The 87,466-nt window shown below is 69.4% G+C and carries 80 protein-coding genes; 25 read left to right on the top strand and 55 right to left on the bottom strand.

Going from position 1 to position 87,466, the window contains the following annotated elements; all coding sequences use genetic code 11:
- Positions 1-96 precede the first annotated feature (96 nt).
- Positions 97-1,323 carry an ROK family transcriptional regulator gene (locus tag VHB92_RS01190; protein WP_325450545.1) on the bottom strand — a complete coding sequence of 409 codons (1,227 nt, stop codon included), beginning with the start codon at positions 1,321-1,323 and terminating at the stop codon, positions 97-99.
- A gap of 279 nt (positions 1,324-1,602) precedes the next feature.
- Between VHB92_RS01190 and VHB92_RS01185 the strand changes: the two genes are divergently transcribed.
- The 3 genes from VHB92_RS01185 to VHB92_RS01175 all read left to right on the top strand — a co-directional run bounded on the left by VHB92_RS01185 (position 1,603) and on the right by VHB92_RS01175 (position 4,972).
- Entirely contained in the window at positions 1,603-3,804 is a 2,202-nt protein-coding gene (locus VHB92_RS01185) for an NADP-dependent isocitrate dehydrogenase (protein WP_325450543.1), read from the top strand.
- 274 nt (positions 3,805-4,078) lie between these two features.
- A complete protein-coding gene (locus VHB92_RS01180) occupies positions 4,079-4,528 on the top strand; it encodes a GNAT family N-acetyltransferase (RefSeq protein ID WP_325450541.1) in 450 nt (149 codons plus the stop codon).
- Positions 4,529-4,567: 39 nt separating this feature from the next.
- Entirely contained in the window at positions 4,568-4,972 is a 405-nt protein-coding gene (locus tag VHB92_RS01175) for an MGMT family protein (protein ID WP_325450539.1), read from the top strand.
- Positions 4,973-5,118: 146 nt separating this feature from the next.
- Here VHB92_RS01175 and VHB92_RS01170 read toward each other — a convergent pair whose 3' ends face one another.
- The 7 genes from VHB92_RS01170 to VHB92_RS01140 form a co-directional block, all read right to left on the bottom strand.
- Positions 5,119-6,213: a tellurite resistance/C4-dicarboxylate transporter family protein gene (locus VHB92_RS01170; protein WP_325450537.1), complete on the bottom strand. Its 1,095-nt coding sequence runs from the start codon at positions 6,211-6,213 to the stop codon at positions 5,119-5,121.
- A 190-nt stretch (positions 6,214-6,403) separates the two neighbouring features.
- On the bottom strand, positions 6,404-8,218 hold the full coding sequence (locus VHB92_RS01165; protein WP_325450535.1) for an ABC transporter ATP-binding protein: 1,815 nt from the start codon (positions 8,216-8,218) through the stop codon (positions 6,404-6,406).
- A complete protein-coding gene (locus VHB92_RS01160) occupies positions 8,215-10,092 on the bottom strand; it encodes an ABC transporter ATP-binding protein (protein ID WP_414653046.1) in 1,878 nt (625 codons plus the stop codon). The genes VHB92_RS01165 and VHB92_RS01160 overlap by 4 nt, the downstream gene beginning before the upstream one ends.
- Positions 10,093-10,720: 628 nt before the next feature.
- Positions 10,721-11,800: a Glu/Leu/Phe/Val dehydrogenase family protein gene (locus VHB92_RS01155; RefSeq protein WP_325450534.1), complete on the bottom strand. Its 1,080-nt coding sequence runs from the start codon at positions 11,798-11,800 to the stop codon at positions 10,721-10,723.
- A gap of 381 nt (positions 11,801-12,181) precedes the next feature.
- Positions 12,182-13,387, bottom strand: a complete 1,206-nt coding sequence (gene ddaH / locus VHB92_RS01150) for a dimethylargininase (protein WP_325450533.1) — start codon at positions 13,385-13,387, stop codon at positions 12,182-12,184.
- Positions 13,388-13,471: 84 nt separating this feature from the next.
- Positions 13,472-14,530 (bottom strand): DUF4037 domain-containing protein, encoded by a 1,059-nt coding sequence (locus VHB92_RS01145; RefSeq protein ID WP_325450531.1) that lies wholly within the window; start codon positions 14,528-14,530, stop codon positions 13,472-13,474.
- Positions 14,531-14,673: 143 nt separating this feature from the next.
- Positions 14,674-15,900 carry an MFS transporter gene (locus VHB92_RS01140; protein ID WP_325450529.1) on the bottom strand — a complete coding sequence of 409 codons (1,227 nt, stop codon included), beginning with the start codon at positions 15,898-15,900 and terminating at the stop codon, positions 14,674-14,676.
- Positions 15,901-16,304: 404 nt separating this feature from the next.
- Here VHB92_RS01140 and VHB92_RS01135 point away from each other — a divergent pair, with 404 nt between their 5' ends.
- Positions 16,305-17,861, top strand: coding sequence for an HNH endonuclease signature motif containing protein (locus VHB92_RS01135; RefSeq protein ID WP_325450527.1), 1,557 nt, complete (start codon positions 16,305-16,307; stop codon positions 17,859-17,861).
- A gap of 54 nt (positions 17,862-17,915) precedes the next feature.
- Here the strand turns inward: VHB92_RS01135 and purH are convergent, their stop codons facing one another.
- From purH to VHB92_RS01115, 4 genes are all read right to left on the bottom strand, one after another.
- Positions 17,916-19,517 (bottom strand): bifunctional phosphoribosylaminoimidazolecarboxamide formyltransferase/IMP cyclohydrolase, encoded by a 1,602-nt coding sequence (purH, locus tag VHB92_RS01130; RefSeq protein ID WP_325450525.1) that lies wholly within the window; start codon positions 19,515-19,517, stop codon positions 17,916-17,918.
- Positions 19,514-20,110 (bottom strand): phosphoribosylglycinamide formyltransferase, encoded by a 597-nt coding sequence (purN, locus tag VHB92_RS01125; RefSeq protein ID WP_325450523.1) that lies wholly within the window; start codon positions 20,108-20,110, stop codon positions 19,514-19,516. The genes purH and purN overlap by 4 nt, the downstream gene beginning before the upstream one ends.
- A gap of 104 nt (positions 20,111-20,214) precedes the next feature.
- Positions 20,215-22,032, bottom strand: a complete 1,818-nt coding sequence (locus VHB92_RS01120; RefSeq protein WP_325450521.1) for a DUF6350 family protein — start codon at positions 22,030-22,032, stop codon at positions 20,215-20,217.
- A gap of 150 nt (positions 22,033-22,182) precedes the next feature.
- Entirely contained in the window at positions 22,183-23,664 is a 1,482-nt protein-coding gene (locus tag VHB92_RS01115; RefSeq protein ID WP_325450519.1) for a hypothetical protein, read from the bottom strand.
- A 198-nt stretch (positions 23,665-23,862) separates the two neighbouring features.
- Here VHB92_RS01115 and VHB92_RS01110 point away from each other — a divergent pair, with 198 nt between their 5' ends.
- Entirely contained in the window at positions 23,863-24,357 is a 495-nt protein-coding gene (locus VHB92_RS01110) for a diadenosine tetraphosphate hydrolase (RefSeq protein WP_325450517.1), read from the top strand.
- A gap of 82 nt (positions 24,358-24,439) precedes the next feature.
- On the opposite strand, the gene sucD is transcribed toward VHB92_RS01110, so the two are convergent.
- Positions 24,440-25,348 (bottom strand): succinate--CoA ligase subunit alpha, encoded by a 909-nt coding sequence (sucD, locus tag VHB92_RS01105; protein ID WP_325450515.1) that lies wholly within the window; start codon positions 25,346-25,348, stop codon positions 24,440-24,442.
- Positions 25,349-25,378: 30 nt separating this feature from the next.
- Positions 25,379-26,545, bottom strand: a complete 1,167-nt coding sequence (sucC, locus tag VHB92_RS01100; RefSeq protein ID WP_325450513.1) for an ADP-forming succinate--CoA ligase subunit beta — start codon at positions 26,543-26,545, stop codon at positions 25,379-25,381.
- Between the two features lie 260 nt (positions 26,546-26,805).
- Here sucC and VHB92_RS01095 point away from each other — a divergent pair, with 260 nt between their 5' ends.
- Together VHB92_RS01095 and VHB92_RS01090 are read left to right on the top strand one after the other, a co-directional pair.
- Entirely contained in the window at positions 26,806-27,600 is a 795-nt protein-coding gene (locus VHB92_RS01095; RefSeq protein ID WP_325450511.1) for an oxygenase MpaB family protein, read from the top strand.
- Between the two features lie 79 nt (positions 27,601-27,679).
- Positions 27,680-28,060, top strand: a complete 381-nt coding sequence (locus VHB92_RS01090; RefSeq protein ID WP_325450509.1) for a hypothetical protein — start codon at positions 27,680-27,682, stop codon at positions 28,058-28,060.
- Positions 28,061-28,166: 106 nt separating this feature from the next.
- Here VHB92_RS01090 and VHB92_RS01085 read toward each other — a convergent pair whose 3' ends face one another.
- The 5 genes from VHB92_RS01085 to VHB92_RS01065 form a co-directional block, all read right to left on the bottom strand.
- Positions 28,167-28,733: a GNAT family N-acetyltransferase gene (locus tag VHB92_RS01085; protein WP_325450507.1), complete on the bottom strand. Its 567-nt coding sequence runs from the start codon at positions 28,731-28,733 to the stop codon at positions 28,167-28,169.
- A gap of 20 nt (positions 28,734-28,753) precedes the next feature.
- A complete protein-coding gene (locus VHB92_RS01080; protein WP_325450505.1) occupies positions 28,754-28,951 on the bottom strand; it encodes a hypothetical protein in 198 nt (65 codons plus the stop codon).
- A gap of 148 nt (positions 28,952-29,099) precedes the next feature.
- Entirely contained in the window at positions 29,100-30,032 is a 933-nt protein-coding gene (gene murQ, locus VHB92_RS01075) for an N-acetylmuramic acid 6-phosphate etherase (protein WP_325450503.1), read from the bottom strand.
- Between the two features lie 125 nt (positions 30,033-30,157).
- On the bottom strand, positions 30,158-32,659 hold the full coding sequence (locus VHB92_RS01070) for an ATP-dependent helicase (protein ID WP_325450502.1): 2,502 nt from the start codon (positions 32,657-32,659) through the stop codon (positions 30,158-30,160).
- 340 nt (positions 32,660-32,999) lie between these two features.
- On the bottom strand, positions 33,000-34,013 hold the full coding sequence (locus VHB92_RS01065) for a glycerophosphodiester phosphodiesterase family protein (protein ID WP_325450500.1): 1,014 nt from the start codon (positions 34,011-34,013) through the stop codon (positions 33,000-33,002).
- 150 nt (positions 34,014-34,163) lie between these two features.
- Between VHB92_RS01065 and VHB92_RS01060 the strand changes: the two genes are divergently transcribed.
- Both VHB92_RS01060 and VHB92_RS01055 read left to right on the top strand, forming a co-directional pair.
- A complete protein-coding gene (locus tag VHB92_RS01060; protein WP_325450498.1) occupies positions 34,164-35,018 on the top strand; it encodes a Bax inhibitor-1/YccA family protein in 855 nt (284 codons plus the stop codon).
- Positions 35,019-35,369: 351 nt separating this feature from the next.
- Entirely contained in the window at positions 35,370-36,689 is a 1,320-nt protein-coding gene (locus VHB92_RS01055) for a YeiH family protein (protein WP_325450496.1), read from the top strand.
- 153 nt (positions 36,690-36,842) lie between these two features.
- On the opposite strand, the gene guaA is transcribed toward VHB92_RS01055, so the two are convergent.
- The 8 genes from guaA to VHB92_RS01015 form a co-directional block, all read right to left on the bottom strand.
- A complete protein-coding gene (gene guaA / locus VHB92_RS01050) occupies positions 36,843-38,405 on the bottom strand; it encodes a glutamine-hydrolyzing GMP synthase (protein WP_325450494.1) in 1,563 nt (520 codons plus the stop codon).
- Between the two features lie 55 nt (positions 38,406-38,460).
- Entirely contained in the window at positions 38,461-38,997 is a 537-nt protein-coding gene (locus tag VHB92_RS01045) for a DUF3817 domain-containing protein (protein WP_325450492.1), read from the bottom strand.
- Positions 38,998-39,001: 4 nt separating this feature from the next.
- Positions 39,002-39,859 carry an SURF1 family protein gene (locus tag VHB92_RS01040; protein ID WP_325450490.1) on the bottom strand — a complete coding sequence of 286 codons (858 nt, stop codon included), beginning with the start codon at positions 39,857-39,859 and terminating at the stop codon, positions 39,002-39,004.
- 19 nt (positions 39,860-39,878) lie between these two features.
- Positions 39,879-41,432: a cation:proton antiporter gene (locus tag VHB92_RS01035; protein ID WP_325450488.1), complete on the bottom strand. Its 1,554-nt coding sequence runs from the start codon at positions 41,430-41,432 to the stop codon at positions 39,879-39,881.
- A 2-nt stretch (positions 41,433-41,434) separates the two neighbouring features.
- Positions 41,435-41,947 (bottom strand): cation:proton antiporter regulatory subunit, encoded by a 513-nt coding sequence (locus VHB92_RS01030; RefSeq protein WP_325450486.1) that lies wholly within the window; start codon positions 41,945-41,947, stop codon positions 41,435-41,437.
- A gap of 138 nt (positions 41,948-42,085) precedes the next feature.
- Entirely contained in the window at positions 42,086-43,807 is a 1,722-nt protein-coding gene (locus tag VHB92_RS01025) for a glycerol-3-phosphate dehydrogenase/oxidase (RefSeq protein WP_325450484.1), read from the bottom strand.
- A gap of 75 nt (positions 43,808-43,882) precedes the next feature.
- Positions 43,883-45,001, bottom strand: a complete 1,119-nt coding sequence (locus tag VHB92_RS01020) for a GuaB3 family IMP dehydrogenase-related protein (protein ID WP_325450551.1) — start codon at positions 44,999-45,001, stop codon at positions 43,883-43,885.
- 98 nt (positions 45,002-45,099) lie between these two features.
- Complete coding sequence (locus VHB92_RS01015; RefSeq protein WP_325450482.1) at positions 45,100-45,384, bottom strand: DUF2277 domain-containing protein; 285 nt, start codon at positions 45,382-45,384, stop codon at positions 45,100-45,102.
- A 93-nt stretch (positions 45,385-45,477) separates the two neighbouring features.
- Between VHB92_RS01015 and VHB92_RS01010 the strand changes: the two genes are divergently transcribed.
- On the top strand, positions 45,478-46,632 hold the full coding sequence (locus VHB92_RS01010) for a MalY/PatB family protein (protein WP_325450480.1): 1,155 nt from the start codon (positions 45,478-45,480) through the stop codon (positions 46,630-46,632).
- 57 nt (positions 46,633-46,689) lie between these two features.
- Here the strand turns inward: VHB92_RS01010 and VHB92_RS01005 are convergent, their stop codons facing one another.
- A complete protein-coding gene (locus tag VHB92_RS01005) occupies positions 46,690-47,205 on the bottom strand; it encodes a MarR family winged helix-turn-helix transcriptional regulator (protein WP_325450478.1) in 516 nt (171 codons plus the stop codon).
- Between the two features lie 69 nt (positions 47,206-47,274).
- Between VHB92_RS01005 and VHB92_RS01000 the strand changes: the two genes are divergently transcribed.
- The 6 genes from VHB92_RS01000 to VHB92_RS00975 all read left to right on the top strand — a co-directional run bounded on the left by VHB92_RS01000 (position 47,275) and on the right by VHB92_RS00975 (position 53,822).
- Positions 47,275-48,966 (top strand): FUSC family protein, encoded by a 1,692-nt coding sequence (locus tag VHB92_RS01000; protein WP_325450476.1) that lies wholly within the window; start codon positions 47,275-47,277, stop codon positions 48,964-48,966.
- 88 nt (positions 48,967-49,054) lie between these two features.
- The gene (locus tag VHB92_RS00995; RefSeq protein ID WP_325450474.1) at positions 49,055-49,483 is read left to right on the top strand and encodes a DUF1707 domain-containing protein; all 429 of its coding nucleotides are present in this window, start codon (positions 49,055-49,057) and stop codon (positions 49,481-49,483) included.
- 81 nt (positions 49,484-49,564) lie between these two features.
- Positions 49,565-50,041 carry an Lrp/AsnC family transcriptional regulator gene (locus VHB92_RS00990; protein ID WP_325450472.1) on the top strand — a complete coding sequence of 159 codons (477 nt, stop codon included), beginning with the start codon at positions 49,565-49,567 and terminating at the stop codon, positions 50,039-50,041.
- A gap of 168 nt (positions 50,042-50,209) precedes the next feature.
- Positions 50,210-51,373: a pyruvate dehydrogenase (acetyl-transferring) E1 component subunit alpha gene (pdhA, locus tag VHB92_RS00985; RefSeq protein ID WP_325450470.1), complete on the top strand. Its 1,164-nt coding sequence runs from the start codon at positions 50,210-50,212 to the stop codon at positions 51,371-51,373.
- Entirely contained in the window at positions 51,370-52,392 is a 1,023-nt protein-coding gene (locus VHB92_RS00980) for an alpha-ketoacid dehydrogenase subunit beta (protein WP_325450468.1), read from the top strand. Before pdhA ends, VHB92_RS00980 begins: the two co-directional genes overlap by 4 nt.
- Entirely contained in the window at positions 52,392-53,822 is a 1,431-nt protein-coding gene (locus VHB92_RS00975; RefSeq protein ID WP_325450466.1) for a dihydrolipoamide acetyltransferase family protein, read from the top strand. The genes VHB92_RS00980 and VHB92_RS00975 overlap by 1 nt, the downstream gene beginning before the upstream one ends.
- A gap of 25 nt (positions 53,823-53,847) precedes the next feature.
- On the opposite strand, the gene VHB92_RS00970 is transcribed toward VHB92_RS00975, so the two are convergent.
- From VHB92_RS00970 to paaA, 6 genes are all read right to left on the bottom strand, one after another.
- Complete coding sequence (locus VHB92_RS00970; protein ID WP_325450464.1) at positions 53,848-54,612, bottom strand: enoyl-CoA hydratase/isomerase family protein; 765 nt, start codon at positions 54,610-54,612, stop codon at positions 53,848-53,850.
- Positions 54,613-54,654: 42 nt separating this feature from the next.
- On the bottom strand, positions 54,655-55,809 hold the full coding sequence (gene paaE, locus VHB92_RS00965) for a 1,2-phenylacetyl-CoA epoxidase subunit PaaE (RefSeq protein ID WP_325450462.1): 1,155 nt from the start codon (positions 55,807-55,809) through the stop codon (positions 54,655-54,657).
- Positions 55,810-55,828: 19 nt separating this feature from the next.
- Positions 55,829-56,344, bottom strand: coding sequence for a 1,2-phenylacetyl-CoA epoxidase subunit PaaD (gene paaD / locus VHB92_RS00960; RefSeq protein WP_325450460.1), 516 nt, complete (start codon positions 56,342-56,344; stop codon positions 55,829-55,831).
- A gap of 80 nt (positions 56,345-56,424) precedes the next feature.
- On the bottom strand, positions 56,425-57,246 hold the full coding sequence (paaC, locus tag VHB92_RS00955) for a 1,2-phenylacetyl-CoA epoxidase subunit PaaC (protein ID WP_325450458.1): 822 nt from the start codon (positions 57,244-57,246) through the stop codon (positions 56,425-56,427).
- Complete coding sequence (gene paaB, locus VHB92_RS00950) at positions 57,243-57,593, bottom strand: 1,2-phenylacetyl-CoA epoxidase subunit PaaB (RefSeq protein ID WP_325450456.1); 351 nt, start codon at positions 57,591-57,593, stop codon at positions 57,243-57,245. The genes paaC and paaB overlap by 4 nt, the downstream gene beginning before the upstream one ends.
- A complete protein-coding gene (gene paaA / locus VHB92_RS00945) occupies positions 57,593-58,660 on the bottom strand; it encodes a 1,2-phenylacetyl-CoA epoxidase subunit PaaA (RefSeq protein WP_325450454.1) in 1,068 nt (355 codons plus the stop codon). Before paaA ends, paaB begins: the two co-directional genes overlap by 1 nt.
- 71 nt (positions 58,661-58,731) lie before the next feature.
- On the opposite strand from paaA, the gene paaI reads away from it, so the two are divergent.
- The 5 genes from paaI (at position 58,732) to VHB92_RS00920 (ending at position 62,370) form a co-directional block, all read left to right on the top strand.
- Positions 58,732-59,136, top strand: a complete 405-nt coding sequence (paaI, locus tag VHB92_RS00940) for a hydroxyphenylacetyl-CoA thioesterase PaaI (RefSeq protein WP_325450452.1) — start codon at positions 58,732-58,734, stop codon at positions 59,134-59,136.
- A 10-nt stretch (positions 59,137-59,146) separates the two neighbouring features.
- Complete coding sequence (gene paaK, locus VHB92_RS00935) at positions 59,147-60,499, top strand: phenylacetate--CoA ligase PaaK (RefSeq protein WP_325450450.1); 1,353 nt, start codon at positions 59,147-59,149, stop codon at positions 60,497-60,499.
- Between the two features lie 298 nt (positions 60,500-60,797).
- Positions 60,798-61,457, top strand: coding sequence for a TetR/AcrR family transcriptional regulator (locus VHB92_RS00930; RefSeq protein ID WP_325450448.1), 660 nt, complete (start codon positions 60,798-60,800; stop codon positions 61,455-61,457).
- A 9-nt stretch (positions 61,458-61,466) separates the two neighbouring features.
- Positions 61,467-61,802 (top strand): hypothetical protein, encoded by a 336-nt coding sequence (locus VHB92_RS00925; RefSeq protein ID WP_325450446.1) that lies wholly within the window; start codon positions 61,467-61,469, stop codon positions 61,800-61,802.
- On the top strand, positions 61,789-62,370 hold the full coding sequence (locus VHB92_RS00920; protein WP_325450444.1) for a hypothetical protein: 582 nt from the start codon (positions 61,789-61,791) through the stop codon (positions 62,368-62,370). The genes VHB92_RS00925 and VHB92_RS00920 overlap by 14 nt, the downstream gene beginning before the upstream one ends.
- Here the strand turns inward: VHB92_RS00920 and paaZ are convergent.
- A complete protein-coding gene (gene paaZ, locus VHB92_RS00915; RefSeq protein WP_325450442.1) occupies positions 62,361-64,448 on the bottom strand; it encodes a phenylacetic acid degradation bifunctional protein PaaZ in 2,088 nt (695 codons plus the stop codon). The genes VHB92_RS00920 and paaZ overlap by 10 nt on opposite strands.
- A gap of 81 nt (positions 64,449-64,529) precedes the next feature.
- On the opposite strand from paaZ, the gene VHB92_RS00910 reads away from it, so the two are divergent.
- The gene (locus VHB92_RS00910) at positions 64,530-64,967 is read left to right on the top strand and encodes a hotdog fold thioesterase (RefSeq protein WP_325450440.1); all 438 of its coding nucleotides are present in this window, start codon (positions 64,530-64,532) and stop codon (positions 64,965-64,967) included.
- A gap of 88 nt (positions 64,968-65,055) precedes the next feature.
- Here the strand turns inward: VHB92_RS00910 and VHB92_RS00905 are convergent, their stop codons facing one another.
- The 8 genes from VHB92_RS00905 to VHB92_RS00870 form a co-directional block, all read right to left on the bottom strand.
- Positions 65,056-65,910 carry a 3-hydroxyacyl-CoA dehydrogenase family protein gene (locus VHB92_RS00905; RefSeq protein ID WP_325450438.1) on the bottom strand — a complete coding sequence of 285 codons (855 nt, stop codon included), beginning with the start codon at positions 65,908-65,910 and terminating at the stop codon, positions 65,056-65,058.
- The gene (locus tag VHB92_RS00900) at positions 65,907-66,680 is read right to left on the bottom strand and encodes an enoyl-CoA hydratase/isomerase family protein (protein WP_325450436.1); all 774 of its coding nucleotides are present in this window, start codon (positions 66,678-66,680) and stop codon (positions 65,907-65,909) included. Before VHB92_RS00900 ends, VHB92_RS00905 begins: the two co-directional genes overlap by 4 nt.
- Positions 66,677-67,897, bottom strand: a complete 1,221-nt coding sequence (locus tag VHB92_RS00895; RefSeq protein ID WP_325450434.1) for an acetyl-CoA C-acyltransferase — start codon at positions 67,895-67,897, stop codon at positions 66,677-66,679. The genes VHB92_RS00900 and VHB92_RS00895 overlap by 4 nt, the downstream gene beginning before the upstream one ends.
- A 319-nt stretch (positions 67,898-68,216) precedes the next feature.
- Positions 68,217-69,719, bottom strand: coding sequence for an IMP dehydrogenase (guaB, locus tag VHB92_RS00890; protein WP_325450432.1), 1,503 nt, complete (start codon positions 69,717-69,719; stop codon positions 68,217-68,219).
- A gap of 316 nt (positions 69,720-70,035) precedes the next feature.
- Complete coding sequence (locus tag VHB92_RS00885) at positions 70,036-70,416, bottom strand: hypothetical protein (protein ID WP_325450430.1); 381 nt, start codon at positions 70,414-70,416, stop codon at positions 70,036-70,038.
- 173 nt (positions 70,417-70,589) lie between these two features.
- Positions 70,590-71,594 carry an EamA family transporter RarD gene (rarD, locus tag VHB92_RS00880; protein ID WP_414653043.1) on the bottom strand — a complete coding sequence of 335 codons (1,005 nt, stop codon included), beginning with the start codon at positions 71,592-71,594 and terminating at the stop codon, positions 70,590-70,592.
- Positions 71,595-71,936: 342 nt separating this feature from the next.
- On the bottom strand, positions 71,937-72,233 hold the full coding sequence (gene groES, locus VHB92_RS00875; protein WP_325450428.1) for a co-chaperone GroES: 297 nt from the start codon (positions 72,231-72,233) through the stop codon (positions 71,937-71,939).
- A gap of 165 nt (positions 72,234-72,398) precedes the next feature.
- Positions 72,399-72,926, bottom strand: a complete 528-nt coding sequence (locus VHB92_RS00870) for a flavin reductase family protein (protein WP_325450425.1) — start codon at positions 72,924-72,926, stop codon at positions 72,399-72,401.
- A gap of 245 nt (positions 72,927-73,171) precedes the next feature.
- Between VHB92_RS00870 and VHB92_RS00865 the strand changes: the two genes are divergently transcribed.
- Positions 73,172-74,362, top strand: coding sequence for a class I SAM-dependent methyltransferase (locus VHB92_RS00865; protein ID WP_325450423.1), 1,191 nt, complete (start codon positions 73,172-73,174; stop codon positions 74,360-74,362).
- A 96-nt stretch (positions 74,363-74,458) separates the two neighbouring features.
- Here the strand turns inward: VHB92_RS00865 and VHB92_RS00860 are convergent, their stop codons facing one another.
- The 9 genes from VHB92_RS00860 to glmS form a co-directional block, all read right to left on the bottom strand.
- The gene (locus VHB92_RS00860) at positions 74,459-75,043 is read right to left on the bottom strand and encodes a hypothetical protein (RefSeq protein WP_325450421.1); all 585 of its coding nucleotides are present in this window, start codon (positions 75,041-75,043) and stop codon (positions 74,459-74,461) included.
- 74 nt (positions 75,044-75,117) lie between these two features.
- A complete protein-coding gene (locus tag VHB92_RS00855; RefSeq protein WP_325450419.1) occupies positions 75,118-75,579 on the bottom strand; it encodes a hypothetical protein in 462 nt (153 codons plus the stop codon).
- A gap of 269 nt (positions 75,580-75,848) precedes the next feature.
- Positions 75,849-76,931 (bottom strand): tRNA (adenosine(37)-N6)-threonylcarbamoyltransferase complex transferase subunit TsaD, encoded by a 1,083-nt coding sequence (gene tsaD / locus VHB92_RS00850; protein ID WP_325450547.1) that lies wholly within the window; start codon positions 76,929-76,931, stop codon positions 75,849-75,851.
- A 32-nt stretch (positions 76,932-76,963) separates the two neighbouring features.
- On the bottom strand, positions 76,964-77,446 hold the full coding sequence (rimI, locus tag VHB92_RS00845) for a ribosomal protein S18-alanine N-acetyltransferase (protein ID WP_325450417.1): 483 nt from the start codon (positions 77,444-77,446) through the stop codon (positions 76,964-76,966).
- A complete protein-coding gene (tsaB, locus tag VHB92_RS00840; protein WP_325450415.1) occupies positions 77,443-78,078 on the bottom strand; it encodes a tRNA (adenosine(37)-N6)-threonylcarbamoyltransferase complex dimerization subunit type 1 TsaB in 636 nt (211 codons plus the stop codon). Before tsaB ends, rimI begins: the two co-directional genes overlap by 4 nt.
- Positions 78,079-78,141: 63 nt before the next feature.
- On the bottom strand, positions 78,142-78,783 hold the full coding sequence (gene tsaE / locus VHB92_RS00835) for a tRNA (adenosine(37)-N6)-threonylcarbamoyltransferase complex ATPase subunit type 1 TsaE (RefSeq protein WP_325450413.1): 642 nt from the start codon (positions 78,781-78,783) through the stop codon (positions 78,142-78,144).
- Positions 78,770-79,894 carry an alanine racemase gene (alr, locus tag VHB92_RS00830; RefSeq protein ID WP_325450411.1) on the bottom strand — a complete coding sequence of 375 codons (1,125 nt, stop codon included), beginning with the start codon at positions 79,892-79,894 and terminating at the stop codon, positions 78,770-78,772. Before alr ends, tsaE begins: the two co-directional genes overlap by 14 nt.
- Positions 79,891-80,331 (bottom strand): holo-ACP synthase, encoded by a 441-nt coding sequence (locus tag VHB92_RS00825; RefSeq protein ID WP_325450409.1) that lies wholly within the window; start codon positions 80,329-80,331, stop codon positions 79,891-79,893. The genes alr and VHB92_RS00825 overlap by 4 nt, the downstream gene beginning before the upstream one ends.
- A gap of 85 nt (positions 80,332-80,416) precedes the next feature.
- The gene (gene glmS / locus VHB92_RS00820) at positions 80,417-82,267 is read right to left on the bottom strand and encodes a glutamine--fructose-6-phosphate transaminase (isomerizing) (protein WP_325450407.1); all 1,851 of its coding nucleotides are present in this window, start codon (positions 82,265-82,267) and stop codon (positions 80,417-80,419) included.
- A 271-nt stretch (positions 82,268-82,538) separates the two neighbouring features.
- Here glmS and coaA point away from each other — a divergent pair, with 271 nt between their 5' ends.
- On the top strand, positions 82,539-83,489 hold the full coding sequence (gene coaA / locus VHB92_RS00815; RefSeq protein ID WP_325450405.1) for a type I pantothenate kinase: 951 nt from the start codon (positions 82,539-82,541) through the stop codon (positions 83,487-83,489).
- Between the two features lie 139 nt (positions 83,490-83,628).
- On the opposite strand, the gene glmM is transcribed toward coaA, so the two are convergent.
- The 3 genes from glmM to rplM are packed head-to-tail and all read right to left on the bottom strand — an operon-like array spanning position 83,629 to position 86,003.
- Positions 83,629-84,990 carry a phosphoglucosamine mutase gene (gene glmM / locus VHB92_RS00810; RefSeq protein ID WP_325450403.1) on the bottom strand — a complete coding sequence of 454 codons (1,362 nt, stop codon included), beginning with the start codon at positions 84,988-84,990 and terminating at the stop codon, positions 83,629-83,631.
- A gap of 25 nt (positions 84,991-85,015) precedes the next feature.
- Positions 85,016-85,507, bottom strand: coding sequence for a 30S ribosomal protein S9 (rpsI, locus tag VHB92_RS00805; protein WP_325450401.1), 492 nt, complete (start codon positions 85,505-85,507; stop codon positions 85,016-85,018).
- A 49-nt stretch (positions 85,508-85,556) separates the two neighbouring features.
- On the bottom strand, positions 85,557-86,003 hold the full coding sequence (gene rplM / locus VHB92_RS00800; protein WP_325450398.1) for a 50S ribosomal protein L13: 447 nt from the start codon (positions 86,001-86,003) through the stop codon (positions 85,557-85,559).
- A 333-nt stretch (positions 86,004-86,336) separates the two neighbouring features.
- Here rplM and VHB92_RS00795 point away from each other — a divergent pair.
- The coding region (locus VHB92_RS00795) for an acylneuraminate cytidylyltransferase family protein (protein WP_325450396.1) at positions 86,337-87,466 on the top strand (1,130 nt) is incomplete at its 3' end.

The raw sequence follows: 87,466 nt of genomic DNA, 5'->3' as shown, positions 1-87,466 counted from the left end.
AGGGTCGACCCGAACCGGATTACTACATCATTTGTAGTTATTGCACGTCAAGAGGCAATCCGCCCGAGATGCGGGCGCGGTGCAACTCGGCAGGCTTCAGCGCTGGATCAGGAGCGCGGCGGGCCTGGGCGACAGCAGGTGGTCCAGCACGAGGCACCCGGCACCGATGGCGGCGACGTCGTCGCCGATCGCGGACTCCGCGAAAACGATCTCATGCGGCATCACGAGCATGGGAGACGCGCGCACGAGCGGAGGGACGCACTCCAGAAGGAACTCGCTGATCGGCGTGAAGAACGGGCCGCCGAACACGACGTGGTCGACATCCAGGAGGTTCACGAGCGTGACGATCGACTGGGCGATGTCGGTGGCGACGGCATCGAAGATCGCCGCGGCGCGATCGTCGGTGGCGCGGGCATCCGCCAGGCGCAGGAACGCCTGCCTCACCTCGGCCGTCGTCATCGAGTCGGCGTCGCCCGTGAGCACTCCGAGACCGATGGCGTCGGCGACGAGGGATCGCGGCAGCACCGCGTTTCCAGCAAGCCATCGATGGTGCCCGGGGTCGCCGGGGACGCCGCCCACGACCATGTTCCCGACATCGCCGGCGTTGTTCGAGACGCCGCGCACGACCTCGCCGTGCACGGCGAGTCCGACGCCGCTTCCGGTTCCGTAGTAGAAGAACACCATGTCGCCGCGCTCGCCCGAGGCGTCCATCCAGAGCTCGCCGACGGCCGCCGCCGTCACATCCTTCTCCAGCAGCACGGGGAGTCCGAGCCGAAGAGCGAGCTCGTCGCGCACCGGCACGTTGCGCCACCCCGGCAGCAGCGGCGGATCCAGCACGACCCCTGCCTGCACGTCGACCGGACCGGGCGCGGCGATGCCCACGCCCATGATGCGCGTCGCATCCACTTCAGCCGACTCGACGAGCTCGGAGGCGACCCTGACGATGCGTCGCAGCGTCTTCGACGCCGTCGCGGAGGGCGGAGTCGGAATCGTGCGATGGTCGACGACGGAGCCGGCGAGATCGAGCAGCACGACCGTGATGACCGAGGGATCCAGGTGCACGCCGAGCGCGAGACGGCCGCGCGGTTCGAGGCGCAGGATGGTGCGCGGCTTGCCCACTCCTGAGCCGCGCGTGCCCGCCTCGAGCACCAGGCCGTCGTCGATGAGCCTGCGCACGATGTTGGTGACGGCCTGCGCCGACAGGCCCGTGCTGGCCGCCACCTCGACACGGCTGATGCCCTCCGCCCCCGAGCGGCGGACGGCATCCAGGATCACCGCCTGGTTGTATCCCCCGATGGCCGGGAGGTTGGAACCCGCCCGCATCTGGTCCTCGTTCTCGCCGCGTGAAGTCGAATGCGATCGGCGCCCGCCGCCCCGTCGCGTGCACCGAGACTACCGTCAGCCGCGGCGGGAGCCTCGACGACGAGCCAGTCGAGGTGGTCGCCGACGCGGCCACACGGCCCGACCTGCTGAGCGCCGCAGTCGGCGGCGAAGAGGACGCTGCGGGCAGACCGGTGGTCGGGTATCGTCTAACCGGAACATTTATCTTGATATCGAGATTGTTTTGACCGCTGTTCCCGCCGATTGGAGCGTGCTGACGCGATGACCAAGATCATCTACACCCACACCGACGAGGCACCGCTGCTGGCGACGTACTCGTTCCTCCCCATCGTGTCCGCGTTCGCCGAGAAGGCGGACGTGGAGTTCGAGACCCGGGACATCTCGGTCGCCGGGCGCATCCTTGCGCAGTTCGGCCTGGCCGACGACGCGCTGTCCGAGCTGGGCGAGCTGACGGCATCCGCAGACGCGAACATCGTCAAGCTGCCCAACATCTCCGCGTCGATCCCGCAGCTGAAGGCCGCCATCAAGGAGCTTCAGGAGAAGGGATACGACGTTCCCGACTACCCGGACTCGCCCGCCACCGACGAGGAGTCCGAGATCCGCGCGAAGTACTTCAAGGTGATCGGCTCGGTCGTGAACCCCGTTCTGCGCCAAGGCAACTCCGACCGCCGAGCGCCCCAGTCGGTCAAGGCCTACGCCAAGAAGCACCCGCACCGCAACAAGCCGTTCGGCGAGGGCTCCAAGACCGCTGTCGCCACCATGGGAGAGCACGATTTCAAGAGCAACGAGAAGTCCGTGACCATGGCCGCGGACGACACCCTGCGAATCGTGCTCGAGGCCGCCGACGGCGAGCAGACGGTGCTGATGGAGTCGCTCCCGGTCAAGGCCGGCGAGGTCATCGACGCCACCCACCTCTCCGCCGAGCACCTCGACGCCTTCCTCGCGAACGCGCTGAAGCGCGCAGAGGCCGAGGGTGTGCTGTTCTCCGTGCACCTCAAGGCGACCATGATGAAGGTCTCCGACCCGATCATCTTCGGCCACGTGGTGCGCGCGTACTTCAAGGATGTCTTCGACGAGTACGGCGAGGAGCTCGCCTCAGCGGGCCTCAAGGCGAATGACGGCCTCGGTGCCATCCTGGCCGGCCTCGACTCGCTGCCGAACGGCAAGCGGATCCGCGAGGCCATCGATCTCGCGCTGGCCGGCGGCCCGCGCCTGTCGTACGTCAACTCCGACAAGGGCATCACGAACCTTCACGTGCCCTCCGACGTGATCATCGACGCCTCGATGCCCGCGCTCATCCGCAACGGTGGCAAGCTGTGGGACGGCGAGGGCGAAGAGGACGACACGCTCGCCGTCATCCCCGACTCGTCGTACGCGGGCGTGTACGCCACGGTCATCGAGGACGTCAAGAAGAACGGCCCGCTCGACCCGGCCGTGATCGGATCCGTGTCCAACGTCGGCCTCATGGCGCAGGCCGCCGAGGAGTACGGGTCGCACAACAAGACCTTCGAGATCCCCACGGCGGGCACGGTCAAGGTGCTCGACACGGCGGGCAACGTCGTGCTGCAGCACGAGGTGGGTGCAGGCGACATCTGGCGCGCGTGCCAGACCAAGGATGTGCCGATCCGCGACTGGGTCAAGCTCGCCGTCGGCCGGGCGCGCGCCACAGGCGTTCCCGCCGTCTTCTGGCTGGACGAGACCCGCGCGCACGACGCACAGCTCATCGCGAAGGTGCGCGAGTACCTGAACGACACGGAGCTCGTCGGTGACACGAGCGGCCTCACGATCGAGATCCTGGCTCCCGAGCTGGCGACCGCCTACTCTCTGGAGCGCATGCGCAAGGGCGAGGACACCATCTCGGTCACGGGCAACGTGCTGCGCGACTACAACACCGACCTGTTCCCCATCCTTGAGTTGGGCACGTCGGCCAAGATGCTCTCGGTCGTGCCGCTCATCGCTGGCGGCGGACTGTTCGAGACCGGCGCCGGTGGCTCGGCGCCGAAGCACGTGCAGCAGCTGGTGGCCGAGAACTACCTGCGCTGGGACTCGCTCGGCGAGTTCTTCGCGCTCGTTCCGGCGTTCGAGAAGTACGCGGAGCAGGCGGGCACGCCGGCTGCGAAGGTGCTCGCCGACACGCTCGACCGGGCGACGGCGACGTTCCTCGACGAGGACCGCAGCCCCGGCCGCAAGCTCGGCACGATCGACAACCGCGGTTCGCACTTCTACCTGGCGCTGTACTGGGCGCAGGAGCTGGCGAAGCAGACGGATGACCCGCAGCTGGCCGCCACGTTCGCACCGCTCGCGGAGACCCTCGCGGCCGACGAGTCGGCCATCGTCGACGAGCTGCTGGCCGTGCAGGGCAGCCCTGCCGACATCGGCGGCTACTACCTGCCGGATGCCGACAAGGCGAGCGCCGTCATGCGGCCCTCCGCCACGTTCAACGAGGCGCTCGCGGCGTTCTGAGCCTCGCCGCCTCGGCCCCGCCCCGGGCGCTGCCCCGGGGCCGGGCCCCGGCCGCTGGGGCGCCGACGGGTCCGCATCCTGTCGACGGGTCCGCTTGTGTGTGCATGCAAGCGGACCCGTCGTCGTTTCGGGGACCGGTCGGCGCGCGGACCGGCGGGCGCGGGACCTGTCGGCGCAGACCCTACCGGCAGCGCGAAGCGCGCTCTCGGCGAACGCCGGGCGCGGGCATCCTGGTCGGGTGGACCGCCCGTCGCCCGCCGGATACGCTGAACGCATGGCTGAGCTGCGACTCGAGGAACTGTCCGCGTCGAACATCTCCGCGGCGAACGCGCTGACGTTGAAGCCCGGCCAGGAGCAGTTCATCACCCCCGTCTCATACTCGGCGGCGGCGGCCGTGAACGATCCCAACACCACGTGGCAGCGGGTCGTGGTGGATGGCGACGAGGTGGTCGGCTTCGTCATGGGCAGCTTCGACCCGGATGCCGACGACGAGTTCTGCTCCATCCTGTGGCGTATCAACGTGGACGCCGAGGACCAGGGCCGCGGCATCGGACGATTCGCTGTCGACGCGCTGGCCGACGAGGCTCGCCGCCGCGGTCAGAGCCGTCTCTACGTCATCTGGGAGCCGGGCGAGCTCGGTCCCGAGACGTTCTTCCTGCGTACCGGGTTCTCGCCGATCGGCGAGACCCAGTACGGCGAGGCCATCGGAGCGATGGATCTCTGATCGATCGTCTCTTCCGAGTCGGAATGACCTCGCACGCACATGCCGGCTTCGCCTGACCACCGAGGGAGGCCCGGTCCCACGGAGGGACTCGGTCCCGCCGAGGGATTCGGTCCCGCGGAGGGATTCGTCGAGGCTGTTCTCGAGGTGGTCGCCGACATCCCTCCCGGACGGGTCATGACGTACGGGCAGATCGCCGCCGTGCTCGGGTCACGCGGCGCGCGCGTGGTCGGCCAGGTGATGGCTCGATACGGCTCCGATGTGCCATGGTGGCGTGTCATCCGCGCCTCGGGGCAGCCTCCGCTCTGCCACGAGGGAAAGGCGCTGGAGCACTACCTCGACGAGGGCACGCCGTTGAAGGGCATGGATGCGGAGCGGGCTTCCCGCGAGGATGCCGTCGAGCGGTACCGCATCGACCTCGCCGCCGCGGCTTGGTCGCCGCGCTGACGCGACGCGCACGGCCCGGGCACGGCCGCGGAGACTGGACGAGCCGACGATACTGAACAGCGCCGGTCGCCCTGAACTGCGCCCCTCGCTCTGAGCAGCGCCCGTCGCCCTGAACAGGGGCCGTCGCCCTGAACTGGGCCGCCGCGTCAGTCGCGTCGAACGCGCTGCACGGCCTTCGCCACGGCGCCGCCTGCCACCAGGATGCCGGCCACCGCGACCGCGATCCACGCCGCTGCCGCGATCCACAGGAACCACGAGCCGACGGCCGTGACGACGGGAAGCCGGTCCGCCTGTCCGAGATCCATGCTCGCAACGGCATACATCCCGAGCGGGAACACCATCGCCCACAGGCCGGTCTCGTAGCGCAGCGGAACGCGCTGCTGCACATGCCGCCACCATCCCATCAGTACGAGGGCAGGCACCAGCCAGCTGGCGAACGCCCAGAACACGACGGACGATCCCGCGATCACCGGCCGGGTCGCGAGCACCATGGGCGTCTTGCTCATGTCGACGATGCGGGATGCCGCCAGCACGGTGATGGCCGACGCGCCCATCATGACCCAGTACGGCGCATCGAACTCGACGGCGGCGATGCCGCGCGTGAGCATCCTGATCACGACGGCGACCCCGATGATGCCGTACTGCGCGATGCCGATGCCCCAGGCCGAGATCGCCACGATCGCGAGCACGTCGGCGACACCGCCGCGCTCCCCCGCGAACCGAGGCTCGAGAACGGCGGCCAGCACGGCGATGGACTGGCTCGCCACAGCCCACACGAACCAGCCGCCGTTCAGCCCGGCGAGCGCCTCACCGGGCCCGGCATGCGACAGCACCGACCAGGGCACGGCATACCCCATGATGACCCACGCGAGGAATCCGACCACCAGCAGCACGAGCGCGAGCGCCGTGCTCACGCTCGCGAACCTCGTACCCAGCACCTGGACGGCGGCGACGAACGTGAAGAAGCCGAATGCGGTCGCCGGATGCCTTGTCTCGGCCGCGAACGACTCGCGGTGCGCCGCCGCCCGCCATGTCGTCATCACGATCAACGTCACGAAGCAGATGACCGCCACGACCAGCATCACGACCGAGGCGATCGCCAGGCCCTCCAGCGCCAGGCCGACGGAGAGGATGCCCGTGGCCATCACGATGGCGAAGGACGAGCCGGGCAGCCGCTCGACGCTGCCACAGAGCAGGGCCCGGACTCCGCCCCCGGACCGGGGTTCCGCGGCGGCGCTCACACTCGCCAGCGTATCGCTGCGCCTCGGCACCCCTCCGCCACGGCACCCCTCCGCCTCGGCACCCCCCGCGGGCGCTGCGGCGGGTACACCGGAGGCTTGGCGATTCGCCGCACGGAAAGCGCGCTTTCCGTACGGCGAATCGTTGAAAGTGCGGTCTGGCGTGAAACGACCAGCGGCCTCGGACACTGCCCTACACCAGCGAGTCCCTCCAGGCGGCGTGCAGCTGCGCGAAGCGACCGGTGCCGGCGATCAGGTCCGCGGGCGAGCCATCCTCGACGACCCGGCCGTGCTCCATGACGAGCACCCGGTCCGCGATCGCGACCGTGGAGAGCCGGTGCGCGATGATGAGCGCCGTGCGGTCCTTCAGCAGCGTGAGCAGCGCATCCTGCACGAGGCGCTCGCTCGGGATGTCGAGCGAGCTCGTCGCCTCGTCGAGGATGAGCACCGCCGGGTTCGCGAGGAAGGCCCGCGCGAACGAGATCAGCTGCCGTTGTCCGGCCGAGACGCGGCCGCCGCGCTTGTTCACGTCGGTGTCGTACCCGTCGGGCAGGCCCTCGATGAACTCGGCAGCGCCCACAGCAGCGGCCGCAGCGCGGATCTCATCGGCCGTCGCATCCGGTTTGCCGAGCGCGATGTTGTCGGCCACAGTTCCGGAGAACAGGTACGCCTCCTGCGTGACCATCACGATCGCGCGCCGCAGATCCTTCGGATGCAGGTCGCGCAGGTCCACGCCGTCCAGCGTGATCGAGCCTTCCGTCGGGTCGTAGAACCGAGCGATGAGCTTCGCCAGCGTCGACTTGCCAGCACCCGTCGAACCGACGAGCGCGATCGTCTGCCCAGCAGGCACATCGAGCGTGAACTCGGGCAGGATCACCCTGTCTTTCTTGTACGCGAACGTCACGTCGTCGAACTTCACGTGACCGGATGCCTGCCACAGGTCGACAGGGCGCGCCGGGTCTGGCACGCTCGGCTCCTCCTCCAGCACACCCGAGATCTTCTCGAGAGCGGCGGCAGCCGACTGGTAGGAGTTGTAGAACATCGCCATCTCCTCCATCGGGTCGAAGAACCGGCGCGTGTACAGCAGCACGGCCAGCAGCACGCCGATGGGGAGCGCACCCATCGCCACCCGGAATCCGCCGACGAGCAGCACGATCGCCACCGTCACGTTGCCGATCAGCACCAGGCCCGGGTCGAAGATGCCGAAGAGCTGGATCGTCTTCGCGTTGACATCCCGGTAGTCCTCGACCAGGTCGCCGAACTCCTTCTCGTTGCGCTTCTCCTTGCGGAACGCCTTGACGGCGCGGATGCCCGTCATGGTCTCCACGAAGTGCACGATGAGCTTGGCCGACGACACGCGCGACTGCCGGAACAGCACCTGCGACCGCTTCTGGAACCACCTGGTGAGGAAGTAAAGCGGCACGAGCGAGCAGAACAGGATGACGCCGGACACCCAGTCGTTCACGAACATGAACACCGCGATGAAACCGGAGTACAGCACGCCCTGCACGAGCTGGTTGATGCCGGAGTCCAGCAGCTCCCGGATGGAGTCGAGGTCGCTGGTCTGGCGCGAGATGATGCGGCCAGACGTGTAGGACTCGTGGAACTCGAGGCTCAGCCTCTGGGTGTGCAGGAACACGCGCTTGCGCAGATCGAGCAGGATCTCCTGGCTGATGCGCGCCGACATCACGGTGTACCACGACACGGTCGCGGCGCCGATCACGCCGGTGACCAGGTAGGCGGCGCCGGTGAGCGCGATCGGCCACCAGTCCTGCGACTTCAGCGCCGAGATCCCCTGGTCGATGCCGATGCCGATCAGCGTCGGCCCGATCACCTGCGCCAGTGTCGAGACGACGATGACGAACAGCGCGAACACCACCTTGCCGCGCAACGGCCGCAGCAGCGACCCGAGCAGCCGCCGTGAACGGCGTCGCACCTGGAGCGACTCCTCCTTGGTGAGGTCGTCGCGCTCCTCGCCCTCGACACCGAGAACGGTTGCCGTGCTCACAGGTTCACCTCCTCGAGCTCTTCCTGTTCCTGTTCGTCCTCGAGACTCGAGATGACGAATCGGTAGTGGTCGTTGGTCGCCAGCAGCTCGCTGTGCGTTCCGACGGCCGTGATCCTGCCGCCCTCGAGCAGCGCCACCCGGTCGGCGAGCATGACGGTCGACGGCCGGTGGGCGACGATCAGGGCGGTCGTGGAGGCGAGCACGCGCCTCAGCGCCGCCTCGACGAGCGCCTCGGTGTCGACATCCAGCGCCGACAACGGGTCGTCGAGAACGAGCACCTCGGGGTTCGCCGCGACGGCCCTTGCCAGCGCCAGGCGCTGCCGCTGCCCGCCGGAAAGGCTGAGCCCCTCCTCGCCCACCTTGGTGTCGACTCCGTCAGGCAGGTCGTACGCGAAGCCCGCCTGGGCGACCTCGAGCGCCTCGGTGAGCACGGCATCCGCCTTCGCGGCGGTCTCCGGGTCGTCGCCTGCGAGTTCGGCGCGGCCGAGCAGCACGTTGTCGCGCACGGAGGCCGAGAACAGCGTCGCATCCTCGAACGCCATGGCGACATGGGTGCGCAGCTCGTTCCTGGTCAGCCTGCGGATATCGACGCCGTCGAGCGTGATCGACCCGCCCGTGACGTCGTACAGCCTCGTGGTGAGGGCGGTGAGCGTGGACTTGCCGCTTCCGGTGAGGCCGACGAGCGCCATGGTCTCCCCCGGCTCCAGCTCGAGGTCGATGCCGTCGAGCAGGTCGGGGTACCCCTCCGGCGTGTCGGGGTACCTGAAGTGGGTGCCCTCGAACTTCAGCCGGCCCTTCGGATGCGTCACGGTCTGCGGATGCTCCGGGTCGTCGATCGTGTTCGGCGTGTTCATCACGTCGAAGAAGCGGTCGGCTGCCGTGCGGGTGTCGAACGTCATCGACAGCAGGAACCCGATGGACTCGATCGGGAACCTCAGCACCGTGGCCGTGGCGAAGAAGGCAAGCAGCTGGCCGGCGCTGAGCGAGTTGGTCGAGACGAGCCACACGCCGACGACGAGGCAGATCGCGAACGCGACATCCGGAACGAGCAGCAGCCAGAGCCAGATGCCCGCTACGGCCTTCGCCTTCGCGATCTCGGTTCCGCGCAGGTCTTCCGCCTGCTTCTCGAAGTTGCGCAGCGCGTGCCTGCCCCGGCCGAACGCCTTGAGCACGCGGATGCCATGCACCGACTCCTCGACGGTCGTCGCGAGGTCGCCTGCCTGGTCCTGGCTGCGGCGCGCGATGACGGAGTACCGGTTCTCGAACACATAGCCGTAGATCCACAGCGGGATGGAGCAGACCATGAAGATCACCGCGAGCAGCCAGTTCCAGGTGATCAGCACGATGAAGCCGATCACGATGGTGAGGATGTTCACGAACAGCAGCACGAACCCGAAGCTCAGCCAGCGGCGGATCAGGTTGAGGTCGCTGACGGCACGGCTCAGCAGCTGTCCGGACGGCCAGCCGTCGTGGAAGCTCACCGGCAGGTCCTGCAGCTTGGCGTAGAACGCGTTGCGCAGGTCGGCCTCCACCTTCGTGCCTGGGGTGAGCACGAACCAGCGGCGCAACGAGATGAGCACCGCCTCCGCCACGCCGAGCAGCAGCACGAGCAGGGCGGAAGGCACCACGCGCGAGGGGTCGCCGTTCTTCATCGGGCCGTCCACCAGCGCCTGCAGCACGATGGGAATGAGCAGCGCGACGATGGATGCGCCGATCGCCGCGACCATGCCGAGGTAGATGCGCGGCATGGCCGGCTTCGCGTACGGGTAGATGCGCGCGAGCGAGCGGAACGTGCTCAGCCGCTTGCCGTCGGCATCCGTGTGCTCTGGAGGGCGGAGTCGTGGTCTCTGGTTCTGTGCCTCAGAGGCAGACATGGGTCACCGTTTCGTGTGGAAGGCGGGGTGTTCTGTTGCGGATGGCGGAGCATCCGTCTGGGCGAAGCCGAATCGGTCGAGTCGATTCTGCTGCCGGGGAGCGACACTTCTGATCCGTGGACGACACGAGATCGATCGCCGCGAAGTGGTCCGAGCGGGGACGGGCGGTCGGCTGCCGACGAGTCGGCGCTGCCCCGTGCGGGTCGGACGTTCGCGTTGCGGGCACAGTGCCCGGGCCGGAACGGCGGGGAGGCGTGCGGCGGGTGCGAGCCCGGCGCTATGCTCCCAGCCCGGCCGTGTCCGCAGAGGCAGACGGCACGAGGACCGCGACGCCGGCGCGAACCCGCGGCGTATTCTCGGTCTTCGTCATCATGGCGTCCTCCTTGCGGTGTCGGGCAGCTCGCATGTGGAGCGGCCCGAGTCTCGACCAGTCTTCCGGATGCCGCACCAGGGCACGAACCTTCCCGTGCGTGACGAGCAGGACCCGGCGAGAACGCCGGGAGGGCCCGATGAGCGACAGCAGATCAGGCTATACCGGCTTCAGCGGCCGGCGCAACGTCGAGTTCGGAATGCCTGAGAACGACGTACGACGTGGAACGGACGGCAGCCGTGCCGCCGTCCGACGCGCTCAGGCCAGCACGGGCACGGCGTCCAGGCGCTCCATCGCTAGCGCTTCGGCCGCCGCGAGCGTCGTGACATCCCGCTCGCGCGCATCCGCGAAGATCCGCTCCACCGTGTCGCCGATCTGCTCGACGCGTTCCCTCGTGGCCTCCGCCGAGGCGCCAGGACGGGTGAGGGTGTCGAGGAAGATGACCCCGCCCGCGTTGACCACGAAGTCCGGAGCCCACGCGATGTCCCTCTCGCGCAGCAGCTCGGCGATGCCGCGCTCGGCCAGCTGGTTGTTCGCCGGGCCGCACACGGCACGCACCTGCAGCTCGTCCACGACCTCCCTGGTGAGGATGCCGCCGACTCCCGCGGGCACGAACACGTCACCGGGCACGCGTGTCGCCTCGTCGGGCTCGGTCCACTGCGCGCCGAGGCGAGCAGCCAGTTCGCGCTTGAGCGGGTTCACATCGGTCACCGTGAGGACGGCCCCGTCGCCGGCCAGCCGCGTCGCGAGCAGTGCCCCGACGTGGCCGAGCCCGAGCACCGTGAACCGGCGTCGGGCGACGGTGCGATCCCCGAACACGGCGTCGAGAGTGGCGAGGATGCCCGCGTACACGCCCTGCGCCGTCGCTTCGCTCGGCTCGCCGACGCCGCCCTTGTCGGAGGGCAGCCCGCACACGTCGGTGGTCCGCTCCGCGACGACCGCCATGTCCTCCGCGCTCGTGCCGACATCCTCGGCCGTCATGTACGCGCCGTCGAGCGACGCGATCGCGTCGCCGAGATCGAGCATGACTGCGCGGCGCCGCTCGGCATCCAGCTGAACGCCACGAGGAACGTGGATGACGGTCTTACCGCCGCCCCGAGCGAGCCCGGCTGCGGCGTTCTTGTACGTCATCCCCTCGGCCAGGCGCAGCGAGTCGTGCACGGCCTCGACCCAGTTGTCGTACGACCACAGCCTGCATCCGCCCAATGCCTGGCCGAGTCGCGTCGAGTGCACGGCCACGCTGATCGTCAGCCCGCTGCGCGGTCCCTTCACGATCAGGAGCTTCTCGTGCGGAAGTTCGGTTCCGAACGCTTCGGTGAGTTCGGGCATGGCGGACATCGGCGTCTCCTTCGTGCAGGCCGCGACAACGGGGTGGTGTGCCACAAGCATTCGTCCCGCCTCATGAGCGGGACGTACACCACCATCTTGCCATCTGGACCGGGCGCCGGACACTCCGTGCCGTGCGTACCTGCGCGGTTGCACCAGGACGTCGCGATCGGTCGTCGCGCATCCATCCGCGATTGCGCCAGATTGTCGCAATTGCGCCAGAAGACGTGGCGCATTACCGGAGAAGTGGCGCAATCGGACAGGCCTCGAACCGCCAGGTGGCGCAATCGGCGAGGCCACGCCACATGCTGCGGGTGGCGCAGTCAGGCGCGGCGCAACAGCACCTGCACGGTCACGGGCAGGTCGGGCGCGCTCCCTCGATCAGCGGATGCCTCAGCCGACGAGGATGCTCAGGCAGGTCACGCAGCCCTCGAGCTTCTCGAACTCCGAGATGTCCACCGTGACGACGCGGTAGCCCAGGTCGGCGAGAAGCTCGGCGGTCTTCGGCGCCGAGGCCGCCATCAGAACGGCATCCGCCGCCAGAACCACGACGGCCGAGCCGCTCGGCTCCGGAACCGCCAGGAATCTGTCGAAGACGCTGGTGTCGACGTGCCGGGCGTCGCCCATGACCGTGCCGTCGGGCAGAGCCGTGACTGCCGACTTGAGGTGCAGCGCTCCCTTCACCGGCACGGCGACGACCGAGTAGCCCTGCTCGGCGGCGATGACGCGCAACTGACGGATGCCGTCCGCATTCGTGCGCTCGCTGCGCCCGACGTAGAGGGTGCTGCCCACGCGCAGCACGTCACCGCCGTCGAGCGTGCCCGGCTCCTCGATGCGGTCGATGCGCAGGCCCAGATCGGAGAGCACCGCCTCGGTGCCCGGCGCCTCGCCTCTGCGCTGCTCGGCTCCGGAGCGCGCGATCACCGCGCGGTCGCCGACGACCACGGCCGTGTCCTCCACGAAGACCGAGTCGGCGAAGGTTTCGGCCGATGCCACCTCGACGGTCTCCCACCCGTTGTCAGCGAGCGCGGCCACATAGGCATCCCACTGCTCATCGGCCTTGGCCGAATCGACGGCCACGCGTTCGATGTTCGTGACGATGCCGTCGGCCAGGTTCGTGGCCGGGATGCGCACGAGCGCCACCTTGCGTCCGCGCACTGCCGCCGTGTCGTAGTGCGCGATGACGCGGTAGAGCCAGCGCCCGAAGGTGGGCGTCACGGCGGTGACGAGCGCGATGAAGAGCAGATTGCGCTCACCCGTGATCGTCCACAGCACGCCGATCTCGGGCTTCTGGCCGTTGGTGGCCAGGTAGATCATGGTGTCGAGCGCCGTGGCGATGATGCCGACGACGAGTCCCGTGATGAGCGCGCCCCACCACGTGGCGAAGACGTCGAAGAACGCGGCGATCGCCAGCAGCACGAAGGCGAACACCGACGCGAGCGTGAAGAATCCGCTCAGCGAGACGACTGCCGACCAGCCGGCGCCCTGCAGGAGGAAGGCCTCGTTGCTGAACACGACGGTGCCGATGTGCACCAGAAGTGCGACGAGGAAGCCGGTGAGAACGGATGCCACGATCTTGCGGCTCCAGGGGACAGTCATGGGTATGACCCTAGTGGAGCCGAGGTTATGGGCTTGCTGTGCGCTGGGCAGATGGGCTGGGCGCGCTCGGTGCGCGCGTTGCGCTCACAGATCGCGCATCCTGACCGCTGCCAGGCGAGCCGCCGGATCGACGAGCACGTCGACGTTGTCGGTGCGCTGCTCGATGGACCCCCGGCCGGCGGTCAGCCTGCGCACGTCGGGATCCGTGACGGCGCCCAGCAGCTCTGCGGCGATCGACCGATCCGGATGCAGGTAAGGGCGATCCCAGAACGGCACGGTGGTCGCCCGCGCGACGCTGCTGAGCCCGAGAGCGTTCTGCCGGGTCAGAAGCGTCTGCAGGGCCGCTGCGATGGCGTCCTGTCGCTCTTCCATCGTCCGTGCGGTGAGGATGACGTCGACCGCAGGCCCGACGGTGCCGGCCAACGGGAGCCGGCTGAAGAGCGAGCCGTACCACTTCGCGTAGGGCGGCCAGCGTTGCTCGAGCAGGAACGTCAGATGCATGACCGCGTGGGCCAGGCGGGCCGCGATGATGCGAGATCCGGTGTCGTCGCCGACATCCGCGGCGCGGCCCATGAGCGGGAGCTCCTGGGCGATGCGGAGCCAGTCGCACGCGAGCACGTACAGCCAGAGGTCGCGCGGGTACCACGTGAGCGCTCGTCGAGCGGCCTCGAGCCCAACTTCACGATCGACGAAGACCGCGCCGGACGTCACCTCGAGTACCGACTGACCCGAGAGCGAGAGCCACTCCTCTGTTCCGATTCCGTTCCGCGGGTCGAAGCCCAGTCGCGATGACAGGAAGTGCGAGATCGAGTCGACGTCGATGTGATGGCGCGCCGCCGTCTCGCCGGTGAACGCGAACCGGGTGGGCAGGCCTCGGAAGCTGTCGGGGAGCATCCGATCGAGCCCAGCGCTCACGGCTGCGATCGAGTCGGGCTCCGTGGCGTCGTCAGTGAGGAGGACGGTCAGCCGCAGTCCCCAGTCGTGGTCTCTCGAGGTAGCGTCGTCGAGGCCGAGAACGTCGGATCCCGTCCCGAGACGTCCCGCGGAGTATGTGAGGCCGGGGAAGCGATCGGCGAGGATCGGCTCGACCACGTCGTCGAAGTACGCGCGGGCGAGGGCGATGCCCGTCGCTGCGTCATCCATGAGCGGTCTCCCCTTTCAGTGATGCCTGCGCTTCAGCGGCGCCTGCGCCTTTCGGGCTGCCCGTGCCCTTTCACATGGTGTCCAAGCCGTGAGTGCCGGCCCGAACGCCCGCATTCGAGACCGGCTCGCCCGGATGGCCAGCCTCAGTCGGATTCCGCGGCGGCAACGGCATCCTCCTCGCGTGCGGCTCTGAATGCACGCAGGCCGAGGAGCACCAGGATGATGGGTGCGGCCGACGTGCATGCGACCACGAGGAACGCCGTGTGCGGTCCGGCCGCGTCGTTGATGAGGCCTCCGGCGAACGAGCCGAGCGACATGCCGCAGATCACGAGCGTGTTGAGCCACGCGAGCGCCTCCGTGATGATCGCCGGCGCGACGATCTCGTGCGCGATGTGGTTGACGGCGATCATGAGCGGGGCGATGGTGGCGCCGGCGAGGAAACCGAGCGGGTAGAACCACCAGATGCCGGGTGCCAGCGCCAGCGACGACCACGTGACGAACAGCGCAAGGGCCGTGCCCACCAGCATCTGACGGGAACGCAGCCTCGTGGACAGGGCGCCGAACAGGAATCCGCCTGACGCGCTGCCGATGGAGTACGCGGTGAGGACCGTTCCGGCGAGCTCGGGCACGCCGTTCGCGGTCGCCATCGAGACGATCGACAGGTCGTTGATGCCGAAGCCGATGCCGGTGGCGAAACTGGCGATCAGCAGCACGAGGAACGGAGCGGAACGCAGGAGCTGGGCCGGCCGGTGGACGTGCCCGGTGTTCACGACCGGTCGCGCATCCGGCATCACCCGGAGGAAGAGGGCGCCCAGCGGGCCGACGATGCCGGAGAGGATGAGGCCGCCGGCGGGCGTCACACCCGCGGCGAGGAACGCGGCGACGGCCGGTCCGAAGACCCAGACGATCTCATCCGCCACCGCTTCGATGGCGTATGCGGTTCGCAGCAGGAACGCATCCTCCACGATGGTCGACCAGCGGGCGCGCATGAATGCTCCGACCGGCGCGACCGTCACGCCGCAGAACACCGACATGACGACCAGGCCGATGGTCGAGCCCAGGTCGCCGCAGATGATGGCGCCCGCGATGGCCAGCGGATGCGTGATCGAGGATGCCAGCAGCAGCTGCCGCTGTCCGCGGCGGTCGGCGACGCGGCCGGCGAGCGGTCCGATGAGACCCATGGAGGCGATCGCGAGCCCAGAGGTGAGACCGCCGAGCGCGTACGACCCCGTGCTGGCGTGCGAGAAGAACAGGAATCCGAACCCCAGCACGGCGATCGGTGTACGCGCGAGCAGTCCCGCCGTCACCATGAGAGCTCTGGACGGCGCAGACAGCAGTCTGCCGTAGGCGCGGAACCCGAGGTTGCTCACGCTGCGATCCGCGCGTTCAGCATGCTGTCGATCACCGTTCGTCCCGCCCCTCAACCTCGACTCTCCACGGTATCGCGAGCGGTGAGGGCGCTGGGGCGGTGGTGGTCGTTGGGCGGCGGCGTGCGGTGGGGTGGCGGCGGTGGCGGATGGAGGTCGATGTGGATGCCCGATGGCTGGGCGGGGGGCATGCGGTGCGGTGGCGGAGCAGTGGCGGAGCGGCGGCGGGCGGGGACGTGCGGCGCGGTGGCGGAGTGGTAGCGGTCGGGCGGGACGTGCGGCGGAGTCGGTCGTTGGGCGGCCGTGGGGCGGGGGCGTGGCGGTGGGGCGGTGGGCGGGCGCGCGGCGGATGAAAGTCGAGGTGGACGCCGCTGGCCGGGCGGCGGCGTGCGGTGGGTGGCGGAGCAGTGGCGGTGGCGGTCGTACTGCCGGGGGCCCTGGCGCTGGTACAGCGGGGGCAACTGCTCGGCGCCACGCGTATCCTCCTCCCCAGTTTGCGACGCCGCCAACTTACTAACACCACTGATCAGAGGCACATTCTCGCACCGCCCGATGTCGGTGGTGTGGTGTTGGCTTGTCATATGGACGAGATCACGGATGCTTTGGCCGCTGCGATGGCCAGCGCCAGATCAGCCGTGACCGCCGGGGCGATTCCCGGTCTCTCCGATGCCGGTCTGCTGACCACGATGGCGAGAGCCGAGGAGCTCGGACGGACCGTCGATGCGCTGCGCGTCGCGATGGCAGCGGAGGTCGCCGAACGCTCCCGGCCGTCATTGGGCGGCGAGCGACTCTCGGCGAGGCAAGGGTGTCGCACGCCATTCGAGTTGATCGCGCGGGTGACGGGCGTGTCCGAGCGGACCGCTGTGCAACGTTGCCGTCTCGGCGAGCGCCTGCGACGACGCGAAACGCTGGCCGGAGAGATCCTGCCGCCGCAAGTGCCGATCGTCGCCGCAGCTTTCGCTGCGGGTCGACTCGGCATCGATGCTGCGACGGTGATCGTCAACACCATGACGAGCACTGGCGGCCGGGCGGACCCAGGCCTGCTTTCGGAAGCCGAGCACGCGCTCGTCGCTTCCGCGCTCGGGATCGACGATGCGACGGGTGAGCAATGGGTCCCTTTCACGGCGGATCAGACCCGGATCCAGGCCATCCAGTGGCAGGTCGCGCTCGACCCGGATGGCGCAGAACCTCGGGAGCGCCGCGCCATGGTGGAGCGCGGCTTTACCAGACTGGGCAAACGCGGCGACCTGACGCGCTACCGGTTGGATGCGATCCCCGAGCTGGCCGGAAAACTGGAACGGCTGATGGATGCGTACCTGTCGCCGAAGGTCACCGGCGTGTTCCTCACCGAGGAGGAGCGACGGGACGCCGACCTCCACGGCGACGCCAGGAATGGGGCGCAGCAGCGCCACGACATCCTGATGGCTGTCGTCGACTCCGCCGCACGCGCTGCGGAGACACCGACGATCGGCGGTGCTTCGCCGACCGTGCTGGTCTCCGTGTCTGCCGATGATCTCGAACGGGGAACGGGCGCCGGCTGGATCGACGGCGTCGAAGAGCCCGTCTCGATCGGCGCCGTGAAGCAGTTCATCTGCACGGGCGGGATCCAGAAGGGTTACTTCGACCCCGACGGACGGTTGACGGCGTTGGGCTCCCCCGAACGGTGCTTCACGCCACAGCAGCGACGTGGCATCGCGCTGCGCGATGGTGGATGCGTCATCCCGGGCTGCGGCATCCCCGCCGGATGGTGCGAGATCCACCACGTGCAGGAGCATTCGCAGGGCGGGCCCACGCAGACGGACAACGGAGTGATGTTGTGCTGGTTCCACCACCGAACTCTCGAGACTTCCGGATGGCAGGTCGCCATGCAGAACGGGGTGCCGCACATCCGACCGCCGGTGTGGATCGATCCGCGCCGGCCATGGCGGGGGCCGACCCGTCGCGCACGAATCGCCCACGTCTGACGAGGACGGGGCCGGCACGCGCTCCGGCACGATGAACTCGTGCAGCCAGTCTCGTCAGTGGAAGAAGTGCCGCTCCCCGGTGAAATACATCGTCACCCCGGCCGCGCTGGCCGCGTCGATCGTGAGCTGGTCGCGAATCGATCCGCCCGGCTGAACGATCGCCTTGACGCCCGCGCGAATGAGGATCTCCGGGCCGTCCGGGAACGGGAAGTACGCGTCGGATGCCGCCACGGATCCCGCAGCGCGGTCGCCCGCGCGCTTGACGGCCAGGTCGCACGAGTCGACCCGGTTCACCTGGCCCATGCCGACGCCGACGGAGGCCTGGCCGGATGCCAGCAGGATGGCGTTCGACTTCACGGCACGGCACGCCGTCCACGCGAACTCGAGGTCTGCGAGGGTGTCGGCGTCGGCCGGCTCCCCGGCGACGAGCGTCCATTCGGACGCCTTCGCGAAGTGCTTGTCGGCATCCTGCAGCAGCATGCCGCCGGAGAGCTGCTTGTACTCCGTGACGGGCAGGCTGAATCCCGGCTGCAGCTTGAGGATGCGCAGATCCTTCTTCGTCTGCAGCAGCTCCAGCGCCTCCTGCTCGTAGTCGGGAGCGACGATCACCTCCGTGAAGATGGGCTTCACGGACTGCGCCATGGCGAGCGTCACGGTGCCGTTCGCGGCGATGACGCCGCCGAACGCGGACTGCGGATCGCACTCGTGCGCCTTGCGGTGCGCCTCGGCGAGGTCGTCGGCGACGGCGATGCCGCACGGGTTCGCGTGCTTGACGACGGCGACGGCCGGCGACTCGAAGTCGTACGCCGCGCGCAGGGCGGCGTCGGCGTCGACGTAGTTGTTGTACGACATCTCCTTGCCGCCGAGCTGCTCGGCCTGGGCGATCCCGTTGCCGCCCGGCGACTCGAACAGCGCGGCCGCCTGGTGGCTGTTCTCGCCGTAGCGGAGCGCCGCCTTGCGCTGCCAGGTCGCGCCGATCCAGGCCGGAAGCTGCCCGCGCTCGTCACCGTCGACGTCGTCGGGCGCGAGCGTGTTCCCCAGCCAGGAGGCGACGGCCACGTCGTACGCGGCAGTGTGCCTGAAGGCATCCCTGGCGAGCCGCGTGCGGAGTTCGAGGCTCGTGCCGCCGGCGATGACCGCCTCCGCCACCTCCGCGTAGCGGGAAGGCGAGGTGACGACGGCCACGTTGGCGAAGTTCTTGGCGGATGCCCGCACCATGGCAGGGCCGCCGATGTCGATCTGCTCGACCACCTCGAGCGGAGCCGCACCAGCCGCCACCGCGTCGGCGAACGGGTAGAGGTTGCTGATCACGAGCTCGAACGGCGCGATGCCCAGCTCGGACAACTGTCGCTCGTGGTCCTCGAGGCGCAGATCGGCCAGCAGGCCGGCGTGCACGGCCGGATGCAGCGTCTTCACCCGGCCACCGAGTGACTCGGGGAACCCCGTGAGCTCGGACACGTCGGTGACGTCGATGGCGGCATCCCTGATCACCCTGGCGGTGTTGCCGGTCGAGACGATCTCGACACCCGCTCTGTTCAGCTGGGTGGCCAGCTCGACGATTCCGGTCTTGTCGATGGCCGAGAGCAGCGCGCGACGCACGGGGATGACGTCGCGTTCGCGATAGAGGCTCGGATCGGCGGCGTGCGGTGCGCTCATGCTGTTGCCAGCTCCTTCAGATCGAGGTTTCCGTTGGCGATGTCGAGAACGGCCTGGATCAGCAGACGGCGCTCGACGATCTTGATGCGTTCGTGCAGGCTGGACTCGGTGTCGTCCGGCAGCACGGGCACGCGCTCCCTGGCGATGATCGGCCCCGTGTCGACTCCGTTGTCCACGACGATGACGCTCGCGCCGGTCTGGTTCACTCCCGCTTTCAAGGCGTCGCGAACCGCGTGCGCGCCCGGGAACTCGGGCAGGAAAGCCGGATGCGTGTTGATCAGGTCAGGGCTCAGCGCATCGACGACACGCGGCGGGAAGAGCCGCATGAAACCGGAGAGAATCACCAGGTCAGGGCCCCATTGCGTGATCTGCTCGAGCACGGCGTCACCCCACTCGGCACGGTCGTCGAACGACGAGAACGCGACCGTGAACGTGGGGATGCCGAACTCCTCGGCCACCTGCAGCCCGCCCGCGTCGTCCCTGTCGCTGCCTACCGCGACGACACGCGCCGGAAACTCGGCATCCTCGGATGCCTCGAGCAGCGAGCGCAGGTTGGATCCAGCGCCGGAGACCAGCACGACGAGCGAGAGCACGCACTCAGCCTACCGGCGCGCCGGAGGTCTCTTGCGCAGATGAGCGATGCGGTGCCGGACGGGAGATCGCACGGCGAGCCGACGGCGCTGCGGCCGCGCTGAGACTACCGATCGTCGCTTTCGGATGTCTCGTGACTGGCGAACTCCGGCTCGGCGAAATCCCGCTCCCTGGCGGTCTTCGGCAGGCGACCGCGCGGGGTCGGCACGCGCGGAGCGGACGGCCTGACGAGTCCAGAGCCACCGAGCCCAGGCGCAGCCAACCCAGAGGCACCGGATGCAGAACCATCGAGCGCGGACCTGCCGCTTGCGGACTTGGCACGGTCCCGGGCGGCCCTGCCCCGCGTCGCGGTCGCGGTCGATCGCGACGTCTCCCGCGGCGAGTGCGCCGGCGGTTCGTCGTCGAATTCGAGCGCGGCGATCCAGTCCTTGTCGTCGTCATCCGTCGGCACGACGCGGTCGCCCGACCGGCGTGCTCCCGTCGCCGACACGCGCGGCTCCGCAGGCGACGAAAGAGGGGTCTGACCAGCGATAAAAGTCGTTCGCTCTCGTCGTTCTCGCGCACCGGTACGACCCGGCTCGAGAGCGGATTCGCGTCTCACCGCGATGCCGATGCCGGCGCCGATCATCACCTCTGCGGCGACCGCGGCGGCGACCAGAAGCGGGTTGGGGCCGGCGTGCTGGAGCCGGCCGGGACCGATCGCGCCCGACGACCACCAGGCGAGCAGCCCGAGCACCGCCCCGGAACACACACCCATGCCGAGAACGACGAGCGCGAGGCGCCCGGCCCCCCACTCAAGGGCGCCGCCGGGCCTGCCGCCGATCCCGTGCTCGAGCCTTCCGCGCGCACCGCCGACGCCGCCGGCACGCGTGCCCGGTCGATATCCGTCGAGGCGTGCCGCCGCCTGGGCGGCAGACATCCGCTCTATCCAACGGCGGAGGAGGAATCCGGCGACCGCACCGCACAGCACGGGCACGAGCACGGCCGCGAGTCCGAAACCGGGGTCGCTCTGCGGCAGCACCCCGAACAGCGGAACGCTGGGCAGGGGCCCGAGCGTGGTCTGCGCCACGTCGACGGACGAGCCGGCCCCGATGGCGAAACCGGGGCCGGCGAGCCACGATGCCGCCCAGATCACGGCGTTCGGGAGCAGCGCGAGCTGGGCGAGCGTGAGCGCTCCCGCGCCCAGCACTCCGGGCTGCAGCGTCTCGTAGAGGCCGACGATGCGCCCGTAGCCGATCAGCATCAGCACGGTGAGGAACACGGCGGATGCCGCCACGACCAGAGCGGATGCCGCCATCCCGCCCCGCAGGATCGCGGCGAGCACCGCGCGCGTGGCCGGGCTCCAACCCGCCGCCGGCCAGGGCAGGTGCTGCGGATGCTCGCCGCCGGGCGCATCGCCGCGCGCCGGATCCGCGCGGTCGCGCAACTCGGCCGCCACGAGGCCCACGCCGATGCCCACGGCGAAGACGCACGCGGGCAGCACGGAGCCCTGCAGCAGCGACGGCACGACGGCGCCGGTGTGGGCGCTCAGCGTGACGAGTGCGGAGAGCACCGCGAAGGTGACGATGCCGGAGATGGCGGCGGCGAGCGCGTGTGGCGTCGCCCACGCCCTCCGCCCTGTTCTGGAGCCGAGAAACACGGTGAGCACCGCGAGCCCGAGGGCTGCGGTGCTGATGGTGAACACGTTCGTGCCGCTCAACCCGAACGTGGCGGACGCGGTCGGATCGAGCGTCACGGTGTCGTCGACTCCCTGGCCGAGAAGCCAGATGTCGGCTCCCCCGCGCCAGAACGGCAGCCAGTCGCTCGAGAGGTCGAACTGCAGCCCCCACATCACGGTCAAGGGGACGAGCGGGATCGCCACGCCCACGCCGAGGGCGATCACCGCGTCGAGCGCGGCAAGCAGGATGACGGTGATGCGGTTCATGCGCTGACGACCCTACCGGCGCCCCGACGTGCCGGCCGACGGGCGCGCCAACGCACAGGCATCCTTCACCGAAGTCATTCGCCGAAGTCCTTGGCGGCGGCCCGTGGCGACGGTCATTCGCGCACGTCCCTCGCAGAACGGACGACCTCGCTACGGCGCGGCGTGCGCCTGCTCGTCGCCGGCCTCTGCCACGACGGCCGGGGCTCCACTGGCCCCGATCGCAGGCCGGCTCACGAGTTCGAGCGCCGCGATCACCGCCACCGCGACCACGGCGGTCCAGACGATCAGCGGAGGCGTCAGCGGCCGCGCGAAGACCACGATGGCGGCAGCGGCGAGGCCGACGATCACGCGCAGCAGAACGCGCTGCCGGTACATCCACGCGCCTGCAGAGCCGGTCGTGATGTCGTGCCGCTCGGCTCCGGCCCTGGCCGCCGCGAAACCCGAGGACGCGTAACCGCGCAGCGCTCGAGCCCAGCGGAACGGACCGCCGACCACTGCGACGACGAGCACGGTCACGGCCAGCACGGCGACGGCCACCGCTATCGACTGCACGAAGCCGAGGATGCCGCTGTAGATGAGGCCGGCGGCATCCGGTGGTATCGCGTCGGAGACGGACAGCTGGAACACCGTTCTGCCCACCGAGATCCCGATGCTCACGAGCACCATGGATGCGCCGAGCGCGAGAGCGGCCCAGATCAGCGCGATGACTCGACGCCTGGCCACTAGCACGCCGGCGGCGAGCAGAACGAGCACGACCCACGGGAGCCAGACGCCGACGGCGACGACGAGGTTGTAGAGCCCGACGTACAGCGAGACGGCGCTCGACCGGGCGATCACGATCGTCTTGTCGATGGTCGGGATGCTCTTGGCGAACCCGAACCCTTGATGGACGAGCCGGTCTTTCACCGCGTCGATGATGGGTCCCAGCTGAAGCCCAATCTGCCCGTTCGGACCGATGGCGACCGCGGCGTTCTTGTCGCCGTTCAGCGTCGCCAGCAGCTGCTCATGCGTGGTGGTGAGGGCCTGTCGCCAGATGTCGGCGAAGGCATCGGACTTCACGAAGCTCGTGACTGTCGACGTGATCAGGCTCCTGATGCCTGCGACGAGCGGCGCTTGAAGGGCGTTGAGCGCGGTGGATGCCCTGGGGCCAAGGCCCAGCCCCTCGATCCCTGTGAAGAGGTCGGACGTGATGCCGTCGATGTCGACGTTCGCCTCGACCGCACTCACGGCCTGCGTCACGACGAGGTCCTGCACGGCCGGCTGCTTGGCCAGCGGCGCGAACGTGTTCACGAAGTACTCGGTGCTCGTCAGCTCGCGCTGCGCCCAGGTGGAGACGACGGCGACAGGGGCGAGGATCGACGCGATCACGATGAGCACCGTGGCCAGCACGGTCCACCCCCAGCCGCGCTTCCGCCCGCGCGATCCGGACCCGTTCCGCTCCCGAGCGGCACGGCGATCGGCTCCGGCGGCGATCGCTTCCGCCTCGGCGCGCGCCTCCTCGGCCCGGGCGGCCTGCGCGCGGGCCGCATCCACGTCGGCGCGCAGGGCATCGAGCCGCTTCGCCAGCTCGTCACGTTCGGCGGCGGCCCGATCGAGCTCCTCCTGCAGTTGCTGGTTCGTCTTGCGCGCCATCGCTCCCCCGTGCTCCGGTCGACGTGCTCCGGCATCGTCATCCGTCGTCACGCTGCGCAACGCGCACGCCGCCGCGAGGTCACTCTATTGCTCGCGGCGGCGTGCTCTCGGCTGCGGGGCCGCCGGATCATCCGGAAGGGATGACCGCGGCCCGGCGAAGTCCGGCGGTCACCCACGGCGGCCAGGTACGGTCGACGGATGGACTGGCATGACGACCGGATCGGCTCCGCGGCTCGTGGCGAGAACCCGACGGTGCTTGCAGAACTCGACAGCGGGTATGCCGTGATCGGCGATGTGCAGTTCCTTCCGGGATACTGCGTGCTGCTCAGCAGGAACCCCAGCGCGAAGGCGCTCGCGGAGTTGTCGCGCGTCGAGCGCGTCCGATTCCTGGCTGACGTCGACCTGCTGGCGACGGCCGTCGAGACGGCGTGCAGGCGCATGGATCCGCAGTTCCGCCGCGTCAACATCGACATCCTGGGGAATGCCGATGCCTTCGTGCACGCCCACATCTGGCCCCGCTACGACTGGGAACCGGCGGAGCTCGTCTGGCGCCCGGTATGGCTGTACGACCTGGCGAGCTGGCGGGACCCGTCGTCGCAGCTGGGCTCCGCGCACGACGCCCTGCGCGGAGCCATCACCGACGAGCTCCACCGGCTCAAGGACGAGGACACCGTTCGGATCGCCTCGTCCTGACGCGCCCGGAAATGACGGATGCCGCCAGCCCATCGGCCCGTGGCATCCGTTCATCAGCGCTCCTGTCAGCGCTTACGCCTGGTCAAGCGTCGAGCGTCGCGTACACCTCGCGAAGGAGCTGCGCCGTCTCGCTCGGCGTCTTGCCGACGCGAACACCCGCCGCCTCCAGTGCCTCCTTCTTCGCCTGCGCCGTGCCGGCGGAACCGGACACGATCGCGCCGGCGTGGCCCATGGTCTTGCCCTCGGGAGCCGTGAAGCCTGCGACGTAACCGACGACCGGCTTCGTCACGTTCGCCTTGATGAAGTCGGCGGCGCGCTCCTCGGCGTCGCCACCGATCTCGCCGATCATGACGATGGCCTTCGTCTCCGGGTCCGCCTCGAACGCGGCGAGCGCGTCGATGTGCGTGGTGCCGATGATGGGGTCGCCGCCGATGCCGATCGCGGTGGAGAAGCCCAGGTCGCGCAGCTCGTACATCATCTGGTAGGTCAGGGTTCCGGACTTCGACACCAGGCCGACGTGGCCCTTGCCGGTGATCGTCGCCGGCGTGATGCCGACCAGCGACTCGCCAGGCGTGATGATGCCAGGGCAGTTCGGTCCGATGATCCGGGTCTTGTTGCCCTTCTGCTTCGCATACGCCCAGGCCTCTGCCGAGTCCTGCACGGGGATGCCCTCGGTGATCACGACGAGCAGCGGGATCTCGGCGTCGATGGCCTCGACCATCGCATCCTTCGCGAACGCCGGCGGCACGAAGATGATCGAGACATCCGCCCCGGTCTTCTCGATGGCCTCGACCACCGTGCCGAAGACGGGCAGGGTGACGGCCGAGCCGTCGGCAGCGGTGTGCGAGACCGTCGTGCCCGCCTTGCGAGCGTTGACACCGCCAACGACCTGCGTACCGGCCTTGAGCATGAGCGCGGTGTGCTTGGTCCCCTCGCCCCCGGTGATGCCCTGGACGATGACCTTGGAGTCCTTGTTGAGGAAGATCGACATGCTGTGTTCCTTTCTCGGCGGAGCCCGGCGCTACGCGGCAGCCGCCGCGGCAGCAGCCTTGTCGGCGCCCTGGTCCATCGTCTCGGCGAGCGTGACGAGCGGGTGGTTGTAGTCGTTCAGGATGGCGCGGCCCTCGTCGACCTTGTTGCCGTCCAGACGCACGACGAGCGGCTTGTTCGCCTCGGCCCCGAGCGTCTCCAGCGCACCGACGATGCCGTTGGCCACCGCGTCGCACGCGGTGATGCCGCCGAACACGTTCACGAACACGCTCTTCACCTGCGGGTCGTTCAGGATGACATCCAGACCGGCCGCCATCACCTCGGCGGATGCGCCGCCCCCGATGTCGAGGAAGTTCGCCGGCTTCACCCCGCCGTGGTCCTCACCCGCGTAGGCGACGACATCCAGCGTGCTCATCACGAGCCCCGCCCCGTTGCCGATGATGCCGACCTGCCCGTCGAGCTTGACGTAGTTGAGGTCGTGCTCCTTGGCCTTCGCCTCGAGCGGGTCGGCGGCCGCCTTGTCCTCGAGCGCCGCGTGCTCCGGGTGGCGGAAGTCGGCGTTGGCGTCCAGCGACACCTTGCCGTCCAGCGCGATGATGTCGCCCTCGCCGGTGAGCACCAGCGGGTTCACCTCGACGAGGGTGGCATCCTCACCCTTGTACACGTCGTACAGCTTGACGAGAACGGGCGCGACGGCCTCGATCAGGCCGTCGGGAAAGCCCGCGGCCTTCGCGATGTGCTTCGCCTTCGCCTCGTCGATGCCGGTCGCCGGGTCGACCTCGACACGGGCGAGCGCCTCGGGCTTCTCGACCGCGAGCTGCTCGATCTCCATGCCGCCCTCGACGCTGGCCAGCGACAGGTAGGAGCGGTTCGCCCTGTCCAGCAGCACCGAGAAGTAGAACTCGCGGGCGATGTTCGCGCCGCCCGCCACCATCACGCGGCGCACGATGTGGCCCTTGATGTCGAGGCCGAGGATCGCCTTCGCCGCCGCTTCGGCGTCATCCGGGGTCTTCGCCACCTTGACGCCACCCGCCTTGCCGCGACCGCCGGTCTTGACCTGCGCCTTGACGACGGTCACGCCACCGAGCTTCTCGGCCGCCGCGCGCACCTCTTCGGGAGTGTCCGCGACGATACCCGGCAGCACCGGGACCCCGTATTTCTCGAACAGGTCACGTGCCTGGTACTCGTAAAGATCCACTGCTTCCCAATCCGTATGCGAGTGAAATGGCGATCGGTGCGGACCTCGCGCGTCGCCGACATGGGTCGACGGCGGAGGGCTGATGGGCACTTCAGTCAGATAGCTCGACGCCGAGATAAATTGCCACCGACAGCCTACCCGAGCGGTTCGACCCTCTCGTCCGGCAGGATGCGACGGTCGAAGGGCATGTGCGGCTGCCGCACAAGCATCCTCGGGTCCACGGGAGCAGAGCCTTCAGGTCGACCGGCTACCGTGACCGCATGGCTGAGCGCACCGCCGAGCCGAAGGGACTGGCCGACCTCGGCGGCGAGTGGATCATGACGCTCGGCGGAGGATGCGCCATCCTGCTCCAGCTCGCGCATCCGTCCGTCGGCAGAGGTGTGGCGGAGCACAGCGACTTCGCATCGCGTCCCTACGACCGGCTGGTCGGCACGCTCACGTATGTGACGGCCGTGGCGTGCGGCACGGCCGACGACGTTCGCGCCGTGCACCGGGCGGTCGGACGCGCGCACGCACCCGTCCGCGGCCCGGCCGATGGAACTCTCGGCGCGTACACCGCGTTCGATCCCGAGCTGCAGCTGTGGGTCACGGCCACGCTGTACTGGACCGCGGTTCGCGTGCACGAGCGGGTGTTCGGTGCGCTGGATGCCGCATCCGCCGACCGCTTCTACCGTGAGTTCGCCGCCATCGGCACCTCGCTTCAGCTGCGCGCCGACGCGTGGCCCGCCACCCGGCCCGACTTCGCTCGCTACTGGGACGACGCTCTGAGCCGGCTGACGGTGCTTCCCGCAGCACGCGAGGCGTGCCGCCGGCTGCTGCGTGCCGAGCACGCCCCGCTCTGGATGCGCGCCGCCATGCCGTTCGCTCGGCTCGCCACCGTCGGCTTCCTGCCCGTTGAGCTGCGCGCGCCATACAGGCTCGTGCTGACCACGCGCAACCGGCGCCGGTTCGACCGGATGATGCGCGTCATCGCCGCGATCTACCCACGCCTGCCCCTCTCGGCTCGGCACATCGTGCGCGATCGTCTTCTGAGACGACTGCGTTCCGGCGTCTGACCGCCCGTGCTCCCCTATGCTGTCGCCAACGGGACGGCCGCTCGCCAGGAGCCGCGGCGCCACGAGGGAAAGGCGATCGGTGTCCACCTATTACGACTGCTTCATCGCGGGCGATCACGAGGCCGCGAAGCACCTCGTCGCCGGCGCTCTCAACTCGCAGGGGTTCCTGGTCGAGGTGCAGCCCGACGGTGACTGGTACGTCAGGCGGGGGAACATGACGACGACGGTGTTCGTCGGCGCTCTGGCCGGCGACAACTTTCAGATCACGTTCGGCGTGCGGTTCTTCGTGGATGCCTCCGGACAGCTGGTCGCTCGCCTCGACAAGAACGTCGCGGTCGGCTTCTTCAAGGGCGGCATCCTGGGCCTCAGCAAGATCGACAACGCATTCGCGCAGACTGCGACCGCGCTCTACAACACGCTGATGTCGGCTGGTGTGCTCACGAACACGATCGAGGGCTGAGCGTCCGGTCGACGGCGGCCCGGGGAGCGCCGGCTGGCCGGACGTCATGGCCGGCCGGTCGTTCCGTGCCAGGCGTAACCGGTCGTTCCGTGCCAGGCGTAACCGGTCATTCCGTGGGAGGCGTAGCCGGTGATTCCGCAGGACGGTCGATCCCGAACAGCGCGCACGTGGCGTTGTAGTAGTCCTCTGTGATGCCGAGATCGCGCATGCCGATGCGCAGCGCGACGCGCTGCGATGCCGCATTCTGCGGATACGTCACGGCCAGCACCCGCGAGACACCGTTGTCGAAAGCGTGCTGGAGCACGCGGGTTGCCGCCTCGGTCGCATAGCCGCGACCCCAGGCATCCGGATGAAGGTGCCAGCCGATCTCGATGTTGCCGGACGGCTGCAGAGGTTCAGTGGAACCTGATGCCGGCAGCTCCTTCAGCAGCAGCGCACCGTGCTGCCGCCCGGTCTCGGTCTCGGTGATCGCCCACACACCGTGCACCGGATGGTCGAGGGATGCCAGTCGCTGCGCCCTCTCGATCGCCTCGGTCCTGTCGGTCATGACCTTCGGCTCACGGCCGATGAACCTCTGCACCTCCCACCTCGAGTACATGTCGAAGAGGAAGTCGGCATCGTCGAGCCGGAAGGGCCGCAACGTCAGCCGCTGTGTGGTCAGCGTCGGGATCACGGGCGTCGGGGTTGCCCCGCTCAGGCGGCCCGGCGCTCGCTCGAGGCAGCCTCCGCCTCGCGCTCGACCGCCTCGGCGCAGCCCACGCAAAGCCACTCGCCGTCGATCTCGAGGAAGGCGTACTCCGCGCAGTCGGCGCAACGATGAGTGGCCAGCAGCAGATCGAGGTCGTCGTCCGCCGCCGCGTTCTCGATGATGAACCGCTCGTCTGAAGTCATGCCTCCATGGTGCGACCCGCCTCCGACATCGGTGGTCGAGACGTGCCGGGAATGCCCGCATTCCCAGGCACGCGTGTGGACGGCACGTCGATCGGGTCGGTCGGCGCGGTGGCCGGCGCAAAAGGTGGCCGCCCGGCGTCGGTGCCCCTCAGGGCACGGGGGCAGCGACGATCGCGTCGCGCAGCATCCCGTCGTTCTCCCGCAGCAGCCGAACGGCGTGCTCGCCGTCGAGCCCGGTGAGCACGACGAGGATGGCGGCCTTCACCCAGCCGTCGACCTCGGCGAGCGCACGGGCCGCCGTGGCGGCATCCGTTCCGGTGGCCAGCATGACGATGCGCTCCGACCGTGCCCGCAGCTTCTCGTTCGTCGCCCGCACGTCGACCATCAGGTTTCCGTAGACCTTGCCGAGGTGCACCATGGCCAGGGTCGAGATGGTGTTGAGCACGAGCTTCTGCGCCGTCCCGGCCTTCAGCCTGGTCGATCCGGTGACGACCTCGGGGCCGACCACCGTCTCGATCGCGACGTCGGACACCGCCCCGATCGCCGACCCCGCGTTGCACGCGAATCCCACGGTGCTCGCACCGCGCGCCTTCGCCCGCTCGAGCGCGCCGAGCACGTACGGGGTGCGACCGGATGCGGAGATGCCGACGACGCTGTCGTGCTCGCCCACCTCGAGCTCGTCCACGGCCGCGATGCCGGCATCCTCGTCGTCCTCGGCGTTCTCGACGGCGGTGCGGATGGCGGTCTCGCCCCCGGCGATGACGCCGACGACGCGCGACGGGTCCATCCCGTACGTCGGCGGGATCTCACTGGCGTCGAGCACGCCCAGCCTGCCAGGGGTGCCGGCCCCGACGTAGATCAACCGGCCGCCGGCGCGCATGCCGTCGACGACGAGCGTGATAGCGGCGGCGAGCTGCGGGGCCGCCGTGGTGACGGCATCCGTCACCGCATCGTTCTGCCTGCACATCAGCGCGATCTGCTCGTCGAGCGGCAGGAGGTCGAGCTCTCGTGTGGCATCGTTGACCGCCTCGGTGGCGAACGACCCCAGCCGTTCGCGCAGTTCGCTGCGTTCGTCGCTCAAGTTCGCTCCTGTTCTGCGGTGATGCCGCCTGCCGTGGCGCACGCTCGCCGCTCCACAACCGGCTCCCCCACACTAGGCCGTGCCGTGCCGTGCCGTGCCGCGCGGCCGTCGGCGCCGGATCGTCGCTACAGCTTCTCGATGGGCGCGATCTTGATGAGCAGCTTCTTGGAGCCTGCCTTATCGAACTGCACGTGCGCCACCCGTTTGGTGCCCTCCCCCGTGACAGCGGTGACCCGGCCGTCGCCGAAGTCGACATGACGGATGCGGTCGCCAGGCTCGAGCGTGAGGTCGCCGTTGTCGCGCACCTGCGCCGTGACCCGGTTGGGCCACGCGCTGGCCGGGATCTCCGGCTTAGCCCCGAAGGATCCGCCCGCGCCGGTGAGTCCGCGATCCGGGCCCCTGTCCGGACGCCGCGCGTTGAGCGCCCGCGACTGCGTGCCGCCGCGCGAGTTGGCGAATCCGGGCGACTGTCTCCAGTCGATGAGCTCGGCAGGGATCTCCTGCAGATACCGGCTGGGCATGGCCACCGCCACGTCGCCGAACTGCGCTCGCGTCATGGCGAGCGACAGGTACAGCCGCTTGCGCGCTCGCGTGATGCCCACGTAGAACAGCCGGCGTTCTTCTGCGGGGCCGCCCGGCTCGTTCGCCGACATGCGGTGCGGCAGCAGCTCCTCCTCGACGCCCGTGATGAAGACCGCATCGTACTCCAGGCCCTTGGCCGTGTGCAGCGTCATCAGCGACACCGTCCCGCTCGCGTCGTCGATCTCGTCCGCCGCCGCGACGAGCGACACCTCGGTCAGGAACTCGATGAGGCCGCCGCCCGGATTGGTGCGCTCGAACTCCTTGGTGACGGCGACGAGCTCCTCCACGTTCTCGGCACGGGCCTCGTTCTGAGGGTCGCGGCTGGCGCGGAGCGCATCGACGAGCCCCGATCCCTTCAGCAGGTGCACGAGAACATCGCTCACCGAGGCGGCGCCTGCCGGGTTCTCCGGGTCGATCATCGCGGCGCCCTCGTCGAGAAGGGTGGCGAGCTCGAGGATCGCCTTCGTCACCTTGGGCCCGAGGCCGAGCGACGCCGAATCCCGCATGGCCTGCCGGAAGCTCAGGCCGTTCGCCTCCGCATACGACGCGAGCTGGGCGACGGTCGCGGGGCCGATGCCGCGCTTCGGCGTGTTCAGGATGCGCCGCAGCGCCAGCTCGTCGGACGGGTTCGCCACGGCGACGAGGTAGCCGAAGGCGTCCTTGATCTCGGCGCGCTCGTAGAACTTCGTGCCGCCCATGATGCGGTACGGGAGCGCGGAGCGGATGAAGATCTCCTCCAGCGCGCGCGTCTGCGAGTTGGTGCGATAGAAGACGGCGATCTCGTTGTAGGGAACGCCCGCAGAATGCAGCTTCTCGATCTCGTCGGCGACGAACTGCGCCTCATCGTGACCGGAGTATCCGGTGTAGCCGACGATCTTCTCGCCGTCGCCGCCCGCCGACCACAGCTTCTTGTCCTTGCGGTCGAAGTTGTTGGCGATGACCGAGTTCGCGGCCGAGAGGATGTTCTGCGTCGAGCGGTAGTTCTGCTCGAGCAGCACGACCTTCGCACCGGGGAAGTCGCGCTCGAACTCGGAGATGTTGCGGATGTCGGCACCGCGGAACGCGTAGATCGACTGGTCGGAGTCGCCGACCACGGTCAGCGATGCCGCAGGCACGCGTCCCGTGGCATCCACGAGCCCGCGCATCGCGAAGTCCTTCGCGGTGAGCTCGGCGACCTCTTCGGGCTCGATCGGCCGGGTGAGCGCGTGGATGAGCTCATACTGCGCGTGGTTCGTGTCCTGGTACTCGTCGACGAGGATGTGCCGGAACCTGCGCTGGTACAGCGCCGCGACGTGCGGGAACGCGCGGAACAGGTACACGGTCTGGCTGATCAGGTCATCGAAGTCGAACGCGTTCGCCCGCTCGAGCTCCCGGCTGTACTGCCGGAAGATCTCGAGGAACACGGCCTCCTTGGGGTCGGACAGGTTGACGGTCCGCGCGAACGAGTCCACGTCCGACAGCTCGTTCTTGAGCTTGGAGATGCGCGCGGCGGCGCTCCCCGGCGTGAAACCGTACGTGTCGGCCTCGAGCTCCTTGATGATGCGCTTCAGCAGGGCCCTGGAGTCGCCGGCGTCGTAGATCGTGAAGTTGCGGTTGTAGCCGAAGTGCTCGGCCTCTCTGCGCAGGATGCGCACGCACGCCGAGTGGAACGTGGAGATCCACATGCCCTGCGCACTCTCGCCGACGAGGGCTTCGACCCGTTCGCGCATCTCGGCCGCCGCCTTGTTGGTGAACGTGATCGCGAGGATCTGGCTCGGCCACGCCTCCCGGTTCGCGAGCAGGCTGGCGATGCGGTGCGTGAGCACCCGCGTCTTGCCGGATCCGGCGCCCGCGACGATGAGGAGTGCCTGCCCGCGGTATTCGACTGCCGCCCTCTGCTGCGGGTTGAGACCGTCGAGCAGCGCGTCGGCACCGGTGCGCGGGTGGAACGACCTCTCGTCTGACACCACGTCGACGCCGTCGAGGATGATCGGAGCGGATGCCCGGAAAGCCTCGGGATCGCGCGTCGCGTCGTCGAGAACGGGGGTGTCGGGAGGCGTCGTCATGCTGCGTCAAGTGTAGGCGGACCGGCCGACAGCCGGAGCCGCGTGGTCCGCCCACGTCCCACGGTCCGATCGCGGCCCGGATCCCTTCCCGGATCCCACCCTGGGTTCCATCCGCGATTCCATTGCGGCGACATCGCGTCTCGCTCGCAGAAAGTGCGGCTCAGGGGCTCACGGGCCACGTTTTCTGCGTGTGAAAGGGGATCTCGACGTGGCGTGAATCGGGATCTCGACGCCACGCGTCAGGCGGGATCCCGACGCCACGCGTGAGACGGGATCTCGACGGGCGCGCATCCGAGGCCGCGCGCATCCGAGCCCGACGGCGCCGCGGCCGCCGACCGGATCAGAGCGCGTCGCGGACGACGACGGCGAGGTCGGGCTGGTCGGCGAACACGCCATCCACGCCCGTGGACATCAGCACCTCGAACTCGTGCCGCCAGTCGCCGTAGCGATCCGCGCCGCCGCCGCGCCGGAACGGGCGGGAGAGAAAGCGGTTCTCGGCGCGCAACGTCCACGCGAAGATCTCCAGGCCGGCTTCGTGCGCCCGGTCGACCAGGTCGGTCGTGGTGTCCGCCCCGCTGTCCAGCAGCAACGTCTTGTTCACGCTGATGCCGTCGATCGCCTGCTCTCCCACGCCGGTCGCGAGCGTGTAGAGGCCTGGGCCGTCCAGCTCCTGCTCGTACGTGCGCGCCGATGCGCCGTCCCTGGCGACGGCGTCGTATGGCGCTCCGCTCGCCTCGATGAGGTAGACGAACTTGCCCCGCACCGCGCGCGAGCGCACCTGGGCCAGCACGGTGCGCTCGAACGACTCGACCACGAGCCTGCTCTGCTCGTCCCCCCAGCCCGCCTCGTCGACGGATGCCGCGAACAGCTCGTCCAGCGGCAGCCCGAGCTGCTCGAAATACGTGGCGTGCTTGAGCTCCACCACCAGCCCGAGTGCCCTGCCCGCGCGCTCGGACTCCCGGTCGACGAGGCCGAACAGGTGCGAGAGCCTCATCACCGGGTACTGGCGGTCGAAGCTCGCACTCGCCTGACGCAAATCGGTCAGCCTCTCGACGGCGCGCAAGGTCGAGAGCTCGGCCCACGTGAAGTCCTCGGTGAACCATCCGGTGCGCTTCACGCCGTCGATGGTCTTCGTGGTGCGCAGGTGCCTGAACTCCTTGCGCGTCGCGACGTCGGTCGTGGTCGAGATCTCGTTCTCGTGCCTCAGCACGAGAACGCCGTCCTTCGTGGCGACGACATCCGGCTCCACGGCGTCGGCCCCGAGCGCGAACGCCAGCTCGTACGCGGCGCTGGTGTGCTCCGGCCGGTATCCGGATGCTCCTCGATGGCCGATGATCAGTGGCACGGAAGGCATGGCCAGATCCTAGGGGTCGCGGGAAAACGCCTGCTGTGCGCGCTCGCTGCACCGGCTGACGGATGCCCGTTCGCCCACGGCGCAGCGCCGCGCAGGCTTCCCCAGCAGAAGTCCAGCCAGGGGCCGGCCGAACTCCGGTAACGTTTCATCATGGCTCTCTCGAACCCCGCGTTCTCGCGCAATCCGGCCTTCAAGCCGAACAACTCCGCCGCCGGCACGACGACGGCGACCGAGACCAGCGAACTCGCGTCTGCTGAGGGCATCCAGTCTCTCTACGACGCCCCCGCCGCGACCTCCGCCGACACCGGCCGCATGACGTACGAAGACACGATCGTCAAGACGGTACTGCTCTTCGTCGTCATCCTCGCGACCGCCGCGGTCGGCTGGTTCTTCCCGATCCTGACGCTGCCCGGCGCCATCGCGGGACTCGTGCTCGGCCTCGTGAACTCGTTCAAGCGCAAGCCGTCGCCTGCGCTCATCCTGCTGTACGGCGCTGCTCAGGGCCTGTTCATCGGCGGTATCTCCGCGCTGTTCGAGCAGCTGTGGAACGGCGTCGTCATCCAGGCCGTGATCGCCACGCTGGCCGTCTTCGCGGTGACTCTTGTGCTGTTCGTGAGCGGCAAGGTGCGAGCATCCGCCCGCGCCACGAAGGTGTTCCTGGTCGCCCTGATCGGATACGCGTTGTTCGGCGTCGTCAACCTCGTGGTCATGCTGTTCGGCGGGTTCAGCCAGAGCTCCACCGGCGGCCCGTTCGGCATCTACTCCATGCACCTGCCGTGGCTGTTCAACATCCCGCTCGGTGTGGTGCTCGGCATCGTCGCCGTGCTGCTGGCGGCGTACTCGCTCGTGCTCGACTTCGACTTCATTCAGAACGGTGTGAAGAACCGGGCGCCGCGCGTCATGGGCTGGTACGGCGCGTTCGGCCTGGCCGTCACGCTGATCTGGCTCTACGTCGAGTTCTTGCGCCTCTTCGCCATCATCGCCGGAGGCGGCGGTCGCAGCTGACATCGGAGTGCGAATCGGGCCGCCTTTCGGGGCGGCCCGATTCGCATTCGTGCGTACCGAGGGTTCGCACCGGCGGGTCGAGTCGCGCACCGAGGGTTGAGCCTGTCACCGAGGGTTGAGCCTGTCGAAACCCGTAACGCCTCGACAAATCACGGCTTCGACAAGCTCAACCGGCGGTCAAGCACGGTTTCCACAAGCTCAACCGGCGGTCAAGCACGGTTTCGACAAGCTCAACCGGCGGTCGGGCAGCGGCGGAGCGCCCGCGGCGCGACTGGAAGAATGGTGTGGCGCGCCGTCGACGGCCGCAAGTCCCCCACGACGGCCGCCTAGTTCAGCGTAGGAGCCAACTCCATGTCCACCGCCCTGCCCGCCGCTCCGGATGCCACGCGCTTCTTCAGAAGGCGAGGCATCCGCCTCCTTCCCGGGCTCGTGCTCACCGCCGCCATCGCACTCGTGGCGACCTGGCTCGGCTCGCTCGCGCCGCTCGTCGGGGCACCCGTGTTCGGCATCGTGCTCGGCGTGATCATCGCGATCTTCCTTCCGCAGGGCACGCTCGTGGATGTCGGCGCCCGGTTCGCCGGCAAGCGCGTGCTGCAGGGCAGCGTCATCCTGCTCGGCACGGGGCTCTCCCTCGCCCAGGTGGCCACGGTCGGCGTCGGGTCGCTTCCCGTCATGCTGGGCACGCTCGCGGTGGCGCTTCTCGGCGCGTGGGGCATCGGGCTGCTGCTGCGCGTGGATGGCGGCATCCGCACCCTGGTCGGCGTCGGCACCGGCATCTGCGGCGCCTCGGCCATCGCAGCGACGACGGCCGTGATCGGGGCTGCGGAAGCGGATGTCGCGTACGCCATCGGCACCATTTTCACGTTCAATATCGCGGCGGTGCTGCTCTTTCCGGCCATCGGACACCTGCTCGGGCTCTCGCAGCACGCGTTCGGGCTCTGGGCTGGGACCGCCGTCAACGACACGTCATCCGTCGTCGCGGCCGGCTACACCTACGGTCAGGCCGCCGGCTCGTACGCCGTCATCGTCAAGCTCACGCGAACGCTCATGATCATCCCGATCACGCTGGTTCTCGCACTCGTGACCGCGCGACGGTCCGCGAAGGCGGAGCTGGGCACAGCGCGGGACTCCATGGCCGAGCAGGGCGCTCGCCTGAGCCGGAGCACAGTCGCCGGTCCGAACACGATCGCGCGATCGGAGCTGGCCGACGCGACCGCGGCCGACACGGACATGGTCGAGACCAACACGGTCGACACGAACCTGGTGGAGACGAGCATGGTCGAGCCCAGCACGGCCGCGCCAAGTCCGAGCGAGACGAGCGCGACTGAGACGAGCACGACGGCGCCGAGTCCGAGCGAGGCGAACCCGGCCACCATGACCAGCCCGCGACACAAGCGGATCCCGTGGGGCAAGATCATCCCGCTCTTCATCGTCGGATTCCTCGTGGCGAGCGCACTGGACACGTTCGGCGTCATCCCGGGCACGTGGCATCCCGCACTGTCGGCGATCAGCGTCTTCATGATCACCATGGCCCTCGCGGGCATCGGGCTCGGCACGCGGCTGGCGACCATCCGCTCGGCCGGCGTGCGTCCGCTGCTGCTCGGCGGCATGCTGTGGGTGCTCGTCGCCGTGTCCAGCCTGCTGCTGCAGTGGCTGACGGGCACGCTGTAGCGCCTCAGCGAACGCCTCGCCCCGAACACTCTCGGAGCGTCGACGGGTCCGCATCCTGCCGAGCGGTCCTCTCGTTGACGCCAGGGAGTGAACCGGTCGTCAGTAAACGGACCGGTCGACGTCACACCGGCGGCGGCGCCCCGACCGCGGTCGTCACTCCCACTCGATGGTGGCCGGCGGCTTCGACGTGACGTCGAGCACCACCCGGTTGACTCCCTCGACCTCGTTGGTGATGCGGTTGGAGATGCGCGCCAGCACGTCGAACGGCAGGCGCGTCCAGTCCGCCGTCATGGCGTCCTCGCTCGAGACCGGACGCAGCACGATCGGATGCCCGTACGTGCGTCCGTCCCCCTGCACGCCCACCGACCGCACGTCGGCCAGCAGCACGACAGGGCACTGCCAGATCTCGGCGTCGAGGCCGGCCGCCGTGAGCTCGTGCCGCACGATGGCATCCGCTCTGCGCAGCAGCGCCAACCGCTCGCGAGTCACCTCGCCCACGATGCGGATGCCGAGCCCGGGCCCGGGGAACGGCTGCCGCGCCACGATCTCCTCGGACAGGCCCAGTTCCCGGCCGACCGCGCGCACCTCGTCCTTGAACAGCGTGCGCAGCGGCTCGACGAGTTCGAACTGGAGGTCCTCGGGCAGACCACCCACGTTGTGGTGGCTCTTGATGTTGGCCGTTCCGGTGCCGCCGCCGGATTCGACCACGTCGGGGTACAGCGTGCCCTGCACGAGGAACCGGATCGGGTCTCCTGCGGCCTTGGCTTCCTCGACCAGGTCGCGCTGCACCTTCTCGAACGCACGGATGAACTCGCGGCCGATGATCTTGCGCTTCTGCTCAGGGTCACTGACTCCGGCCAGGGCATCCAGGAAGGTGTCGGCGGCATCCACCGTGATGAGGCGCACACCCGTCGAGGCGACGTAGTCCTTCTCCACCTGCTCGCGCTCGCCCTCACGCAGCAGGCCGTGGTCGACGAAGACGGCGGTGAGCTGATCGCCGACCGCCTTGTGCACGAGCGCGGTCGACACCGCGGAGTCCACGCCGCCGGAGAGCGCGGAGATGACCCTGCCGCTTCCCACCTGCTCCCGGATGGCCGCCACCTGCGTCTCGATGACGTTCTCGCTGTTCCATTCGGCGGGGATGCCGGCGGCACGGTGCAGGAAGTTCTCCAGCACGGCCTGCCCGTATGCCGAGTGCTTCACCTCGGGATGCCACTGCACGCCGTACAGCCGGCGCTCGTCGCTGGCGAACGCGGCGACCGGCGTCGACTCGGATGACGCCAGCACGTCGAACCCGTCCGGTGCCTTCGTGACCGAGTCGCCGTGGCTCATCCATGCAGTCTGCTCGGCGGGCTGGCCGGCCAGCAGTGTGCCGGCGTCCGTCACGCGCACGTCGGTGGAGCCGTACTCGCGCGCGCCGGTCTTCGACACCTCGCCGCCGAGCGCGTTCGCCATAACCTGGAACCCGTAGCAGATGCCGAGCGTGGGCACGCCGAGGTCGAAGATCGCGGAGTCGAAGCTCGGCGCGCCGTCTTCGTACACGCTCGACGGACCACCGGAGAGCACGATGCCAGCGGGGTTCTTCGCGGCGACCTCCTCAGCCGAGATGGTGTGCGGCACGATCTCGGAGTAGACGGATGCCTCGCGCACGCGCCGCGCGATCAGCTGCGCGTACTGCGCCCCGAAGTCGACGACGAGCACCGGATGCTCGCCCACGGCGGCATGCTGGTCGTCGACCTTCGTTCCCTCTGCCGCCGACGATGCCTGCTCGTTAATGGGACGCCTCCACGGTGCTCGATGGTGCCTTGCGCTGGACGGGGTTCTCGGCGAGGAACCGCCTGACCTGCCTGGTGATGAAGTGCTCGACGATGAACGACATGAACGGCACGACGCCGCCGAGCGCGATCTGGACGAACTTGGTGAACGACATGCGCATGAGCGACCACAGGCGGAAGTCCGCCACGAGGTAGAGCACGTACAGCCAGCCGTGCGCGATGAGGATGGCGGTGGAGACGTCGAGCCCCGGCAGAGCCCCCGCCGCAGGGTTGTACGCGACGAGCGAGACGACGGGCCGCCCAGGCGCGAACGCGTACACCGAGTAGCCGACGCCGTACTTGAGGATCATCTCGGCCACCAGGAGCAGCAGCATGATTCCGGTGATGTAGGCCGTGACCTGGTAGAACCGCAACGCCCCTGGGATCTTCGGGATGTCGACAGCGCGTGGCCGTGCCGAGTTCGCCGACCGCAACTGCTCGATCGTGCGCGCGAGCAGGCCGCCGCCGTCCTCGTTCTGGGGGGAGTTCGGCATGGCATCAGTTTACGGGCCGGTGACTGGACGCTTCCCAGTCGGCGAGAGCCCGCTCGTACTCGGCCTCGGCGTCTTCGCGCTCTTTCTCCCAGGCATCCTTGACCAGGCGATACCAGAGGAAGATGGCGAACCCCGCGAAGATGGCCCACTCGGCCGCGTAGAAGATGTTGAGCCAGTTCACGGTCGCCTGCTCGATGGGCGGCGGAGAGTAGATCGCCTGGAGGCCGGCGGGCGGAGTGCCGTGCTCGACGACGTAGGAGCTGTAGATGTCCGAGTTCCCGATGCCGTGCCACATGTTCACGAGCGCCGCCACCGACATGTCCTTCATGACGAACGGATCCGTGTGGTCCTTGGGTGCCTCAGGCGCCTCGGACGGCAGCAGGCGGCCGACCAACGTGACGGTTCGCGGTGACTCGGCCTCCAGACGGGCGATGGCCGCCTTCGCGTCGTGCTCCGTCGGCGCCCAGCCTCTGGCGACCGCGAGCTGAGCCTGCCGGCCGTCGCGGTCATCCGCCGATGGGGTGAAGCGGTCGATGACCCAGTACCCGGCCGTTCCGTCGTTGAGACGCCCGACGAGCATCCCGTAGTCGTGCGGCGCGAATGTGCCTCTGACCCGCACGAGCTGGCCGATGCCTGCACTCGTGGGCGGAGAGTTCACGGTGGCAACGGAGTTCAGCGGCTTGACCGTCTCGGTCGGATGCTCGACCACGTGCCCGGACTGCACGGCACGTTCCAGCTGCCACTGCCCGAGCCACGCGAACCCGGCCGCGATCGCGAGGGCGAGGAGGAGAGCGGCGATCCATTTCGGACGCACCATGGTGCGCGCGAGCGTCTCGGTCGTCGGCAGCACGGGCTTCGCCACCGGTGGGATGTCGGAGATCTCAGTTCTGCTTTCGTCTGTCGTCGGAATCCGTCTGCCGCATCGCCTGCTCGATCACGCGGTCGAGATCCGCACGGCTCGGCTCGCCGTCGTCGTCCCCGTCCGTCTCGGGCACCTGACCCTTGCTGACGGCATCGACGAGGTCGATCTCCTCGTCGAGGACGGGGTCGCGTTGTTTCTGGCTACGCCGTCGCGGCCGAATAAGTGCAGCACCGATCCGTTCGGAGTTCGCTGTGAGGACGGGCCCCAGGATGGCCATGATCAGCACATAGAGGCCGGCGAACGGCTCCAGCTTCTGGTTCAGCCCCGCCGCGAGCGAGAGCGTCGCGAGGATCAGCGTGAACTCGCCGCGGTTCATGAGCACGGCGGCGATGTTGAGGCCGGCGCGGGCATCCAGCTTGTTGAAGTACGCGATGAGCTCGCCGGAGAGCACGTTGAGCGCCACCGTCAGCACGATCGCGATGATGACGATCCAGGCGACGCTGCCGAACTCGGCGATGTTGAGTGCCAGACCGAAGTTGAGGAAGAAGAACGCGGCGAAGACGTCGCGCAAGGGTATGGAGATGCGCTCGACCTTGCCGGAGAAGCGGGTGGCGCCCAGCACGAGGCCGATGAGGAACGCGCCGATGGCATCCGTGACGCCGATCAGTTCGCCGATGCCGGCGAAGAGCAGCGCCAGGCCGAAGAACAGGATGGTGAACAGCTCGTCGTCTCTGGTGCGGAAGAACCTCGAGACGAGCCTGCCGCCCCACCGGGCCACCAGGAACATGGCGACGAGGAACGCCGCGGCTATCGCCAGTTGCAGCACGACGGGCCAGAACTGGGTCTGGCCGCTGAGCACGACGGAGACGATGGCCAGGTACACGGCGATGAACACGTCGCCGATGACGGTGGCGCCGAGGATCGCCGGCGTCTCGTTGTTCGCCAGGCGGCCGAGCTCGATGAGCATCTTCGTGATGATCGCGCTGGACGACGTGCCGACCATGCCCGCGATGATCAGGGCCTCCCTCGTGCCCCATCCGACGAGCTCGCCGAACAGGAACCCGACGCCCATGTTCAGCACGATGTACGTTCCGCCGGAGATGAGCAGGCGGCCGGCGTTGCCGAAGAACTCGTCCTGATCGAACTCGAGTCCGAGGTTGAACAGCAGCAGGATCAGTCCGAAGACGGCGATCAGGCCGATGTCACCTGAGTCGAAGTTGAGCGGGAAGAAGCCGGTGTGCGGGCTCGCCAGCAGTCCGACGATCATGTAGATCGGGATGGCGGGCAGCCTGATCAGCTTGCCGAGTCGGCCGAGTCCGTAGGCGATGACGAACAGCGCGCCGAGAACCATCAGGTCGGTGGCCACCGAGCCGGAGGCGTGCGGGGCGCGGGCCGTCAGGAGCGCGAGCTGGTGGGCATCCGACTGCGCAGAGGCCAGCGGATGCGACGCGGCCTGCGAGGCCAGCGGATGCGACGCTGCGGCGTGGGACACGGCGGCGTGGGACGCCGCGATACGAGCGACGATGTCGTCACCGAGGGTGGAGAGCTGGGCGGGCACGGCGGCGACCGACACTGTCAGACTCCGGGCGGAGCGTCAGCGAGGGCCGGCTTGGCTACCTCTCCCGTGCGGAAGTATGTGAACGCCTTCGCGACCTTTTCGGGCGACCCGGCGACCACCAGGGTGTCGCCGGGGAACACCTTGAAGTCGGCGGCCGGAGCGGGGTTCGTGGATTCGCCGCGCACGACGGCGACCACCGTGAGCCCGACCATGCCGACCTCGGCCGGCGTGCCGAGGCGCTGGCCGGCGATGTAGTCCTCGTAGTCGACGGTGAACCAGTCGATCGACAGACCGGGGATCTGGTCAAGGGCGGTGAGCGACTCCGTGATCTGCGTACCGCCGAGCAGTTCCGCCAGCGTGTGCGCCTCGTCTTCGTTCAGTCGCAGGGACACTTTGGTCACATTCGTGGTGTCTTCGTCGTCCGAGAACGTGATCAGGTCGGAGTGCCCGGAGCGGTGGGCGATCACGCCGACTTTGCCGCCGTCATCCGTCACGAATGTGTGCAGCACACCGACCCCGGGAAGCTTCACTCGTCGAACATCAACCATCGTCAAGGACTCCCGTGCATTTGCGTGCTTCCCAGTCTAGTCAGCGGGCCCCTGACCGCCTCCGGATGCCGCTCCGCCCTGGGTGAACGAGGCGAGACGGGCCTCCTGGGGAGGAGGTCCTCACCCGAGGTCGGGCGCCTCCAGCCGCACGCGGTCGGCTGAAGCGTCGTCCGGCTGCTCCTGCGACGCGCGCTCGGCCGCCACCCGGCGAAGGTAGCCGGCGATCTCGCGCTCGATGCGCTCCTCGTCCCAGCCGAGCTCTGCGCCCATCAGACGGGCGGCGACGGGCGCGGCCGACACGCCCCGATCCCATGCCTCGATCGAGATGCGCGTGCGGCGGGCGAGCACGTCGTCCACGTGCAGCGCACCCTCGTGCGACGCGGCGTACAGGACCTCGGCCGCGAGGTAGTCGTCGGCGCCCGGCAGCGGCTCGGCGAGCTCCGGGCGCTCGGCGATGAGGTCGAGCACCTGCTGGGCGAGCGTGCCGTACCGGTTCAGCAGGTGCTCGACGCGCGACACGTGGATGCCCGCCTTGCGCGCGATCCGCGCCCTGCGGTTCCACGCTGCCCGGTATCCCTCCGCCCCGACCAATGGGATCTCGGCGGTCGCGGAGGCCGGCACCTTGCCGTCGAGCGCGCTGGCCGCCGCGTCGATCGCATCCTTCGCCATCACGCGATACGTGGTCCACTTGCCGCCCGCGATGACGACGAGACCGGGCACGGCGTGCGCGACGATGTGCTCGCGCGAGAGCTTGGACGTCTCATCCGACTCCCCGGCCAGCAGCGGGCGGAGCCCGGCGTACACGCCTTCGACGTCCTCACGCGTGAGCGGCACGGCCAGCACCTTGTTCACGTGCTCGAGCAGGTAGTCGATGTCGGCGGCGGTGGCGGCGGGATGCGCCTTGTCCAGGTTCCAGTCGGTGTCCGTCGTGCCCACCAGCCAGTGCCTGCCCCACGGGATGACGAACAGCACGCTCTTCTCCGTGCGCAGCAGCAGGCCGCTCGCCGACTGGAACCTGTCGCGGGGCACGACGAGGTGGATGCCCTTGGAGGCACGCACCTTGAACTTGCCGCGTTCGCCCACCATCGACTGCGTGTCGTCCGTCCAGACGCCCGTCGCGTTGACGACCTGCTTGGCGCGGATCTCGAAGGTCTCGTCGGTCTCCCGGTCTCTGGCCAGCACACCGACCACGCGCTCGCCCACCTTGAGGAAGCCCTCGACGCGCACCCGGTTCGCGACGTGCGCGCCGTACCGCGCTGCCGTCCTGGCGACCGACGCCGTGTACCTCGCGTCATCCACCTGCGCGTCGTAGTACGTGATGCCGCCGATGTAGGCATCCGGCGCGAGCGACGGCGACAGCTTGCGCACCTGGGTGCGGGTGAGGTGCCTGTGGTGCGGAACGCCGGGCGGTCGCAGGCCGGTGTAGCTGAACAGGTCGTAGAGCAGCATGCCGGCACCGATGTAGAGCCGCTCGATCACGGGCCTGTGCAGTGGGTACAGGAACCGCACCGGCTTCACGAGGTGCGGCGCCAGCTGCTGCAGCAGCAGTCCGCGCTCGATGAGCGCCTCGCGCACGAGCCGGAAGTCCAGCTGCTCCAGGTAGCGGATGCCGCCGTGCACCAGCTTCGACGAACGGCTCGACGTGCCGGACGCCCAGTCGCGCTGCTCGACGAGGCCGACGGTCAGACCGCGCGTCACGGCATCCAGCGCCGCACCGGTTCCCACGATGCCGCCGCCGATCACGAGCACGTCGAGCTCCTCCGACCGCATGGCCTCCATGGCAGCGGCGCGTTGCGCCGGGCCCAGTCCTGCCGACTGCTCGATCGCGGCTGACGAACTCATGCGAGACCTCCTGGCGGTGACGGATGCCCGGCCCTGCCGGGTGCTGGCGCTGGTGCCCTGCGCCGATAGCGTGCGCTAGTGCCCCTGATACGGAGCCACGACGACCTCGACGCGCTGGAACTCCTTGAGGTCCGAGTATCCCGTCGTCGCCATGGAGCGGCGCAGCGCGCCCACGAGGTTGGCCGTGCCGTCGGCGACGCGAGCGGGGCCGTACAGGATCTCCTCGAGCGTTCCGGTCTGGCCCACCTCGACCCGGTGTCCGCGCGGGAGCTGCGGATGGTGCGCCTCAGCGCCCCAGTGCCAGCCGCCGCCCGGGGCGTCGGTGGCGCGAGCCAGCGTCGTGCCCAGCATGACGGCATCCGCTCCGCACGCGATCGCCTTGACGATGTCGCCCGACGAGCCGAGCCCGCCGTCGGCGATGACGTGTACGTAGCGTCCGCCGGACTCGTCGAGGTAGTCGCGCCTAGCGCCTGCCACGTCCGCGACAGCGGTGGCCATCGGTGCGTGGATGCCCAGCGTCGCCCTGGTGGTGGATGCCGCCCCGCCCCCGAAGCCGACGAGCACGCCGGCCGCCCCCGTGCGCATGAGGTGCAGCGCCGCCGTGTACGTCGCCGCGCCTCCGACGATCACGGGCACGTCGAGCTCGTAGATGAACTTCTTCAGGTTGAGCGGCTCGACGTTCTTCGAGACGTGCTCGGCAGAGACGGTCGTGCCACGGATGACGAACAGGTCGACACCGGCGTCGACCACCGTCTGGTAGAACTCCTGCGTGCGCTGCGGCGACAGGGATCCGGCGACGGTGACGCCTCCCGCGCGGATCTCGGCCAGCCGGTCGCGGATGAGCTCCGCCTTGATCGGCTCGGCGTAGATCTGCTGCATGCGCGTCGTCGCCTGGTCGCTGGGCAGCGAGCGGATCTCGGCCAGCACGGGGTCCGGGTCTTCGTACCTGGTCCAGAGACCCTCCAGGTCGAGAACACCGAGTCCGCCGAGCTGGCCGATCATGACGGCCGTCGCGGGCGAGACGACCGAGTCCATGGGTGCAGCGAGGATGGGGACCTCGAACGTGTACGCGTCGATGGTCCACGAGATCGAGACGTCTTCCGGATCGCGCGTGCGGCGGCTCGGCACCACGGCGACATCGTCGAACGCGTAGACACGGCGGGCGCGCTTGGCGCGGCCGATCTCGATTTCCATGGTCACCGAACCAGCCTAGATGAGTGGCATGGACCGCTCACGTGTGTTGCGTCGGTGATGCACAGGGCGCGTGGGCGTGACCGCGGCCCCGCCAAGCGTCAGGCCGAGGCCGCGGCGTACCGGCCGGAACGGATCGCGCGGGCCCTGGCCTTGGCCGCCTCCTCCTCGCGATTCTTCGGGGGCGTCGTCGCCACGAGATCGTCCAGCAGGTGCTGCGTGAGGTGCGCGATCTCATGGACGGCGTGGTCGAACGCCTCCTGGTTGGCCTTCGACGGCTTCGTCGTTCCCGCGATCTTGCGCACATACTGCAGCGCCGCCGCGTGCACCTCCTCGGAGGTCGCGGCAGGCTCGAAGTTGTGGAGAGTGTGGATGTTGCGGCACATGACATCCACGGTAATCACCCCGTCGCCCCAGGCACAGGGGCACTCACGAGCGACGCGAGTCTCACCCGGGCCGCCGATGGCATGCTGGCAGCCATGCATCGCGTCTCCGCTCAGAAGCTCGATCAGCTCCGCACACGCACGAGCGAGAAGTGGACCACGTATCCGCCCGACGTGCTGCCGCTGTTCGTGGCCGAGTCGGACTTTCCGCTCGCGGAGCCCATCGCCTCCGCCCTGCGTGCCGCGATCGATCGTTCCGACACGGGTTACATCGGCGACGACGGGGGCGCGGCGGCGAACGCGTTCGCGGGCTTCGCCGAGCGCCGCTGGGGGTGGCACGTCGACCCGGACCGCGTGAGCACCACCACCGACGTCAGCGTGGTGATCGTCGAGGCGCTGCGGGCGCTCATCCGCCCTGGCGACGGTGTGGTCATCACACCTCCCGTGTACCCGCCGTTCTTCGAGCTGATCCCCGAGGCCGGCGGCCGTGTGGTCGAAGCACCTCTCGCCCGTGCCGGCGACGGCGGTTACACGCTCGATCTGGACGCGATCGATCGGGCCCTGGCATCCGGGGCCCGCGCCGTGCTGCTCTGCAATCCGCACAACCCGCTCGGGCTCGTGCACTCCCGCGAGTCGCTCGCCGCACTCAGCGAGGTGGTCGAACGGCACGGAGCCGTCGTGGTGAGCGACGAGATCCACGCGCCGCTCACCCACTCCGACGCCTCCTTCACGCCGTACACGACGGTCTCGGATGCCGCGCGCGACCACACGATCGCGGCGCACGCGGCGAGCAAGGCGTTCAACCTGGCCGGCCTGAAGTGCGCCATGTTCGTGACGGCATCCGACCGCATGACGCGGCTGATCAAGGGGCTGCCGGCCGAGGTCAAGGAGCGCACCAGCCTGTTCGGGCGCATCGCGACGACCGCCGCGTTCGATCGCGGCGACGAGTGGCTCGACGACGTCATAGCCTCCATCGAAGACAACCGCCGTCGGCTCGGCTCGCTTCTTGCCGAGCGGATGCCGGCCGTCGGCTACCGCGAACCGCGCGCCAGCTACCTCACCTGGCTGGACTTCACGAGCGTCGGCTGGGGCGCGGACCCGGCGGCGGTCGCTCTGGAGCGCGCCCGCGTGGCCCTCAACAGCGGACCGGCGTTCGGCCGGGAGGGAGCCGGCTTCGTGCGGCTCAACATCGGATGCTCGGCCCAGGTGCTGACGGAGGCGGTCGACCGGCTGGCACACGCGGCCGGCTAGCGGCCAGGAGCCGCCGACACCGGACCGGCGGGCTCTGCCGCATCCCCTGCGCCTGGTTCATGCTGCGGAAGAGCCCTCCTGACGCCGCCGTCCCGCGGCGGACCGCTCCTCGGGCTGCCCCATCGCCATGCGGTCCATGATGTCGGCCGCGAGCTCGAGCACCCCTCGCTCGGTGGGCGACAGCTCCTTCAACGCCTCGGAGAGCCAGGCATCCCGTTGCGCGAGATCGGCGGCCAGCGCCTCGCGCCCGGCGTCGGTGATCGCCAGGATGTGCTCCCTGCGATCGACCTCGCTGCGTTCGCGCGTGATGAGACCCTCGAGGGCGAGTTCCGCGAAGATCCGGGACAGGGACTGGGGTCGCTGTCGTTCGACCTCGGCGACGGCACCGGCGGGCAGAGGCCCCAGGCGGCTGAGCGTTCCGAGCACGCTCAGCTTGTTGCTGCTCAGCGACCCGATCGACCGTTCGGTGCGCAGCCGGCGCGCCATGCGCATGACTCCTCGCCGAACCGCTTGCACGGTTCCGCCTGTCGCACCGTCGTCGAGATCGACGCGCTGATTCCCCCACGCATTCATTAAGCGATATCGTACTATCTTGCCCATTAAATCTGCGTCTATGCCGCTACTATCTTTCGGATTGATACGTTGTTCCGAAGCACTTGGCGTGCCCTCGGCCGCAGCCTGGCCGATCCCGGCCTGCTCAGGCTGCGTACGACAGCCGTCACCTACCTGACCGTGCTCATCAGTGCGGCGACCGCCTGCGTACCCGCTGTGCTGTTCGGACTGGGCGCCTCGATCGTGGTGCTCGCCGTGATGCTGTCGATCAGTTTCACGTCGGAACGTGCCGGGACGACCGCGGCGCAACGCTGGCTCTCGTTGCTTCTGCTCCCGCTCATCGGACTGGCCGCCGGCACCGTCGGTTCCCTCATGTTCCAGTCGCCCGTGATCGGCGACTCGCTGTTCGTGGTCGTGCTCTCCGGTGCCATCTGGATCCGTCGCTTCGGCCGGCTCGCCACGCGGATCGGTACCCTCGTCGCTCTGCCCTTCGTCACGGTGCTCGTGGTGCCCGCGCCCATCGTGCCTGGCCAGGGCTTTCTGCCATGGGCGGCCGCCATCGCCTTCGTCGTGACGGTGGTCACGCTCGGTCTGCAGTGGGCGGCTCGGGCATCCGGATTCCTGCCCCGCCCGGCGCACGCCGGCCACGTCGGTCGCAGGGGCGGGGGCTCGGTGTCTTCTGTGCGCCCGTCGCCGTCGCGGCCGGCCATGCGACCTGTGGCCAGCACCCGGATGGCCGCGCAGATGGCCGTCACGCTGTCGGGTGCTTTCATCATCGGCCATGTCGTCTTCGGTGAGCACTGGTTCTGGGCCGTGCTCACCGCGTTCGTGGTGGCCAGCGGCAACCGCGGCCGCGGCGACGTGGTGTCCAAGGGCATCCATCGCACGGTGGGAGCCGTCGGCGGCACCGTGCTCGCGACCGTGCTGTCCGCGTTCGACCCGCACGGCGCCGAGACGGGGGCGGCCGCCGCGATGTCGGTTCTCGCGATAGCCGTCATCCTGGCGCTCGGGCTCTGGCTGCGCCCGACCGGGTACGGCTGGTGGGCTGCGGCCATGACGGCCATGCTCTCGCTCCTGCACGGCGTGCAGGGCACAGCTCCCGGACCGGCGATGCTCGTGCGGCTCGCTGCCATCGTGGTCGCCGGCGCGTTCGCGGTCGCGGTCGCCTGGTGGGTGCTTCCTGTGCCGACGGCGACCGTACTGCGCGGCCGCACCTCCGCCGCGCTCGCGGCGCTCACCGAGCTGCTCGTGGCGTGCATCAAGGAGCAGGATGCCATCGCAGAACGCCGCGCGGAGTTCGACGTCGCGCTCACGGGCCTCCGGCAGCTCGGGCCGACATTGCGGCTGGAACGCGCTGCACGCTCCATCGGAGGACGCGCCCGCGGTGCCGATCCCCGCGCCGTGCACAGGGCCGACGTCATACCGGCCATCGAGGCGTGCTGGGATCCGGCCGACGCGATCGCCGCGGACGTCGAACACGGCCATCAGCTGTCCACGGCGAACGCGAGGGAGTTGGGCGCGCTGGCGCGCCGTGTCGGCGACTGCCGAAGGATGCTCGCCGGCAGCTCCGCCACCGCGTCGCCGCCGCCGGAACGGGCGGGCGAGGCTCCCGAACCGCCGACAACAGCCCAGCACGAGCCCAGCCCGGAACATGAAGACCCAGGGCGCGAGCGTCCAGGACACGAGGATGCGTCGCCCGGCCATAACGACGCTCCGCTCGGCGTGCTGCAACGCGCGATCGCGGCCCTCTCGGAGACGCTTCCGCTCATCGCGCGCTCCTGACCGTGCCGGCTTCCGGGAGGGTCAGACCGCGGCCCTCCCGCGCACGGGGCACTGGTGCCCGCGCCGGAGAGCGGGCAGGCTGTGGGGCATGGTCGACTACGCGAATCCCCTGCGCCCCCACGAACGCATCGCTGACCGCGATCGTGCCGACGCCGTCTCCGCACTCACCAGGGCTCGCGACGAGGGCCGCCTGACGCCCGACGAGTTCGAGCAACGCGCCGCCTCGGCACGCAATGCGGTCACGTGGAGCGACCTCGTCCCCCTCTTCTCCGACCTGCCGAGGGCGTCGGCACCGGCCGCGCAAGACGACGGCTGGGGCTCGCAATCGCGCGCTCGCGGCGGCGCATGGGGCGCTTCGATCATGGCGTTCGTGCCGTTCGTCGCACTCGGCCTGTTCTTCCTCGTCGGCTTCGTGTGGCACGGCTGGGCATGGAGCTGGCTGTTCTTCCTGCTCATCCCGGTGTTCGGCATCCTCATCTACGGTCCCGGTGCGGACAGCCGACGACGGCGGTATTGACCCGCTCGACAACGACCTGCGATCGCCGCTCTCCGGCTCCGCTGACCGGGGGCGCGATCCGGTCGGCCTAAGCTCTGACCGATGAACGTGGACAAGGTCGACCGCGCGATCATCGCGCAACTCAGCGCGGACTCCCGGCTGTCCGTTCGCGCGCTCGCCGAACGCGTGCACGTCTCGCGCAGCGCCGTGGCGACCCGGCTGCAGCGGCTCGTCGCCGAAGGCGTGATCGAGGGGTTCGGTGTCAGCGTCGACCGCAAGTCCATCGGCCTGCACGTCACGGCGCTCGTCATCGTGAAGGTGGAACGGCAGCCCGGATGGCAGGATGTCGCCACCTCGCTCTCCGACCTCCCCTTCGTGGAGTCCGTACTCGCCGTCAGCGGCGACATCGACTTCGTCGTCACCGTGAGCGCACCCGACCACGAACACCTCAGCGACGTGATCATGCGGCGCCTGCACGAGGTGCCCGGCGTGGCATCGACCCGCTCCTACATCGTGCTCGAGTCGTGGAACGGCACGGCCCCCGGCATCGCGCGGGACTCCTGGGACGAAGAGGGCTGACGACGCAGACTAGCGCCACCGACCGCCACCCGCCGCCGGCCGGACGAATGGCACGTCGGAGCCCGGATTTCGAGCCCTATTGACGCGAGCGGTGCGCCAGTTCTGCCGTCTGCCGCGACCTGACGCGACGCGGATGCCCGGCCCGCCAGAACGCCGCACCATGGCAGTGTGAGTGACGACGACGTCATGGGCCGTTCGCGCCCTGCCAGCGGCACAAGGCCGCGCCTTGCTGTGCCGACGGACCGGCCGATCCGGCTGATCGACGAGCACGGGATCCGCGCCGACGAGCACAGGACTGGCGGCTTCGCGATGCCGGATGCCGGCATCCTGCTCGCCCTCTACCGGCGGATGGTCATCGCCCGGCGCTTCGACGTGCAGGTCAGTGCGCTCACCAGGCAGGGCAGGCTCGCCACCTATCCCAGCGCTCTCGGTCAGGAGGCGTGCGAGATCGGGGCGACGGCCGCGCTCGCCGACGCCGACTGGCTGTTCCCGACGTACCGCGACTCGATCGCCCTGCTGACGAGGGGCGTGCGACCCGTGGAGATCCTGTCGTTCTTCCGCGGCGACTGGCACTCGGCCTTCGACCCGGCTGCACACCGCATCGCGCCACAGACCACCCCGCTCGCGACGCAGGCCCTGCACGCCGTCGGGTATGCCATGGCCGCAAAGCTCAAGGGCGAGGCGACGGCGACGCTCACGTTCCTCGGCGACGGCGCGACGAGCGAGGGCGATGCCCACGAGGCGTTCAACTTCGCCGCCGTCTGGCAGACGCCGACGGTGTTCGTCATCCAGAACAACGGCTACGCGATCAGCGTTCCGTTCGAGAAGCAGTCGCGTGCCGGCACCCTGGCCGACAAGGCGATCGGCTACGGCATGCCGGGGCACTACGTCGACGGGAACGATATCGCTGCCGTGTACGCCGTGGTCACGGATGCGCTCGAGCGAGCGCGCCGCGGTAGAGGCCCGACCATGATCGAGGGCCTCACCTACCGCATGGAGGCACACACCAACTCCGACGACCCCACCCGCTACCGCACCGACGACGAGGTCGAGCGGTGGCGGGTGCTCGACCCCATCGCGCGCGTGGAGGGGTACCTGATCGCCGAGGGTGCGCTCGACGAGAGGACGCGTGCCGAGATCGCGGACGAGGCCGAACAGCTCGCCGCAGAGACACGGCAGGCGATGAACGATTCGCCCCGGCTGGATCCGCTGGAGCTCTTCGAGCACGTGTATGCCACGCCGCGCTCGTCACTTGCAGAGCAACGCGCATACCTGGCTGAGGAGCTCTCCGGCGCAACCCTGGGCTCGAACGACACGGGAGGGCTGTCATGACGATCGCACACCACACGGATGCGCCGACCGAGACGACCGCGCAGGCGCCGGCATCCCGCACGCTTGCCGGCGCACTGGGCGCCGCGCTCGCCGATGCGATGTCGGAGGATGCCGGCGTCGTCGTCTTCGGCGAGGACGTGGGTCCGCTGGGCGGCGTGTTCCGGGTCACCGACGGCCTTGCGGCACGATTCGGCGACGAGCGCGTGTGGGATTCGCCGCTGGCGGAGGCCGGGATCGTGGGCACGGCGATCGGCATGGCCATGAACGGTCTGCGTCCCGTGGTGGAGCTGCAGTTCGACGCCTTCAGCTACCCGGCGTTCGAGCAGATCACGTCCCACCTGGCCAAGATGCGCAATCGCACGAGGGGGCGCGTCACGCTTCCGGTCGTCATCCGCATCCCGTACGCCGGGGGCATCGGTGGTGTCGAGCACCACTCGGACTCGTCCGAGGCGTACTGGACGCACACGCCCGGTCTCACGGTCGTCACCCCGTCGAACCCGGTCGACGGCTACTGGATGCTCCGCCAGGCCATCGCCAGCGACGACCCGGTGATCTTCCTGGAGCCGAAGAGCCGCTACTGGATGAAGGAGCCGGTGCCGCTCGACCGGCCGCCTGCCGCGCTAGACCGGGCTCGCGTCATCCGCACGGGCACCGATGTCACGCTGCTTGCCTACGGTCCGACGGTGAAGACGGCCCTGGATGCCGCGGAGCTCGCCGCACTCGAAGATCTCTCGATCGAGGTCATCGACCTGCGCTCGCTCTCGCCGTTCGACGACGAGACGGTCGGCGCATCGGTTCGCAAAACGTCGCGGGCTGCGGTCATCCATGAGGCCGCCCAGTTCGGCGGGTACGGCGCCGAGGTCGCCGCAAGGGTGACCGAGCGCAACTTCTTCCACCTTGCGGCGCCCATCCTGCGCATCACGGGCTTCGATGTGCCCTACCCGTCGCCCAAGCTCGAGGAGTTCTATCTGCCGACGGCCGAACGCGTGCTGGCGGCCCTCGACACATGGGAGTGGTGATGACGGAGCGGTTCCTGCTTCCCGATCTCGGCGAGGGCCTGACCGAGGCGACGATCGTGGCGTGGCTCGTGCGTGAGGGCGACGAGGTCGCCGTCGATCAGCCGGTGGTCGAGGTGGAGTCGGCGAAGTCGATAGTGCAGTTGCCCTGCCCGTACGCTGGCCGCGTCGACGCGCTGCACGCCGAGGTGGGCGACGTGGTGCAGAAGGATGCGCCGCTGCTCTCGGTCGCGGTGCGCGCGACGGCCCCGGCAGCCGATGGCTCTCGCGACGGTGCGACTGCGGGCTCGCCCGACAGCACGGCCGACACGGCTGTCCAGCTTGCCGACGATGCGGCGGCATCCGCCGCGGACGTCGTGCCGGGGACGTCGCTGCGCAACGACAGCTCGGACTCGCCAGGGGCCGTGCTCGTGGGATACGGCATCACCGCGCCCACCCGCACGTTCCTGCGTCCGGCGGGCGGGCGCTTCGGCCGTGGTCGACGACACACGGGCGGCACGACCCGCGGCGGGGCGGACTCCTTGCTCGAGCGTCGCTCGCCGGTCGTCTCGCCGATCGTGCGCAAGCTGGCGCACGACAACGGCTTCGACGCCGTTCAACTCGCCGGAACGGGGCCCGGCTCGCTCGTGAGGCGAGAGGACGTGGAGGCGGCCATCGCCGCGCGACAGCAGGAGAGCCAGCGGGCGGCCGGGTCCGGCGCCCCGGTCGGCGGTGCCGCAACGACGCCGGATGCGCGCGAGCAGACGGTATCCGACCTGCGCATACCCATCACGGGCGTGCGGAAGGTGATCGCCGACCACCTGGTGCGTTCGCGGCAGACCATTCCCGACGCCACCATCTGGATGGATGTCGACGCGACCGAGCTCCTGCGCGCCAAGCAGCGCCTCGCCGCGACCACCGGCGAGCGCTTCAGCGTGACGGCTCTCGTCGCGCGATTCGTCGTGGCGGGCCTGCAGCGGTTCCCGGTGCTGAACTCGTCGGTGGATGAGACGGCAGGCGAGATCGTGCAGCACGCCAGCGTGCACCTCGGGCTCGCCACCCAGACCGGCAGAGGCCTCATGGTTCCCGTCGTGCACGACGCTCACGCCATGTCTCTCGGAAGGCTGCGGGACGCGGTCGCCGACCTCGTCTCGCGCGCGCCGGCCGCCGACTACTCGCCGGCCGACCTCTCGGGCGGAACGTTCACGCTCAACAACTACGGATCGCTGGGCGTCGACGGCTCTTCGCCGATCATCAACCAGCCCGAGGTCGCCATGCTCGGCCTCGGCCGGCTGATGGAGCGGCCGTGGGCGGTCGACGGCGAGCTGCAGGTGCGCACCGCGGCCACTCTGTCGCTCGTGTTCGATCATCGGGTGTGCGACGGGGATGTGGCATCCGGTTTCCTCACGTACGTCGCCAGGTGCATGCAGGAGCCGCTCGTCGCGTTCGCGTGAGCCTGGTGGGGGTCGGCTACGGGCCTCAGCGGCCGGTGAACTGCGGACGGCGCTTCTCGCGGAACGCCGCGAAGCCCTCCGCGTAATCGGATGTCGCCGACAACTCGACCTGCGCGTCCGTCTCATCCGACATCGACTCCCACAGCCCGATCCGCTCGTCGCGCAGTCTGGCGACCAGTCGCTTCTCGGTCACGAACGCAGTGGTGGGTCCGGCGGCGACCTTCGCCGCGATGCTCCTGGTGAAGCCGAGCACGTCGTCGGCAGGCAGCACGCGGCTGAACAGGCCGGATGCCACGGCATCCGCGCCGCTCATCAGCTCGCCCGTGTAGATGAGATCGAGCGCGCGATGCGTGCCCAGCCGTTCGACGAACAACGCGTGTCCGCCCGAGTCGAGCGCTGCTCCCAGACCCGCGAACGGCGATCCGATCTTCGCCGTGTCGGCGACATAGACCACGTCGCAGGCGATGAGCAGCCCGAGCCCCACGCCCAGGCACGCACCCGTCGCGACGCCGAAGGTCGGCGCGGGTAACTCGCTCAGCCGGTGCAGCACCGCGGTGAGGGTGTCGAGGTAGCCGCGCGCGTCATCCGTCGCGGGGTCGACGCGGGAAACGTCCCTGCCTGCGCAGAACACCCTGCCTTCGCCCCGCAGGATCACGGCGCGAGCCCTGGGGACCGACGCGAGCGCGGCATCCAGTTCGTGCAGCGCGTCGAGGTCGAGCGAGTTCAGCTTGTCCGGCCAGTCCAGCACGACCTCGGCGACGTCGCCGCTGTGCTCAACGCGTACGGGCATGGGGATCCTTTCGCTTGCACGCCTCAGGCGTGGGGAACGTGCTTACGTGTCGTAGTCCACTTCGACGCGGTCGCTGGTGGGAATCGACTGGCAGGTCAGCACGTAGCCGGCGTCGAGCTCCTCCTGCTCGAGCGCGTAGTTCTCCACCATGTCGACCGTGCCCGCGCGCAGCACGGCTCGGCACGTTCCGCAGACGCCGCCCGCGCAGGCGAACGGAACGTCGCCGCGCACCCGCAGCGCCGCGTTGAGGATGGTCTCCTGCGAGTGCACCGCCGTGGTCGCGGTCGACGTGGTGCCATCGAGCCGGAACGAGACCGTGCGTACCGCCTCACCCGGATCCACCGCGATCGGACGTCCGCGCTGCGGAGCGGGAATGCCGGGCTCTCCCGTCGTGAACAGCTCGTACCTGATGCTGTCGGCCGGAACGCCCCAGGCTCCGAGCGCGTCCCTGCACAGCTGCACCAGTTCGAACGGCCCGCAGAGGAACCACTCGTCGACGCTCTCGACGGGCACCAGGGTGCCGAGGATCTTCGCGAGCTTCGCGCCGTCGAGCCGCCCGCTCAGCAGCTCGGAGCTGCGTCGTTCCCTGGTGAGCACGTGGTAGAGGGCGAGGCGCGACGGGTAGCGGTCTTTGAGGTCGGCGAGCTCGTCGACGAACATCGTGTCTATCGCCGTGCGGTTGGAGTAGACGAGCGAGAACGTGTTGTGCTCGGATGCAGCCAGCACGCTCTGCGCCACCGCGAGCACGGGCGTGATGCCGCTGCCCGCCGCGATCGCGGCACAGTGCGCCGTGCCGGATGCCGCGGCCTGGGACACGAAGCGACCCTCAGGGCTCATCACCTCCAGCATCATCCCCGGTGCCAGGTTCTCCAGCGCCCAGCCGGAGAAGACGCCGCCGAGGTCCCGCTTGATCGCGACCTTCAACTCGCCGGGTGACGGCGCCTGACAGATGGAGTAGCTGCGGCGCAGCACGTCCTCGCCCAGCGTGGTGCGGATAGCGATGTACTGGCCCGGCTCGTAGTCGTAGGCGTGCGCCAGCTCGCCCGGAACGTCGAACGCCACCTCGATGGCATCCGGGGTCAGCCGGCGCACTGCCGAGACGGTGAGCGGATGGAACGCACCTCTCCTCCTGGACTGCGACGGAAGAGGGGCGGATGCCGGTCTTTCGACGTGCTGCGGTTGCTGCGAGCTCGACACCCTCAGCTCCTCTCGCGCATCAATGCGCCTTGAAGTGGTCGAACGGCTCGCCGCACTTCTGGCACACGTACAGCGCCTTGCACGACGTGGAGCCGAAGTGCGAGACCTCCCGCGTGTGCAGCGAACCGCACCGAGGGCAACGGATGCCGAGCCCGAGTCCCACGCGACCACCTGTGCCGCGTGGCGCAGGCGGCGCGATGCCGAACGCCTCGAGCTTCGCTTTGCCTTCGTCCGACATCCAGTCGGTGGTCCAGGCCGGCGCGAGCACGGTGCGCACCGTGACGTCGCGATAGCCGGCCCGGTCCAGCGTCGAGAGGATGTCGTCGCGCATGGCGTCGACGGCGGGGCATCCGGAGTAGGTGGGCGTGATCTCCACGGTCACGACCGGAGTCTCACCGCGCTCCGCGCCGTCGGCGCCGGAGCCGCTGTCGACATGCACGGCGCGAAGCACGCCCAGGTCCTCGATCGTGAGCACGGGGACCTCGGGGTCGCACACCGTCGCGGCGAGCGCCCACACGCGCTTCTCGTCGGCCACCGCTGACCTCCCCTGTCGAGGCCGGCCGGCTCGGGTATCGACAGACTCGACCTGCGGCTGGGTTCCGCAGAGCTGCCCGGTCACCACGTCGCCCCCGGATGCTGCCGCGCCAGCACCTGCATCTCGGCCAGCAGGTGCCCGAATGCCTCGGTGTGCATGCCATCTCGTCCCCCACCACGGGCGGCCGGGATGTCCGGAACGCGCAGCCCTGCCTCGGCGATCACCGCGGGAACCGTGCGGTCGAACGGATCCCGCAGCTCCTCGGGCGGCACGGCGACACCCTCGAGTCCGGCCGCCGACGGGTCTGGCCGGAACAGCTCGTCGACAAACGGCCACATGGCATCCAGACCCGCCTGCATGCGCACGTGGGAGACATCCGTGCCGAGCCCCAGCCGACGCACCCACTGCACGCTGTGGTCGACGTGATACTCGACCTCCTTGAGCGCCTTGGCCGCGATGGCCGCGAGCGTCGCGTCGGCGGATGACGTCAGCCGCCGGTACAGCGCGTCGAAGTACACGGAGGCGAAGAGCTGTCTGGCGATGGTGTGCGCGAAGTCGCCGTTCGGGCGCTCGAACAGCTGCTGGTTGCGGAACTCGTGTTCGTCGCGGAAGTAGGCCAGGTCGTCCTCGCCCAGGCCCCACGCCGAGCCCGCGTACGTGAGGAACGAGCGGGCGTGGCCGAGCAGGTCGAGTCCGATGTTGCCGAGCGCCACATCCTCCTCCAGCTCGGGTGCGTGCGCGATCCATTCCCCCAGCCGCTGCGCGAGGATCAGCGCGTCGTCGCCGAGGCCGAGCGCGTAGCGGGCGACGGCATCGGACGGGCGGTCGAGACCCTCCTCGAGCTCGCGCTCGATGGTCTCCGCCGAGACGGCGGTGGAGATCGCGCGATTCGTGTGCCTCACAGGTGCGGCACCCCCTCGGAGGCCGTGTAGTAGGTGGCGTGCCTGAACTCCTTGCCCTCGGCGGACTCGAAGAACGCGTCGCGAGCATCCACGTCCGATGCGGTGATCGCGCTCGACGGCACGACCCAGACGGAGACGCCCTCGCCTCGCCTGGTGTAGAGGTCGCGGGCGTTGCGGACCGCCATCACGGCATCCGGTGCGTGCAGGGATCCGGCGTGCACGTGGGAGAGGCCGCGCGACGAGCGGATGAACACCTCCCACAACGGCCACGTCTCGTGTTGCTCCGCCGCCTGCTGCTCGGCGCGCTGCTGGCCGTCCGGGCGCTGCCGCTCGGCTGACGCGCTCATCACGCGATCCTCTCCAGCAGAGCCGAGCGGTCGGCATCCTCTCGGGCGGCATACGCCCTGGCTGCCTCGCGCACCCAGGCGCCCTCCTCGTGTGCTGCGCGCCGGTTCGCGAGCCGCACCGTGTTGGCCTGACCGTGTCCGGCGAGCACGTCGTAGAACTCGTTCCAGTTCAGCTCGCCGAAGTCGTAGTGCCCGCGCTCCTCGTTCCACTTCAGGTCGGGGTCGGGCAGCGTCACGCCGAGCACCTCGGCCTGCGGCACCAGCATGTCGACGAAGCGCTGTCGCAGCTCGTCGTTGCTGAATCGCTTGATCTTCCAGGCCATGCTGCGCCGCGAGTTCGGCGACTCCGCGTCGGGCGGCCCGAACATCATGAGGGCCGGCGCGTACCAGCGGTTCACCGACTCCTGCGCCATGCGCTGCTGTTCGGGTGTACCGCGCATCAGCGTGAGCAGGATCTCGAAGCCCTGCCGCTGGTGGAACGACTCCTCCTTGCAGATGCGCACCATGGCGCGCCCGTACGGCCCGTAGGAGCACCGGCACAACGGCACCTGGTTGCAGATCGCCGCGCCGTCGACGAGCCACCCGATCGACCCCATGTCTGCCCACGTCGGCGTCGTGTAGTTGAAGATCGAGGAGTACTTGGCCTTGCCGCTCAGCAGCTGCTCGTACATGGTCTCGCGGTCGATGCCGAGCGTCTGCGCCGCCGAGTAGAGGTAGAGGCCGTGTCCGGCCTCGTCCTGCACCTTGGCCATCAGGATCGCCTTGCGCTTGAGGCTGGGCGCGCGCGTGATCCAGTTGCCTTCCGGCTGCATGCCGATGATCTCGGAGTGCGCGTGCTGGGAGATCTGCCTGATGAGCGTCTTGCGGTACGCCTCGGGCATCCAGTCCGTCGGCTCCACGCGGGAGTCGTCGTCGATGAGGCGCTGGAACGCCAGCTCCTCCGCGCTCGGCAACGTCTCCTCGAGCGAGGCGGCGACCGCGTGCTCGGCGCTTGATCGCGACCCTTCGGCCCCGGCGTGAGTCGAACCCGGCATGCGACGGCGCGATGCGCCCTGTGCTTCCGACATCGTCGTCTCCGCTTCTATACTTACCGAACGTTCAGTTAGTATATCAACACCGCGTTCGATGAGGAGCAGGGATGAGCAGTCAGACGATGATGCAGCGCGATCGCGCGTCGGCCAGCCTCGGAATCGAGGTCCTCACCGACCAAGCCGGTTACGCCGTCGTGCGGATGACGGTGCGCGACGACATGCTCAACGGCTTCGACATCATCCACGGCGGTCTCGTGTTCGCCCTGGCCGACACGGCGTTCGCCGTCGCCTGCAACGAGGATGACGACGTGACAGTGGGCGCGAGTGCCGACATCACGTTCCTCAAGTCGGCCCCCGCGGGAGCCGTTCTCACCGCGACCGCCCGTCGCCTGGTGCGAAAAGGGCGCACCGGACTCTACGACGTGAGCGTCGTCGACGAGACGGGCGATACGGTGGCCGAGTTCCGGGGGCGATCGGTCACCACTCGCCGCCCGGCGCCGATCGCGAGCTGAGGCGACGGCGATGGCGACCCACATGCACGCGACCGACGCAGGGCCTCTGGCCGGGGGACGGCCGCTGCGATCGACCCCCGCGGATCCGGAGTCGCTCGACCCCGAGGAGCGCCTCGACGTGGACGACCTCCGGGCGCTCCAGCTGGAGCGACTGCAACAGACCGTGCGCCACGCGTACCAGCACGTGCCGCTGTACACGCGCAAGCTCGACGAGGTGGGCGTGCGTCCTGCCGACATCCGTTCGCTCGATGACGTGCGAAGGCTGCCGTTCACCACGAAGGCCGATCTGCGGGAGTCGTACCCGTTCGGCATGTTCGCGGTGCCGATGTCGCAGGTGGCGCGCATCCACGCATCCAGCGGCACGACAGGACGACCGACGGTCGTCGGGTACACGCTCAGGGATCTCGACCAGTGGGCAGGTCTCGTCGCACGGTCGCTGCGGGCATCCGGTGTGCGGCCGGGCATGAAGGTGCACAACGCGTACGGGTACGGCCTGTTCACGGGCGGGCTGGGCGCACATGCCGGTATCGAGCGCCTCGGCGCCACCGTCATCCCGGTGTCCGGCGGGCAGACGGCGAGACAGGTTCAGCTGATCGCCGACTTCGAACCGGATGCCATCATGTGCACGCCGAGCTACCTGCTCACCATCGCGGATGCCATGGAGCAGGCCGGCATCGATCCGCGCTCCACGAGCCTCAAGGTGGCCATCCTCGGCGCTGAGCCGTGGACCAACGAGCTGCGCGGCGCTATCGAGCGGCGGATGGGGATCGACGCCGTGGACATCTACGGACTCAGCGAGGTGATGGGGCCGGGCGTCGCCAACGAGTGCGTGGAGACGAAGGACGGCCCGCACATCTGGGAGGACCATTTTCTGCCAGAGGTCATCGCCGACGACGGCAATCCGCTCCCTGATGGCGAACGGGGCGAGCTCGTCTTCACCTCGCTCACCAAGGACGCGTTCCCCGTGCTGCGCTACCGCACGCGCGATCTCACGCGGCTGCTCCCCGGCACGGCGCGGCCCGCCATGCGCCGCATGGAGAAGATCACCGGACGCAACGACGACATGATCATCCTGCGCGGCGTGAACCTCTTTCCCACGCAGATCGAGGAGGTCGTGCTCGGAATCGAGACGCTCACCCCGCATTTCGTGCTCGAGCTGACCAAGGCGGGCGCCATGGATGCCATGACCGTGCGCATCGAACGCCACCCCGGGCTGCCGCGGGAGACCTGCGAGGCCGCCGCCGTCGTGCTCGGTGAACGGATCAAGAGCCGGCTCGGCTCCACAGTGGAGATCAAGCTCGAGGAGCCGGGCACGCTGCCGCGCAGCGAAGGCAAGTACAAGCGGGTGTACGACCTCCGGTAGGTCTCGCCGCACACTCGCCATGTCGTCCGCACCGCCGTCGTGCACCCAGAGCAGCAGGGGTCGCGCTCCCGCACCGAAAACAGCAGAGATCGCGCTCTCGCGCCCAGAACAGCAGGAATTCTGCTGTTCTGGATGCCTTCTGCTGTTTTCGAGGCGGAAGTGGCGCAGGGTCGAGGGGCGCGCTGGCGGCCGAGGGGCGGTACACGACCGAGGGGCGCGATGGCGGCCGAGCGCGAGATGCGAACGAGCGCGTGATGCGACCGGGCGCAGCGACGGCCGGCTGAGAGACTGAAGGACGATGACCGAGACGAAGCCGGAACCACAGGAAGCGACCCGACGCGGCAGGCCGGGCTACGACCAGCGCGGCATCCTCGAGGTCGCCGTCGAGGCGTTCAACGAGTACGGCTACGACGCCACCTCGATCGGCGTGCTGGCCGAGCGGCTGGGACTGTCGAAGTCGGCGATCTACCACCACGTGGCATCCAAGGACGAACTGCTGCGTCTCGCACTCGACGAGGCGCTGGACGGCCTCGAGGGAGTCCTCACGGAGGAGAGCGCCGCGACCGGCCCGGCGGCGGACCGGCTGGCGCACGTGCTGCGCGGGGCCGTGCGCGTGCTGGTCGAGCGTCTCCCGTACGTCACGCTGCTGCTGCGCGTGCGCGGCAACACCGATGTGGAGCGCGCGGCGCTGGCCAGGCGCCGGGCATTCGACCGTTCGGTCGCGGCACTCGTCGAGAACGCGCGCGACGAGGGAAGTGTGCGCGCCGACATCGATCCCGGCATCGTGACCCGCCTGTTGTTCGGCATGATCAACTCGATCGTCGAGTGGTACCGCCCCGGCGGCGCGGAGAGCGCCGATCAGCTCGCGAGCGACGTGCTCGCCGTCGCGCTGGACGGGCTTCGCGTGCAGGATGCCGCCGACCGCGAGACATTGTCGGCCGCGTTGCGCGAAGACTAGAGTCCAGGCATGCCGAAGGAGGATGCCGGATCCCACGTCGAGCACGCCCGACGGCTCGCCTCCCGCGTCACGGAGGCCGGCGAGACGGACCGCGAGCTGCGACTCGGTGTGCTGCGGCGAGGAGCAGGCGGGCCCGCCATCGAACAACCGTACGACGCCTTGGCAGCAGGGATCGCGGCGGACTCGGCTCGCGTGACGGATGCACAGGTGGACGCCGTGCTGCAGGCCGCCGGATCCGAGAAGCGCGCGTTCGAGCTCGTGCTGAGCGCTGCGATCGGCGCGGGCCTTCGCCGGTGGGATGCGGCAGAACGAGCGATCGAGGATGCCGGGGATGCGGCTCCCTGAGATCGAGCGCGGCGACTCGATTCGCCACCGCGCACTCATCGCGATGATCTCGCGCATCGCGGGTATCAGTCTGCCGGACGCGGCCCGCGTGGCCTTCTACCACCAGGACTTCGCCGGTCCGGTTCTCGGCGCGTGGACGCAGAGGGCGATGCGGGGCCCGAGCGGCTGGAGCGTGCCCGAACGCGAGCTCATGGCTGCGGCCGTGGCGTCGTGGAACGCGTGCCCGTTCTGCGTAGGGGCCCACGGCGCCGTGGCCGTCAGCGGCATCGATCGCGAGGTCGTCGACGCCGTCGTGAAGGACTATCGAACGGCGCCGATCTCCCCTCGCCTGATGGCAACGCTCATGTTTCTCGAGACGATGACGCGCACTCCAGACACCCTCGGCGCCGACGACGCGCGCGCTGCGCTCGAGGCGGGCGTGACGCTCGACGAACTGCGCGATGCCGCGGCCGTCGCCGCCGTCTTCAACATCATCACGCGGTACGCGAATGCCCTCGACTTCGAGATCCCTTCGGCAGAGGAGTTCGACAAGGCAGCCGGCATGCTGCTCAAGCGCGGCTACTCCTGACCGTCACCCGCCTGGGCGCTCCATTCCTTGGCCACGAGCGTGAGCACGTCGTACGTCGCGACCGGCTCCTCGCGCTGATTCGTCAGCACGGCATCCCACCGCACCTCTCCGTAGTCGTCCGTCTCGCGCGGCGTGATCTGCTTCGCCGTCAGGTCGACTCTGATGCTGTCGCCGGGAGACACGGGGGTGAGGAACCGCAGGTTCTCCAGTCCGTAGTTCGCGAGCACGGGCCCGGGATCCGGATCGACGAAAAGTCCGGCCGCGAACGACACGAGCAGATAGCCGTGCGCGACGCGTCCGGGGAAGAACGGGTTGGCGGACGCCGCCGCCTCGTCCATGTGCGCATAGAACGTGTCGCCCGTGAACTCGGCGAACCGCTCGATGTCATCGAGCGTCACCTCGCGGGGCTCCGACGACACGCGGTCGCCGATGCGCAGCTCGCGCAGCGGCTTGCGGAACGGATGCCGCCCGCCGGCATCCGACGTGGCGCCGGCATGCCACTCCCCCGTGATGGCGGTGAGCATGTCGGGCGAGCCCTGAATGGCCGTGCGCTGCATGTGGTGCAGCACGGCACGGATGCCTCCCAGTTCCTCGCCGCCGCCGGCTCGTCCCGGCCCTCCGTGCACGAGGTGCGGAACCGGCGAGCCGTGTCCCGTGGAGGTGCGCGCGTCGTCCCGGTCGAGAACGAGCACGCGTCCGTTGTACGCCGCGATCCCGGAGACGAGCTCGACCACCTCAGCCGGATCGTGCGACGCGATGCTCGTGACGAGCGAGCCGCGTCCTTCCGCGACCAGGTCGACCGCCTCTTGCGCCGAATCGTAGCCGAGCACGCTCGCGACCGAGCCGAACGCCTCGACCGTGTGCACGGCATCCGTCCACGGGTCGTCGAAGTCGAGCAGCACCGGCGACAGGAAGGCGCCCGTCGGATCGACGGACTCGGAGCCGTCGGCTCTGCGCACCACAGGGTCGTCCAGCGAACCGCACACCACGCGGCCGCCCGCCTCGATGAGCCTGTTCAGCTGCCGCAGCACCTCCTCGCGCTGACCGCGGGATGCCAGCGGCCCCATCGTGACGCCGTCAGCCCTGGGGTCGCCGAGCACGACCTTCGCGGCGAGTCGATCGCGGATGGCGGCCACCACGTCGTCGCGCACCGGGTTCGGCACGATGATGCGACGAATCGCCGTGCACTTCTGGCCGGCCTTGACCGTCAGCTCCGTCACCACGGAACGAACGAACGCGTCGAACTCGGGCGTGCCCGGCCCGGCGTGCCTGCCGAGCACTATCGCGTTGATCGAGTCCGTCTCGCTCGTGAAGCGCACGCCGCCGGTTCGCACGCTCTCGTGGGAGCGAAGGCGCTCGGCCGTCGACGCCGAGCCGGTGAACGACACGATGTCGCCGAGCCTCAGGTTCTCGAACAGCTCGGGCACGCCGCCGGACACCAGCTGCAGAGCGCCATCGGGCACGACCCCGGTATCGACGAGGATGCGCACCATCGCCTCGGTGAGATACGCCGTCGGCGTCGCGGGCTTGACGAGCGTGGGTACCCCGGCCAGGAACGCGGGCGCCAGCTTCTCCAGCGGACCCCACACCGGGAAGTTGAACGCATTGATCTGCACCGCGACACCGGGCAGACGGGTGTAGATGTGCCTGCCGAGGAAGGAGCCGTCCTTCGAGAGCCGTTCGGCGGGGCCGTCGACCACGACCTGCGCGTTGGGCAGCTCACGTCTGCCCTTCGAGGAGTAGGTGAAGAGGGCGCCGATGCCGCCCTCGATGTCGACCATGGCATCCGGCTTCGTGCTGCCGGCCGAGAGGGCCAAGCTATACAGCTCGTCCTTGCGCTCGGTGAGCGCCTGCGCGAACTGCTTGAGCAGCAGCGCCCGCTGATGGAACGTCAGCCGGCCGAGCGACGCCTGGCCGACCGTTCTCGCGTACTCAAGCGCTCCGGCAAGATCGATGCCCGTGGTGCTCACGCGCGTCACCGCGTCGCCCGTCGAGGCATCCAGCACCGTCGCGGCATCCGCATCGTCGCCGGGCTTCCACCACGAGCCCATCACATAGCTGGGAAGGATGTCGGTCATGTGCTCTCTCCTGGTCGGCGGCGAATGCTGGACTGATACCCTGCCGAACGTTCGGTCGGCACGAGGGAGACGGAGTCTGCGATGGCGGATGCTGAAACGCACGACATCGGGGCCGCATCGGGCGACCCCGCCGACGGCACCTGGCGCATCGTGCTCGGCGAACTCGACACGAAGATGGGCGTCGAGATCCTCGAGCAGTCCGCGCAGCGCGTCGTCGCCACGATGCCGGTCGAGGGCAACCGGCAGTCGTTCGGACTGCTGCACGGCGGCGCGTCGGTCGCGTTCGCCGAGGCGCTCGGCTCGTGGGCCGCGGTCATCCACGCCGGCCCAGGCAAGTCAGCCGTCGGGCTCGACATCAACGCCACGCACCACCGCTCGGCCCGCTCGGGCGTCGTGACCGGCGTGGCGGAGGCCATCAGCCTCGGCCGCCGCGTCACGTCGCATGCCGTGACCGTGACCGACGAGGAGGGCCGCCTGCTGTGCACGGCCCGCATCACCAACCTCATCGTCGACGCGTGACCGCGCCTGCGCCCGCCCGGGTCTCCCGCCGCGACCGCTGACTGCGCCGGCCTCGCGGCGAGGGCGGGAACCGGTCGTCTTTCCACGCCTACGCGCTCCATTCGAAGAATCCCCGGCCCGTCTTGCGTCCCAGCTCGCCGACGGCGACCTTGTCGCGCAACAGCTTCGGCGGCGCGAACCTGTCGCCCAGCCGCTCGGTCAGGTATTCGGCGATGCCCAGTCGCACGTCGAGGCCGACCATGTCGGTGAGCCGCAGCGGCCCGACCGGATGCCGGTAGCCGAGCACCATCGCCGTGTCGATGGCGTCGGCGTCGGCCACGCCCTCCTCGAGCATCCGGATGGCCTCCAGCCCGAGCGCCACGCCGAGCCGGCTCGACGCGAATCCGGGCGCATCCGCCACGGTCACGGCCGTCTTGCCGATCGCCGCCACCCAGTCCTGTGCCGCGCCGAGCGTCTCCTCTGAGGTGGCTGCGCCTCTGACCACCTCGACGAGCGCGGACGCGGGCACCGGGTTGAAGAAGTGCAGCCCGAGAAACCGCTCGGGCGAACGCAGCGTTGAGCCGAGGTCATCGATCGAGAACGACGACGTGTTGCTGGCGATCACGGCGGAGGGCGTGGCCGCCTCCAGACGCCCGAGCGACTCCACCTTGAGCTCGAACTGCTCGGGCACGGCCTCGATCAGCAGGCCGCATGCGCCGAAGACCTCGTCGTCGGTGCCGACGCTCAGGCGCGCAGCGAGGTCGCTCAGGCTCTGCGTCGTGGTGCCCCGCTTCACGCTGGCGGCCAGCGCTCGGCGCACGCGCGCGGATGCCGCATCGCATTGCTCGGCGTCGCGCTCGACCACGTGCACGCGGCATCCGGAGACCAGGAAGGCATGCGCGATCCCCGCGCCCATGGTGCCGCCGCCCAGAACGCCGACGACGGCAGGCAACGCCGTGGTCACGTGGTGCCCCCGGTCCCGGCCTGCTGCGAGCGAGTCCTGCGTTCGAGGAACTCCGTCATGCGCCTGTGCTTCTCCGGCGACTCGAAGAGCGCTGCCTGATGCCGCAGATCGATGTCGGGATGCTCGTCGCGCGCGGCGGCCAGCACGGCCTTCGTGGCGATCGTGGCCGCGGCATCCATCGAGGCGATCCTGTGCGCCAGCCGTCGGGCCGCCGCCATCAGCTCGGAGGGGTCGACGACCTCGCCGAGGAGTCCGAGCGCGAGCGACTCCTGCGCATCCAGTCGCCGGCCGGCGAGCAGCATCTGCTTCGCGACGGACTCGCCCACGAGCTCGCGAAGCCGCCACGATGCGCCCGCTGCTGCGATGATGCCCAGGCTCGTCTCCGGGTTGCCGAAGACGGTGCGCGGGGTGCCGATGCGCAGGTCTGCGGCGTAGGCCAGCTCGGCTCCTCCGCCCAGAGCCCACCCGTCGACCGCGGCGATCACGGGCATCGGCAGCGCCGCTATGCGCATGAAGAGGCGGGTGTTGATGCCGGCGAGGGCGTCGGAAGCCGTGCGGTCGCGCAGCTCGCGGATATCCGCGCCCGACGCGAACACCCCGTCGCTTCCTGCGATGACGAGCACGCGCGGACCGCGCTCGAGCTCGCCGCATACGTCGTGCAGCTCGTCGACCATCCGCTGATCGATCGCGTTGCGCGCCCCCGGCCGGTCGAGGGTGACCACGACACACTGCTCCGCGCGCTCCACGCGGAGGGTCTGCGCGTGCGTCATCCCTCTCCTCCGCCTTCCATGCCGCCTGCGGCATGTACCCGTTCGACGATCAGCGACGTGCCCTGGCCGACCCCCACGCACATGGTCGCGAGCCCGTACCGCACCTGCTCGCGCGCCATGCGGCCGAGCAGGGTGACCACGAGACGCGAGCCGCTGGATCCCAGGGGATGCCCGAGCGCGATGGCCCCGCCGTCCGCGTTCACGCGAGCGTCGTCCAGCCCGAGCTCGCGCATCACCGCCAGGGACTGCGTGGCGAACGCCTCGTTCAGCTCGATCGCACCGAGGTCGTCGACGCTCAGCCCGGTGCGCTCGAGCACCTTCCGGGTGGCGGGCAGGGGACCCATGCCCATGATCTCGGGCGGAACCCCGACGCTCGCACCGGCGACGACGCGCGCCGCGGGCCGCAGTCCGTACCTCTCGACCGCCTCGCCGCTGGCCACGACGAGGGCGGATGCGCCGTCATTGAGCGAGCTCGCGTTGCCCGCCGTCACGACGGAACCGCCCGCCACGACCGGGCGCAGTCTCGCGAGGGCCTCAAGCGTGGTGTCCCGACGCGGTCCCTCGTCGACGGTGACGTCTCCCGCGTTCGTGGGAACGGCGACGATCTCGTCGTCGAACCGCCCCGCGTCGATGGCGTCGACCGCACGACGGTGGCTGCGCAGGGCGAACTCGTCGGCATCCTGCCTGCTCACGCCGTACACGCGCGCGACCTCTTCCGCGGTCTCGGGCATCGAGAACGTGGCCTTCTCGCGGGCGGCGATCGCCGGGTTCACGAAGCGCCACCCGATCGACGTGTCGAACTGCGCACCGGGCTTCGCGAACGCCTTCTCGGGCTTGGCCTGAACCCACGGCGCGCGGCTCATGGATTCGACGCCGCCCGCGACGACGATGTCGGCATCGCCTGCGCGGATGGCCTGGGCCGCCATGGTCACGGCCGTCAGGCCGGATGCGCAGAGCCGGTTCACCGTGACGCCAGGAACGTGGTCGGGCAGTCCGGCCAGCAGCACGCTCATGCGCGCGACGTTGCGGTTGTCCTCGCCCGCCTGGTTCGCCGCGCCGAGGATCACCTCGTCGATGGCGTCGTCGGGAGCCCCCGAGCGTCGCACCGCCTCCCGTACGACGAGCGCCGCGAGGTCGTCGGGCCGCACTCCGGAGAGCACGCCGCCGTACCTGCCGACGGGCGTGCGCACCGCAGAGACGAGATACGCGTCGGACATCGTCTCCCGCCCTTCATCGCGCCTGACGACCGGTCGAGGATGCCGCATTAGTTACCGACCGTTCGGACAGTAATTCTGACAGAGCAGTACCGCTCGGTCAAACGACGACACCGCCGCCCGCCGCCGGTTGAGCACGCTCACCCCTCACCGCCGGTTGAGCCTGTCGAAACCGCCCAGCGGTCGTCCGGGTTTCGACAGGCTCAACCCGCGGTGCGCGAGGGTTTCGTCAGGCTCAACCCGCGATGCACCACCCACCGCCGGAGCTCGGGTTTCGACAGGCTCAACCCGCGATGGACAGGCAACCCGCGGTGCGACCCGCTCAGCGGGTGTAGTTCGGCGCCTCGACGACCATCTGGATGTCGTGCGGGTGCGACTCCTTGAGGCCGGCAGGCGTGATGCGCACGAACTTGCCGCGCTCCTTGAGCTCGGCGATCGTGCGAGCGCCAACGTAGAACATCGACTGCCGAAGGCCGCCCGTGAGCTGGTACGCCACGGCGGACAGCGGTCCGCGGTAGGGCACCCGACCCTCGATGCCTTCGGGGATCAGCTGGTCGTCGCTGGGCACATCCGCCTGGAAGTACCTGTCGCGCGAGTACGACGTCTTCTTGCCGCGGGTCTGCAGTGCGCCGAGCGACCCCATGCCCCGGTAGTTCTTGAACTGCTTGCCGTTGACGAAGATGAGGTCGCCAGGGCTCTCGTCGCATCCGGCCAGAAGCGAGCCGAGCATGACCGTGTCGGCGCCGGCGACGAGCGCCTTCGCGATGTCGCCCGAGTACTGCAGGCCACCGTCCGCGATGACCGGAACGCCGGCAGGACGCGCGGCGAGCGACGCCTCGTACACGGCCGTGATCTGGGGAACCCCGACCCCGGCCACGACGCGCGTCGTGCAGATCGACCCGGGGCCGACGCCCACCTTGATGGCGTCAGCACCGGCATCCACGAGCGCCTGTGCTCCCGACCGGGTGGCCACGTTGCCGCCGATCACCTCGACATGAGCCGCCCGAGGCTCGTGCTTGAGCCGATGGATGATCTCCAGCACGCCCTTGCTGTCTCCGTTGGCGGTGTCGACGACGATGACGTCGACACCGGCATCGACAAGAGCCATCGCGCGGTCCCAGGCGTCGCCGAAGAACCCGATCGCGGCACCGACGCGCAGCCGGCCGGACGCGTCCTTGGTCGCATCCGGGTACTTCTCGCTCTTGTCGAAGTCCTTCACCGTGATGAGCCCGCGCAGCTTGCCCTCCGCGTCTACCAGGGGCAGCTTCTCGATCTTGTGCTGGGCGAAGATCGCGATCGCCGAGTCCGGGTCCACGCCGACCGGGGCCGTGATCAGGGGCGCCTTCGTCATCACGTCGCGAACCAGGGTCGAGGACTTCTCGAACGGCGAGACGAAGCGCATGTCGCGATTGGTGATGATGCCGACGAGCGTGCCGTCCTCCTCCACGACGGGCAGGCCTGAGACGCGGAACTGACCGCACAGGGCATCCACCTCGGCGACCGTCGCATCGGGCGTCGTCGTCACGGGATTGGTGACCATGCCCGACTCGCTGCGCTTCACCTTGTCGACGTACGTCGCCTGATCCTCGATGGAGAGGTTGCGGTGCAGCACGCCGAGGCCGCCCTGCCTGGCCATGGCGATGGCCATGCGGGACTCGGTCACGGTGTCCATCGCGCTGGAGAGCAGCGGCGTCGCCACCGTGATGCGCTTGGTCAGGCGTGAGGACGTATCGGCCTCACTCGGAATCACGTCGGTATGCCCCGGCAGGAGCATCACGTCGTCGTACGTCAGTCCCATGAAGCCGAACGGGTCCGCCTGGTCCATCTCTCCCCTGTCTTGGCTCTGAGCCTCGCCGTGAATCGCGGTTTCGGCTTTCGTTCTTCTGTCGCCGTCATCAGAAGCGTGGGAGGCGGATCGCGGTGCAATCCACCTGCACCAGCGCGTTCGGATGTTCCATGTTAGGTCGTCTTGCCGAACGGGCGCTCGACACGATGTCGCCGCCGGGCCACGACCTCGCCGGTGTCAGACCCGGGCGAGAGGATGCCCGCCCCGCCCTCGTCTTGACACACCACAACGCACGAGGCATTCCTCGCATTCCACGGCATGCACCTGGGATCGGGTGCGCGCCGGCGCCGCAGCCCTAGGCGGGAACCGGAGCGGCCGTCCCGGGCCTCGGCGTGAGAGCGGCGGCGAGCCGGCGCAGGCCGGAGCGGATGCGTCGTCCCGTGCGCTTGAACCAGTCGTCGTCGTCCTTGTCACGGTTGAGGATCAGCACCACGACACGCATCGCCGCGATCGCGAGCCAGAGCGCGGCGAAGAACGTGTCGCCGTCGAGCACGTCGATCACCGCGACCACCGTCGACAGCACCGCGACGAGGCAGGCCAGCAGGATGTAGCGCGTGCGCCAGACATAGCGCTCGTGCGACCCGCGCACGGCACGCCGGTACAGCGTCAGCGCGTAGGACTCGGCGAAGCTCGCCCCCAGTGCCGCGCTGACGAGCAGCAGCACGCCGATCGCCATGAGTCCACTATGCGCCCACCACCCGACGATCGACCGGACGGGGTGGTTGCGACCGCGGGTGGGTTCCGACCGGAGGCGCGTTCCGCGCAGGGTGGGTTCGGCGCGAGGGGTAGGGTCCGGCCGGGGATGGGTTCCGACCGGGAGCGGACCCGGCCGCCGGTCGGCCGGGCGACCTACTCAGGAAGGGGATCGGACGGCACCGCGTCCGTGGCATCCGCCCGCACCGCTCCGGCACGGCGTTCGCGTCGCACCGCCAGCACCATGTCGACGGTGAGCACCACGAGGGCCACCCAGACGAGCCCGAAGCCGATCCATCGTTCGAGCGGCATGGCCTCGTGCAGCAGGCCGACACCGACGACGAGCTGCAGGATCGGCGTGAAGTACTGGATGAACCCCATCACGATGAGCGGCAGCCGCCTCGATGCCGCGGCGAAGAACAACAGCGGCACAGCGGTGATCACGCCGGCGCCCACGAGCCCGATGGTGTGCAGAACGCTGCCGTGCCCGATCGTGAGCCCCGTGGTCGCCCCGACCACGATGAGCTGCACGATGGCGACCGGTGCGAGCCAGGCGGTCTCGAGGGTGAGGCCGCTCAGGGCGTCCACATCGCGTCCGACCTGTTTCTTCACCAGGCCGTACAGCCCGAACGAGAAGGCGAGGGCGAGCGCGATCCACGGCAAGGTGCCGTAGCCGACGGTGAGCACGACCACGGCGACTACGGAGATGCCGATGGCGATCCACTGCGTGAGCCGGAGCCGTTCGCGCAGCACGACCACACCGAGAAGCACCGTGACGATCGGATTGATGAAGTAGCCGAGGGATGCCTCGACCACCTCGCCCGACGTCGTCGCGTACACGTACGTCTGCCAGTTCACGTAGATGAGCACCCCCGCCGCAGCCATGATGAGCACGATGCGGGGCCGCTTCAGGATGACCGCGAACGGCCGCCACGCGCGCGTCACGACGATCGCCACCGCGCAGAACACCAGCGAGAAGAGGACCCGCCATGCGACGATCTCGAACGGCCCCGTCGGTGCGAGCGCGATGAAGTAGATGGGCAGGAAGCCCCAGATCAGATAGGCCGCGAGGGCGTAGACGATGCCGCGACCGGTACGAGCAGAGGCGACGGGCGCGGACGAAGGGGGCTGCACGGGATCTGCCCCGGCGGAATCGGACACCCATCCATCGTAGGTGCGGCCTCCGACGCGCTCTGCGCGCGGTGCTTCCCGGTGCCCCTCGGCGACTCTTCGCCGTCCTCGCCGTCTCGGCGCCCCTCCGCCCATCGCCCCGTCGCCCCTCCGCCCGTCGCCCCGTCGCCCCTCCGCCCGTCGCCCCTCCGCCCCTAACGCCCCTGGCCAGGCCGAAATCAGGAGAATCGACGGCTCGAGTGCGATATGCGCTCGTGATGCCGCTGGTCCTGAGTACCCCAGTCACGACCGAACGGCTGGCACGCGAAAGGGGTCCGGATGCCAGGCATCCGGACCCCTTCGAGCTCTGCGTTCAGCGCAGGGCGACGAGCGTCAGCGCTCGATGACGGCCAGCACGTCGCGGGCCGACAGCACCAGGTACTCGTCGCCACCGAACTTGACCTCGGTTCCGCCGTACTTCGAGTAGAGCACCTTGTCGCCGACCGTGACGTCGAGCGGAACGCGGTTGCCGTTGTCGTCGATGCGGCCGGGTCCGACGGCGATGACCTCGCCCTCCTGCGGCTTCTCCTTGGCGGTGTCCGGGATGACCAGGCCGGACGCAGTGGTCTGCTCAGCCTCAACCTGCTTGATAACGATGCGATCCTCGAGCGGCTTGATGGAGACCGACACGGTTGACCTCTTTCTGTACTTTGTACTGAAGACGTAGTTAGCACACTGACAGTGAGAGTGCTAACCAGCAGTGTAGGCGCACCGTTGGCACTCGTGCAACGTGAGTGCAAGTGGATGCGACCGCCCGCCCAGGAGCCCCGTCATGGATGCCCGCTCCGCCGCGCGTCACGACCGAGAGCCCAGCGGCCGGAACTCCCTGTCCACGTAGGCGACCGGCTCGCCGCGGCGTCCCTGGTGGATGTCGAGCACCTCGGAGAGCACGAGCACCGACGAGCCCACCGGCGTGGTCTGGAGGATGCGGCAGCGCAGCGCCACGCGCGCGTCCGCGAGATGGGGTTCGCCGGTCGGCAGCGTGGACCAGCCCTGCTCGGGCGTGAAGCGGTCCGTGCCCGACCGCGCGAAGACCTGCGCCAGCCCGATGTGGTGCGCATCGAGCAGGTGGACGACGTGCGTCTCGGCATCCAAAATGCCGCCGGCGCTCCCCGTCGCCCGCGTCACCGAGAACGCCAGCGCCGGCGGATCGATGCCGACGGAGGCGACGCTGGAGGCCGTGAGACCAACCGGCCCGTGCGGCGCGAGGGCCGTGATCAGGGCGATGCCTGCAGGGTGGAGCCGGAACGCGTGTTTGAACGCGTCGACATCGGGGCCCTCGGAGCCGAAGCGGGAGGAAGCTGACGGAGGTGTCGTGGTCATGAGGTCTCTGCTGGGCACGCGCCTGTCCGCGTGAAGGAAGGAAGTCTGAGGCGAAGGCGGAGGGAGGCGCCGCCACCCTCGGGCGGTTGCCCAGAGTGCGCTCGATGTGATGGGCGGGCGCCGCCCTCCACCGTTCGACACTACGACCTCAACCAATGTTGAGGTCAAGTCCGACGTAGCGGACGGGCGGGAGACCGGTGCCCGCTTCTCCGGCATCCGCTCGCGCACCGCGATAGGTTGTCGCAGTGGAACGCGCCGACCTGGTGGAGCTGCTGAGCCCTGAGGGCTTGCGGCTTCTCGACTCGCTTCCGCCGTACGAGAGCGCGGCGGATGTGGTGCGCACGGTGGCGCAGCTGCGCAAGCAGGGGCATCCGCCCGGCCTCGTGGCCACGGTGCTCACGCAATCGAAGCTGCGAGCGAAGGCCACGGCGAAGTTCGGGCCGTTCGCATCGCGCATGCTGTTCACCGAAGCCGGACTCGAGCAGGCGACGCGCCTGGCAGTCGCGGCTCGGCATGCCGGGAGGTACGCGCAGGCAGACCTGACCCGCGTCGCCGACCTCGGCTGCGGCATCGGCGGCGACGCGATGGCCATGGCAGCGCTCGAGCTGGACGTCACGGCGGTCGACGCCGACGAGGTCACGGCGGCGATCACCAGCTACAACCTCGCGCCGTTCGCTAACGCCCGGGTGGTGCAGTCTCGCGCCGAGGACGTGGACCTCGGCGGCAGGGATGCCGTGTATCTCGACCCGGCCAGGCGCACCGCGGGCCACGCCGACACACGGCGTCTCTCCGATCCGTCGGACTGGTCGCCGAAGCTCGGGTTCGTGTTCGAGCTCGCCGCCCGGATGCCCGTCGGCGTCAAGCTCGGTCCGGGCGTCGATCGCGCGCTGCTTCCCGACGACGCGGAAGCGCAGTGGATCTCCGTCGACGGCCAGGTGGTGGAGGTCGGCGTCTGGACGGGCGCGCTGGCGAGGGACGGCATCCGGCGTGCCGCCCTGGTGATCAAGGGCGACGAGGCGGCCGAGCTGAGCGCTCCCGGCGACACCGAGGACGAGCCGACCGGAGCGCTCGGGGCCTACCTCTACGAGCCGGACGGCGCCGTCATCAGGGCGAGGCTCATCGGCGACCTGGCTCGGTCGCTCGGCGCGAGGATGCTGCGCCACGACATCGCGTACCTCACCTCCGACGATCTGGCGCCGACACCGTTCGCCTCGGCGTTCCGGGTGCTCGAGGAGCTGCCCACGAAGGAGGCCGAGCTGCGCGCGGCGCTCGCGAAGCGGCGCATCGGGGCGCTGGAGATCAAGAAGCGGGGAGCGGATGTCGACCCGGCCGCCCTGCGCAAGCGGCTGAAACTGAAGGGCGAGGCATCCGGCACGCTCGTGCTGACCCGCATCGGGGCTCGGCACGTGGCGCTCCTCGTGGAGCGCGTCGCCTGAGCCGACGGGAAAGCCTGAGCCGACGCGAAGCCTGAGCCTACGCGAAAGGGCCGCCTCACAGCGGGGACGGCCCTCCGATTCTTGCGGCGGTGCCGGTCAGTAGTTGTAGTCGTAGCTCGCGGCAGCGATGGCGCTGATCACGATGAAGAGGATCCACAGCACGATCAGACCGACCGAGACGAACCCGAGGATCAGGCCCGTGAGCCAGAACCCTCGCGCCTGGGGCTCGCGCGACTTGCCAAGGAAGCCGAGCACGATGCCGGCGATTCCGAACAGAACGCCCCAGCCGAGCGAGATCACACCGATGATGCCGCCGATCAGAGCAAGGATGCTGAGGATCGGCGTCTTTGCCGGTGCCGGCGGGTACGGCTGGCCGTACTGCGGGACGCCGTACGGCGGCTGTTGTGGACCGCCGTACTGAGGTTGCGGAGGCCCGTACTGCGGAGCGCCATACGGCTGCTGCGGAGCAGCATACGGCTGCTGGGCGGGCGAACCGTACGGCTGTCCCGGTGCAGCGTAAGGCTGCTGAGGCTGAGGTGGCACCGGAGCCGGCGGTTGCTGCGGGGCCCCGTACGGCTGCTGAGGCGCAGCAGGCTGTGGCTGAACGGGCGGCTGCTGCGGTCCGGCTGGAGCGGCCGGCGGAACCTGCTCGGGGTCCTGCGGAGCGTTCGGATCGGACATCGCGCCTTCCTTCGGTGACGATGACAACGGCGAGGCGGGCCGGAGCAGCGCCGACCCGCCTCGCCGTTTGCGAATCAGTACGTGTTGATCGAGGAGCCCACCGAGGCGATGATCGCCACGAGGACGATGATCCAGATGATCTCGATCGCGATCGCCACGAAACCGAGGATGATACCGGTGAGCCAGAAGCCCTTGGCCTGCGGCTCCTTGTTGCGGCCGATGAAGCCGAGAACCACGGCAGCGATAGCGAACAGACCGCCGAAGTAGAAGAACGAACCGACGATGCCGATGATGCCGCCGATCAGCGACAGGATGCTGAGGATCGGCGACTTCTGCGCCGGAGCCGGCGCGTAGGGCTGCCCGTACTGCGGGGCGGCAGGGGCGCCGTACTGCGGGGCACCCGGCGCACCGTACGCCGGCGGCTGCTGCGGCGGAACGGGCTGCTGAGGCGGCACGGGCGGCTGCTGAGGAGCGCCGTATGCCGGCGGCTGCTGCGGCCCGCGAGCCGGATCTTGAGGAGCGTTGGGATCGGACATGAGCTTTGGTCCTTTCGAAGAGGCCGGTCGTCGACGCGACCGGTCGTATGTCGCTCACGCGGAACCTGAGCGAAAGCTGTGTATGCCAATGCTGGCATCCGCCTCATGGGGTGTCAATGAACAGCAGCCCGGCGTGTCGAGGTGGCGACCTGCCTGAGCGACTGCCCACGAGCGACGCTACAACCGCGCCTCCGGCCGCGACATGGGGAGTGCTCCCCATGCCTCGCCGACTCGGCGGGCTTCGCGGGCCGTACCCCGTGTCGAGGGTGTCAGACCTGGATGTCGGTCACCGGCAGCGTCGAGTCCGCACCGAAATCGAGGCCGCTGGGTGCGTGTCCGGCCACGATGCGCTGAACTGCGAGCGCCGCGATCATCGCGCCGTTGTCCGTGCACAGGGACAGCGCGGGCACGCGCAGCCGGACTCCCGCGGCATCCGCCCGCTCCTTGGCCAGCTGGCGCACGCGGGCATTCGCGACGACACCACCGCCGAGCAGCAGACGGGGAACATCCCGATCGACGCAGGCCGCGATCGCCTTGCGCAGCAGCACGTCGGCGACGGCCTCTCTGAAGCTCGCGGCGACGTCGGCGACGGGAACGGGCTCGCCGGCATCCTCTCGCCGCTCGACCCACCGGGCGACGGCCGTCTTGAGCCCGGAGAACGAGAAGTCGTAGCGATGCTTGGCCAGATCCTTCGGCAGGGTGAGACCGCGCGGGAACCGGATCGCCGCCGGATCTCCCTCTGCCGCCACGCGGTCGATCTGCGGACCGCCGGGGTACGGCAGGCCGAGCACCCTCGCCACCTTGTCGAACGCCTCGCCCGCCGCGTCGTCGATCGTCTCCCCGAGCAGTTCGACGTCGTCGGTGAGGCTGCGCACGTGCAGCAGGGAGGTGTGGCCGCCCGAGACGAGCAACGCGATGGTGGGCAGCTCGATCTCCCGGCCGGGACCGCCGTCTGCATCGAGCAGGTCGGCGCCGACGTGTCCGACGAGGTGGTTCACGCCGTACAGCGGCTTGCCGAGCGCGACAGCGAGCGCCTTCGCCGCGCCGACTCCCACCATCAGGGCGCCGGCCAGGCCCGGCCCGCTCGTGACCGCGACGGCATCGAGGTCGGCAAGCCGGATGCCTGCCGTCGCCACCGCCTCGGTGATGGTCGGCTGCAGCGCTTCGAGGTGCGCACGCGCAGCGACCTCGGGCACCACTCCCCCGTACCTGGCGTGCTCGTCCATGCTCGACGCGATCACGTTGGCGAGCAGCCGCGTTCCGCGCACGATGCCGACGCCCGTCTCGTCGCACGACGACTCGATGCCGAGCACGAGCGGCCCGTCCGCTGCGGTCGCCTCGTCGACCGGCAGACCCTGAGCGCTCTGGAACGCGTCGGACAGGCTCACCGCCGCACCTCCTCGACTGCGAGCCCCATCACGACGGCGTCGACGTCATCCGGCTGGTAGTAGTGCGGGCGCACGCCGAGCGGCTCGAATCCCAGCGTCGAGTAGAGCCGCTGGGCGTCCGGGTTGTCGGCACGCACCTCGAGGAAGATCTCCCGTGCGCCGAGCCGGGTGGCCTCGGCGATCATCTCGTTCATCAGCGCTCGGCCGAGACCCAGCCGTCTCGCTTCCGGCGCGACGGCGATCGTCTGGATGTCGGCATCCGCGGCGGATACGACCGCGCGAAGACCCGAGTAGCCCACGACCTCACCGTCCCGCTCGGCCACCAGATAGAACGAGTGTGGCGCCTCAAGCTCCGAGCGCATCAGCTCGGGCGACCAGGCATCCGTCACGAAGACGGACGTCTCGATGGCCATGATGGCGTCCAGGTCGTCGGCCGTGGCGCGGCGGATGACCGCGGCGGCCTTGCGCGCGTCGCTCATGCCGTGACCCGCTTCGGCCCGCTCGACGGGGTGACATCCGGCGAGCGCAGATAGAGCGGACGGTCTTCTGCGAACGCGCGCCCAGCTGCGTACAGCTGCTCGGCGAGCAGGCCCAGCTGCCCGGCGGAGACGGATGCCGCATCGAACCGCGTCACGTGCGCGCCGTGCACAGCCACCTCGGGCAGCTCGTCCGGCTTCGACAGCCCAGGACCGCCGACGCGCAAGGGGATGCCGAGCTCATCCACTCCGCCGTAGGTGCTCCAGTACAGTTCGCGACGACGCGCGTCCGTGACGACGAGGAGCTGACCCCTGTGGCCTGCGCCGTAGCGTTCTAGTGCGACCGCGTCGTGGCTCACGATCGGCACGACGGGCTTGCCGATGCCGAGCGCGAACGCCTTCGCAGCGGCGATGCCCACGCGCAGTCCGGTGAACGGCCCTGGCCCCATGCCGGCGGCCACACCAGAGAGCCGCTGCGGGGCGACGGATGCCTGCTCGAGCGCGCCCTGGATCATGCCGCCGATCACCTCGGCGTGGCGCATGGTGTCCGTGGTCGCCAGCTCGCTGAGCACGCCGCCCTCTCGGTCGACGACGGCGACGGACGTGCCAGCCGAGGTGTCGATCGCGAGGAGCATCCCTCCAGCGTAGTCAGCGACCGGGGTGCTCAGGCGGCCGGAGTGGTCAGGCGGCCGGAGTGGTCAGGCGGCCGGGGCCGGGCCGCTCCACCGCGGTCCGTGCGCGGTGACCGTGACCGTGCGCGGTTCCTCGGGGACGTCGTCCTCCGCAGCACCCTCCTCGCCGGGACGTTCCTCGCCGGCACTCTCCTCCGCAGCACCCTCCTCGCCGACACCGTCCTCGCCGACACTGTCCTCCCCGACAGCCGGCTCGTCGTCGGCGTCGGCGCCGGTCGGACGCTCGATCGCGACGTCCAGCCACGACTCGGCCACGCCGTCGAGCAGGCCACTGCCCCACTCGACCACGACGACGGAGCGCGCGAAGTCGATGTCCAGGTCGTCGAGCTCCAGAGCGGAGCCCAGGCGGTAGGCATCCACGTGCACGAGGGGCGCGCCGCCTCCGAGCGAAGGATGCGTGCGAGCCAGCACGAAGGTCGGGCTCGTCACAGGACCGCGCACCCGCATCGCCTCGCCGATGCCCCTGGTGAGCGTGGTCTTGCCCGCGCCGAGCGGACCGGTCAGCACGACGAGGTCGCCTGCGGTCAGCAGCCGCCCGAGCTGGCGCCCGAACTCCTCCATGTCGTCCGACGTGGGCACGACGTGCGTGCCGGCCAGGGGCATCCGCCCGCCTGCGAGGTCGTCGACGTCGCCGTCACTGCGCGACATAGCGTCTCGCCACCCTCCTGCCGAGCCTCGTCACGATCTCGTAGCCGATGGTGTCGGCAGCGCGCGCCCAGTCCTCGGCGGATGGCGCCCCGGTCTCCGGATCGCCGAAGAGCACGACCTCGTCGCCCACCGCCACCTCGGCGTCTCCCACGGCGACGACCATCTGGTCCATCGCCACGCGGCCGGCGATGGGGCGCCGTTCACCGGCCAGGAGCACGTCCGCGCGGCCGGATGCCTGGCGGGGCACGCCGTCCGCGTAGCCGACGGGCACGAGTGCGAGTGTGGTGTCGCGCGGTGCCCGGTACGTGTGGCCGTAGGACACGCCCTGGCCCTCGGCCACCCGACGCACGGCGACGACCCGCGAGCGCAGGGTCATGGCGGGCCGCAGCCCGAACTCGCTCGGCTCGCGGTGCGGGAAGGGCGACACGCCGTAGATCGCGATGCCCACCCGCACCGTGTTGTACCTGGTGCGAGGCAGCGTGAGGGCGGCGCCGCTCGCGGCCAGGTGCACGAACTCCGGATCGAGCCCGGCACGCGATGCCTCGCTGAGTCCGCGATCGAGCGCATCCGCCTGCGCCAGATCGGACTCCGCGTCGGTGCCGGACAGATGGCTGAAGATCCCTGCGACGCGCACGAGGCCGGCCGTCTCGGCCGCGCGGGCGGCGCGGACGGCGGATGCCCAGGCATCCGGCGCGATCCCGTTACGGCTGAGCCCCGTGTCCAGCTTGAGATGCACGACGGCCGGGCGCGCAGCGCGCTCAGCTGCCGCAGCCGCCGCGTTCAGCTGGGCGACCGACGAGATGCCCAGATCGATGTCGGCGCGCAGGGCCAGATCGAAGTCGGCGTCGGCGTCGTGCAGCCACGCGAGCACAGGGGCGGTGATGCCCGCCTCGCGCAGCTCGAGAGCCTCCGCCAGATCGGCGACGCCGAGCCGGTCTGCGCCGCCGTCCAGTGCAGCTTTGGCGGCAGGCACGGCGCCGTGACCGTACGCGTTCGCCTTGACGACGGCATACAGGTGCTCGGTGCCGATCTGCGCGCGCAGCGCATCGACGTTGTCACGGATGGCGCCGAGGTCGATGACGGCCTCGCGCAGCGGTGCGCTCTCGGTCATCCGGCGTCGGTCCCGGTCGCTTCCGAGCTCACGCGTGCTGCCGAACCATCGACGCCCACCGCGCCCGCATCGACGCCGCCCGCGTCGACGCTCTCCGCCACGACGAAGGCGCAGGCGACGCCGGCGTCGTGCGTCATGGTCAGGTGCCAGCGACGGATGCCGCGGGCCGCTGCAGCCTCCGCCACGGCGCCGTGCAGCACGAGATCGGGGTTGCCGTGCTCGTCGGAGACCACCACGACGTCGGATGCCACCACGATGTCGGTGCGGCCCAGCGCCTTGACCACCGCCTCCTTCGCAGCGAACCGGGCGGCGAGCGAGTGCACGGGCAGCCCGCGTTCGCTCTCGGCGAACAGCCGCTCCACGAGTCTCGGCGTCCGGGCGACGGCGCGCTCGAAGCGCTGCAGGTCGACGATGTCCACACCGATGCCGGCGATCACGGCGCGCTCACCCTCACGAGCGGTGAGGATCCGCGGTGCCGCCTCGCAGCCGGCGTTGCGGCGATCATTCCGGCGCGCATCCGGCTCACTCCACCGTGACCGACTTGGCCAGGTTGCGCGGCTGGTCGACGTCGAGCCCCTTGGCGGCGGCGAGCTCCATGGCGAAGATCTGCAGCGGGATGACCGCGAGCAGAGGCTCGAACAACGGTGCGGCGAGCGGGATGCGCACGACCTCGTCGGCGAACGGCAAGACGGAGGCGTCGCCCTCCTCGGCGATCGCGAGCACGCGAGCGCCCCGGGCGCGGATCTCCTGGATGTTGGAGACCACCTTGCGGTGCATCTCGTCGCTGCCGCGCGGGCTGGGCACGACGACGAACACCGGCTGCCCCGGCTCGATGAGCGCGATGGGCCCGTGCTTGAGCTCACCGGCCGCGAACCCCTCCGCGTGGATGTAGGCGAGCTCCTTGAGTTTGAGCGCACCCTCGAGTGCGATCGGGAACCCGACGTGGCGACCGAGGAACAGCACGGCGCGGGTGTCGCTCATCCAGTGCGCGAGCTGTGCGACGGAGTCGCTGGACTCCAGCACGCGCTCGAGCTTGGCCGGGATGGCCGCGAGCTCGTCGAGGTTCGCCGACTGCTCGGCATCCGAGAGGGTTCCGCGCAGCCGCGCGAGGTGCAGACCGAGCAGATACAGCGCCGTGATCTGCGCCACGAACGCCTTCGTCGACGCGACCGCCACCTCCGGGCCGGCGTGCGTGTAGACGGCGCCGTCGGACTCGCGCGGGATGGTCGCGCCCTGCGTGTTGCAGATGGACAGCGTCTTCGCGCCGGCTGCGCGGGCGAACTTGACGGCCATCAGGGTGTCCATCGTCTCGCCGGACTGACTGATCGAGACGACGAGGGTCGACGGTGTGATGACCGGATCGCGGTACCTGAACTCGTGGCTGAGCTCCACCTCGACGGGAATGCGTGCCCACTTCTCGATGGCGTAGGAACCCACCTGTCCGGCGTACGACGCCGTGCCGCACGCGATGATGGTGATGCGGTCGATGCCGGTCAGCAGCTCGTCGAGGTCGGCGAGCTCCGGGATGACGGCCAGCCCCTCGTGCACGCGGCCGCGCAGCGTGTTCGCGACGGCATCCGGCTCCTCGGCGATCTCCTTCGCCATGAAGCTGGTCCAACCGCCCTTGTCCGCGGCGGCGGCATCCCACGCCACCTCGAACGGCTCCACCTCGACGGCAGCGCCCTCGAAGTCCGTCACCACGACCTCGTTCGGAGTGATGACGACGATCTGGTCCTGACCGATCGCGACGGCGCGACGCGTGTGCTCCACAAAGGCCGCGACGTCCGATCCGAGGAAGTTCTCTCCCTCGCCGAGGCCGATGACGAGCGGAGAGTTGCGTCGGGCTCCGACGACGATGCCCGGCTGATCCTGGTGCACGGCGAGCAGCGTGAAGGCGCCGTCGAGACGGGCGACGACCCGGCGGAAGGCCTCGACCAGGTCACCGGTCTCGCGGTACTCGCGCCCGAGCAGCACGGCGGCCACCTCGGTATCGGTCTCGCTGGCGAACGTGTGGCCCTCGTCGACGAGCTGGTCGCGGAGCACGGCGAAGTTCTCGATGATGCCGTTGTGGATGACGGCGAGCCTGCCATCGTCTCCGAGGTGCGGATGCGCGTTGCGGTCGGTCGGGCCGCCGTGCGTCGCCCAGCGCGTGTGGCCGATGCCCGTGCATCCGTCGCCGATCGGATGCCTGTCGAGCTCGTCCTCGAGCACGCCCAGCTTGCCCGCGCGCTTGGCGACGTTGAGCTGCCCGCTCTGCGCGTCGATCACGGCGACGCCTGCGGAGTCGTAGCCGCGGTACTCCAGCCGCTTGAGCCCGCCAAGCAGCACGTCGAGCGACCTGTCGCTGCCGACGTATCCGACGATTCCGCACATGGGGACCGATTCTACCGGCCGGCCTGGTCGCAACCCGTGCGTCGCCTGCCCGTCGTCCTCGCGCCGACCCGCCGACGTCGCATCCGCGCCGCCCCATCCCGCCTTGTTGGCCGATCGGTCCGCATACTGCCGAGCGGTCCCCCTATCGACGTGGATGACCGGACCCGTCGGCAGCATCCGGACCGCTCGGCGGGCCTGGGCTCCGGCAGGCCCGGGTCGTGCGGGCCGCCGCCGGCGGCTCCACGTCGGGGCCTCAGTAGACTTGTGCCCCATGACCACGAACGGTGCGGCGCAGTCCGCGCGCATCTCCCCGTTCGTCGAACTGGATCGCTCGGCCTGGGCGCGCCTGGCCTCCAGCACTCCTCAGCCGCTCTCGGAGATGGAGATCGCGCAACTGCGCGGCCTCGGCGAGCGCCTCGACATGCGCGAGGTGGCGGAGGTCTATCTGCCGCTCAGCCGGTTGCTGAGCATGTACGCCACCGGTACCCAACAGCTGCAGCAAGCGACGAACGACTTCCTCGGCGAGCGCACGACGCGCACGCCCTTCGTGATCGGTGTCGCCGGATCCGTCGCGGTCGGCAAGTCGACGACGGCAAGGCTGCTGCGCGAACTGCTCAGCCGCTGGCCGACGACTCCCGATGTTCAACTCGTCACGACCGACGGATTCCTGCTGCCCAACGCCGAGCTCGAGCGGCGCGGACTGATGAGCCGCAAGGGATTCCCGGAGTCCTACGACCGCAAGGCGCTGCTGCGATTCGTCACGGCGGTGAAGAGCGGTGTGGAAGAGGTGCGAGCGCCCTTCTACTCCCACCTGAACTACGACATCATGCCCGACGCGCAGGTGGTGGTCAGGCATCCGGATGTGCTCATCGTCGAAGGACTCAACGTTCTTCAGCCGGCGGGCGGCGACAACCGCCTGGCCGTGAGCGACCTCTTCGACTTCAGTGTGTACGTGGATGCCCGCGCCTCCGACATCGAGCGCTGGTACGTCGAGCGGTTCCTCGAGCTGCAGCGCGGCGCGTTCTCGGATCCGAACTCGTACTTCCACAGGTACGCGAGCCTGACCGAGCAGGAGGCTCGGACGCAGGCGCTGTCGATCTGGCACGCCATCAACGAGCCGAATCTGGTGCAGAACATCAGGCCGACGCGATCCCGCGCGAAGCTCGTGCTGCGCAAGGGCAGCGACCACACGGTGTCGTCAGTCCTGCTCCGCAAGCTGTAGCCCGGTTGCCGCCGGCCGAGCCCGTCGAAAGCGACCCACCGCCGGTTGAGCCCGTCGAAACCGCCCACCGCCGGTTGAGCTTGTCGAAACCGAGCCTGAATTGACTCCGGGTTTCGACAGGCTCAACCCTCGCTAACGGCTACAGCGCGAGGCGGGACTTCACGACATCCGCCAGTTCGTGCGCACAGCGGTCTGCCGTCTCCTGATCGGCGGCCTCGACCATGACCCGCACCATCGGCTCGGTTCCGGAGGGCCGAAGCAGCACGCGACCTGTCGAGCCGAGCTCTGCCTCGGTCGCCGAGATCGCCTGAGCGATCACGTCGTCCTCATGCAGGCGGTTGTGGTCGACGCCGCGCACGTTGACGAGGATCTGCGGGTAGACGGTCATGCACGTGGCCAGCTCGCTGAGGCTCTTGCCCTTGCGCGCCATCTCGCTCACGAGATGAAGTCCCGTGAGAATGCCGTCGCCTGTGGTCGCGAACTCGCGCATGATGACGTGACCCGACTGCTCGCCGCCGAGCGAGTAGTCGTTCTCGTTCATCTTCTCGAGCACGTAACGGTCGCCCACGCTGGTCTGCACGACGTCGATGCCGTGCTCGGCCATCGCGAGGCGCAGGCCCAGATTGCTCATCACGGTCGTCACGAGCGTGTTCTTGTTGAGTACGCCTCGGTCGGCCATGCTGAGCGCCAGGATGGCCATGATCTGGTCGCCGTCGACGACGTTGCCGTCGGCATCCACGGCGAGGCAGCGGTCGGCGTCGCCGTCGTGCGCGATCCCGACATCGGCACCGTGCTCTCGCACGGCGACCGCGAGCTTGTCGATGTGCGTGGACCCCACGCCGTCGTTGATGTTGATGCCGTCCGGATCGTCGCCGATCACGCTGACCCTGGCACCGGCATCCGTGAACGCTTCGGGCGAGATGCCGGCGGCCGCGCCGTTCGCGCAGTCGATGAGCACGTGGATGCCGTCGAGCCGGTGCGGCAGGCTCGCCAGCAGGTGAAGCACGTAGCGGTCTTCGGCATCCGCGAACCGACGGATGCGTCCGACATCCGCTCCCGTCGGGGTGAGCTTGGGGTTGCCGAGCGCAGCCTCGATGCGGTCTTCGACGACATCCGGCAGCTTGGTGCCGCCGCGCGCGAAGATCTTGATGCCGTTGTCGGGCGCCGGGTTGTGCGACGCCGAGATCATCACGCCGAAGTCGGCGCCGATGTCGGCGATCAGGAACGCGGCGGCCGGGGTCGGGATGACTCCGGCGTCGAGCACGTCGACGCCGGAACTCGCCAGACCCGCGGCCACCGCGGACAGGAGGAACTCACCGGAGACGCGAGGGTCGCGCGCCACGACCGCGACGGGGCGTTTGCCTTCCGCGCGCCGTGCCTCAGCGCTGCGCCCTTGCCCGAGCACGACGGCGGTCGCCTGGGCGATGCCCAGTGCGAGGTCCGCCGTCAGCTCGCCGTTCGCGAGGCCGCGAACGCCATCCGTACCGAAAAGCCGCGTCATCTCGGATGCGAGCCGGGACGCTGGATCAGCGCTTCGAGTACTGAGGAGCCTTGCGGGCCTTCTTGAGACCAGCCTTCTTGCGCTCGGTGACCCGGGCGTCCCTGCTGAGGAACCCTGCCTTCTTGAGCGTCGGACGGTTGTTCTCGCGGTCGATCTCGTTCAGGGCACGAGCGATCGCCAGACGAAGCGCGCCGGCCTGGCCGGACGGGCCGCCCCCGGTGATGCGGGCGATGACGTCGTAGCTGCCGAGCAGGTCGAGCACCTTGAACGGGTCGGTGATGAGCTGCTGGTGCAGCTTGTTCGGGAAGTAGTCGGCGAACTCACGGCCGTTGACCGTGATGGTGCCGGAACCCGGAACGAGACGCACGCGGGCGATGGCCTGCTTGCGACGGCCGACGGCCGCACCGGGAACGTTGAGAACCGGACGGGGTGCCGAGGGAGCCTCGGTCGCCGGCGTCTCGGTCGTGAAGCTCTGCGCCACGTCCTGGGCCTCGAGCTGGTCGGAGATCTTCGCCACGATGGATTCAGTCCTTGTCTAAGTCGAGAAGAGTTGGTGAGACCGGCGCTTACTGGGCGACCTGGTCGAAGGTGTACGGCTTCGGCTGCTGGGCCGCGTGCGGGTGCTCGCTGCCCGTGTAGACCTTGAGCTTGCGCAGCTGGGAACGACCGATCGAGTTCTTCGGCAGCATGCCGCGAACGGCCTTCTCGACGGCGCGAACGGGGTTCTTCTCGAGAAGCTCGGAGTAACTGACGGCCTTCAGACCACCCGGGTAACCGGAGTGGCGGTATGCCTTCTTCTTCAGCGCCTTCTGACCGGTCAGGGCCACCTTGTCGGCGTTGACGATGATGACGAAGTCACCGGTGTCGACGTGCGGAGCGAACGTCGGCTTGTTCTTGCCGCGCAGGATGGCGGCGGTGTGGCTGGCCAGGCGGCCGAGCACCACGTCGGTGGCGTCGATGACGACCCACTCTCGCTGGATCTCGGATGCCTTGGGGCTGAAAGTGCGCGTCACAGTAGTGGCTGCTTTCTTGTGTCGTGGTTGGGTTGGTCGTGAATCCCGCTCCGGCGCGGAGTTGCCGACTCGATGAGACGGGAACGCCGTAGGTGGAGGGCTCAACTACGGATGTCACGCCGCAGGAGGCGGACACCAAAGGGAAAGCTTACCTGACGGGTCGTCGGCGGTCCAATCGACGAGGGCCGCCGCTGACCATCGCGAATTTCGGGTGACCGCTGTCCTCTCGCGGGGTTCGCCGCCGGATGCCGCACAGCACTCGTTCCCCGCCGGTTGCCCCGCGTTCACCCGGGCTCCACCGACGCGATGGCACGGCTGCCTAGCTTCGGCCCCATGCGAAGCAGCGTCTCCGTCGTCGCCGTGATCCCCGCCAGGGCGGGCTCCGTCGGTGTGCCGGGAAAGAACCTGAGGAGGGTCGGCGGTCTGCCGCTGGTGACGCGGGCCGTGCGCACGGCGCTGGCCGCGGCATCCGTCGACCGTGTCGTGGTGTCTACGGACGGGCTGGAGATCGCGTCCGCAGCTGCCGAGGCCGGCGCCGACGTCGTCATGCGGCCCGCCGCGCTCTCCTCCGGGTCAGCGTCGAGCGAGAGCGCCGTCACCCATGCGCTCGACGTGCTCGAGGAACGGTTCGTGCGCCCCACTGTCGTCGTGCTCATGCAGGCGACGAGCCCGTTCACGGCACCCGAGGAGCTCGATGCCGCGGTGCAGAGGGTGCTCGCCGGAGAGAGCGACTGCGTGTTCGCCGCCGTCGACTCGCATTGCTTCCTCTGGCGCCTGGACACCACCGGGAATGCGACCGGCGTCAACCACGACGCCGCGGTGCGGCCGATGCGGCAGGCCCTGCTGCCCGAGTTCCGCGAGACCGGCGCGTTCTACGTGTTCGACGCCGAGGGCTTCCGGCGCACGGGCCACCGCTTCTTCGGCCGGATCGGCGTCGCCCTCGTGCACGACTCGCTCGACATCGACACCGAGCACGACCTCGAACTCGCGGATGCCGTCGCGCACCTGCAGGAGCCGGCGCCCGCTGTGCAAGTCCGCGCCGCGCAGGTTGCGGCCGCGCAGACCCGCGCCGCGCAGGTCAGGACTCTGGACGTCCCCGCTGTGCAGGTGCGCGCCAAGCAGGTCCCGGCCGTGCAGATCCGAGCCGTGCAGATCCCGGGCGTGCAGGTCCGCGCGGCCGACGGGCCGGAAGCCATCCGCGACGCCGACGCCGTCCTCGCCTGGCGGGCGCACCACGCGGAAGCCGGCCGCGCCGCGCGACCCACTGCGGACATCCACGGTGGACGCGCATTCTGGGACGCCCGCGACATCGCCGACGAGCTCGGCGCAGAACTCGATGAAGAGCTCGCGTCAGCGCTGAACGACGATGTCTCCGCGCTGGACGACGACGCCGGCCTTGGCCGGATCGAGGCGGTCGTCACGGACTTCGACGGCGTGCACACCGACGACACGGTGGTCGTGGA

It is taken from the genome of Humibacter sp., assembly GCF_035547335.1.
Taxonomy (GTDB): domain Bacteria; phylum Actinomycetota; class Actinomycetes; order Actinomycetales; family Microbacteriaceae; genus Humibacter.
This window is presented reverse-complemented; position numbering and strand designations above follow the sequence as displayed.

Excerpts from the sequence above, each read along its gene's own strand:
- alr (WP_325450411.1), bottom strand. The coding sequence starts at position 79,894 with ATGACCGAGAGCGCACCGCTGCGCGAGGCCGTCATCGACCTCGGCGCC.
- paaA (WP_325450454.1), bottom strand. The coding sequence starts at position 58,660 with ATGTCGGAAGCACAGGGCGCATCGCGCCGTCGCATGCCGGGTTCGACT.
- VHB92_RS01190 (WP_325450545.1), bottom strand. The coding sequence starts at position 1,323 with ATGCGGGCGGGTTCCAACCTCCCGGCCATCGGGGGATACAACCAGGCG.
- purH (WP_325450525.1), bottom strand. The coding sequence starts at position 19,517 with ATGAGCGCACCGCACGCCGCCGATCCGAGCCTCTATCGCGAACGCGAC.
- VHB92_RS01185 (WP_325450543.1), top strand. The coding sequence starts at position 1,603 with ATGACCAAGATCATCTACACCCACACCGACGAGGCACCGCTGCTGGCG.
- VHB92_RS00870 (WP_325450425.1), bottom strand. The coding sequence starts at position 72,926 with ATGACCACGACACCTCCGTCAGCTTCCTCCCGCTTCGGCTCCGAGGGC.
- VHB92_RS01180 (WP_325450541.1), top strand. The coding sequence starts at position 4,079 with ATGGCTGAGCTGCGACTCGAGGAACTGTCCGCGTCGAACATCTCCGCG.
- glmM (WP_325450403.1), bottom strand. The coding sequence starts at position 84,990 with ATGACGCGGCTTTTCGGTACGGATGGCGTTCGCGGCCTCGCGAACGGC.
- VHB92_RS01020 (WP_325450551.1), bottom strand. The coding sequence starts at position 45,001 with ATGGAAATCGAGATCGGCCGCGCCAAGCGCGCCCGCCGTGTCTACGCG.
- VHB92_RS01110 (WP_325450517.1), top strand. The coding sequence starts at position 23,863 with ATGGACTGGCATGACGACCGGATCGGCTCCGCGGCTCGTGGCGAGAAC.
- VHB92_RS01175 (WP_325450539.1), top strand. The coding sequence starts at position 4,568 with ATGCCGGCTTCGCCTGACCACCGAGGGAGGCCCGGTCCCACGGAGGGA.
- tsaE (WP_325450413.1), bottom strand. The coding sequence starts at position 78,783 with ATGTCGCGCAGTGACGGCGACGTCGACGACCTCGCAGGCGGGCGGATG.
- VHB92_RS00995 (WP_325450474.1), top strand. The coding sequence starts at position 49,055 with ATGGTCGACTACGCGAATCCCCTGCGCCCCCACGAACGCATCGCTGAC.
- VHB92_RS01120 (WP_325450521.1), bottom strand. The coding sequence starts at position 22,032 with ATGAACCGCATCACCGTCATCCTGCTTGCCGCGCTCGACGCGGTGATC.
- VHB92_RS01045 (WP_325450492.1), bottom strand. The coding sequence starts at position 38,997 with ATGCCGAACTCCCCCCAGAACGAGGACGGCGGCGGCCTGCTCGCGCGC.
- VHB92_RS01065 (WP_325450500.1), bottom strand. The coding sequence starts at position 34,013 with ATGCCTTCCGTGCCACTGATCATCGGCCATCGAGGAGCATCCGGATAC.
- VHB92_RS00980 (WP_325450468.1), top strand. The coding sequence starts at position 51,370 with ATGACGATCGCACACCACACGGATGCGCCGACCGAGACGACCGCGCAG.
- VHB92_RS00900 (WP_325450436.1), bottom strand. The coding sequence starts at position 66,680 with ATGACGCACGCGCAGACCCTCCGCGTGGAGCGCGCGGAGCAGTGTGTC.
- tsaB (WP_325450415.1), bottom strand. The coding sequence starts at position 78,078 with ATGCTCCTCGCGATCGACACCTCGGCTGGCACGTCCGTCGCCGTCGTC.
- VHB92_RS01095 (WP_325450511.1), top strand. The coding sequence starts at position 26,806 with ATGGCTGAGCGCACCGCCGAGCCGAAGGGACTGGCCGACCTCGGCGGC.
- paaZ (WP_325450442.1), bottom strand. The coding sequence starts at position 64,448 with ATGACCGACATCCTTCCCAGCTATGTGATGGGCTCGTGGTGGAAGCCC.
- VHB92_RS01070 (WP_325450502.1), bottom strand. The coding sequence starts at position 32,659 with ATGACGACGCCTCCCGACACCCCCGTTCTCGACGACGCGACGCGCGAT.
- ddaH (WP_325450533.1), bottom strand. The coding sequence starts at position 13,387 with ATGACTGTCCCCTGGAGCCGCAAGATCGTGGCATCCGTTCTCACCGGC.
- VHB92_RS00975 (WP_325450466.1), top strand. The coding sequence starts at position 52,392 with ATGACGGAGCGGTTCCTGCTTCCCGATCTCGGCGAGGGCCTGACCGAG.
- VHB92_RS01010 (WP_325450480.1), top strand. The coding sequence starts at position 45,478 with ATGCATCGCGTCTCCGCTCAGAAGCTCGATCAGCTCCGCACACGCACG.
- VHB92_RS01025 (WP_325450484.1), bottom strand. The coding sequence starts at position 43,807 with ATGAGTTCGTCAGCCGCGATCGAGCAGTCGGCAGGACTGGGCCCGGCG.
- glmS (WP_325450407.1), bottom strand. The coding sequence starts at position 82,267 with ATGTGCGGAATCGTCGGATACGTCGGCAGCGACAGGTCGCTCGACGTG.
- paaB (WP_325450456.1), bottom strand. The coding sequence starts at position 57,593 with ATGAGCGCGTCAGCCGAGCGGCAGCGCCCGGACGGCCAGCAGCGCGCC.
- paaK (WP_325450450.1), top strand. The coding sequence starts at position 59,147 with ATGGCGACCCACATGCACGCGACCGACGCAGGGCCTCTGGCCGGGGGA.
- coaA (WP_325450405.1), top strand. The coding sequence starts at position 82,539 with ATGACCACGAACGGTGCGGCGCAGTCCGCGCGCATCTCCCCGTTCGTC.
- VHB92_RS01005 (WP_325450478.1), bottom strand. The coding sequence starts at position 47,205 with ATGAATGCGTGGGGGAATCAGCGCGTCGATCTCGACGACGGTGCGACA.
- VHB92_RS01060 (WP_325450498.1), top strand. The coding sequence starts at position 34,164 with ATGGCTCTCTCGAACCCCGCGTTCTCGCGCAATCCGGCCTTCAAGCCG.
- VHB92_RS01115 (WP_325450519.1), bottom strand. The coding sequence starts at position 23,664 with ATGGCGCGCAAGACGAACCAGCAACTGCAGGAGGAGCTCGATCGGGCC.
- VHB92_RS01145 (WP_325450531.1), bottom strand. The coding sequence starts at position 14,530 with ATGGATGACGCAGCGACGGGCATCGCCCTCGCCCGCGCGTACTTCGAC.
- VHB92_RS00925 (WP_325450446.1), top strand. The coding sequence starts at position 61,467 with ATGCCGAAGGAGGATGCCGGATCCCACGTCGAGCACGCCCGACGGCTC.
- guaB (WP_325450432.1), bottom strand. The coding sequence starts at position 69,719 with ATGGACCAGGCGGACCCGTTCGGCTTCATGGGACTGACGTACGACGAC.
- VHB92_RS00885 (WP_325450430.1), bottom strand. The coding sequence starts at position 70,416 with ATGGCGATCGGCGTGCTGCTGCTCGTCAGCGCGGCACTGGGGGCGAGC.
- VHB92_RS00855 (WP_325450419.1), bottom strand. The coding sequence starts at position 75,579 with ATGTCCGATCCCAACGCTCCTCAAGATCCGGCTCGCGGGCCGCAGCAG.
- rimI (WP_325450417.1), bottom strand. The coding sequence starts at position 77,446 with ATGAGCGACGCGCGCAAGGCCGCCGCGGTCATCCGCCGCGCCACGGCC.
- VHB92_RS00860 (WP_325450421.1), bottom strand. The coding sequence starts at position 75,043 with ATGTCCGATCCGAACGCTCCGCAGGACCCCGAGCAGGTTCCGCCGGCC.
- VHB92_RS00930 (WP_325450448.1), top strand. The coding sequence starts at position 60,798 with ATGACCGAGACGAAGCCGGAACCACAGGAAGCGACCCGACGCGGCAGG.
- VHB92_RS01080 (WP_325450505.1), bottom strand. The coding sequence starts at position 28,951 with ATGACTTCAGACGAGCGGTTCATCATCGAGAACGCGGCGGCGGACGAC.
- sucD (WP_325450515.1), bottom strand. The coding sequence starts at position 25,348 with ATGTCGATCTTCCTCAACAAGGACTCCAAGGTCATCGTCCAGGGCATC.
- VHB92_RS00990 (WP_325450472.1), top strand. The coding sequence starts at position 49,565 with ATGAACGTGGACAAGGTCGACCGCGCGATCATCGCGCAACTCAGCGCG.
- VHB92_RS01160 (WP_414653046.1), bottom strand. The coding sequence starts at position 10,092 with ATGTCTGCCTCTGAGGCACAGAACCAGAGACCACGACTCCGCCCTCCA.
- VHB92_RS01015 (WP_325450482.1), bottom strand. The coding sequence starts at position 45,384 with ATGTGCCGCAACATCCACACTCTCCACAACTTCGAGCCTGCCGCGACC.
- paaI (WP_325450452.1), top strand. The coding sequence starts at position 58,732 with ATGAGCAGTCAGACGATGATGCAGCGCGATCGCGCGTCGGCCAGCCTC.
- VHB92_RS01155 (WP_325450534.1), bottom strand. The coding sequence starts at position 11,800 with ATGTCCGCCATGCCCGAACTCACCGAAGCGTTCGGAACCGAACTTCCG.
- VHB92_RS00895 (WP_325450434.1), bottom strand. The coding sequence starts at position 67,897 with ATGTCCGACGCGTATCTCGTCTCTGCGGTGCGCACGCCCGTCGGCAGG.
- VHB92_RS00970 (WP_325450464.1), bottom strand. The coding sequence starts at position 54,612 with ATGCCCGTACGCGTTGAGCACAGCGGCGACGTCGCCGAGGTCGTGCTG.
- VHB92_RS01055 (WP_325450496.1), top strand. The coding sequence starts at position 35,370 with ATGTCCACCGCCCTGCCCGCCGCTCCGGATGCCACGCGCTTCTTCAGA.
- VHB92_RS00920 (WP_325450444.1), top strand. The coding sequence starts at position 61,789 with ATGCGGCTCCCTGAGATCGAGCGCGGCGACTCGATTCGCCACCGCGCA.
- VHB92_RS00910 (WP_325450440.1), top strand. The coding sequence starts at position 64,530 with ATGGCGGATGCTGAAACGCACGACATCGGGGCCGCATCGGGCGACCCC.